General features: G+C 67.4%; 119 protein-coding genes and 2 pseudogenes (2 of these 121 running past the window's edge). 65 read left to right on the forward strand and 56 right to left on the reverse strand.

What is annotated here, in order from left to right; genetic code table 11:
• Window positions 1-240, reverse strand: the start of a protein-coding gene (locus A3ES_RS0103220) for a DHA2 family efflux MFS transporter permease subunit (RefSeq protein WP_157630309.1). It extends 1,206 nt beyond the left edge of the window; 240 of the gene's 1,446 nt are visible here — the first part of the coding sequence; its start codon is at window positions 238-240; its stop codon lies off the left edge, out of view.
• Between the two features lie 54 nt (window positions 241-294).
• Here A3ES_RS0103220 and A3ES_RS0103225 point away from each other — a divergent pair, with 54 nt between their 5' ends.
• Window positions 295-882, forward strand: coding sequence for a TetR/AcrR family transcriptional regulator (locus A3ES_RS0103225; RefSeq protein ID WP_157630310.1), 588 nt, complete (start codon window positions 295-297; stop codon window positions 880-882).
• Between the two features lie 99 nt (window positions 883-981).
• On the opposite strand, the gene A3ES_RS0103230 is transcribed toward A3ES_RS0103225, so the two are convergent.
• The 6 genes from A3ES_RS0103230 to A3ES_RS0103255 all read right to left on the reverse strand — a co-directional run bounded on the left by A3ES_RS0103230 (window position 982) and on the right by A3ES_RS0103255 (window position 5,445).
• Window positions 982-1,197, reverse strand: coding sequence for a heavy-metal-associated domain-containing protein (locus A3ES_RS0103230; RefSeq protein ID WP_040453978.1), 216 nt, complete (start codon window positions 1,195-1,197; stop codon window positions 982-984).
• Between the two features lie 5 nt (window positions 1,198-1,202).
• Window positions 1,203-2,228: an urease accessory protein UreH domain-containing protein gene (locus A3ES_RS0103235; protein WP_237744839.1), complete on the reverse strand. Its 1,026-nt coding sequence runs from the start codon at window positions 2,226-2,228 to the stop codon at window positions 1,203-1,205.
• Window positions 2,229-2,824: 596 nt separating this feature from the next.
• Window positions 2,825-3,253 (reverse strand): arsenate reductase ArsC, encoded by a 429-nt coding sequence (locus A3ES_RS0103240; protein WP_020385338.1) that lies wholly within the window; start codon window positions 3,251-3,253, stop codon window positions 2,825-2,827.
• Between the two features lie 28 nt (window positions 3,254-3,281).
• On the reverse strand, window positions 3,282-4,361 hold the full coding sequence (gene arsB / locus A3ES_RS0103245; protein ID WP_020385339.1) for an ACR3 family arsenite efflux transporter: 1,080 nt from the start codon (window positions 4,359-4,361) through the stop codon (window positions 3,282-3,284).
• Window positions 4,358-5,020 carry an arsenate reductase/protein-tyrosine-phosphatase family protein gene (locus A3ES_RS0103250; RefSeq protein ID WP_020385340.1) on the reverse strand — a complete coding sequence of 221 codons (663 nt, stop codon included), beginning with the start codon at window positions 5,018-5,020 and terminating at the stop codon, window positions 4,358-4,360. Before A3ES_RS0103250 ends, arsB begins: the two co-directional genes overlap by 4 nt.
• Window positions 5,021-5,079: 59 nt before the next feature.
• The gene (locus tag A3ES_RS0103255; protein WP_020385341.1) at window positions 5,080-5,445 is read right to left on the reverse strand and encodes an ArsR/SmtB family transcription factor; all 366 of its coding nucleotides are present in this window, start codon (window positions 5,443-5,445) and stop codon (window positions 5,080-5,082) included.
• A gap of 112 nt (window positions 5,446-5,557) precedes the next feature.
• Here A3ES_RS0103255 and A3ES_RS53765 point away from each other — a divergent pair, with 112 nt between their 5' ends.
• From A3ES_RS53765 to A3ES_RS0103275, 6 genes are all read left to right on the forward strand, one after another.
• Entirely contained in the window at window positions 5,558-5,704 is a 147-nt protein-coding gene (locus A3ES_RS53765; protein ID WP_157630312.1) for a hypothetical protein, read from the forward strand.
• 24 nt (window positions 5,705-5,728) lie between these two features.
• Window positions 5,729-5,956: a hypothetical protein gene (locus tag A3ES_RS52315; protein WP_085955532.1), complete on the forward strand. Its 228-nt coding sequence runs from the start codon at window positions 5,729-5,731 to the stop codon at window positions 5,954-5,956.
• A complete protein-coding gene (locus A3ES_RS55395; protein ID WP_202806428.1) occupies window positions 5,953-6,645 on the forward strand; it encodes a hypothetical protein in 693 nt (230 codons plus the stop codon). Before A3ES_RS52315 ends, A3ES_RS55395 begins: the two co-directional genes overlap by 4 nt.
• Window positions 6,611-7,165, forward strand: a complete 555-nt coding sequence (locus tag A3ES_RS55400) for a M28 family metallopeptidase (protein ID WP_202806429.1) — start codon at window positions 6,611-6,613, stop codon at window positions 7,163-7,165. The genes A3ES_RS55395 and A3ES_RS55400 overlap by 35 nt, the downstream gene beginning before the upstream one ends.
• Window positions 7,162-8,571, forward strand: a complete 1,410-nt coding sequence (locus A3ES_RS0103270; protein WP_020385345.1) for an FAD-dependent oxidoreductase — start codon at window positions 7,162-7,164, stop codon at window positions 8,569-8,571. The genes A3ES_RS55400 and A3ES_RS0103270 overlap by 4 nt, the downstream gene beginning before the upstream one ends.
• 62 nt (window positions 8,572-8,633) lie before the next feature.
• Window positions 8,634-9,803 (forward strand): MFS transporter, encoded by a 1,170-nt coding sequence (locus tag A3ES_RS0103275; RefSeq protein ID WP_020385346.1) that lies wholly within the window; start codon window positions 8,634-8,636, stop codon window positions 9,801-9,803.
• Here the strand turns inward: A3ES_RS0103275 and A3ES_RS0103280 are convergent.
• On the reverse strand, window positions 9,800-10,861 hold the full coding sequence (locus tag A3ES_RS0103280) for a flavin-containing monooxygenase (protein WP_040453893.1): 1,062 nt from the start codon (window positions 10,859-10,861) through the stop codon (window positions 9,800-9,802). The genes A3ES_RS0103275 and A3ES_RS0103280 overlap by 4 nt on opposite strands.
• A gap of 79 nt (window positions 10,862-10,940) precedes the next feature.
• Between A3ES_RS0103280 and A3ES_RS0103285 the strand changes: the two genes are divergently transcribed.
• Window positions 10,941-11,276 (forward strand): ArsR/SmtB family transcription factor, encoded by a 336-nt coding sequence (locus A3ES_RS0103285; protein ID WP_020385348.1) that lies wholly within the window; start codon window positions 10,941-10,943, stop codon window positions 11,274-11,276.
• Window positions 11,277-11,488: 212 nt separating this feature from the next.
• Here the strand turns inward: A3ES_RS0103285 and A3ES_RS0103290 are convergent, their stop codons facing one another.
• The gene (locus A3ES_RS0103290) at window positions 11,489-11,851 is read right to left on the reverse strand and encodes an ArsR/SmtB family transcription factor (RefSeq protein WP_020385349.1); all 363 of its coding nucleotides are present in this window, start codon (window positions 11,849-11,851) and stop codon (window positions 11,489-11,491) included.
• A gap of 65 nt (window positions 11,852-11,916) precedes the next feature.
• Between A3ES_RS0103290 and A3ES_RS0103295 the strand changes: the two genes are divergently transcribed.
• The gene (locus A3ES_RS0103295) at window positions 11,917-13,923 is read left to right on the forward strand and encodes a heavy metal translocating P-type ATPase (protein ID WP_272944592.1); all 2,007 of its coding nucleotides are present in this window, start codon (window positions 11,917-11,919) and stop codon (window positions 13,921-13,923) included.
• 128 nt (window positions 13,924-14,051) lie between these two features.
• Here the strand turns inward: A3ES_RS0103295 and A3ES_RS0103300 are convergent, their stop codons facing one another.
• The 7 genes from A3ES_RS0103300 to A3ES_RS0103330 form a co-directional block, all read right to left on the reverse strand.
• Entirely contained in the window at window positions 14,052-14,837 is a 786-nt protein-coding gene (locus A3ES_RS0103300; protein ID WP_020385351.1) for an alpha/beta fold hydrolase, read from the reverse strand.
• Window positions 14,838-14,917: 80 nt separating this feature from the next.
• Window positions 14,918-15,190: a heavy-metal-associated domain-containing protein gene (locus A3ES_RS0103305; protein WP_020385352.1), complete on the reverse strand. Its 273-nt coding sequence runs from the start codon at window positions 15,188-15,190 to the stop codon at window positions 14,918-14,920.
• A gap of 32 nt (window positions 15,191-15,222) precedes the next feature.
• Window positions 15,223-17,373, reverse strand: coding sequence for a heavy metal translocating P-type ATPase (locus A3ES_RS0103310; protein ID WP_020385353.1), 2,151 nt, complete (start codon window positions 17,371-17,373; stop codon window positions 15,223-15,225).
• 95 nt (window positions 17,374-17,468) lie between these two features.
• Complete coding sequence (locus A3ES_RS46110; protein ID WP_020385354.1) at window positions 17,469-18,530, reverse strand: hypothetical protein; 1,062 nt, start codon at window positions 18,528-18,530, stop codon at window positions 17,469-17,471.
• A 333-nt stretch (window positions 18,531-18,863) separates the two neighbouring features.
• Window positions 18,864-19,811, reverse strand: a complete 948-nt coding sequence (locus tag A3ES_RS46115) for a M56 family metallopeptidase (RefSeq protein ID WP_020385355.1) — start codon at window positions 19,809-19,811, stop codon at window positions 18,864-18,866.
• On the reverse strand, window positions 19,808-20,188 hold the full coding sequence (locus A3ES_RS0103325) for a BlaI/MecI/CopY family transcriptional regulator (RefSeq protein ID WP_020385356.1): 381 nt from the start codon (window positions 20,186-20,188) through the stop codon (window positions 19,808-19,810). Before A3ES_RS0103325 ends, A3ES_RS46115 begins: the two co-directional genes overlap by 4 nt.
• Window positions 20,189-20,242: 54 nt before the next feature.
• The gene (locus tag A3ES_RS0103330) at window positions 20,243-21,151 is read right to left on the reverse strand and encodes a WD40/YVTN/BNR-like repeat-containing protein (protein WP_020385357.1); all 909 of its coding nucleotides are present in this window, start codon (window positions 21,149-21,151) and stop codon (window positions 20,243-20,245) included.
• Window positions 21,152-21,369: 218 nt separating this feature from the next.
• Between A3ES_RS0103330 and A3ES_RS46120 the strand changes: the two genes are divergently transcribed.
• From A3ES_RS46120 to A3ES_RS0103350, 3 genes are all read left to right on the forward strand, one after another.
• On the forward strand, window positions 21,370-21,978 hold the full coding sequence (locus tag A3ES_RS46120; protein ID WP_020385358.1) for a TlpA family protein disulfide reductase: 609 nt from the start codon (window positions 21,370-21,372) through the stop codon (window positions 21,976-21,978).
• Window positions 21,979-22,080: 102 nt separating this feature from the next.
• Window positions 22,081-22,986, forward strand: a complete 906-nt coding sequence (locus tag A3ES_RS0103340; protein ID WP_020385359.1) for a M23 family metallopeptidase — start codon at window positions 22,081-22,083, stop codon at window positions 22,984-22,986.
• Between the two features lie 309 nt (window positions 22,987-23,295).
• On the forward strand, window positions 23,296-23,892 hold the full coding sequence (locus A3ES_RS0103350) for a cadmium resistance transporter (RefSeq protein ID WP_020385361.1): 597 nt from the start codon (window positions 23,296-23,298) through the stop codon (window positions 23,890-23,892).
• A gap of 48 nt (window positions 23,893-23,940) precedes the next feature.
• On the opposite strand, the pseudogene A3ES_RS56990 reads toward A3ES_RS0103350, so the two are convergent.
• Window positions 23,941-24,225: pseudogene (locus A3ES_RS56990) on the reverse strand (MmyB family transcriptional regulator); the annotation flags it as partial.
• Window positions 24,226-24,500: 275 nt separating this feature from the next.
• Window positions 24,501-25,205, reverse strand: coding sequence for a GAF and ANTAR domain-containing protein (locus A3ES_RS0103355; protein ID WP_040453988.1), 705 nt, complete (start codon window positions 25,203-25,205; stop codon window positions 24,501-24,503).
• A gap of 263 nt (window positions 25,206-25,468) precedes the next feature.
• On the opposite strand from A3ES_RS0103355, the gene A3ES_RS53770 reads away from it, so the two are divergent.
• Entirely contained in the window at window positions 25,469-25,585 is a 117-nt protein-coding gene (locus tag A3ES_RS53770) for a SapB/AmfS family lanthipeptide (protein ID WP_020385363.1), read from the forward strand.
• Between the two features lie 322 nt (window positions 25,586-25,907).
• On the opposite strand, the gene A3ES_RS0103365 is transcribed toward A3ES_RS53770, so the two are convergent.
• Entirely contained in the window at window positions 25,908-26,987 is a 1,080-nt protein-coding gene (locus tag A3ES_RS0103365; RefSeq protein WP_020385364.1) for a flavin-containing monooxygenase, read from the reverse strand.
• Window positions 26,988-27,124: 137 nt separating this feature from the next.
• Between A3ES_RS0103365 and A3ES_RS0103370 the strand changes: the two genes are divergently transcribed.
• From A3ES_RS0103370 to A3ES_RS0103385, 4 genes are all read left to right on the forward strand, one after another.
• The gene (locus tag A3ES_RS0103370) at window positions 27,125-27,559 is read left to right on the forward strand and encodes an SRPBCC family protein (protein ID WP_020385365.1); all 435 of its coding nucleotides are present in this window, start codon (window positions 27,125-27,127) and stop codon (window positions 27,557-27,559) included.
• Between the two features lie 50 nt (window positions 27,560-27,609).
• Complete coding sequence (locus A3ES_RS0103375) at window positions 27,610-28,032, forward strand: DUF1761 domain-containing protein (protein WP_020385366.1); 423 nt, start codon at window positions 27,610-27,612, stop codon at window positions 28,030-28,032.
• Between the two features lie 111 nt (window positions 28,033-28,143).
• Entirely contained in the window at window positions 28,144-28,551 is a 408-nt protein-coding gene (locus A3ES_RS0103380; protein ID WP_020385367.1) for a MerR family transcriptional regulator, read from the forward strand.
• Window positions 28,548-29,507 carry an alkylmercury lyase family protein gene (locus A3ES_RS0103385; RefSeq protein ID WP_020385368.1) on the forward strand — a complete coding sequence of 320 codons (960 nt, stop codon included), beginning with the start codon at window positions 28,548-28,550 and terminating at the stop codon, window positions 29,505-29,507. The genes A3ES_RS0103380 and A3ES_RS0103385 overlap by 4 nt, the downstream gene beginning before the upstream one ends.
• A gap of 11 nt (window positions 29,508-29,518) precedes the next feature.
• Here A3ES_RS0103385 and A3ES_RS0103390 read toward each other — a convergent pair whose 3' ends face one another.
• Window positions 29,519-29,818 (reverse strand): hypothetical protein, encoded by a 300-nt coding sequence (locus A3ES_RS0103390; RefSeq protein ID WP_020385369.1) that lies wholly within the window; start codon window positions 29,816-29,818, stop codon window positions 29,519-29,521.
• Between the two features lie 282 nt (window positions 29,819-30,100).
• Window positions 30,101-30,847, reverse strand: coding sequence for a methyltransferase domain-containing protein (locus A3ES_RS0103395; RefSeq protein WP_020385370.1), 747 nt, complete (start codon window positions 30,845-30,847; stop codon window positions 30,101-30,103).
• A 199-nt stretch (window positions 30,848-31,046) separates the two neighbouring features.
• Between A3ES_RS0103395 and A3ES_RS0103400 the strand changes: the two genes are divergently transcribed.
• The gene (locus tag A3ES_RS0103400; RefSeq protein ID WP_157630315.1) at window positions 31,047-31,568 is read left to right on the forward strand and encodes a hypothetical protein; all 522 of its coding nucleotides are present in this window, start codon (window positions 31,047-31,049) and stop codon (window positions 31,566-31,568) included.
• A gap of 227 nt (window positions 31,569-31,795) precedes the next feature.
• Window positions 31,796-32,311, forward strand: coding sequence for a DUF305 domain-containing protein (locus tag A3ES_RS0103405; RefSeq protein ID WP_237744840.1), 516 nt, complete (start codon window positions 31,796-31,798; stop codon window positions 32,309-32,311).
• 27 nt (window positions 32,312-32,338) lie between these two features.
• Here the strand turns inward: A3ES_RS0103405 and A3ES_RS0103410 are convergent, their stop codons facing one another.
• The 3 genes from A3ES_RS0103410 to A3ES_RS0103420 form a co-directional block, all read right to left on the reverse strand.
• A complete protein-coding gene (locus tag A3ES_RS0103410; protein WP_026162512.1) occupies window positions 32,339-33,616 on the reverse strand; it encodes an MFS transporter in 1,278 nt (425 codons plus the stop codon).
• Complete coding sequence (locus tag A3ES_RS0103415; RefSeq protein ID WP_040453895.1) at window positions 33,613-34,794, reverse strand: PLP-dependent cysteine synthase family protein; 1,182 nt, start codon at window positions 34,792-34,794, stop codon at window positions 33,613-33,615. Before A3ES_RS0103415 ends, A3ES_RS0103410 begins: the two co-directional genes overlap by 4 nt.
• Before the next feature lie 96 nt (window positions 34,795-34,890).
• Complete coding sequence (locus tag A3ES_RS0103420) at window positions 34,891-35,268, reverse strand: hypothetical protein (protein ID WP_020385375.1); 378 nt, start codon at window positions 35,266-35,268, stop codon at window positions 34,891-34,893.
• Window positions 35,269-35,437: 169 nt separating this feature from the next.
• Here A3ES_RS0103420 and A3ES_RS0103425 point away from each other — a divergent pair, with 169 nt between their 5' ends.
• The 4 genes from A3ES_RS0103425 (at window position 35,438) to A3ES_RS0103440 (ending at window position 39,278) form a co-directional block, all read left to right on the forward strand.
• Entirely contained in the window at window positions 35,438-36,949 is a 1,512-nt protein-coding gene (locus tag A3ES_RS0103425) for a multicopper oxidase family protein (RefSeq protein ID WP_020385376.1), read from the forward strand.
• Between the two features lie 69 nt (window positions 36,950-37,018).
• A complete protein-coding gene (locus A3ES_RS0103430; protein WP_020385377.1) occupies window positions 37,019-37,438 on the forward strand; it encodes a hypothetical protein in 420 nt (139 codons plus the stop codon).
• Between the two features lie 55 nt (window positions 37,439-37,493).
• Window positions 37,494-38,108, forward strand: coding sequence for a DUF305 domain-containing protein (locus A3ES_RS0103435; RefSeq protein ID WP_020385378.1), 615 nt, complete (start codon window positions 37,494-37,496; stop codon window positions 38,106-38,108).
• Window positions 38,109-38,240: 132 nt separating this feature from the next.
• A complete protein-coding gene (locus tag A3ES_RS0103440) occupies window positions 38,241-39,278 on the forward strand; it encodes a C40 family peptidase (RefSeq protein ID WP_020385379.1) in 1,038 nt (345 codons plus the stop codon).
• A gap of 67 nt (window positions 39,279-39,345) precedes the next feature.
• Here the strand turns inward: A3ES_RS0103440 and A3ES_RS0103445 are convergent, their stop codons facing one another.
• Genes A3ES_RS0103445 through A3ES_RS56660 form a run of 3 tightly spaced genes read right to left on the reverse strand, consistent with a single transcriptional unit; the run spans window position 39,346 to window position 42,993 of the window.
• Complete coding sequence (locus A3ES_RS0103445) at window positions 39,346-41,646, reverse strand: heavy metal translocating P-type ATPase (RefSeq protein ID WP_020385380.1); 2,301 nt, start codon at window positions 41,644-41,646, stop codon at window positions 39,346-39,348.
• A gap of 55 nt (window positions 41,647-41,701) precedes the next feature.
• A complete protein-coding gene (locus A3ES_RS0103450) occupies window positions 41,702-42,664 on the reverse strand; it encodes a hypothetical protein (RefSeq protein WP_020385381.1) in 963 nt (320 codons plus the stop codon).
• A 47-nt stretch (window positions 42,665-42,711) separates the two neighbouring features.
• A complete protein-coding gene (locus A3ES_RS56660) occupies window positions 42,712-42,993 on the reverse strand; it encodes a heavy-metal-associated domain-containing protein (RefSeq protein ID WP_020385382.1) in 282 nt (93 codons plus the stop codon).
• A gap of 266 nt (window positions 42,994-43,259) precedes the next feature.
• Between A3ES_RS56660 and A3ES_RS0103460 the strand changes: the two genes are divergently transcribed.
• Entirely contained in the window at window positions 43,260-44,699 is a 1,440-nt protein-coding gene (locus tag A3ES_RS0103460; RefSeq protein WP_020385383.1) for an MFS transporter, read from the forward strand.
• A gap of 476 nt (window positions 44,700-45,175) precedes the next feature.
• On the opposite strand, the gene murJ is transcribed toward A3ES_RS0103460, so the two are convergent.
• Together murJ and A3ES_RS0103470 are read right to left on the reverse strand one after the other, a co-directional pair.
• Window positions 45,176-46,813, reverse strand: a complete 1,638-nt coding sequence (murJ, locus tag A3ES_RS46125) for a murein biosynthesis integral membrane protein MurJ (RefSeq protein ID WP_020385384.1) — start codon at window positions 46,811-46,813, stop codon at window positions 45,176-45,178.
• Window positions 46,810-48,000: a lipid II:glycine glycyltransferase FemX gene (locus A3ES_RS0103470; protein WP_020385385.1), complete on the reverse strand. Its 1,191-nt coding sequence runs from the start codon at window positions 47,998-48,000 to the stop codon at window positions 46,810-46,812. The genes murJ and A3ES_RS0103470 overlap by 4 nt, the downstream gene beginning before the upstream one ends.
• A 1,279-nt stretch (window positions 48,001-49,279) precedes the next feature.
• Here A3ES_RS0103470 and A3ES_RS0103475 point away from each other — a divergent pair.
• The 4 genes from A3ES_RS0103475 to A3ES_RS0103490 all read left to right on the forward strand — a co-directional run bounded on the left by A3ES_RS0103475 (window position 49,280) and on the right by A3ES_RS0103490 (window position 56,282).
• Window positions 49,280-50,194, forward strand: a complete 915-nt coding sequence (locus A3ES_RS0103475; RefSeq protein ID WP_020385386.1) for a DNA processing protein DprA — start codon at window positions 49,280-49,282, stop codon at window positions 50,192-50,194.
• A complete protein-coding gene (locus A3ES_RS50980; RefSeq protein ID WP_020385387.1) occupies window positions 50,191-50,967 on the forward strand; it encodes a phosphoribosyltransferase in 777 nt (258 codons plus the stop codon). The genes A3ES_RS0103475 and A3ES_RS50980 overlap by 4 nt, the downstream gene beginning before the upstream one ends.
• Window positions 50,968-52,157: 1,190 nt before the next feature.
• On the forward strand, window positions 52,158-55,061 hold the full coding sequence (locus tag A3ES_RS46135) for a S8 family peptidase (protein WP_020385388.1): 2,904 nt from the start codon (window positions 52,158-52,160) through the stop codon (window positions 55,059-55,061).
• 372 nt (window positions 55,062-55,433) lie between these two features.
• Window positions 55,434-56,282, forward strand: coding sequence for a hypothetical protein (locus tag A3ES_RS0103490; protein WP_020385389.1), 849 nt, complete (start codon window positions 55,434-55,436; stop codon window positions 56,280-56,282).
• Between the two features lie 99 nt (window positions 56,283-56,381).
• Here the strand turns inward: A3ES_RS0103490 and A3ES_RS0103495 are convergent, their stop codons facing one another.
• Together A3ES_RS0103495 and A3ES_RS0103500 are read right to left on the reverse strand one after the other, a co-directional pair.
• Window positions 56,382-57,767: an FAD-binding oxidoreductase gene (locus A3ES_RS0103495; RefSeq protein WP_020385390.1), complete on the reverse strand. Its 1,386-nt coding sequence runs from the start codon at window positions 57,765-57,767 to the stop codon at window positions 56,382-56,384.
• Window positions 57,764-58,213 (reverse strand): acyl-CoA thioesterase, encoded by a 450-nt coding sequence (locus A3ES_RS0103500; RefSeq protein ID WP_020385391.1) that lies wholly within the window; start codon window positions 58,211-58,213, stop codon window positions 57,764-57,766. Before A3ES_RS0103500 ends, A3ES_RS0103495 begins: the two co-directional genes overlap by 4 nt.
• A gap of 333 nt (window positions 58,214-58,546) precedes the next feature.
• On the opposite strand from A3ES_RS0103500, the gene A3ES_RS0103505 reads away from it, so the two are divergent.
• The 11 genes from A3ES_RS0103505 (at window position 58,547) to A3ES_RS46145 (ending at window position 69,182) form a co-directional block, all read left to right on the forward strand.
• Window positions 58,547-59,020 carry a holo-ACP synthase gene (locus A3ES_RS0103505; protein ID WP_020385392.1) on the forward strand — a complete coding sequence of 158 codons (474 nt, stop codon included), beginning with the start codon at window positions 58,547-58,549 and terminating at the stop codon, window positions 59,018-59,020.
• Entirely contained in the window at window positions 59,017-59,946 is a 930-nt protein-coding gene (locus A3ES_RS0103510) for an ACP S-malonyltransferase (RefSeq protein ID WP_040453898.1), read from the forward strand. The genes A3ES_RS0103505 and A3ES_RS0103510 overlap by 4 nt, the downstream gene beginning before the upstream one ends.
• A complete protein-coding gene (locus A3ES_RS0103515) occupies window positions 59,943-60,686 on the forward strand; it encodes an SDR family oxidoreductase (protein ID WP_020385394.1) in 744 nt (247 codons plus the stop codon). The genes A3ES_RS0103510 and A3ES_RS0103515 overlap by 4 nt, the downstream gene beginning before the upstream one ends.
• 49 nt (window positions 60,687-60,735) lie before the next feature.
• The gene (locus A3ES_RS0103520) at window positions 60,736-61,020 is read left to right on the forward strand and encodes a phosphopantetheine-binding protein (RefSeq protein ID WP_020385395.1); all 285 of its coding nucleotides are present in this window, start codon (window positions 60,736-60,738) and stop codon (window positions 61,018-61,020) included.
• Window positions 61,017-61,520, forward strand: coding sequence for a 3-hydroxyacyl-ACP dehydratase FabZ (fabZ, locus tag A3ES_RS0103525; RefSeq protein ID WP_020385396.1), 504 nt, complete (start codon window positions 61,017-61,019; stop codon window positions 61,518-61,520). Before A3ES_RS0103520 ends, fabZ begins: the two co-directional genes overlap by 4 nt.
• Before the next feature lie 11 nt (window positions 61,521-61,531).
• Window positions 61,532-62,554 carry a glycine cleavage T C-terminal barrel domain-containing protein gene (locus A3ES_RS0103530; RefSeq protein ID WP_020385397.1) on the forward strand — a complete coding sequence of 341 codons (1,023 nt, stop codon included), beginning with the start codon at window positions 61,532-61,534 and terminating at the stop codon, window positions 62,552-62,554.
• A gap of 28 nt (window positions 62,555-62,582) precedes the next feature.
• Window positions 62,583-65,009 (forward strand): beta-ketoacyl-[acyl-carrier-protein] synthase family protein, encoded by a 2,427-nt coding sequence (locus tag A3ES_RS0103535; protein WP_020385398.1) that lies wholly within the window; start codon window positions 62,583-62,585, stop codon window positions 65,007-65,009.
• 77 nt (window positions 65,010-65,086) lie between these two features.
• Window positions 65,087-65,380, forward strand: a complete 294-nt coding sequence (locus tag A3ES_RS46140; protein WP_020385399.1) for a holo-ACP synthase — start codon at window positions 65,087-65,089, stop codon at window positions 65,378-65,380.
• A gap of 11 nt (window positions 65,381-65,391) precedes the next feature.
• A complete protein-coding gene (locus A3ES_RS0103545; RefSeq protein ID WP_020385400.1) occupies window positions 65,392-66,153 on the forward strand; it encodes an SDR family NAD(P)-dependent oxidoreductase in 762 nt (253 codons plus the stop codon).
• A 140-nt stretch (window positions 66,154-66,293) separates the two neighbouring features.
• On the forward strand, window positions 66,294-68,735 hold the full coding sequence (locus tag A3ES_RS0103550; protein ID WP_020385401.1) for a helix-turn-helix transcriptional regulator: 2,442 nt from the start codon (window positions 66,294-66,296) through the stop codon (window positions 68,733-68,735).
• 75 nt (window positions 68,736-68,810) lie between these two features.
• The gene (locus A3ES_RS46145) at window positions 68,811-69,182 is read left to right on the forward strand and encodes a VOC family protein (protein ID WP_020385402.1); all 372 of its coding nucleotides are present in this window, start codon (window positions 68,811-68,813) and stop codon (window positions 69,180-69,182) included.
• A gap of 185 nt (window positions 69,183-69,367) precedes the next feature.
• Here the strand turns inward: A3ES_RS46145 and A3ES_RS0103560 are convergent, their stop codons facing one another.
• The 4 genes from A3ES_RS0103560 to A3ES_RS0103580 form a co-directional block, all read right to left on the reverse strand.
• The gene (locus A3ES_RS0103560; protein ID WP_020385403.1) at window positions 69,368-69,697 is read right to left on the reverse strand and encodes a hypothetical protein; all 330 of its coding nucleotides are present in this window, start codon (window positions 69,695-69,697) and stop codon (window positions 69,368-69,370) included.
• Window positions 69,698-70,115: 418 nt separating this feature from the next.
• A complete protein-coding gene (locus tag A3ES_RS0103570) occupies window positions 70,116-70,760 on the reverse strand; it encodes a class I SAM-dependent DNA methyltransferase (RefSeq protein WP_040454000.1) in 645 nt (214 codons plus the stop codon).
• Window positions 70,761-70,899: 139 nt separating this feature from the next.
• Window positions 70,900-71,298 carry a hypothetical protein gene (locus A3ES_RS0103575; RefSeq protein WP_237744841.1) on the reverse strand — a complete coding sequence of 133 codons (399 nt, stop codon included), beginning with the start codon at window positions 71,296-71,298 and terminating at the stop codon, window positions 70,900-70,902.
• 346 nt (window positions 71,299-71,644) lie between these two features.
• The gene (locus A3ES_RS0103580; RefSeq protein WP_020385407.1) at window positions 71,645-72,004 is read right to left on the reverse strand and encodes a hypothetical protein; all 360 of its coding nucleotides are present in this window, start codon (window positions 72,002-72,004) and stop codon (window positions 71,645-71,647) included.
• A 171-nt stretch (window positions 72,005-72,175) separates the two neighbouring features.
• On the opposite strand from A3ES_RS0103580, the gene A3ES_RS0103585 reads away from it, so the two are divergent.
• From A3ES_RS0103585 to A3ES_RS52330, 4 genes and pseudogenes are all read left to right on the forward strand, one after another.
• Window positions 72,176-72,682: a DinB family protein gene (locus A3ES_RS0103585; RefSeq protein WP_020385408.1), complete on the forward strand. Its 507-nt coding sequence runs from the start codon at window positions 72,176-72,178 to the stop codon at window positions 72,680-72,682.
• Between the two features lie 389 nt (window positions 72,683-73,071).
• Window positions 73,072-73,335 (forward strand): hypothetical protein, encoded by a 264-nt coding sequence (locus A3ES_RS0103590; protein ID WP_020385409.1) that lies wholly within the window; start codon window positions 73,072-73,074, stop codon window positions 73,333-73,335.
• 48 nt (window positions 73,336-73,383) lie between these two features.
• Window positions 73,384-73,704 carry a hypothetical protein gene (locus tag A3ES_RS0103595; RefSeq protein WP_020385410.1) on the forward strand — a complete coding sequence of 107 codons (321 nt, stop codon included), beginning with the start codon at window positions 73,384-73,386 and terminating at the stop codon, window positions 73,702-73,704.
• 840 nt (window positions 73,705-74,544) lie between these two features.
• Window positions 74,545-75,305 (forward strand): annotated as a pseudogene (locus tag A3ES_RS52330) (aminoglycoside phosphotransferase family protein).
• Window positions 75,306-75,316: 11 nt separating this feature from the next.
• Here the strand turns inward: A3ES_RS52330 and A3ES_RS0103610 are convergent.
• Window positions 75,317-76,117, reverse strand: coding sequence for a hypothetical protein (locus tag A3ES_RS0103610; RefSeq protein ID WP_020385412.1), 801 nt, complete (start codon window positions 76,115-76,117; stop codon window positions 75,317-75,319).
• A 118-nt stretch (window positions 76,118-76,235) separates the two neighbouring features.
• Between A3ES_RS0103610 and A3ES_RS0103615 the strand changes: the two genes are divergently transcribed.
• Window positions 76,236-76,670, forward strand: coding sequence for a VOC family protein (locus A3ES_RS0103615; protein WP_020385413.1), 435 nt, complete (start codon window positions 76,236-76,238; stop codon window positions 76,668-76,670).
• A 49-nt stretch (window positions 76,671-76,719) separates the two neighbouring features.
• Here A3ES_RS0103615 and A3ES_RS0103620 read toward each other — a convergent pair whose 3' ends face one another.
• On the reverse strand, window positions 76,720-77,484 hold the full coding sequence (locus tag A3ES_RS0103620) for a helix-turn-helix domain-containing protein (protein ID WP_020385414.1): 765 nt from the start codon (window positions 77,482-77,484) through the stop codon (window positions 76,720-76,722).
• Window positions 77,485-77,509: 25 nt separating this feature from the next.
• Between A3ES_RS0103620 and A3ES_RS0103625 the strand changes: the two genes are divergently transcribed.
• Entirely contained in the window at window positions 77,510-78,091 is a 582-nt protein-coding gene (locus tag A3ES_RS0103625; RefSeq protein ID WP_026162515.1) for a TIGR03086 family metal-binding protein, read from the forward strand.
• Window positions 78,092-78,450: 359 nt separating this feature from the next.
• Here A3ES_RS0103625 and A3ES_RS0103635 read toward each other — a convergent pair whose 3' ends face one another.
• On the reverse strand, window positions 78,451-79,020 hold the full coding sequence (locus A3ES_RS0103635; RefSeq protein WP_020385417.1) for a DinB family protein: 570 nt from the start codon (window positions 79,018-79,020) through the stop codon (window positions 78,451-78,453).
• Between the two features lie 67 nt (window positions 79,021-79,087).
• Here A3ES_RS0103635 and A3ES_RS0103640 point away from each other — a divergent pair, with 67 nt between their 5' ends.
• On the forward strand, window positions 79,088-79,576 hold the full coding sequence (locus tag A3ES_RS0103640; RefSeq protein WP_020385418.1) for a GNAT family N-acetyltransferase: 489 nt from the start codon (window positions 79,088-79,090) through the stop codon (window positions 79,574-79,576).
• A 45-nt stretch (window positions 79,577-79,621) separates the two neighbouring features.
• Here the strand turns inward: A3ES_RS0103640 and A3ES_RS0103645 are convergent, their stop codons facing one another.
• The 3 genes from A3ES_RS0103645 to A3ES_RS0103655 all read right to left on the reverse strand — a co-directional run bounded on the left by A3ES_RS0103645 (window position 79,622) and on the right by A3ES_RS0103655 (window position 82,935).
• Window positions 79,622-82,003 (reverse strand): ATP-binding cassette domain-containing protein, encoded by a 2,382-nt coding sequence (locus A3ES_RS0103645; protein WP_020385419.1) that lies wholly within the window; start codon window positions 82,001-82,003, stop codon window positions 79,622-79,624.
• Window positions 82,004-82,069: 66 nt separating this feature from the next.
• Entirely contained in the window at window positions 82,070-82,480 is a 411-nt protein-coding gene (locus A3ES_RS0103650) for a VOC family protein (RefSeq protein WP_026162516.1), read from the reverse strand.
• 5 nt (window positions 82,481-82,485) lie between these two features.
• Window positions 82,486-82,935 carry a helix-turn-helix transcriptional regulator gene (locus A3ES_RS0103655; RefSeq protein WP_020385421.1) on the reverse strand — a complete coding sequence of 150 codons (450 nt, stop codon included), beginning with the start codon at window positions 82,933-82,935 and terminating at the stop codon, window positions 82,486-82,488.
• Between the two features lie 84 nt (window positions 82,936-83,019).
• On the opposite strand from A3ES_RS0103655, the gene A3ES_RS50995 reads away from it, so the two are divergent.
• The 3 genes from A3ES_RS50995 to A3ES_RS46160 all read left to right on the forward strand — a co-directional run bounded on the left by A3ES_RS50995 (window position 83,020) and on the right by A3ES_RS46160 (window position 85,945).
• Window positions 83,020-83,502 carry a cupin domain-containing protein gene (locus A3ES_RS50995; RefSeq protein ID WP_020385422.1) on the forward strand — a complete coding sequence of 161 codons (483 nt, stop codon included), beginning with the start codon at window positions 83,020-83,022 and terminating at the stop codon, window positions 83,500-83,502.
• 12 nt (window positions 83,503-83,514) lie between these two features.
• Complete coding sequence (locus A3ES_RS0103665; protein ID WP_020385423.1) at window positions 83,515-83,898, forward strand: hypothetical protein; 384 nt, start codon at window positions 83,515-83,517, stop codon at window positions 83,896-83,898.
• Window positions 83,899-84,010: 112 nt separating this feature from the next.
• Complete coding sequence (locus A3ES_RS46160) at window positions 84,011-85,945, forward strand: heparinase II/III domain-containing protein (RefSeq protein WP_020385424.1); 1,935 nt, start codon at window positions 84,011-84,013, stop codon at window positions 85,943-85,945.
• Here A3ES_RS46160 and A3ES_RS0103675 read toward each other — a convergent pair.
• Window positions 85,911-86,147 carry a hypothetical protein gene (locus A3ES_RS0103675; RefSeq protein ID WP_020385425.1) on the reverse strand — a complete coding sequence of 79 codons (237 nt, stop codon included), beginning with the start codon at window positions 86,145-86,147 and terminating at the stop codon, window positions 85,911-85,913. The two genes, A3ES_RS46160 and A3ES_RS0103675, sit on opposite strands and share 35 nt — an antisense overlap.
• 117 nt (window positions 86,148-86,264) lie before the next feature.
• The gene (locus tag A3ES_RS53780; RefSeq protein WP_020385426.1) at window positions 86,265-86,420 is read right to left on the reverse strand and encodes a hypothetical protein; all 156 of its coding nucleotides are present in this window, start codon (window positions 86,418-86,420) and stop codon (window positions 86,265-86,267) included.
• Between A3ES_RS53780 and A3ES_RS0103685 the strand changes: the two genes are divergently transcribed.
• The gene (locus tag A3ES_RS0103685; RefSeq protein WP_020385427.1) at window positions 86,414-86,845 is read left to right on the forward strand and encodes a hypothetical protein; all 432 of its coding nucleotides are present in this window, start codon (window positions 86,414-86,416) and stop codon (window positions 86,843-86,845) included. The genes A3ES_RS53780 and A3ES_RS0103685 overlap by 7 nt on opposite strands.
• Window positions 86,846-86,852: 7 nt before the next feature.
• Here the strand turns inward: A3ES_RS0103685 and A3ES_RS0103690 are convergent, their stop codons facing one another.
• Window positions 86,853-87,221, reverse strand: a complete 369-nt coding sequence (locus A3ES_RS0103690) for a VOC family protein (protein WP_040453901.1) — start codon at window positions 87,219-87,221, stop codon at window positions 86,853-86,855.
• Between the two features lie 141 nt (window positions 87,222-87,362).
• Between A3ES_RS0103690 and A3ES_RS0103695 the strand changes: the two genes are divergently transcribed.
• Window positions 87,363-87,776, forward strand: coding sequence for a VOC family protein (locus A3ES_RS0103695; protein WP_020385429.1), 414 nt, complete (start codon window positions 87,363-87,365; stop codon window positions 87,774-87,776).
• A gap of 82 nt (window positions 87,777-87,858) precedes the next feature.
• Here the strand turns inward: A3ES_RS0103695 and A3ES_RS46165 are convergent, their stop codons facing one another.
• Together A3ES_RS46165 and A3ES_RS0103705 are read right to left on the reverse strand one after the other, a co-directional pair.
• On the reverse strand, window positions 87,859-88,347 hold the full coding sequence (locus tag A3ES_RS46165; protein ID WP_157630318.1) for a DUF2199 domain-containing protein: 489 nt from the start codon (window positions 88,345-88,347) through the stop codon (window positions 87,859-87,861).
• A 16-nt stretch (window positions 88,348-88,363) separates the two neighbouring features.
• Window positions 88,364-89,302 carry a 2-hydroxyacid dehydrogenase gene (locus A3ES_RS0103705; RefSeq protein WP_020385431.1) on the reverse strand — a complete coding sequence of 313 codons (939 nt, stop codon included), beginning with the start codon at window positions 89,300-89,302 and terminating at the stop codon, window positions 88,364-88,366.
• A 183-nt stretch (window positions 89,303-89,485) separates the two neighbouring features.
• On the opposite strand from A3ES_RS0103705, the gene A3ES_RS46170 reads away from it, so the two are divergent.
• The 4 genes from A3ES_RS46170 to uppS are packed head-to-tail and all read left to right on the forward strand — an operon-like array spanning window position 89,486 to window position 92,083.
• Window positions 89,486-90,517: a magnesium and cobalt transport protein CorA gene (locus tag A3ES_RS46170; RefSeq protein ID WP_020385432.1), complete on the forward strand. Its 1,032-nt coding sequence runs from the start codon at window positions 89,486-89,488 to the stop codon at window positions 90,515-90,517.
• A 4-nt stretch (window positions 90,518-90,521) separates the two neighbouring features.
• Window positions 90,522-90,791: a hypothetical protein gene (locus A3ES_RS0103715; protein WP_020385433.1), complete on the forward strand. Its 270-nt coding sequence runs from the start codon at window positions 90,522-90,524 to the stop codon at window positions 90,789-90,791.
• 39 nt (window positions 90,792-90,830) lie between these two features.
• On the forward strand, window positions 90,831-91,265 hold the full coding sequence (locus A3ES_RS0103720) for a VOC family protein (RefSeq protein ID WP_020385434.1): 435 nt from the start codon (window positions 90,831-90,833) through the stop codon (window positions 91,263-91,265).
• 41 nt (window positions 91,266-91,306) lie between these two features.
• Window positions 91,307-92,083: a polyprenyl diphosphate synthase gene (gene uppS / locus A3ES_RS0103725; protein ID WP_020385435.1), complete on the forward strand. Its 777-nt coding sequence runs from the start codon at window positions 91,307-91,309 to the stop codon at window positions 92,081-92,083.
• Window positions 92,084-92,095: 12 nt separating this feature from the next.
• Here the strand turns inward: uppS and A3ES_RS0103730 are convergent, their stop codons facing one another.
• Both A3ES_RS0103730 and A3ES_RS0103735 read right to left on the reverse strand, forming a co-directional pair.
• Window positions 92,096-92,587 carry a hypothetical protein gene (locus A3ES_RS0103730; protein ID WP_020385436.1) on the reverse strand — a complete coding sequence of 164 codons (492 nt, stop codon included), beginning with the start codon at window positions 92,585-92,587 and terminating at the stop codon, window positions 92,096-92,098.
• Between the two features lie 39 nt (window positions 92,588-92,626).
• Complete coding sequence (locus A3ES_RS0103735) at window positions 92,627-93,115, reverse strand: Lrp/AsnC family transcriptional regulator (RefSeq protein WP_020385437.1); 489 nt, start codon at window positions 93,113-93,115, stop codon at window positions 92,627-92,629.
• Window positions 93,116-93,232: 117 nt separating this feature from the next.
• Here A3ES_RS0103735 and A3ES_RS0103740 point away from each other — a divergent pair, with 117 nt between their 5' ends.
• From A3ES_RS0103740 to A3ES_RS0103750, 3 genes are read left to right on the forward strand one after another with little or no spacing between them, the layout of a single operon-like run.
• Complete coding sequence (locus A3ES_RS0103740; protein ID WP_020385438.1) at window positions 93,233-94,321, forward strand: thiamine pyrophosphate-dependent enzyme; 1,089 nt, start codon at window positions 93,233-93,235, stop codon at window positions 94,319-94,321.
• A 2-nt stretch (window positions 94,322-94,323) separates the two neighbouring features.
• Complete coding sequence (locus A3ES_RS0103745) at window positions 94,324-95,310, forward strand: alpha-ketoacid dehydrogenase subunit beta (protein ID WP_020385439.1); 987 nt, start codon at window positions 94,324-94,326, stop codon at window positions 95,308-95,310.
• Complete coding sequence (locus tag A3ES_RS0103750; protein ID WP_020385440.1) at window positions 95,307-96,734, forward strand: dihydrolipoamide acetyltransferase family protein; 1,428 nt, start codon at window positions 95,307-95,309, stop codon at window positions 96,732-96,734. Before A3ES_RS0103745 ends, A3ES_RS0103750 begins: the two co-directional genes overlap by 4 nt.
• Window positions 96,735-96,850: 116 nt before the next feature.
• Here A3ES_RS0103750 and A3ES_RS0103755 read toward each other — a convergent pair whose 3' ends face one another.
• Window positions 96,851-97,558 (reverse strand): TetR/AcrR family transcriptional regulator C-terminal domain-containing protein, encoded by a 708-nt coding sequence (locus A3ES_RS0103755; protein ID WP_020385441.1) that lies wholly within the window; start codon window positions 97,556-97,558, stop codon window positions 96,851-96,853.
• A 362-nt stretch (window positions 97,559-97,920) separates the two neighbouring features.
• Here A3ES_RS0103755 and A3ES_RS0103760 point away from each other — a divergent pair, with 362 nt between their 5' ends.
• Entirely contained in the window at window positions 97,921-98,853 is a 933-nt protein-coding gene (locus A3ES_RS0103760; RefSeq protein ID WP_237744842.1) for a superantigen-like protein SSL4, read from the forward strand.
• Between the two features lie 96 nt (window positions 98,854-98,949).
• On the opposite strand, the gene A3ES_RS55910 is transcribed toward A3ES_RS0103760, so the two are convergent.
• Window positions 98,950-99,153 carry a hypothetical protein gene (locus A3ES_RS55910; RefSeq protein WP_237744843.1) on the reverse strand — a complete coding sequence of 68 codons (204 nt, stop codon included), beginning with the start codon at window positions 99,151-99,153 and terminating at the stop codon, window positions 98,950-98,952.
• A 19-nt stretch (window positions 99,154-99,172) separates the two neighbouring features.
• On the opposite strand from A3ES_RS55910, the gene A3ES_RS55915 reads away from it, so the two are divergent.
• Window positions 99,173-99,589 (forward strand): class F sortase, encoded by a 417-nt coding sequence (locus A3ES_RS55915; protein WP_237744844.1) that lies wholly within the window; start codon window positions 99,173-99,175, stop codon window positions 99,587-99,589.
• A 228-nt stretch (window positions 99,590-99,817) separates the two neighbouring features.
• Here A3ES_RS55915 and A3ES_RS0103770 read toward each other — a convergent pair whose 3' ends face one another.
• Together A3ES_RS0103770 and A3ES_RS0103775 are read right to left on the reverse strand one after the other, a co-directional pair.
• Entirely contained in the window at window positions 99,818-100,615 is a 798-nt protein-coding gene (locus A3ES_RS0103770) for a S1 family peptidase (RefSeq protein WP_020385445.1), read from the reverse strand.
• 313 nt (window positions 100,616-100,928) lie between these two features.
• Window positions 100,929-102,113, reverse strand: a complete 1,185-nt coding sequence (locus tag A3ES_RS0103775) for an MFS transporter (protein WP_020385446.1) — start codon at window positions 102,111-102,113, stop codon at window positions 100,929-100,931.
• 166 nt (window positions 102,114-102,279) lie between these two features.
• On the opposite strand from A3ES_RS0103775, the gene A3ES_RS0103780 reads away from it, so the two are divergent.
• The gene (locus tag A3ES_RS0103780) at window positions 102,280-102,735 is read left to right on the forward strand and encodes a MarR family winged helix-turn-helix transcriptional regulator (protein ID WP_020385447.1); all 456 of its coding nucleotides are present in this window, start codon (window positions 102,280-102,282) and stop codon (window positions 102,733-102,735) included.
• Here A3ES_RS0103780 and A3ES_RS0103785 read toward each other — a convergent pair.
• Window positions 102,682-103,083 carry a MerR family transcriptional regulator gene (locus A3ES_RS0103785; RefSeq protein ID WP_020385448.1) on the reverse strand — a complete coding sequence of 134 codons (402 nt, stop codon included), beginning with the start codon at window positions 103,081-103,083 and terminating at the stop codon, window positions 102,682-102,684. The genes A3ES_RS0103780 and A3ES_RS0103785 overlap by 54 nt on opposite strands.
• 118 nt (window positions 103,084-103,201) lie before the next feature.
• Between A3ES_RS0103785 and A3ES_RS0103790 the strand changes: the two genes are divergently transcribed.
• Together A3ES_RS0103790 and A3ES_RS0103795 are read left to right on the forward strand one after the other, a co-directional pair.
• Window positions 103,202-104,467, forward strand: a complete 1,266-nt coding sequence (locus tag A3ES_RS0103790) for a DUF1800 domain-containing protein (RefSeq protein ID WP_020385449.1) — start codon at window positions 103,202-103,204, stop codon at window positions 104,465-104,467.
• Window positions 104,468-104,475: 8 nt separating this feature from the next.
• Complete coding sequence (locus tag A3ES_RS0103795; RefSeq protein ID WP_020385450.1) at window positions 104,476-105,726, forward strand: DUF1501 domain-containing protein; 1,251 nt, start codon at window positions 104,476-104,478, stop codon at window positions 105,724-105,726.
• Here the strand turns inward: A3ES_RS0103795 and A3ES_RS0103800 are convergent.
• Window positions 105,716-107,011 carry a sensor histidine kinase gene (locus tag A3ES_RS0103800; protein WP_020385451.1) on the reverse strand — a complete coding sequence of 432 codons (1,296 nt, stop codon included), beginning with the start codon at window positions 107,009-107,011 and terminating at the stop codon, window positions 105,716-105,718. The genes A3ES_RS0103795 and A3ES_RS0103800 overlap by 11 nt on opposite strands.
• Entirely contained in the window at window positions 107,008-107,670 is a 663-nt protein-coding gene (locus A3ES_RS0103805) for a response regulator transcription factor (protein ID WP_020385452.1), read from the reverse strand. The genes A3ES_RS0103800 and A3ES_RS0103805 overlap by 4 nt, the downstream gene beginning before the upstream one ends.
• Window positions 107,671-107,774: 104 nt before the next feature.
• Here A3ES_RS0103805 and A3ES_RS0103810 point away from each other — a divergent pair, with 104 nt between their 5' ends.
• Entirely contained in the window at window positions 107,775-107,954 is a 180-nt protein-coding gene (locus A3ES_RS0103810) for a DUF3099 domain-containing protein (RefSeq protein ID WP_020385453.1), read from the forward strand.
• Here A3ES_RS0103810 and A3ES_RS0103815 read toward each other — a convergent pair whose 3' ends face one another.
• Complete coding sequence (locus A3ES_RS0103815; RefSeq protein WP_020385454.1) at window positions 107,955-108,827, reverse strand: LysR family transcriptional regulator; 873 nt, start codon at window positions 108,825-108,827, stop codon at window positions 107,955-107,957.
• Window positions 108,828-108,898: 71 nt separating this feature from the next.
• On the opposite strand from A3ES_RS0103815, the gene A3ES_RS0103820 reads away from it, so the two are divergent.
• Window positions 108,899-108,959: the 5' end (the start) of an SDR family oxidoreductase gene (locus A3ES_RS0103820; RefSeq protein ID WP_020385455.1), read on the forward strand. 995 nt of this gene lie beyond the right edge of the window; the window shows 61 of its 1,056 coding nt (coding positions 1-61); the start codon lies at window positions 108,899-108,901; its stop codon lies beyond the right edge, outside the window.

Consider the following 108,959-nt stretch of genomic DNA (forward strand, 5'->3'; position numbering starts at 1 on the left):
GCCTCCGACAAGCAACAGCCCACCGAAAGCCAGCGTGTAGGCGGTGATCACCCACTGCAGTTGCGCATCGGTGAACCTCAGCCCGTCACGAATTGGGCCTAGCGCCACGTTGACGATCGTCGCGTCCACCACGATCAGCAGCTGACTACCTGCCAGCACGCCCAGCGCCACCGCCGCGCGTGCACCGATCCGGCCCGGCGCTGCCGCGCTCGCCACCGCATCCACTCCTCGCTTGTTCACTCAACGAGCGTAGAGCGAAGAACCTCTTTCGGTCAACGCGTGTAGAGTGAAGCTGTGGTGGAGGATGAACGGATCTCGCGCGCCGAGCGGCGCCGTCGCACGGAGGAAGCGATCGTGGCGGCTGCGCGCCGTCAATTCGGCGAGCTGGGCTATGAACGGACAAGTATCCGTGGGCTCGCTTCCGAAGCCGGGATCGATCCGGCGCTGGTGATGCAGCTGTTCGGCAACAAGGAACAGCTCTTCTCGACGGCCGCTACCTCAGGCATCGATCTCCAAGCACTGACCAGTGCCACCGCCGACAACCTGGCCGAGGCGGCCGCGGCACATCTGTTCGCCGATTTCGAGGATCCCGAACGGCGTACCGCGGCCGAAGCGCTTCTGCGTAGCTGCCTCACCCACCCCGCAGCGGCTGCCGCGCTGCGCGAACAAGTCATGGCGCCGGCGCAGTCAGCCGTGGCCGCGACGATCGGCGGCGACGACAGCGAACTCCGCGCCGCCGTGCTGAATGCCTGCACCCTGGGGGTGACGATCGCCCGGTACCTCCTGCGCGATCCCGTCCTCGCCGATGCCGACCGCCAGGATCTGGAACGGGTACTACGGCCCGCCCTGGAGGCCGTCATCGCAGCGAACTCCAGAAGCTGACCGTTTCGCCAGAGCCTGGCGACCAGGCGAGGAACTCGGCGATGCGCGCAGGTCCGTATCTCTGTCGCCGACTGGCAACCACTGGGCCTGACCTCCGGCCTAATCGATGAGGCGGGCGGTGTAGCCGGTGCTGGTGATTGCGTCGTGGATGGCGGATGGATTGATGCCCGTTGAGGCGATCTCGACGGTGGTGCGGCCGGTTCTTACGTCGGTGCTGGATGAGGTGACGCCGGCGACGTCCTCGACGGCGTCGTCGACGAGGAGTCCGCAGCTGGAGCAGTGCATTCCGGTGACTTCGAAGATCAGTTCAGCCATCACGGTCACGCCCCCTGAAAGGCGATGCGGCCGCCGTACATGCCCATTCCGCAGCTGTAGCTGAGGGTGCCCGGCTTCGGGGTCCCGAGGTCGATGGTGGCTTCGCCCGTCGGCTCCAGGACGAGTTGCTTGTCCAGGTCGGGGACGACGAACGATCGCACGCAGCCGCCGGTCTTGTTGGTGGCGACAACCAGGGTGGTGGGGATCCCGGCCTTGGCTGTGACGATTTCGGGCAGGTATCCGTTACTGCGGGCCTGGATGATGACGAGCTGGCGGCCGTCGGGCGCAGTACGGACAGCGTCTGCCGGTACTGTGCTCGCCGCCGCAGTGGTAGCGCCATCTGGCCACCAGCCGCCGAGCCGGATGCCGGAGGTCAGCGTCCAGAGCGCAACCGCGAGGATGACGACACCGGTAGCGATGCTGAGCCTGCCCTGCCACAGGCGTGCGGCGGAGCGCAGGACGACGCCGATGACGGCGAAGAGTGGCCCGGTGCCCAGGATGAATCCCGCCATCACGGCCGCGCCTGCAACTGGTGAACCGGAGGTGATCGCCACGAGCTCCATGCTCAAGGTGACGCCGCAGGGGATGAGGATGGTGAGGAATCCCAGGATGGCAGGGGCGGTGGCGCTGCTGGATTTTGCGGATCTGCGGACGCGCTTGCCCCACGCTGCCGGGGGATGCGGGACGAGGCGACGTACGGCGGAAACTCCTAGCAGGTCCAGCGCGAAAAGCACCATCAGGACGGCTGCCGCTATCAGCAGCAATGCCTGTACTTGAGGACTTGGCTGGATCGCAGCGCCCACGATGCCGAGTGCTGCGCCCAGCAGACTATGGGAGATGAGCTTCGCGCCGAGGAAGGCGCCTACGGGAGCGAACGGGCCGACGTGCCGGTGGTTCTCGTCGGACAAAGCGTCGTGGCGGCGAGTGACAGCACTGGCAAGCAGACCGCCTTGGACTGCGGCGCAGGAGGCGCCACCCGCGAGGAGACCGGTGGTGAGGCCCGTGAGGAACAAGGTCATGGAACTAGCCATCAAGCAGGATCCTTCTGTGTGCCGCGGGTACTGGTCGCCGCGGTGATATGGAACGAGGCAGGTGAGACAGCACCCACGAGGGATGCTGACTAACCTGCTAGGTCCGATTCACACAGAGCTGATGAATGTCGGGTGGTCTAGCCGCCGGCTGGTCAACACGAACAGGACACGTAGGGGCCACCAGCGTGGCGGTAGTCGCGTTGACGGAGAGATCTCCGAGCGGCGCAGACGCTGACCCGCCGTCCGGCGTGGCCGGGTGACACTGCTGGCTCGTGTCCATGCAGTGGCCGGTGGTCTCGCTTCCGTGATGATCGGCGAGGCCCATCGCCGGCTCGCCGTGCTGTTCCATCCCTGCCATCGTTGCCATTGGCGCCGAGGAGTCTTGGTGCGAGGGCGACCAGCCGATACCCGCAAAGCAGGCCAAGGTCAGTAGGCAGGCCACGACCGCCCAGCGAGCCTGAGCCGATACCCCCGCCGCCGACATACCTCAAATCGTAGATCAGCCGGATGCTCGGACCTCAACTGGTCCCGGTGAGAGGCGTCCGGAGGCGACCACCGCACGGGAGACATGCCACGGGAGGCGGTTGGCGAGCCGATCAGCTCACAGCGTTTGCGTCGGTGGCCGGGACGAGTTCGGCGATAAGGGCGCGGACCCTGGAGTCGATCTCGTCACGGATCGGCCGGACGGCGTCGATGCCCTGGCCCGCTGGGTCGTCGAGTTTCCAGTCGAGGTACCGCTTGCCGGGGAAGTAGGGGCATTCGTCGCCGCAGCCCATGGTGATGACGACGTCGGAGGCTTTGACGGCGTCGTCGGTCAGTGGCTTGGGGAACTCTTGGGAGATGTCGAGGCCGAGCTCTGCCATGGCTGCGACGACCGCTGGGTTGAGTTGGTCGGCGGGCTGGGAGCCGGCTGACCGTACGACGACGCGTCCGGCGGCGTGGTGGTCGAGCAGGGCAGCGGCCATTTGGGAGCGGCCGGCGTTATGGATGCAGACGAACAAGACCTCAGGCGTTGTCTCGGACATGGCGATTTCTCCTTGCGGGGAAGGTGGATCAGTTGACGGTGTCGGGGTAGAAGCGGCGCTTGGCCCACAGGGACACGTAGACCAGGGCGACCAGGACGGGAACCTCGATCAGTGGACCGACGACGCCGGCGAGGGCTTGGCCGGAGGTGACGCCGAAGGTGCCGATGGCAACGGCGATGGCGAGCTCGAAGTTGTTGCCCGCTGCGGTGAACGCGAGGGTTGCGGTCTTCGCGTAGCCGAGGCGCAGTTGGTGGCCGAGGGCAAACGAGCCTCCGAACATGATCACGAAGTAGGCCAGCAGTGGCAATGCGATCCGTACGACGTCGAGTGGTGCGCTGGTGATCGCGTCGCCTTGCAGTGCGAACAGCATGACGATGGTGAACAGCAGTCCGTACAGGGCGACCGGCCCGACCTTGGGCAGGAACCGTGACTCGTACCAGTCGCGGCCGCGCGTCTTCTCGCCGATCGTGCGCGTCAGGTAGCCGGCCAGCAGCGGAATGCCGAGGAACACCAGCACGCTCAGCGCGATGGCGCCGATCGAGAACTCCGCACTGGTGGTCTCCAGCCCCAGCCAGCCGGGCAGGGTTTGCAGGTAGAACCAGCCGAGTCCGGCGAAGGCGATGATCTGGAAGACGGAGTTGATGGCGACCAGTACGGCGGCCGCTTCGCGGTCTCCGCAGGACAGGTCGTTCCAGATCAGCACCATGGCAATGCATCTCGCCAGCCCCACGATGATCAGGCCGGTGCGGTATTCCGGCAGATCGGGCAGCAGCAGCCAGGCGAGCGCGAACATCAGTGCCGGGCCGAGCACCCAGTTCAGCACCAGGGAGGCGATCAGGAGTTTGCGGTCGCCGGTCACGCGACTGGTTTCGGTGTAACGGACCTTGGCCAGCACCGGGTACATCATCAGCAGCAGCCCGATCGCTATCGGCAGACTCACCGAACCGACCTTCACCGCGTCGAGCGCGTCGTCCAGACCGGGGATGATCCGGCCGAGGAGCAACCCGAGCGCCATGGCGGCAATGATCCAGACCGCCAGGTAGCGGTCGAGGAAGGACAGCTTCGCGACGACGGCGCTGTCGGTGGGCGTGGTGGCAGTGTCGGTCACGCGGTGACTCCCGGCTTCTGGTCGACGAGTTCGGCGAGCAGGGTCTGGACGCGGGTGTCGATGTCGTCGCGGATCCGCCGTATCGCAGCGGGGCTCTGTCCGGCGGGGTCGTCGATTGCCCAGTCGTAGTACCGCTTTCCTGGCAGGACCGGGCATGCGTCGCCGCAGCCCATCGTGACCACGACGTCGGCGGCGCGGACGACGTCGTCGGTCAGCGGCTTGGGGTAGGCCTGGTGAAGGTCGAGACCGAGCTCAGCCAGCGCGGCGGCGACCGGCGTCTCGATGTCTGCGGCGGGGTGAGACCCTGCCGACCGGACAGTCACAGCACCGGCAGCGTGGTGCGCCAGTAGAGCGGCAGCCATCTGGGAGCGCCCCGCGTTCGCGACACACAGGAACAGCACCTGCGGGACGGGGCTGGCGATCGCGCCCTTGGCGTGGGCCAGCGCCGCGAGCCGGTCGCTGGCAAAGTGTTCGGCCAGCGCCGAAAGGTGTCGGTGGACTCTGGCGGTGCGGTAGAGCGCGACGTAGGACTCGTGGACGACCCGGTCGACAGTCTCGGGACTGAAGATGCCGGTGTACTTGTCGGCGAGCCGCTCAGCGGCCCGACCGAGCACCATGTCGGTGTCGAGCAGTGCGAGTTCCTCAGCAGATGTGGGCATGACGGTTTCTCCCAGGTGAGGGCGGCGGTGAAACGAGGCAGCAGGCGGCGCTGTTGGGCTTAGCGGGCCAGCGCGGTGGTCTCAGGTACGGACAGCAGGGTGGAGATCCACTGCTGACGCTCCGGCAGCGGCCAGTAGTAGACCCACGTGCCGCGGCGCTCGCAGTCGACGAGCCCGGCCTCACGCAGTACCCGCAGGTGGTGAGAGATCGTCGGGCCCGACACGTTGAAGTGCGGGGTGATGTCGCAGACGCAGACCTCGGCGCCGGCCGAGGCGATGATCGACATCAGGCGCAGCCGGATCGGGTCCGACAGCGCCTTGAAGACCGCCGCACCCTCGGTCGCCGTGGCCTCGTCGAGAGCCGCGACTGAGATCGGCGTACAGCAGCCACCGCTGCGGCTGGTGGAGACGTCTTGTTTCGACATGTGTCTATCTTGACTTCTGTCTAAGCAAGATGCAAGGTGGGGATCGCTGTTTAGATGAAGATCAACTTAGTGCCCGGCCGGATGACCGGCCGTAGGCACGAGAGGGGCAGTCATGGTGAAGCTCATTCGGCGGCTCAGCCGTCGCGGGAGCGTGGAGTTCTGCGAGTCGTGCAGCGAGGTCTGTACCGCTGCGTGCCGCTCGCGAGCTCACCGCGACCGGATCCGCGCCAGCCACACCTACATCCAGTTCCCCCACTGACCGCCCGACGCGAAGGACACGATCATGGCTACCGAGACCACCCCCACGCCCGTCGGCGGCTTCGCCGGTGACCCGGCGCAAGCGTTCACACCCCCTTCGGCGGGCAGCTGCTGTGGAAGTTCCCCGACCGGGCAGGCCGCTGCCGAGTCCACCGGCGGCTGCTGCGGTACCGACACCGCGGTCGCTGCCGGCTCGTGCTGCGGATCCGAGCCGGCCACGGACAAGACGGCCTCTGGCGGGTGCTGCGGATGAGCACCGCGTCGCCCAGGCCGCTTGCGGCTGAGGCCGCCGCTGCCCGTGGCGGCGCTTCGGCCGAGGCCATGCTGGCCACGGTCCACGAACTCGCCTCCGACCACTACTCGGGCCGCCGGATCGGTACGCCGGGCGGCCAAGCCGCCGCGCTGTGGCTCGCCGAACAACTGCGCAGCCTGGGCGCCGCAGTCACCCTCGACAGCTTCGAGGCAAGTGGCGTGAAGGAACTGCAGGCAACGCCCACACTGACCGTCGGGCACCGGCAACTCGTCCATCGGCGCGACTTCGCTGAGCATCTCAGCTCTGCCGAAGTGACGGAACCGAGGTCAGGTCCGCTCTCGTCGGCCGACGCCGATTCGTGGCGCGGTGGCTGGATCGCTGTGACGGCGGCTGACGTGGAAACGGTGGCCAGAGCCGAGGCCGAGCAGGCCGCCGGCTTGCTGGTACGGCGCGGTGTCGACGAGGCGGGTTGGATGCCGAAGATGATCGCCGGTCCGCCGATGGGCCAGGTTGCGATCTTGTCGGTGCGCACCGAATTGCATGCCGAATTGGCCGGCAGCGCTGGTGCGATGGTGACGGCGTCAGCGCCGATGCGTACTGTCACCACGACCGGGACCAACGTGTGCGGCGTATTCGGTGAACCGCTGCCGGGCGGTGTTGCTGACGGCGCATTTCGATGGGGTGGGTGACGACCCGCTGCTGCGGCATCCTGCGGCGGGGGACAACGCCTCGGGCGTGGCTGTCGTTCTTGAAGCCGCTCGGTTGCTCTCGCCTCGCCTGTCGGGTGGCGTCGGGCTGGCGGTCGCGCTGCTCGACGGTGAAGAGGTCGGTGCCCGCGGTTCGGCGCATCACGCACCGCAGGTGGCTTCCGGCACGTACGTGATCAACGTCGACGGCGCAGCGCAGCTCGGTGCTGCTGCCGCGGTCGAGGCGGGTGGACCGGCTGAGCCTTTACTGGCTGCCGTTGACCAGGCAGGCCGTCTGACCGGTGTACCGCTGCAAGCCGGTGCGATGGCCTCGGACAACCGCCGCTACGCAGCCGTCGGCTTGCCCGCGATCGGTATCGGCATGGGAATGCCCGGTTATCAAACGACCGCCGAGACCCCCGACCGGGTCGAAGGGCGCACCCTCCTCGCCGCGACAGATCTCGTCACGGCGACCGTGAATCAACTCGTCAAAAACTCTGCACAGCTTGGAGAAACACCATGAGCGTCACAGCTTCCGACCTTCCGGTCGTGGTCATCGGTGCGGGCCCGATCGGCCTGGCCGCTGCCGCGCACCTGGCCGAACGCGGCCTCGACTTCGTCGTCCTCGAGTCCGGCCCGAGCGTCGCCGCCGCGATCGACGAATGGCGGCACGTGAAGCTGTTCAGTCCGTGGCGCTACGACATCGACAGTGCCGCCCGCCGGCTCCTCGAGCAAGCCGGTGGTTGGACCGAACCGAACCCCGGCACCCTGCCTACCGGCGGCGACCTGATCGACTCCTACCTCGCGCCGCTGGTCAAGACTCCGCAGCTGAGCGACAAGATCCGCTACAACTCGCCGGTCGAGGCGGTGACCCGGGTCGGGTTCGACCGGATCCGCACCGCAGGTCGCGAAGACGCGCCATTCCTCGTCCGCCTGGCGGACGGCTCCGAGCTGCTCGCCGCGGCCGTGGTCGACGCGGCCGGCACTTGGCGGCGCCCCAACGTGCTCGGCGGTTCGGGCATCCCGGCCCGCGGGGAGGCCGCTGCTGCGGCTCACATCTCCCGCGCGCTGCCCGACGTGCTGGGGCGTGACCGCGAGCGGTTCGCAGGCCGTCGTACGGCGGTCGTCGGGGCCGGTCACTCGGCCGCGACCACGCTGTTGGATCTCGGTGAGCTGGCCGAGCAGGTCCCGGGTACGGAGATCGTGTGGGTGGTGCGTGGTGCGGACCAGGCTCGCACGTACGGCGGTGGTGACGCCGACGAACTGCCTGCCCGCGGGGCCCTCGGCTCCCGTGTGCACGACCTCGTTCAGGCCGGCCGGGTCGAGCTCGTCAGCAGCTTCCGGATCGAGGCCATCGAACAGGCCGGTGATGGCCGCGTCGAGCTGGTCGCCGGTGAGCGGCGCGTCCTCGCGGACACAGTCGTGAACTCGACCGGGTTCCGCCCCGACCACGATGTCGTCGGCGAGCTGCGCCTGGACCTCGACCCGGTCCTCGGATCCACCCGCGCACTCGCACCACTGATCGACCCCAACCAGCATTCTTGCGGAACAGTCCCTCCGCACGGTGTCGACGAGCTCGCGCACCCCGAGCCGGGCTACTACGCCGTGGGCGCGAAGTCCTACGGCCGTGCGCCGACGTTCCTGCTGGCCACGGGCTACGAGCAGGCCCGCTCCGTGGTCGCCGGCCTGGCCGGCGACTGGGACGCGGCCCGCGACGTACAGCTCGACCTGCCAGAGACTGGCGTCTGCTCCTCCAACCTTGCCGACAGCTCGTCCAGCGACGATGCCGCCGGAGGATGCTGCGGCCCGGCACCTCAGGTAGTCGCGCTCTCCGCCCCGGCGGGCCGTGGTCTCGCTACCGGTATCGCCGGTGGCCTGCTCACCGTCATCGACACCAAGCCCGCCACCGACTCGGGCTGCTGCAGTTGATCGAACCCGCTACGGCCGTCACCTCCAGCCCGGCCAGGGCAGGGGGTGGAGGCCGTTCCGGTGTGCCACGCCGCCTGGTCGCAGCGCTGGCCGTGACGCAGACAGTCGGGTACGGCGTCCTGTACTACGCGTTCAGCGCGCTGCTCGGCCCGATGAGCCGCGACCTGGGCATCTCCACCGCGACCGCGGCCGGCGCGCTCACCACCGCCGTACTCGTCACCGGGTTGATGTCGGTACCGGTCGGGCGGTGGCTCGATGCTCGCGGCGGTCACGCGCTGATGACGACGGGTGCTTCGGTCGGCGCCGCCGCTGTCGTGGCCTGGTCGCAGGTGCAGACCGTGGCGCAGCTGTACGTCGTGTTCGCGGTCATCGGTGCCGCATCGGCGACGGTGCTGTACGAACCGGCCTTCGCCGTCGTCATCGCGGTCACCGCGCCGGCATCCCGCACCCGTGCACTCCTAGGAATCACCCTGGTCGCCGGATTTGCCAGCTCGATCTTCATCCCGCTCGCCGGTCAGTTGCTCGAGGCCACCACTTGGCGCCGCACCTTGCTGATCCTCGCCGCCGGGTACGCGGCTCTCGCGATCCCGTTGCACGCGGTCGCACTCCGCCGTACCGGCCCACGCCACCGCACTCCGGTTCCGAAGCGAACAAGAGCCTCAGCGCTGCGTGACACCGGATTCTGGTTACTCGCGGCCGGGTTCGTGTTGCACTCCGCAGCGCTCGCCACCATTGCCGTGCACCTCGTGCTCTACCTGATCAGCCTCGGCCACCCGCCTGCGGTCGCCGCAACGCTGGCCGGGCTACTCGGTCTGTTGTCGGTGACGGGCCGGATCGTGACGAGCTTGTCACTGTGTTGGTTGCCGATGGCCACCATTGCCGGGATCGTGCTCGTCGTCCAAGGCGCCGCGATTTCGCTGCTGCCGTTCACCGGCAAGCACCTGGCCGGCGCAATCGCTTGTCTGGTCCTGTTCGGGCTCGGCTTCGGCGTCGCCTCGATCGCCACCCCAGCGATCCTGCTCGACCGCTACGGCTCCCACGGCTACGCCACCACCGCAGGAACCCTGGCCACCCCCGTCATCATCGCCAAAGCCTGCGCACCGCTCGTCGGCGCCGTCCTGGCGGGCGTCGCCGGATACCGCCCCGTCATCCTCACCGTCGCCGCCGCTTGTATCGCAGCAGGCCTGTTCATCGCGGCATCTCGACGCGTACCGTCGCCGAACCGTGCCTAGCCGCGCCGCAACTGTCGCGCCAAAGCACGCATGACGAATCGGGCATCGCGATGTACCCCGCGCAACGTGTTCGACGAGAACGACCGCTGGAACTCCACCCCCAGGTAAGCCAGCCGGGGATGCGTCGTCGACATCCCGCGCCGGTGCAACGGCAATCCGTCCGCGGTCAGCGCGCCCAGATCGCGCAGGTACGGAAGGTGCGGGCGGTAGCCGGTCGCGAACAGAACCGCGTCGACCGGTTTATGCTCACCGCCGGGCCACACGACCCCGTCGGCGTCGTACGCGGTGAACATGTCACTCCGCGGCAGCTCACCGGACTCGATCGCAGCCTGGTAGATCCCGGTATCCAGCACCGGCGTACCGCTGAACAACCGCGCCAGCACTGCCGGTGGGAGCAGGTCGAGCCTCAGCCAGTCCAGCCAGAAGTGGATGTCGCGTCCGCCACGAACCTGCGGCAGGAATTGCACCGGAGCCCTGGTCGCCAGCGTCACATCCGCCACGGCCGCAAGCTCGTAGGCGACCTGAACCGCGGAGTTGCCGCCACCGACCACCACGACCCGCCTGCCTTCGTATGGCTGCGCCGATCGGTAATCCGCCACGTGCAGCGCTTCACCGCCGAACGACTCCTGACCTGGGATCACCGGCACCAGTGGGTTGCCGAACGAGCCCGACGCGGCAATCACAGCCGCCGCCTGCACGGTCTCACCACCGGCCAGGTGTACGTCGAGTCCGTCGCGGGACTGCGTGACGCCGGCAACCGTCGTACCGGTCCGAATCTCTGCATCCAGGCTCGCGCCGCACTTGTCCAGATGCTCCGCGACCTCATCGCGCACCGGATACCGATCCGGATCGCCACCAATCGGCATCCCCGGGAAGCCGCTGAAGCGAGCAGGTGAGAACAACGTCAACGAGTCGTAGTACAACGGCCACGACCCGACCGTGCGCTCACCCGCCTCCAGCACCAACGGCCGCAACCCGGCGTCCAACGCCGCCCGAGCCCCAGCTAGGCCCGACTGCCCGGCGCCCACGATCACCACTGATTCAGAGGTAAGAGACATGCAGCAAACGTACCATTATATTCTAATATGGTGGTACGTAGGTATGACGCTAGGCTGGACGCAACGGGAGGAGTGAGCGATGGCTGCACGCAGCAAAAGTGAAGCGCAGTCCTGTGCTGCGACCGAGCCAGTCGAGCTGGCTGCCGCGACTCACGACTTCCTCAAGGCGCTGGCCAGCCCCACCCGGCAACGCATCATGCTGCTGTTCGCCCGCGGCGCCGAACTTTCGGTCAATGAAGTCGCCGAGCATGCCGGCGTCAGTCAGTCGGCAGCCTCTCAGCAACTCGACCTCCTCCGCCGCGGAGGAATCGTCACCTCCCGGCGCGACGGCAAGGCTGTCCTGTATCGCGCAGACAAGCAAGGAAGTGCTGCAGCGCTAGCGGACCTCCAGGCCTATCTCCAGAGCTGCTGCTGACAGTAGTGCCCTGACATCCCGCTTGACGGGGTCAGCGAAGCAAGCCGTCCCGTCTCAGCTCAAGCCTTGAACCGCCCGGCATGCCGTGGCGCTCGGGGCCGGTTCCTCGGCCCGGGCCAGTTCTAGCGCTACCAGCGCGAGGAGATAGGGACCCAGCTTGGCCACGATCTCAGTGTTGCTCTAGGCAAGCTTCGGCCTGACGCGCGAGCGTGTCAGGCCGATTGTGCCGCTGAATCGCTGCCTGCTTCGGGTAGGTCGCGGTCGAGGTGGTCGGCGTGGAACAGTGCCTGGTCGAGCAGACCCTTCACGTGATCGTCGGCGGCCGAGTAGTACACGAAAGTGCCTTCCCGGCGGCCTTTCACCAGGCCGGCCAGGCGAAGCTTGGCCAGGTGTTGACTCACCGCGGCCGGGGCGGCGCCGGCGAGCTCGGCCAGGCACGCTACCGACGACTCGCCCTGCAGTAGCGCCCATAGCACCTTGATCCGGGTCGGGTCGGCCATTAGCCGGAACGACTCAGCGGCCAGGTGGACCTGCTCTTCGTTCGGCATCTCGAAGTTCTCGATCGACGAGTGCATCCGCCCATACTACGACCCATCCGCTTACTTGCGTATATGCATGTGTGCGCAGGTAGCATGTGCAGGTGACCCTAGACATCAGAGCCGCAGCGGTCGGCGGCGAGACCTCGGTTTCAGCTCGGACAGCGATCGGGGGCGGTTGGTGGCGCAGCGCCTGGACGCTGCCCGAGGTGCGCTGGGCGAGCGCCGCGACGGTCTTGTTCCTGGCCGGGCTGGTCGTCGACCTGGCCGGCGGACCGACGTGGGTCTACTGGTCGCTGTTCTTGGCCTGCTACGTTGCGGGCGGTTGGGAACCGGGCTGGGCCGGGCTACAGGAGCTGCGGAACAGGCGACTCGACGTCGACCTGCTGATGGTCGCGGCAGCGATCGGCGCCGCGTCGATCGGGCAAATCCTGGACGGCGGTCTGCTGATCGTGATCTTCGCGACCTCCGGCGCGTTGGAGGCGGTCGCGACCAAACGCACCGAGGATTCCGTACGTGGACTGCTCAACATCGCACCCGACACCGCCACCCGCGTCGCAACCGCAGATGCCGTCGGGGCAGTGGAAGAGACCGTCCGGGTCGCCGACCTGGCCGTCGGCGACGTCGTGCTGGTGAGGCCAGGCGAGCGGATCGGTGCCGACGGGACCGTGCTCGAGGGTGCCAGCGAGGTCGACCAGGCCACCATCACCGGCGAGCCATTGCCGGTCGACAAAGCCAGCGGCGACGAGGTGTTCGCCGGTACGCTCAACGGCACCGGCGCGCTGCGGATCCGGGTCGACCGCCCGGCCGCGGAGTCGGTGGTCGCCCGGATCGCCGGACTGGTCGAGGAAGCCGCCCGGACCAAGGCCAAGACACAGTTGTTCATCGAGAAGATCGAGCAGCGGTACTCGATCGGCATGATCACCGCGACCGTCGCCCTGTTCGTGAGCCCGCTGCTGTTCGGGCAACCGGTCACACCGACACTGCTGCGGGCAATGACGTTCATGATCGTCGCCTCACCCTGCGCCGTCGTCCTCGCAACCATGCCGCCGCTCTTGGCCGCGATCGCCACCGCCGGCCGCCACGGCGTGCTGGTGAAGTCGGCGGTGGTCATGGAGCAACTCGGCGCGACCACGCAGGTCGCGATCGACAAGACCGGGACCTTGACCCGCGGCACACCTCACCTCGCCGAGATCCGGCTCCTCGAGAACGTCCCGTTCACCCGCGACGAAGTGCTTGCGATCGCCGCCTCGGCCGAGCACCCCAGCGAGCATCCGCTCGCAGCCGCAGTCGTGTCAGCCGCCCGCGCAGCCGGACTCACCCTGACACCCGTCGAGGCGTTCATTGCGGCCGCAGGCCTCGGCGTCACCGCCACGATCGACGGCCGGCAGGTACAGATCGGCGCCCCAGTGTCACTCCTGATCGGACGGGTCGGACAGGTTCAGGCGGCCCGCTCGACGGTCGCCGAGGTGCAAGGGGCAGGAGCGACCGCGGTCGTTGTCCTGATCGACGGCAAACCGATCGCAGTCCTCGGCATCGTCGACCAGCTCCGCCCCGAAGCGGCCGCAGCCGTCGAGCAACTGACCCAGCTGACAGGCAAGTCGCCGGTGCTGCTCACCGGCGACAACGCCACGACCGCCGCTCAGATCGCCGCAGCGGCAGGCATCACGAGCATCCATGCCGAACTGATGCCCGACGGCAAGGTCACCGCAGTCCGCGAACTCCAAGCTGCCGGCGAACGCGTCATGGTCGTTGGCGACGGCATCAACGACGCGCCAGCCTTGGCCGCAGCGCACGTCGGCATCGCCCTGGGCGGTGCCGGATCCGACCTGACCCTGCAGACCGCCGACGCGGTCATCGTCCGCGACGACCTGAACGCCATCCCCGCTGTGATCGCGCTATCGCGCCGGGCACGCCGGGTCGTGACCGCGAATCTGGTCATCGCGGCAGGCTTCATCACCGTTCTGGTGATCTGGGACCTCGTCGGGCACCTGCCGCTGCCACTGGGCGTCGCCGGACACGAAGGCTCCACCGTCGTCGTCGGCCTCAATGGACTGCGGCTGCTCCGCGACGCCGCCTGGAACCAAGCGCGTGCCGCCAGTGAGCAATGACGTTCAGCTCTCGTCCCACGGCCTCACACACTTCGCTTGGCCGATGTTCGTCTGACGAGGCACCCGCCAGTCAGTAAGAACCTCGGGAAAGCTGCGGCCGCCCGAAGGGGTGAGCTGATCTGAGATGGTCAGGCGAGGAATTCGGTGATGCGCTCCGTCCATGTCGCCACGTCGGCGGCGGTGGCGGAGACGTGGAGTTCGGCGTTGGGCAGCTGGTCGCGAAGCTTATGGGCGGTGGAGACGGGGTGGAGCGGGTCGGTGTCCCACGCGAGGATCAGCGTCGGCTGGGTGATTGTTGCGACCCTGTCTTGTGCGGGGAGGTCGGATCGGCTGATGCCTGTGAAGACGCTGGCGAGTAGTTCGTCGTCGATTGCCGGTGTGAGTTCGAACTTGGGGTAGTCGTCGAAGATGGGTAGTGGGTCCGCGGCGGCCCATTGCTCTCGCCAAGCTGCGGGGCCTTGTGACTCGATCGTGGCGGCGATGTCGGAGTAGACGTGCTGGGCGAGTGGTGCGTCGTCCCAGGCGGCGGGCGGGATCATGAGCACGAGGCGCCGGAACAGGTCCGGTTGGGCGATCGTGGCGCGCAGGGCGGTGTCTGCTCCCAGGGACGATCCAGTGAAGTCGATCGGCTCGTCGATGCCGATCGCATCGACCAGTGCCAGCAGGTCTTGGCCGAAGTTGTCGAAGGTGTAGTCGGCGGCGATCGGTCGGCCGGTGGATTCGCCGTGGCCGCGGGCGTCGTAGGTGAGCAGGCGCCTGCCGTCACCCAGGGCGTCGAGGTCGAGCAGATCGAGGCGCCGCACAGCATCGCGGCTCAAGGGCACGCCGTGCGCATAGGCCAGGGGCGACCCGGTCCCGGAGTACTGGTAGGCGATCGTTGCGCCGTCGCGGTCGAAGTAGCTGTCGGTGGGCATCTCTCGTCTCCTCGCAAAGGCAGGTGATCTGGTGCGCCCCGGCCCGGCTGCGCGAGCCGGGCCGGAGCAGGTAGTGCAGTTCAGGCGTGGGCCAGTTGGTAGCCGGCGCCCTCGATGGCGGCGCGGACCTCGTCGTCGGCCGGCGGGGTGCTGCTGTGAACGGTGACCGTGCCGGCGGCGACGTCGACATCGACGGAGGTGACGCCGTCGAGCTTGCCGATGCTGGTGCTGACCCGGCCGGCGCACCCGCTGCACGTCATACCGGCGACGTGGTAGGTCGCGGCGGTCGTCGCCTCAGCGGTTGATGGTGCGGACTCGATGTTGACGGTGCCGCAGTTGCAGTCGGTGCACATGATGTTCCTTTCCTGAATCAAGTGGTCGGGGGTCAGCTGTCCGGGGTCAGGCGGACGCGGCGCAGGAGCTGGGCGTTGGCGGCGACGACGATGGTCGAGGCCGACATCAGTACGGCGCCGATGGCAGGGCTGAGCGTGATACCGGCCCAGGCCAGCACGCCGGCCGCGAGCGGGATCGCGACGACGTTGTAGCCGGCGGCCCAGGCGAGGTTCTGGATCATCTTGCGGTACGACGCCTTGGACAGCCGGATGATGCCGGTGACACCACGCGGATCGGAGGAGGCCAGCACGACGCCGGCCGATTCGATGGCGACGTCGGTGCCGGCGCCGATCGCGATACCGACGTCGGCGCGGGCCAGCGCGGGTGCGTCGTTGACGCCGTCGCCGACCATCGCCACGGTCAGGCCGCGGGCCTGCAGTTCGAGGACTGCTTTGTCCTTGTCGGCGGGCAGGACTTCGGCGAAGACCTCGTCGACGCCGTCGCGGAAACCGAGGTCGGCCGCGACGGCCCGGGCGACCGGTTCGGCATCGCCGGTAATCATGACGATCTTGCTGATACCGATCGCGCGGAGCTGCTCTACGGCCTCGCGGGCCTCCGGTCGTACTTCGTCCTCCAGCGCGATCGCGCCGGTCGCCACCGACGTGGATCCCCCGACGTGCAGGAGGTAAAGCACTGCGGCTCCCCGGCCGGACCACTCTTCGGCCCGGTCCCGCAGAACGCTCGGTACGGTGGCGTCGAGCTCGCGCAGGAGTGCGGGCCCGCCAACTGCATACGTCGTGCCGTCGATCGTGGCCTGGACGCCTCGGCCGGTGAGCGACTTGAATTCACTTGCCTTGGCACGGTCCCCGCGCTGGTCGGCGGCCGTGACGATCGCGCGGGCCAGTGGGTGCTCGCTGTCCGCCTCGACAGCACCGGCAATCCGCAGTACTGCCTGCTCGTCGATGCTGTCTCCGGCGACGCCGGTGACGACGTGTTCTCCCTTGGTCAAGGTGCCTGTCTTGTCGAACAGCACCGCGTTCACGGTGCGCATCCGCTCCAGTGCCAGCCGGTCCTTGACCAGGATGCCCGCCTTCGCGGCGACCGCGGTAGACAGTGCGATCACCAGCGGGATGGCCAGCCCGAGGGCATGGGGGCAAGCGATCACCAGAACGGTGACCGTACGCACGACGGCCTCGTTGAGAGTGCCGAAGACCGACCAGGCGATGAAGGTGATCAGGGCTGCGGCGGTGGCGATGTAGAACAGCATCGCGGCGAACCGGTCGGCCAGGACTTGGGCGCGTCCGCTGGACTGCTGTGCCTCGGAGACCAGTCGCTGGATACCCGCGAGCGCTGTGTCCTCGCCGACGGCGTCGACCCGGACCCGGATCGCGGAATCGGTCGCAACTGTCCCCGCGACCACCCGGTCGCCGGACGACTTGGCGACAGGTCGGGACTCGCCGGTGATCATCGATTCGTCAAGCTCCGCTGCGCCCTCGACGATTTCGCCATCGGCCGGCACCCGGGCACCGGACCTCACCAGAACGACATCGCCGATGCGGAGATCGGAGACCGGGACGGTCTCGACGCCGTCGTCGGTGACCCGGTCGGCGTCATCGGGCAACAGCGCGGCCAGCGCCGCCAGCGCCCCTTGGGCCTGGCCGATGGCCTTCATCTCCTGCCAGTGACCCAGCAGCATGATCGTGACGAGCGCGGCCAGCTCCCACCAGAAGTCCAGGTCGAACAAGCCGAGACTGGTGGCCAGCGACGCGACGTACGCAACGGTGATCGCCATCGAGATCAGCAGCATCATGCCCGGCGCACGGTCGCGCGCCTCGCGGACGCCGCCGACCAGGAACGGCCACCCGCCGTACAAGAACACGAACGTGCCCAGCACCGGCCCGACCCAGCTCATGGCGGGGAAGTCCAGCGAGTACCCGAACCAGTCCATCACCATGTGGCTGGTCGCCACGATCGGCAACGTCAGCAGCAGGCTGAGCCAGAACTTCCGGCGGAAGGCCTCCGGGTCGTGACCCGCGTGCTTGTCATGTCCTCCGTGACCACCATGATCGCCGTGTGTCGGCGATGCGGTGTGTCCGGATGGGTGTGGGCCGCCAGGGGCAGCCGCGGAGACATGGTCATGATGGTCGGCGTGATGCTGGCCGCCGTGTGGGTCGGTCGGCTGGGACTTGCTGGCCCGGGCCATGATGGATCCTCTCGAATGAACTCGCTCGTTGTCAGTTGCTGGCGCGGCCGGGCAGGTGCCGTGTGGCCCAGCCTGGCAGCTCGTGGAGGGTTTGGTCAGCCGGCCACCCCGGTGGATGCGTGCAGGCGAACGTCGGCTCGGGCGAGGACGGCGAGCAGGAATCCCGCGAGCATGGTGAGGACAATGACACCGGCCCACATCTCCACGCCCCATCTCAGATCACCCCCCAATGCCAGGCCGATCAGCTGGCCGCCCCACACCGCGCCGGGTACGCCGACCGCCAGTGTCGTCGCCGCGGAACGGGCTCGCAGCAGCAGTTCGAGGATCAGACTCGCGACCACCGCGGCGATTGCCGGCACGGCCCAGCGCATCTCGGACAAAGCCGCGGATGGGACAGCGACAAAAGCCACCACTAGCGCGACCGTTCCACCCGGCAGCCGCCCCCGGCTGCGGGCCAGCAGCAGCGGTACCACGATCAGCGCCGTTCCGAGCAGATAACCGGCCAGTCCGACGGTGGCCGGCAGTTCCGCTTGCAGGTGGCCCGGCGCTCCTTCGGGAATGGAAGTCAGAGGCATCGTGGCGGTGGGCTGGGTGAACACCGACAAGTAGCTCAGGAAGAACCCCGCCAGCGCCGTCACCGTGGCCAGCGATACGACCGCAGGCCAAGCGTCAGTCAATCGGCGCGGCAAGGCCCCGGAGCGCTGGAGCGTGGCACGCAGCGGGCTCGACAGCAACAAGGTGCCACCAACCAGCAGCACCAGGTGGGTGGGGCTGACCAAAGCATCAACGCCGGCCTCGATGCCGAACACCAGATGCCACAGCATGTCGGCGACACCGCCGATAGCAAACACCGCAACCCCCGCCACACCGTGCCGGTACCCGGCCGGGATCGCGTCGCGCCAGCCCCGGCCCGCCTGCTTGCGCCGCCACGTCATCCAGGCCAGCCACACCGTCAAAGCGGTGAAACCGCTGTACAAGACCCCGTGCCATGGGGTGAAGAAACCGTCCAGGCCTCCGACGTTCAAATGCGCCCAGCCGTCGGCATACACGCCGCTGATCAGCCAGACGCCCAGCAGCGCGGCGATGCCGTCCTCGGCGCCGCTGGATCGCTGCTCCGTGCTCACGGGGGCCCCGGCGCGATTGGTCTGTGCGTCCATCCCACTCACCTCCACTTAGTCAAATACCCCCTGGGGGTATCTCCATAAATATACGGCCTAGGGGTATGTGTCAAGGGGGAGGGCTGCTAGTCAGAGGACGTGCCCAGTGGAGGGCACGGCAGAGCGCTGCCCCCGGATTCTCGGTTGGAGCGGTTCATCGCAAGGCGGAGTGGCAGGAGGTCCACCGAGGTGATCCACCTCGCGATCAGCGGGTTGGCTAAGCTCCCGAGAAGCCGGCAGCGTGCCGGCCCAAGCGCATCGGGTCAGTCCTGAAGCCACCGGCGAAGCGGTGGCCGCTGTCCCTGGTTGACCGCTTCGCCGAACTTCGGAAAGTCAGGTCAGTCCGCAGTAGTCCATGCCGGCGGCGATCAGCGCGGGGACGGCGGCGATGACCGCCGGCGCGACCAGGACGCCCGCGACCAGGCCGGCGAGGGTGCTGTGCATCCCGCGGCGCAGCGGGAACTGTCTCCCGGTGAGCCGTCGAAGGCGCAGCTCAGTGGCTTCGCCGCCCAGCGCGAGCGCAGCGGCCGGTGGGGCGGCATCGGCCAGCAGGAGGATGGCGTTGGCCACGCTCGATGGACGGTGACGCCGGCAGGCCCGGTCGTCGGCTGCGAGTTCCACCAGGCGACGGACCTGGACATGACCCCAGGTGAAAACCGGGACGCCGGGAAACGCGCGCGCCAGTCCTTGCGAGATCGCGACCAGCAGGTGGTGGCGACCGGCCAAATGGGCTTGCTCGTGGGCCAGCACCGCGGCCAGTTCGGTGCGGCTGAGCAAGCCCAGTGCGGCGCTGGTCACCACGACGCGATGGCCGCGGCCGGGAAGGCAGAACGCCGACGGCGCGGGGTGCTCGAGGACGAGGATGTCGAACTCGGGGTCATGGCAGGCGACGAGTCCGAGGATCTGACGCTGGCGACGGCGCTGCCGCGCGGCACGGCGCAGGATTGTCGTGACGCCCCACCCGGCTCTGGCCGCCACAGCGACCATCACAACTAGGGCGAGTGTCGTGGTGGCTGCACCGCCGGGTGTCGCGTAAGCAGCCTGCAGGTTCGTCACGCAGACATGGAATATGTCGGCCAGATCGGTGCTGACCAGGTGCAGCCGCACCGATAGTGCCGCGGCGCCGAACAGCACCGATGACAACACCGACGCCGCCAGCGCATGCCAGGTCGCGATCGCCAGCCGCGGCGCGCGGGCCGGCCATTCCGCTGCGCGCAACAGCCATGCTCCACCGGTCGCCATCACGACCGCGTACCCGAACAGCGTCACGGCGATGATCATCGCGGCCGCCCCTTGGAGCGGCCGGGCTTTTTGTCGCCCAGCAGCGTGCGCAGTCGTGATGCCTCGTTGGCCGGCATCTGCTCGACGAACTGCAACATCGCGGCCACCGGATCCCCGCTGTCGGCCAGCGCCTCTCCCATCAGCTCGGCGGCGTACTCGGCGCGGCTGCGTGTCGGCCAGTACCGGTGTGCGCGGCCTTCGCGCTCGCGGGCGAGGAACCCTTTGCTGTGCAGGTTGTCCATCACGGTCAGGACCGTGGTGTAGGCCAGCGGGCGGGTGGCCTGCAGGTGGTCCAGGACGGTCCGCACCGTGGCCGGGGTGTCCAGGGCCCACAGGTGGTTCATCACGACTGCTTCCAGATCACCGAATCCGCGCATGGCTCATTCTCCCCTGATTCGGGTTGAAGCGCCTGCAGTACCGTGAATGAGCGGTCATGCCGGCGTCCAGGTCGCTCCGGAGTCGCCGCTGGCGTGCAGCCGGGCGAGGTCGGCGCTCAAGGTGGCGGCCAGCAGCCGGCCCTGCCCGTCGAACGCGGCGGCCACGGTACCAGCGGGCGCGCTGATCTTCTTCCATGACCGGCCGGCGTCGGTACTGGTCCTCAACCCGTCGGCGCCCACAGCAGCCATCCGGGCATGGTCACGCGGATCCCAGGCCACCGACATCGCACCGCGGGGACCTCCCAGAGACAGCCAGTTCCGGCCACCGTCGCGAGTCTCGACCACATCGCCTCCCATATCAGGTGCGATCGCGTGGTTGGAGTTGACGGGATCGACCAGGATCGTGCCCATGAATGACCGTCCGACCACGCTGCGCTGGGTGAACGTCTTGCCGGCGTCGGTCGAGACGAATAGCCCCGCCTGCGGCGAGGCGAGATAGATCGTCGACGCACTGCCACCGAGGGAGTGGACATCGGTCATGGGCAGATCGACCGGTGCGGCCGCGAAGGTGACTCCCTTATCGGTCGAGATGTACAGGCCCTCGTGGCCACCGACGAAGATCCGGCCGGCAACACTGGCCCAGGCCATCGCATCCTTGCCGTCCAACCCGCGCACGGCCGTCCATGCGCCAGCGCCGTCGCTGTAGGCCGCGCCGGCGTGTCCGCTGACGAAGCGGCGATCCCCGTCCACCATCACCGCATGCAGGTCGCCGCCCACCCGCGGCTGACCGGCCGCCACCGCCGCGGGCCCCGTAGCAGGATCGTCGCCACGGACGCGCCACAACGCGCCACCGGCCACGACCACGCCGACCGTCAGCAACACCGCCAGCAGTGGGAAGAAGCCGCGCCCGGGGCCGGTGGGCTCGATCGTGAGCGACCGCGCCGCAGAGGTCTGTTTGCCCATGACCCTTGGCTCTCCTGTCGACAGGGTGATGTCACCTACTAACAACTATCGTGCATAGTAGATGTCGTGCAGTCCCCAACCAATAGAGGTTCTTCGGTGAACAAGTTCAGTGACGGTGCCGCCGGGGCGATGGCCGAGCCGGTCATCGTGACACCGTGTGCTCGGCTGGGCCGGAACGGATGAGGGCTGGCCGCGGTCGGATCCTGGTTGTTCGGGCGGTGTTCCTGGCAGGGCTGCTGGGCCTGGGATTGTTCGCGAGCGCGGAGGCCGGCTGGTTCACCCACGGTGAACTGGATCGGCCCACCGAGATGACCGGCAGCGCGGGCGTCGACACAGGCCTCACCCGCTACGCGCCTGATCGGCCGGCTGCGCCGCGACTGAAGGGGACAACCCTGGACGGTGCGTCGTTCGACTTGGCAACCTTGCGCGGCAAGGTCGTGGTGATCAACACGTGGGGGTCGTGGTGCAGTCCGTGCCGTGCCGAGGCGGACGACCTGGCACGAGTGGCCCGGGAAACCGCGTCCGGGCCGGTCCGTTTTGTGGGGATCGACACCCGCGACAACTCTGCGGCTGCCCAAGCGTTCGTCCGGTCGTTCGACATCACGTATCCCAGCGTCGTGGACACCGACGGGCAGGTGCTGCTGGCGTTCAGAAGGGTCCTGCCGGTCAACGCGGTCCCCGCCACCTTGATCCTGGACCGCGACGGGCGGGTCGCCGCGCGGGTGATCGGCCGGGTCGACCATTCGACGCTTCGCGGTCTGGTCGACGACGTCGTCGCCGAGCAGCAGGCCTTGGCTGTGGCGCCGGCGGCTGGGGAACAGCGGTGACATTGGCTCTGGAAGCGGTCCATGACGTGGATTGCATCGAGTCGCCAGCGGTGGCATGACCCACATTTCCGTACACGCCGATTCCTAGCCGGAAGGCCTCCAGTGTTCCAGCAACGCGCTGCGCCCAAGCGCGCCGCAGGCCGTCGCGCCGACCGCAAACCAGCAGAAGGCGTCGCTCGCACTGCCAGGCACCGGCTGGCGCGCCGGACAAGACCCGGCAACGCCTCGTTGATCGGTCTGGCCGCTGCGCTTGCCGCCGCTGCGGGTACCGCCGGGCTGGGGCACCACTTGGTGGGTCCTTCGAGATCGGCCAACGCGGCCGTGGATCTGGCTGGGCTCAGCGCCGCTCGCGGCGACGATCAGCTCACGGCGCTGGTCACGGCGCGCATCAATCGCCGCCAACTGGCCACCAGGGATGGATCCCGGGGCGAACTCAGCCAGTCTTCAGGCCCCAGCGAGCAGGTCATCGCCGCGCTGGCCGCTGCCAGAGCCGCGAAGCTCGACATCGCCCGGTCGCAGATCGCCCGGCGAGCAGCTGCGCTGGCCGCAGCCAAGACCGCCGCGGCACGGGCCCACGACCAAGCAGAGAAGAAAGCTCGAGCCGCCGGTACCGCGGTAGAGATGCCGGTCTCCGGCTACCGCATCACCGCGGTCTTCGGTCAAGGCGGTAGCCGGTGGGCCCGCAATCACACCGGCACCGATTTCGCTGCACCGACCGGCACCCGGGTCGGCGCCGTCATGCAAGGCGTCGTCATCTCGGCAGGCCAGGCCGGGCCCTACGGCAACCAGATCAAGATCCGCCACGCCGACGGCACCGAAACCTGGTACAACCACCTATCCAAAATCATTGTCACTGTCGGTGAACGGGTCGACGCCGGAGAGCAGATCGGCGCTGTCGGGTCCACCGGCAACTCCACCGGACCACACCTGCACCTGGAGATCCGGCCCGGCGGTGCAGGTCCGGTCGACCCGATGCGTTGGCTGCGTGCCCACGGACTCAGCCCCTGACTCCTCCCGACATCAACCAGATTGGTGTCGACGAGCCGGATCTGGCATCCACTCGAGTTGCCTGGGAGGTGGCCCGCGGGAGAGGCCAAAGACCGGGCTTGGCTCGGCGAAGTCGCCGCGCTGGAAGACTCGCTCAAACACCTGCGGCAGCGACGCGTCGAGGCGACGCGGCAACTGCCGGCACGATCGCCGGACACAGCACGCGGATCTGCGATGCTGCCCCTGATCGACGGCCAGGACAACACTCGCTGAGGAAGGCAACCACGTGGGGGAAACGAATCCGGTCGCCTCTATAAGAGAGGGCCGGGCATGAATCTCGGCATCATCGGTCAGGCCGCCGGATTGTTCGCCGTCACCAACATCGACGACATCGTCGTCCTTGCGCTGTTCTTCGCCCAAGGCGCCGGGCACCGCGGCACGACACGCTCCATCACCATCGGCCAGTTCCTCGGGTTCATAGCCATTCTCACCGTCGCTGTCGCCGCAGCCTTCGGTGCGACGTTCCTTCCCGACCAGGCCATCCCCTACCTCGGCCTGCTGCCGCTGGCGCTCGGGATCAAGGCCGCGATCCAGGCCTGGCGGCATCGCAACGACGCCGACGACGACAACCCGGCCAAGACCAGCGCGCCCGCCGCCGCGGCCGTGGCGACCGTGACATTCGCCAACGGCGGCGACAACATCGGCGTCTACGTCCCCGTCTTCGCCACCGCGGGCATCGGCGGCATGATCGTCTACGTCGTCGTCTTCTTGATCTTGGTCGCCGTCTGGATCGCCGCCGGTCGCTACTTCGCCACCCGACCCGCGATCGCCAAGGCACTGTCGCGGTGGGGCCACATCCTGCTTCCCGTCGTCCTCATCGGCATCGGCCTGCTCATCCTCATCGAAGGCGAGGCCTTCGGTCTCTAGCAAGACGCACCCGGCCTTGTCGCGGAGCCAGCGTCGACGTCGTGCAGCACCCGACAGGGCGGTGAGTGATTTGTCGTGGCGGTTGCGGCCGGCTTCGGCGCGCAGCGCGGCGACGGAGTCGTCGGCGACGATCTCCCAGTCCAGGAAGAAGCTGGGTGCGCGCTGGTCGAGGAACAAGAACCTGGCGACGTTGAACGGGGGCCGTTCGCGGTCCAGGATCCCGTCGTACAGGGCATAGGCGGAGTTGTTGGCGGCGAGGATGCCGTTGCGGACGTAGGCCGGCGTGGCGAGCGAGTCGAGGATCCGCAGGACACCGGGGCGCACCTTGGACACTGCGGTACGGCGGGAGCCGCGGACAGGGCCGGTCGAGGCCCGGGCGAGGTCGAACAGGTGGGCTCGTTCGGCGTCGTCGAGGCGCAGGGCCCCCGCGAGGGCCTCGAGGACCTGTTCGGAGACTCCGGCGAGGTTGCCGCGCTGTGCCTGGTGAGGCGGCTCCAGGGCTGCTGGTCTGAACTCCGGAACCTAGTAACCCTGACCTCGCGCGGGATCCCGGCTCCACGTCACCGCCGGTGCCCGCCGTTGTCTTCGCCAAGCACAACAAAGCGTGGTCAGCGTGGTGAGCGCGGCAGCTTGCGGGTCTCGATCAGCTGGACGGCGACGTCACGCAGTTTGGTGTTGGTGTCTTGGGAGTAGCGGCGCAGGATCGCGAAGGCGCGGTCGCCGTCGACGTCGTAGCGCTCCATCAGGATCCCCATGGCCTGGCCGACGAGTTTCCGGGCGTCCACGGCGGCCGCCATGTGTTCTTCGTGCCGGGCGGGTGCCACCGCGATGGAGGCGTGCCGGGCGAGGATGTGGGCGATGGCTTCTTCGTCCGGGCCAAACGCATCAGGGTGGATCGAGTACAGGCCCAGGACGCCGACTGATCCGGCTGAGGTGTTGAGCGGTACGTCGAGGACGCTGCGAACCTCCAGTTCGCGGACGGCGGCGGCCCACTTGGGCCAGCGGTCGTCGGTGGTGGTGTCGCGCACCAGCACGATGGAGCGGTGGCGCATGGACTCGGTGAGGGGTCCGGTCGCGCCGTTGGCCTGGAGTTGGTAGATCTCGGCAACGACGGGGTCGGTGACGGCCGGGATCTCCAGCTGGCCGCCCCTGAGCTTCAGCGCGACGCCGGCGTGGGAGCAGCCGAGGGCTTGCAGAGCGAAGTCGACGACGGTCTGGACAGTTTCTTCGAGGCCTGTGGAGTCGTGGAGGTCTACCGCGAGGCGGGCGAACGACTCGGGGGCATCGCCGCCGGACAGGTCAAGTGTGGGCATCCCGGGCTCCTCGGGGGTTGTGAACCCGGGCACCAGGGATTGGCCGTCGTGATCCATGCCGCAATCGTCTCCCAGCACCCCTGCGGACCGCATCCGTGCGCGGCGGTGAGAAGTGCGCTGTCTCACAGTGAGTAATGGATTGGCTTCGTTGGGGTACCGATGCGGCGTGGACGGGCTGGTGAGGCGACCCGCGAAGTGTTGCCGCGATTCCAGTTCGTTTGGTCAGGCCGACCGGCCCGGCCGCGTCGACGAGAGGAAGACCGATGGTGCTGCTCGATCTCCAGGGTTTGACCGTGCAGGGCGAGACGCTGGGCGTGCGGGAGGCCTCGACCAGCGGGCTCAGTCTGCTGCTGTGCGACGAGTTCTCGATCGCCGACTGACGTTTCTTCACACTGCCGGTGCCTGCGAGGTCATGCAGGCACCGGCAGTGCTGTGCTCTTGTCCCACATACCCCGCCCCCGGCATTCTGTCTGGGCGGTTGACTTGACTTGTTCAGTAGAGGAGTCCATCCCACTTCAGCTCGAATCTTGCTCCGCCGGCATGCCGTGCTCGCCGGGCAGCTGCTCGACTGCCCGGCAAGTTCGAGCGCGACCGGCCCGGCCAGGTCAGGCGACAAAGTTGCCCACAGCCACAGTGTCACCCCGGCTGCGCAGTCTGTTCGCGCTCAGCTGTGTGACAACGAGGCATCACTCCGGGCGGTGGTCAGGCGGCCGCGGTGCGTGCGGAGGTCTGCTGAGCGAGCCAGGAGGCGTCGTGCTGGACGAATCCGAGCAGGGCGGAGCCGGTGGTGTGTTGCCATGGCCGGCCGATCGTGAACAGGCCTGGTACAGCGTCGACGACTCCTCGGTGTTGCAGCAGCCGCCCGCGGTCGTCGAGCGCTTGGGGGATGCGGATCCAGGTATCGTCGATCCGGAAACCCGTGGCCCACACCACCGCGTCGACGTCGCTGCGCGAGCCGTCGGCGAACGTCACCGACCGCCCGGCTGTTGAGGTGACGCGCGGCCGGAAGGTGACGCCCAGTCTGCGCAGCCCGGGGCGGGTCGAGCCGATCACCGTGCCGTCGTTGGCGGCCATCAGCCGCCCGAGCCGTGACTGCGCGCTCACCCGCAACAGCCCGAGTTTGTCCTGCCACCAGAACACGTCTCGCCCGAGAGGTCGTTGCGGGATGCAGGCGTTACGGCGTCCCTCGGCCAGATCGACGGTTCGCCCCGCCTGGGCGAGCTCGGCAGCGATCTGGAAGCCGGAGTTAGCGCCGCCGACCACCAGCACCCGACCCGAGGGCACCTGCTCGGGGTTGCGGTAGGCCGCGGTGTGGATCTGCGGCACCTCCGGCGCCAGCCCGTCAGCAACCGGCGGAACGTACGGCGTCGAGAACGGCCCGGTCGCGACCACCACCTGCCGGGCCTGGAACGTCCCGGCAGGGCTGTCGGCCTTGAACGCGGCGCCGGCACGGCGCAGGCCCGTGACGCGGGCGTTCAACTTGATCGGCAGGCCGAAGCGTTCGGCATAGGTGGCGAGATAGCCAGCGACCTCGTCACGACCGGCATAGGTATCGACCGGGGCGGGGAACGCCATCCCGGGCAGCGCGGCGTATTGAGCAGGGGTGAACAGGTTCAGCGAGTCCCACCGCGACCGCCACACGTGCCCCACGGCTGAGCCGGCATCCAGGATCACGAAATCGAGGCCGGCTCGCTGCAGGCAATAGCCCATGGCAAGCCCTGCCTGGCCGCCGCCGATGACCAATACATCGCGGCGGATCGGAACACTGGGCTCCTCGACCATGCCCCGACTCTGCCAGCCGAACCGGTCAAAATCGCTCTGGCCGCCCTAGCCTTGTCGAAACGGCGGCATCTCGTTCGTCATGCCATCAACAGCCGCCAAACGGGCGGAGCCCCAGTATCAGCGGGAAGGAGCCGGCGATGACTGCCATCGTGAACCAGATCGAGGTCGCTGCACCTGCGGCGGAGGTGTTCGGCTACGTCACCGACCCGGCACGGTTCCCGGAGTGGCAGGCCAACGTGGTCGGCGGTCGCATGGATCACGAGACGACCATCGGGGCGATCTGCAGCACCACTCGCCGCATCGGCGGCCGTGAACGCGACGTCACCTCCACAGTGACCAAGTACGACCCGCCCACGAGCTGGGCCGTCCACGGCATCGATGGACCCATCAGAGCCACGGTCGATGTCGCTGTCGAGCCACTGCCTGGCGCCGACCGGACTCGCCTCACCATCAGCCTCGACTTCGAAGGCCACGGCATCGGCAAACTCCTCGTTCCGCTCCTTGTGCGCCCTCAATCTCGCAAAGAGATGCAGCGCAACATGACCCGGCTGAAAGCACGACTCGAGGCCTGACCGGCTCGTCACACAACTACTCGGATTCATCACCGAAGACAGGAGTTCCTGTGGAGCTGAGCATCAACTGGTGGGCCGTCGTGGTCTCGATTGTGGCCGGAATGGCGATCGCCTGGCTCTGGTACAGCGACTGGGGACTGCTCGGCCCCACCTGGCGCAAGCTGACCGGCGTGACCAAAGAGAAGTCCGCAAAGGGCGGCAACAGCCCCTTCGCGATCCTTGCGCTATCGATCATCGCAACCGGTGTCACTCTGGCCGTCGCCTGTTCCATCGCAGAGGGCTTCTTCGGCGATGACTCCGTATGGCTGGCCCTGGCCGTGGGCGTCGTCGCCTGGCTCGGGTTCTCGCTCTCGACTCTGGCCCAGCACAACGGCTTCGAGCAAAAGCCCGCACGGCTCACCGCGATCAACAGCGCCTACCAGTTGGTCCTGTTCCTAGGCATGGCTACCCCGATCGGATTGCTCCAGCAGTAAAGGGCGACAGTAGCTCGTATCGGCCCCGCAGGTTCGGGGCTGGCGACGAGCTGCCAGGCACGGGCCAGCACCCTTGACTCTGTAGCTGAGCACAGGGTCGAGGATGGTTGTATGCGAACCAGTGAGCTGGCAGGCCGCGCCGGGGTCAACACCGAGACGCTGCGCTACTACGAGCGCCGAGGACTGCTCGTCGAGCCGCCCCGCACACCGGGCGGCTACCGTGACTACCCACCCAGCACGGTCGAACTGCTGCGGTTCATCAAACGCGCCCAGGAACTCGGCTTCACCCTCGTCGAGATCGAGGAACTCCTCCATCTCGACAACGGCGGCCCGGACGCCTGCGATGCCGCGCGGGCGCTGGCCGAACACCGCCGCGCAGACCTCGCCGAGCGGATCCGTGACCTGCAACGGATGCTCGATTCGCTGGCCGACCTGGTCGCGACCTGCGACCTGCCCCGCGCCGACCGCAACTGCGCGCTGCTTGAAGCGATCGACCACCGCCCGGAGGCGACCCGATGAGACTCGAAGTCCTGCACGTGCCCGACTGCCCAAACCTGGCACCGATGCTGCAACGCCTCGCAGACGTCACCGATCTGCCCGTCACCACCCGGCTGATCGAGACCGACACCGACGCCGCCCGCTACGGCATGGCCGGCTCGCCCACCCTGCTGATCGACGGCACTGACCCGTTCGCCGCCGACGGGGAGTGCGGGTGCGGGCTGTCATGCCGGCTCTACCGCGACGAGACCGGCCGGATCGTGCCAGCTCCCTCCGTCGACCAGCTCCTTGCAGCGATCACAGCCGCCGGCGCCACTGCCGCCGCTACGCCAGGCGACGTTCTGAGCGCGTGGCGGACTCGCGCCGTGCCGATGGATCCGGTCGAGAAGGCCGTGCACCAGATGATCCTGCGTGGCTTCGCGGCCCGAGGTGTTCCGCCCAACGACGCGGATCTGGACCAGGCAGTGGCCAGCAGCGGCAGAGCACCGGCTGACGTGCTGAGCGCACTGCACGAGGTCGACGCGATCCGGCTTGATGCCGACGGCCAGGTCGCGGTCGCGTACCCGTTCTCGGCCTCCCCGACCCGGCACCGTGTCCACATCGCCCCTCCCAACCCCGCCGGCGTCGGTGTCGACGTCTACGCGATGTGCGCGATCGACGCACTCGGCATCGCGCCAATGCTCGGCCGAAACACCCGAGTCGAGTCCGTCGACATCACCACCGGCCGGCCCATCTCTGTCGCCAGCACGGGCGGGCGCACTACGTGGCAGCCCGCAGGCGCCGTCGTGTTCATCGGCGCCGATGCCGGCGGCGGACCGTCAGCCGACTGCTGCTGCGACTATCTCAACTTCTTCACCGACCACGCCGCGGCACAAGTCTGGACCAGCAGCCACCCCGGTGTTCCCGGACAGATCCTCAACCCGGCCGAAGCTGGAGACCTCGCCACTCACCTGTTCTGGCCGCTCCTCGCGTCCTGACACCGACCCGGTCAGGGCAGGTACTTGTCGATCCGGCGCAGCACTCGCCCCACGACTGGCAGCTCGTGCCATCCCCTGCCGACCACCCTGCCGCGCACGCGTCGCACCACGGCGCGCGCACGCGCCCCTCGCGAGGGGCGGAGCTCGTCCTCCCGCTCGGCAGCCCTGCGCTGCAGATACTTCGCGCAACCTACGCAGACCCCGACCTCCGGGTGAGCTCCCAGCCGCACCAGGTCACGATCATCAAACTCGCCACCGCAGCACCAACACACCGGCACCGACGGCTGGAACGTCTCCTCCGCAACGGTCATACCGCCATCATCAGCCCATCTAGACCCGACCGCACCCGGTCATCCAGCGAACCCCTCCCGTGCCAGCCAGCCATCGAGAAAGACACCGCCTTTGGCCGGGGCTACCGTGGAGCTACCCCCAACTGTGCCGAATCCGTTCTCGCGGACTCTGCACCGACGGTGCCCTGGACGCATCGCGGCCGGGACACCCAGTTGCTCGAGACCCCAATGCGCCCCGCCTTGACGAGTTCAGTGAAGTTCCCCATGCCTTTTCCCCTCAAGTCTGGCGCCAGGCCTCGGGGATCAGTCTCGACGCTTGCGGAACACGAGCAGTTCAGTGAGCCCACCGCTGAGGGGCTCGAAGTGGCTGCCGACAAGATCGAGGCCCCGGCGATCCAGCAACTCAACAGTCCAACTGCGCGGCGTCACCATGTAGATGACAGCGTTCCCGGCGACCCAAGTCTTCGTCGCCTGCTCATCCAGGCAGCTCTCCGTCACGATGTCGAATGCGACGATCCCGCCTGGACGGACCACTCGGGCCATCTCCTCCAGATACCCGACAGTCGTCACGAACGGGATGTAGACGAAGAGCTTGTGCGCTTGCACAAGATCGACCGAGCTCGTCGCCGTCGCCGAGAGGGTGTGACCGTCAGCCGGACGCTCCACCAGGTTGGGAAGCTTTCGAAGGTAGGGAAGCCAGTCCGAGGCCGTCTCGTAGATCTCGTACGCCGAGGGCCGCAACGCCTCGATGACCTTCTCGGCATACCGTCCTGACCCTGGACCGATCTCGCACACCCGATCCACCTCGTTGCCTAAAGCACTCATCTGCAGTAGCGCCTGGACTGCCGCAGCCGTCACCTGCGGCTCGGCACTGTACTGATCGAGGTAGTCACCTACGGACAGGCCCGCGCGCTTCGCGGCCGCGATGGTCTGCTTGGCCGGTAAGAAGGCCTGGATTGCCCTATCGGTTGTGCGGGCACGGATCATCTGCACGCCCAACGGTCGCAGAACAGTGTTGATACCTTGACGCATCACGCTGGCAACCGCCATGTCGCTCCCCCCGGACCACCATGGCCCGTCTCGATTCCACACCAACTACTATGCTGGATAGTAGTTGGGGGTCTGTGTTCGGAACAAGGCCTTCGGGTTCTTGGCGGGTGATGTCTGGCCGGCACATTCGACGTTGTGGCCGGATCGGCATTGGGCTGTGACGACGGGGTCGGGCGCGGGATGGCTATCGTGGAGCTTGATGAACATTCGGAGCGGGCGGGGAACGTCGGGGTTTATGCGGGCCCTGGTGCTGTTCGGTGTGCTCGCCGGTGTGTTCGCGATGCATGCCTTGACGATGAATCACGATCCGGCCATGGCCGGCAGTGCCGCCGCGATGCCCCCCTCCGGTGCGGGGCACATGTCTGCGGCGGCCGGAGTCGCTGCAGTTGCCGACGACGGTGGACCGTTATCCGGTCACGTCGGTATGTCTGACGGGTCGGCAGCCGACATGGCGGCGGTGACTGAGCTCGCGTCGGCTTCGAATGCGCTGGTCTCTGCCCACTCCACTGCCGGCAACCATGGGATGAGCGGTGTCTGTGTGGCCGTTCTCGCGGCGTCGCTCGCGCTCGTGGGGGTGGCGTTGATGTTGTGCTGGCTGCGGTCGGCCCGGTCCGTGCCCCGGGCGTGGCAGGTGCTGCCGCTGCAGTTGTCGCCGCTGCCCGGGCGTTCCCCGCCTTGGCTGGCGCCATCGCTGTCGAAGCTCTGCGTACTGCGGACCTAGGCCCACCGGCCTGCGGGTGACCGCACGCTGCGGCGTGCCGTCTGCTCGCTTCCACATACCCAGATCTCTTCAGGCAGTCGATGGAAGGAACAACTCCTATGAAGCACATCACCCGTGTCCACGTTGCGGCGACACTCACATTGGCGGCAGGGCTGGCCCTGGCTGGTTGTGGCAACAGCGACAACACCCAGCCGGGCGGTTCGGCAAGTTCATCTTCGATGCCGGGGATGAATCACGAGACGATGGCACCGACCACGGCGGCCACGCTGACCGCGCCGGTGGACCACAACGACAGTGATGTCGAGTTCGCTACTGGCATGATCCCGCATCACCGCCAGGCCGTGGAGATGGCCGACATGGCGCTGAAGCAGGCCAAGAGCGCGTCGGTGAAGCAGTTGGCGACGGCGATCAAGGCTGCGCAGGGTCCGGAGATCCAGCAGATGTCGGGCTGGCTCACCGGATGGGTCAAGCCGGTCCCGAGCCCGGGCATGGGCCACTCGATGCCGGGCGGCGGCATGATGACCGAGCAGGAGATGACTGATCTCGGCAAGGCCAGCGGGGCGGCGTTCGACCGGATGTGGGTGCAGATGATGATCAAGCATCACCAGGGCGCGGTCGCGATGGCCAAGACCGAACAGGCCTCCGGGCAGAGCGCGAAGGCGATCGAGTTGGCCAAGACGATCGAGGCGGCTCAGGCCGCCGAGATCGCCACGATGCAGAAACTTCTCACCCAGCTCCCGTAACTAGCGGCAGGGTGCCGCCCAGTAGGCCTATGAGGCCGAGGTGACGGAATGGCTGGCGGAGGTGAGGCGTCCGGTCCGGTGCAGCGCGATGATCATCACTGCGCTGAGGGCGCCGAGAGTGGTGAGGGCCAGCCACGGCAGCCCGGGCAGCCCATGATCGCGGGCGGTGTCGAGGGCTGCTCCGGTGAGTAGGTTGCCTGCGGTGATCCCGATACCGCAGATGGTGTTGTAGATGCCGTAATGGGTGGCGACCAGGCGTCCACCGGCAAGATTGACGATGGTGTCCATCTCGAACGGGAACGCGAGCATCGTGCCGATGGCCAGCAAGACCGCGGCGGCCAGCGACGGCGTCACCGCCAACGCCCACAAGGCAGCCTGGCTGTTCGGCCGGGGCAGTGCGGCGGTGGCCAGCAACGGGAGGAAGGCCACTGCCATGGTCGCAACACCCAACGCCAATGCGTACCCGGCAGGAATTCTGGCCCGGCACCAGGCGGTGAGCTTGGTCTGTGCAAGCACGGTAACCAGGCCAGAGGCAACGAACAGTGACGCGACACCAAGGGTCGCTCCGCTGCCGTCGCCGCCGATGCGCCGTACCTCGAGCGGGAGCGCGAGATAGACCTGGAAGGACAGCACGTAGGAACAGATCATCGCGATGGCGAACAGCAGGAACGGGCGGTTCGCGATGACAACACGCCACTGCGCCAGGATGCCCTCGCTGCTGCGGGTGTCAGCCTGTTGCGGTGGCAGCGCCCGGATCTGGATGACTGACAGTACGGCGAACACTGTGGCAGCCACGGCGCAGGTGAGCCGGAAACTGGCACCGGTGAGCGCCAGCCCGACCAATGGACCAGCGAGGATGCCGGCTTGGTAGAAGACGTTGAACAGCGCGAATGCCTCGACGCGCCGCGGTCCCGCGTCGACGGCGAGGTAGGCCCGCACGGCAGGGTTGAACAAGGCGCCGGCCAGGCCGGTCGCTGCGGAGGCGATGACCAGGGCGGGGACGGATTCCACCATGGCAAGCATCGCGAAACCGAAGGTCCGCAACACGCAGCCCGCCACGATGAGCGGTTTGTAGCCGAACCGGTCGGCCAGCGCGCCACCGAGTGCGAACAGACCCTGCTGCGAAAGGTTCCTGACTCCGAGGACCAGACCGACCAGCCAGGCCGCCAGGCCCAGGGTTCCGGCCAGATGCTGGGCCAGGTAGGGCATCAGCATGTAGAAGCCGAGATTGATGGTGAACTGGTTGAGCAGCAGCAGCCGGGTCACCTTCGGCATACCTTGGTACTGGGTGATTAGTTGTTTCATCGGCCGGCCACCGCCCCCGCAGGTTCGGCGCCGCGACGGGCAGTCGGAGTTGTTTCGGCGCGCGGGTCGATGACCGTGTCGCACCGGGTCCAGCGATGCGGGACCGCGGACGTGGGATGGGCGAGCTCATCGGGATGGAGCGCTGGTGCGGCGCCGATCAGGCTGTGTCTGGTGCAGTAGTCGTCGCTGAAAATGGTGTCCCAGTAGCGTTGTGGCCCGTCGGGGAAGACTGCGGCGATCCGGGTCCCGACAGGTGACGTGCGCGCGATCCAGTCGGCGACCAGACCGACTGCACCGACGCTCCAGCCACCAGTGGTGCCGGCGTTCGCCGCTAGCCGGCGACAGGCCCAGACCGCCTCGCTGGGGGCGACCCAATGGATCTCGGTGAAGGTGGAGTAGTCGACGTTGCCGGGGTAGATGCTGCTGCCCAGTCCTCGCATCAACCGGGTGCCCGCGGGCTGGCCGAAGATGGTGGACCGGATCGAGTCGACCCCGATGACCGACAGGTCCGGGCAGTGTTCGCGCAGGACACGCGACACTCCAGCGGAGTGGCCGCCCGTGCCGACGCTGGCGACCAAGACGTCGATGCGGCCGACCTGGGCGAGCAGCTCGGTGGCCAGTCCCGCGTAGGCGTCGACGTTATCGATGTTGTGGTACTGGTCAGGGCACCACGCCGAAGGGGTGGTGCTGAGGAGTTGCTGGACCCGGTCGCGGCGGGCCTGCTGCCAGCCGCCGACCGGATCCGGGGCCTCGACCATGTCGACGGTGGCGCCGTAGGCGCGCAGCATGTGGACCACCAGAGGCTCCATGCCGGGATCGGTCACAACGGTGACGGGGTGCCCGTATACGATGCCGGCCAGCGCCAGACCGAGTCCCAACGTTCCGCTGCTGGACTCGATGATGTGGCCGCCGGGCGGTAAATCACCGCGGTCGCGGGCGCAGCGGACCATGTGGAGCGCGGGGCGATCCTTCATTCCGCCGGGATTGTGGCCTTCCAGCTTGGCCCAGTAGCCGTGCGCCGTCCCGGTGTCGTGGAGAACGTCGCCGATCCACAGCGTGGGGGTGTTCCCGACGATGCCAGCCGGGGTGCGCCAGGCGACGCCCGCTGACACTGCCGCCGCTCCGGTGGCGGGTTCTGGGTTTTGGGCGCGCCGAGGCGCCATCGTGGTGCTGTCCATGTCGTGCTGTCCCTTCGAGGCCCCTCGCGTCTGGCGCGGCAGGGGGAAACCACTGACAAAGGTCTCGAGGCCGGCGCTAGGGCCGGCGAAGGACGGCTATATGCGCAGCAGCGAGAACTGCGCGACCGGCGACCGTGGCGTTCGGGAAGTAGACCTGCCACAGGAGGTGGCAGGATGTGCGTCGAGGACAGCCAGCCACGGCCGTGGCATCGATGTGGCCGGCAGCGGTCCAGGAGAATCACCGGCCTGGGCGAGAACCGCATCGACCAGCCCGGTAACGGCGCAGTGGTCGCCGGACTCGCCCGATGCGTGGCCGACGGCCGGCTCGTCCAGCTCGTGGGCCACCGCGATCGAGTGATGACTGTGGTGGTCTGCTTCTGCGTAGCACCAGAGGCCGCCCCCCAGCATCAGAGCCAGCGCTGCGACAAGAGAAACCGCAAGCCAGCGCCGGCTACCGCTCCCCAGATCGGTCACACGATGCATCCTAGCGAACTCTTTGAGTAATCAAAGAGTGCCGATCAGAACGACAAGGCCGGGTGCGAGATCACCACCGATCTACTATGTTGATTAGTAGTTAGGCGTTAGTCGGGTTCATCGCAAGGGATCTGCCGGCGCGCTGTACGCATCAGGGAAGGACCCGTACGTGAGCAGCATCACCCGCCGGTCCGTCCTGCTTGCCGGACTTGGCGTCACGGGGGCTGGCGTACTCGGCGGCTGCAGCAAGCCCAGCAGCAGCACCGCTGCCGCTTCTCCTTCGCTGCTCAGCCCTTCCGGCGCCGAGGTCGAAACGGTCGACGGTGCTCGCGCGAGCTCTGGCAAGGAAACCCACCTTGTTCTGACCGCGGCACCTGCCACTGTTGACCTAGGCGCCGGCGTCATCGCCAAGACTTGGGCCTTCGACCATCGCACGCCGGGCGAGGCGATCCGGATCTCGGCAGGAGACACGCTCGTGGCAGGGCTGGCGAACGGGCTTCCTGACCAGACCGCAACGTCGATCCATTGGCATGGTGTTGCCCTGCGCAACGACATGGACGGTGTCCCGCCGGCTACCCAGGCGGTCGTGCCGGCCGGTGAGTCGTTCACCTATCGGTTCGTTGCCACAGATCCAGGGACCTACTTCTTCCATCCGCACGTCGGTACGCAGTTGGACCGCGGCCTGTATGCACCCCTGGTCATCGAGGACCCGAAAGAGCCCATGTCCTACGACGGCGAGTGGATCGTCGTCCTGGACGACTGGATGGACGGGGTTAGCGGGACACCCGATGAGGTCCTTGCCGAACTCAAGCAGGGCATGGGCGGGATGGGCGGTATGTCGATGCGCTTCATGCTCGGTAGCGCAGACAGTGAGCTACTCGGCGGCGATGCCGGCGACGTGAAATACCCCCACCACCTGGTCAACGGCCGCGTCCCCGCCGATCCGGCCGTCTTCAACGGTAAGCCCGGATCGAGGGTCCGGCTGAGGATCATCAACGCAGGCTCGGACACGGCCTACCGGGTCGCACTGGCAGCACACAAGCTGACCATCACGCACACCGACGGCTATCCAGTTCAGCACCAGCAGGTCGACGCGCTGCTGATCGGCATGGGCGAGCGCTACGACGTGCTGGTCACCCTCGGTGACGGTGTCTTCTCGCTGGTGGCGCTGGCCGAAGGAAAGAACCAGACAGGTCGGGCACTGGTGCGCACCAGTACAGGACGTGCCCCAGCAACAGACGTTCGCCCAGCCGAGCTGAACCGCCAGATCCTGACCGCCTCCCAGCTCAACGCCGCCGATCAGGTCCGCCTCGCCGCCTCGAGCGTCGACGTCACGCATCAGGTCAAGATCACCGGCGGTATGGATGCCTACGACTGGTCGATCAACGGCAGCCGGTTTGACATGTCCCATCCGACTGCTGCGCCCCTGCTGGTCCGCCACGGCCAGCGGGTGCGGCTGGACTTCGTCAACGACACCACCATGTGGCACCCGATGCACCTGCACGGCCACACTTATCAGCTCGGCGATGCCGGCCCTCGCAAGGACACCGCGATCGTGCTGCCCAAAACGACCCTGACGGTTTTCTTCGACGCAGACAATCCGGGCCAATGGTTGCTGCACTGCCACAACGCTTACCACGCGGAGGCCGGGATGATGGCGCTGGTGGGCTACCAGCAATGACGACCACCGCCTGGAACGGCGCCAGTGGATCTCGTCGGGCACTGGACATGGTGATCTAGGATGACGCCCATGTCGAAGGCCGTCGCACAGTCGTCGCGGCGCGGTTCGCGCTGGCGCGCGACCGGTGTGTTGTGTGCCCTGATTTTCGGCATCATCGGGCTTTACAGCCTGGAGTCGCACTGCTCCGAGTCTGGTTCAGACAGTGGTTCTCATGCCGCTGTGCAGGTGGCGCATCACGCCGACAGCGATGTACATGCCGCCGCATCTCGCACCGGTGACTGGATGGAGCAGGCAGATCCCCTGGGGGACGGTGACCTGATGGCCTGCGCATTGTTTGCAGGCCTGGTGGCGCTGCTCCTCGCGGCGATCCGTGCCCGCCGGCGGAGTGGAAGCTGGCTGGTACCTGCGGTCCGCGGTCGGCTGAGGCATCCGCGGCAGGTGCGCGTGGTGTCAGTGTCTGTGAGGGCGATCTCGCCGCTGAGGTGCTGAGGAGCAGGGCACGTTTCGACGCCCGCACGCTCAACACACCACTCAGGAGTTCCCCATGCGCACCTCGTGCGCGCTGCGCTGTGTCGTCGTTGCCGCCACAGCTGCGCTAGCTGTCGTCCTGGCAGGCTGCGCGGACATCGGAGCCGATTCCGGTGAGACTTCACACCTGCCCGTCAACCCAGCCGATATCGCCTTCGCGCAGCGGATGATCGCCCAGCACCGCCAGGCAGTCGACATGTCCGCTCTTGCTGCAACCCGCAGCAAGAACCCGGCAGTGACCCAGTTGGCAAGCACGATCGGCCGCGCTCACACCGAGGCCGTCGGTGAACTTGACGGCCTTCTCAAGGCCTGGGGCCAAAGGGGAGAGCCAACACCGGCGGTAGCGAATCCCGGCCCAGCCGACACTACTCCGCTCGTCACCGCGGCCGGGGCGATCAAGGAAGCCGATCTCGCACGCCTGCGGTCATCGTCGGGTGTGGTGTTCGACCGGCTGCTGCTGAGCTTCTTGATCGATCATCACAGCGAAGACGTTTCGATCGCCCGCCTCCAGCAGGAGGCTGGGCAAAACCTCCGAGCCCGTGTGGTCGCCGACCGTATCGAAGCTGACCACGCCGTGGAGCTCAGCGAAATGCGGAAGCTGCTCAGTTCTCTCGGCACCGCGCCGCGCTGAACCACCTGACTCGCAAAACAGCACTTGCCCCTGCCTGAGCCTGCGGAAGATCACGCGACCAAGGCAGACGTCAAACTTTGAGAAGGGACCTGCCAGAACATGTCGAACGGTTGGAGGCGTCATCCTGCACGGGTGGCACTGCCTCTCATCACTGCTGTCGTCGTCGCGGCTGCTCTGGGGCTCGTCGGGGGTTCGGCCGCGGCAGAACCAAAGCCGACCCTCGCTGAGGCACGGCAAACAGTGGCGACCCTCCAGCATCAGGCCGAGGAAGCCGGTGAGGCAGCGAACGACCTGACCGGGCAAATCGCCACCGCTCGTCGCAAGGTCGCCGCACTCACTGAAGGCGCCGGCCGCCAGGAGCGTGTCGTCCAGGAGATCGGTCGCCGGATCGGCTTACTGGCTGTGGCGAACTATCAGCGGTCCCAGATGACGACCACCGCCCAGCTGCTCCTTTCGAGCGACCCCGACCAGTTCCTGAAACAAGCTTCGACAGCACAGGCGTATGCCGGCCAGCAGACGGCAGTTTTGCGCCGGTACCAGAACGCCAGCGGCAAACTTGCCGATCTACGCAGCATCGAGCGTTCAGAGCTGCAAGCTTTGGCGGCTGTGCAGGCCAAGCAGAACGAGCTCAAGGCAAAGATCGCCTCGAACCTGGCGGCGGCTGACAAAGTGCTGGCCAAACTCACCGACGCCGAACGCGATCGGCTCGCAGCCGAGGATGCCGCCGAGGTGCAGCGAGAGAAAGACGAGGCCGAGGCTGAGCGACGCCGTACCAGCCGCGACAGCCAGCGCACTGCCGGACCGGACGTACCAGCATCGGGAAGGGCGAAGATCGCCGTCGCTTATGCCTTGAACCAGATCGGTGACCCGTACTTGTGGGCAGCTGCGGGCCCAGATGCCTTCGACTGTTCCGGGTTGACGCTGTCGGCATGGGGCAAGGCCGGGATCTCGTTGTCGCACTCGTCCACGGCCCAGTACAACGAAGGACGCCGCGTGAGCCGCGCCGACCTGATGCCCGGGGACTTGTTGTTCTACTTCACACCCATCTCCCACGTGAGCATGTACATCGGCAACGGGAAGGCAGTCCACGCAAGCCGCCCTGGCAAGCCTGTCCAGATCGACCCCGCATTCGGGCAGATGCCGTACGTCGGCGCTGTCCGGCCTGGCTGAATCCGCAGCCGGGTGTTCCCTCCTGGAGGAGGTCCAGGAGGGAACACCCGGCGAGCCGGTAACAACCTCAGTGGCGCGGTGTGGTCCCCTCGGTGAGGGGCCGGAACCGACGCAGTCGCAGGCTGTTGCTGACGACGAAGACCGAACTGAACGCCATTGCCGCACCGGCAAGCATCGGGTTCAGCAAGCCGGCTGCCGCTAGCGGTAGAGCGGCGACGTTGTAGGCGAAGGCCCAGAACAGATTGCCCTTGATCGTGCCCAGGGTGCGGCGCGACAGCCGGATGGCGTCCGGCGCGGCGCGCAGGTCTCCGCTGACCAGCGTGAGGTCGGCGGCTTCGATGGCGACGTCGGTTCCGGTGCCCATGGCCAGGCCGAGATCGGCCTGGGCCAGTGCCGGTGCGTCGTTCACGCCGTCGCCGACCATGGCGACGGTTCGCCCCTCGGTTTGCAGCCTGCGAACGACATCGACCTTGTCCTTCGGGAGCACCTCGGCGATGACCTCGTCAATGCCCACCTCCGCGGCGACCGAGCGGGCCACTGCAGCGTTGTCGCCAGTGAGCAGCACGGGCGTCAAGCCAAGGGCGCGCAGCTGCCGGATGGCCTCAGCCGACGTCGGCTTCACGGTATCGGCGACGACGATGATGCCGCGCGCCGCACCGTCCCAACCAACCGCGACGGCGGTGCCTCCCGCTGCTTCGGCCTTCGCCTTCGCATCTGCCAGCTCGGCGGGAAGGTACTGCGACCACTCTTCCAGCAGCCGCGGGCGCCCGACCAGAACCGCGTGCGAGTTGTCGTCCACCAGGACCACGCCTTGTACGCCGAGGCCCTCGAGGTTGGCGAACCCTTCCACTGCTGGTAGTGGGCCAGTCCTCTCAACGGCGGCGGTGGCAATGGCCTGGGCAATCGGGTGCTCGGACGCGTGCTCCAGAGCTCCGGCCAGACGCAGTACCTGGTCGGCGTCCTCGCCGGTGGCGGGAATGACCTCGGTGAGGGCCATCTTTCCGGTGGTGACGGTGCCGGTCTTGTCCAGTACGACGGTGTCGATCCGGCGGGTGGATTCGAGCACCTCCGGCCCTTTGATCAAGATGCCGAGTTGCGCGCCACGGCCGGTGCCGACCATGAGGGCTGTCGGGGTCGCCAGTCCGAGGGCGCAGGGGCAGGCGATGATCAGGACCGCCACCGCCGCGGTGAAGGCGGCCGCGAGACCTGAGCCCGTTCCGATCCAGAATCCAAGGGTGCCGATAGCCAGGGCGATCACGATCGGGACGAACACTCCTGAGACGCGATCGGCGAGCCGCTGCACCTGAGCCTTGCCGGTCTGTGCAGCCTCGACGAGCCTGGCCATCTGGGCCAGTTGGGTGTCAGCCCCGATCCGGGTGGCCCGGACGACGATTCGGCCGCCGGCATTGATGGTGGCGCCGGTGACTGGGTCACCTGGCCCGACCTCGACCGGTACTGATTCGCCGGTGAGCATCGACGCGTCGACCGCGGACGAGCCTTCCTCGATCACTCCGTCGGTGGCGATCTTCTCTCCTGGACGAACGACGAACAGGTCCCCGGTGGCGAGTTGGTCGGTGGCGATCCGCTCCTCTTGGCCGTTTCGTAGTACGGAGACCTCTTTGGCTCCGAGCTCCAGCAGCGCTCGCAGGGCTGCTCCGGCACGGCGCTTGGAGCGAGCCTCGAAGTAGCGGCCGGCGAGGATGAAGGTGGTGACCCCGGCGGCTGCCTCGAGGTAGATGTTGCCCGCGCCGTCGCTGCGTCCGATGGAGAGCTCGAACGGGTGGGTCATGCCGGGTTCGCCCGCGGTGCCGAAGAACAGTGCGTACAGCGACCAGCCGAGCGCGGCGAGCGTGCCGACTGAGATCAAGGTGTCCATCGTCGACGCGCCGTGGCGCAGGTTGGTGAAGGCGGCCTTGTGGAATGGCCAGGCACCCCACGCCACTACCGGCGCAGCGAGCGTCAGTGAGAGCCACTGCCACGAGGTGAACTGCAGCGCGGGGATCATCGCCATCGCGATGACTGGCACGGTCAGCGCTAGCGAGATCAGCAGCCGTTGCCGCAGCGATCGAGTCGGGTCGATCTCATCGGCGCCGGCGTCGGTCGTCTTCTCACTGGCCGGTGCCGGAGGGGTTGCGCTGTAGCCGGTCTTCTCGACCTCGGCCACCAGGTCGGCGACGCCGATGTCGCCGGTGAACCGGACCAGCGCCTTCTCGGTCGCGTAGTTGACCGACGCGGTGACGCCTTCGAGCTTGTTCAGCTTCTTCTCGATCCGCGACGCGCACGAGGCGCAGGTCATGCCGCCGATCGCCAACTCGATCTTCTCCTCGCCGCCAAGCGGCGGGGCCGAGGTGTTACCGACGGAACTCATGATGGAGATCTCCTTACTATCTAGTGACTCGTGCTGGAGCGGGGGATTGAGCTGCTCAGCTGTGGCCGCCGTCGTGCCCGTGGCCAGCGGTGGTGGGGGCAGTGGGGGGCGGCGTTGTGGTGGATGGCACAGGTGAAGGTGTCGCGATACCGCCGGTGGCGGTAGTGACGGTGAACTCGGCGGTCCGGACTTTTCCGTTGTGTTTGAAGTCCAGGTAGAGCCGGTAGCTGCCGGTGCTCGGTGTGGTGGCGTAAAAGGTGATGTCGGGTCCGGGGTTGGTCTTGCCGTCGCCGGGTGCCCCTGCGGGGTGCACGTGGAGGTAGGCGAGGTCGCCATCCCGTAGCGCGACCAGATGGCCGTAGGCACCTAGGTACGGCTGCAGATCGGTGATTGGCTTGCCGTCCTTGGCGATCGACAGCTTGAGTTCTGATTCGCGGCCGGGTTCGAGACCGCCGGTCAGGATGACCGTGTAGCCGTCGACCTGGGCGGTGTTGCTCTGGGGCGGGAGCGGCTTCGGGTCGGAGCTGCCGGGTACTGCGAGGTCTGCGCCGAGGGTGAGATTCTCGCCGCCTGCTGGGACGAAGTCGGCGAACACCCGCCACTGCCCGGAGGTCAGTGCCACCGGAACGCTCCAGTTCCCGCTGCCGTCCAGTTTCGGGTGGAGGTGCTGGAAGCCGGACAGATCGCGGCGCACCGCGATCAGGTGCAAGTCCTTGTCGTGGCTGCGGTCGTAGGCGGTCACAGGCCGGCCGTCGGGGCCTAGTACAGAGAATCGAAGTTGAGTTGCGGGTCCCGCCGGCAGTTGGTCGTTCGCGAGCGTCAGCGTGAAGCCTTTGTCGGAGATCATCAGTCCTCCAGGGAGCTTTTCGGTGCCGGCGGTGGTCGCCGCCGATGGTGGGTGGTGCACCTCTTGTTCGGCCGGGTCCACCGGCCCGACGAGGGTGCCAATGCCGACCGCGCCGCCGAACACTACGGCCAGGCCGGCGACAAAGGTCGCGATCTTGGTGGGGGTCTTCATGGTCAGTCCTCGTCAGGTCGGTGGTTGGTCGAGATTCGGGCGGCCGGTCAGGCGTCGGCGAGCTGGTAGCCCGCCTCTTCGACTGCCGCCTGTACTGCGTCGCGGCCGACCGGCCGGTCGCTGGTCACCGTCACAGAGCCGCTCGCCAGGTCGACATCGACGGCACTGACGCCGTCGATCCGGCTGACCTCGCTCGTGACGGAGCTGACGCAGTGGCCGCACGTCATCCCGGTCACTGAGAAGACGGTGGCTTCCGCGGCGGTACGGGTGCCGGTCGTGGTCACGGAATTGGTGGCGTCAGCGGTGCCGCAACTGCAGGCGTTGCACATGTCGGGGTTCCTTTCGATCGGTTGACGCGATGGAACCTATACCCCCTAAGGGTATCTTTCAAGTCCCGTCTTCAGCGGGCTCGGCATCCGCGCTGAGGGCCCAATAAGTCTGTGAGGGAACGGAGACTTCGGGGCGGCCATCCCGAGCGTGGCCGGGCACCCGACGGATCGCAAATACCGATACCCCCTAGCGGTATGGGATCTGGCCTGCTAAGTTCCATCTCGATCCCGGTACCCCCAGGGGGTATCAGAAAGGAATGGTTGTCATGAGTACTTCAGCTGGAGTCACCCGCTCGGGGTCTCGCCGCTGGTGGGCGCTGGGCCTGATCGCCGCGGCGCAGTTCATGGTCATCATGGACACGTCGATCATCGGAGTCGCGCTACCAGAGATACGGGCTGACCTGGGCTTCACTCCACAGACGTTGTCCTGGGTGTTCAACGCCTACGTGGTCGCCTTCGGCGGCCTGCTGCTCCTCGGTGGGCGGCTGTCCGACCTCTTCGGAGCACGCCGGATCTTCTCGGCCGGCTGGATCGTGCTGCTGGTGGGATCAGTTCTCGCCGGTGCAGCCAACGGTGTCGGCCTGGAGCTGACTGGCCGGGCGGTCCAGGGTGTTGGCGCGGCTCTGATCGCTCCATCAGCGCTGACATTGCTGATGATGCTGTTCGGTTCTGAGCCCAAGGAGCTCACCAAGGCCCTGGCCCTCTATGGCGCCGCCGCACCGGCAGGCGGTACGGCGGGAGTGTTTCTCGGTGGCGTGATCACCGAGTACGCGAGCTGGCCATGGGTGTTCTACCTGAACATCCCGATCGCGATCGCTGTCTTGCTGGCCACTCCGGCTCTGATGCCGGCCGCGGCAGCTCAGCGTGGCAGCGTCGATCTCGTCGGGGCCTTGACGGCTACGGGTGGAATCGGTGCGGCCGTGTACGCGATCGTTCGCGCGCCGGAAGCGGGTTGGGCGAGCGGCGAGACGTTGCTGGTCGGAGCGGCGGCCATCGCGCTCCTGGTTGCCTTCGTGGTGGTCCAGGCCCGTCGATCCGAACCGCTGATGCGGCTGGCGATCTTCCGCGCACCGAACCTGGCCGCGGCCAATGTCGCCCAGTTGCTGCTGGGAGCGGCGTGGGTACCAATGTGGTTCTTCCTGAACCTCTACCTGCAACAGGTCCTCGGCCTGAGCGCGTTCCCGAGTGGCTCGGCGTTGTTGCCGATGACAACGTTCATCATGCTCGGCATGATCGTTGCCGCGCCGCGCTTCATCGCCCGCTTCGGTCCCAAGCGGACGCTGGTGACCGGAATGACCGTCCTCACCGCAGGCCTCGCGGCACTGTCCCTGGTCCGCTCGGACGGATCGTTCTGGGTCGACGTCCTCCCGGCGTCGCTGATCGCCGCGGCCGGAATGTCGCTCGCCTTCATCCCCAGCCTCGGCATCGCCCTCTCCTCCGCACGACCGGAAGAAGGCGGCCTAGCCTCAGGAATCGTCAACACCAGCTACCAGATCGGCTCAGCCCTCGGCCTCGCCGCCATGACAGCAGTCGCCGCAGCAGCCGGCGCCGACCAACTGGGCGACACCGGTGCACTGACCGACGGCTACTCGGCCGCCTTCCTCGGAGCCGCCGCCCTCGCCGCAGTCGGCGCAATCCTCGCCGCCGTGACGGTGCGCATCGCCAAGCCCGCCATCAACAAGGAGACCGCGGATGTGCTGAACTGAGCCCCACGCGTTGTATCCAACAAGCTCATCAATGACAGCGATCGTGCCGGCCAGACCCACGCAGTACAGGGTCGGCCGGCGTTCGTCGTTGGGAGGCCCGATGCATCGCTCGTGCGAGTGCCTGGCTGCCTCAGGCAGCAGAGGCCGCAGTAGTCCATTCCGGCGACGACCAGGCCTGGCGCGGCCACCAACACCACTGGTGCCATCGGTACTGCGCCCACGAACGCGCAGAGGAGTCTGCGCGTGCTTCGGCGCATCGGTGGTCGGCGACCGGCTGTGGTCGAGACGCTGCCACCAGCCGAGCGAGCTCAAGCATGCCGCAATCCCAGAGGCGTTGTCGTTGGCCCCGGGTGAGCCCGGAACAGTGTCCAGATGTGCACCGACCATAAGACGAGGCTGAATGGGTCGCCGCCATTGCGACCGGATCTGCCTTCGGCGGAGTGGGTTCAGACTGCCCCACTTGGCCTGGTCGGATTTCAGATCAGGCGCCGGACGTGTCGTCGCGCGGTTCTGGCGAGCATGGTGATCTCGCTGATGCGCAGGACACGGGCCGAGAGGGCGAACAGTACGAGGAACCCGAGCGACCCAGCGGCCACAGCAAGCAGTGACGCCGAGGAACCATGGCCGATCCAGGCCGCGGATACTCGACCGATGGCGTAAGCCGCGGCCGCAGGGACGAGGCTCGCGAGTAGAAGCCGAGTGTGGTGGCCTATGGCGTCGCGGGTTCCGAAGTCACCGATCCGCGCGCGTAGTTGCCGGGCTGTGATCGCCAGTCCAACGGCGTAGGCGATCCCGTATGCGGCAGCCATGCCGGTGACTGCCCAGCGAGGAGGCAGCGTCGCGAAGGCGGCGATCGACAGCCAACCGTGGACACACGTCGTCGCGACCGCGATCGCCAAGGGTGTCTTCGTGTCGTGCAACGCGTAGAACACCCTCACCAGAAGGTACTGCATCGAGAACGGGATCAGGCCGAGCGCGAACGCCATCAGCATGTACCCAATCGCCAGGGTGTCCTGGAGAGTCACATTGCCTCGCAGGAATGCCGCCGTTGCGATCTGAGGGCCGAGAGCGAGGAACAACATAGCCGTCGGCACGATCACAGTGGCGCTGATACGTACGGCGTACGCCACGTCAGCGCGGACCGTCGCGAAGTCATGGTCGGCGGCTGAGTTACTCAGTCTTGGCATCAGCGCGGTCAGCATCGACACGGTGACAACGCCTTGCGGAATGAGCCAGAGCAGGTACGCATTGCTGTAGGCGGTGTAGCCGACGCCGTACGGGATGCCTTGCCTGTCAGCAGCCACGGAGACGTTCGTGGAGAGCAAGGTGACGACCCAATATCCGATCTGGTTGACGACGACGACCAGCACAGTCCAGACGGCCAGCCCCGCGATCTGGCGTAGGTCCTTGTCACGCCAGCGCACTCGAGGTCGCCATTTGAAGCCGGTCGCGCGGAGTGCGGGTATCAGGATCAGAGCCTGCACGATCACGCCTGCCGTGGTCCCGGCACCCAGGAGCCGGATTTCCGGGGTGCCGAGTTCCGCGGCGGTGTTGCTGTCGCTCGCGACCACGAGATAGATGCACACGGTGCCGATGACCACGAGATTGTTCACGACCGGGGCCCACATCATCGGGCCGAATCGCCCGCGGACGTTGAGCAGTTGCCCGAGCATCGTGAAGAGTCCGTAGAAGAAGATCTGCGGCAGGAAGAAGCGGGCGAAGGTGATGGTGAGCGTTCGCTGAGCGCCGGTGAAGTCTGAGTAGAGGTCGACGATCTGGGGAGCCAGCAGCCACGAGGCGACGGTGATCGTCAACAGGAAGAGCAGGGCTGCGTTCAAGAGCCGGTTGGCGAACTCGGCGCCGTGGTCGGGATCCCGCCGGGCGGCGGCGGTGAGCTGCGGGACGAAGACCGCGTTGAGTGCACCGCCCAGAAGCAGGATGTAGAGAATTGTCGGCATGGTGTTGGCCACGTTGTAGGCATCAGCGAGCAGCGCCGTACCAAGTGCCGCGACGAGGGCCGCGTTCCGCGCGAAGCCGGTGATCCTGGACACGATCGTCCCTGCCGCCATCACGGCGCTCGAGCGCAGCAGCGGCGGGCCGTCTGTCGTCGTCATGCGAGCCGCCGGGAAGCCAGGTACAAGTTGAAGGCGTGGTATAGGGAGCGATTGAGCGGGTAGTCCCACTCGCCGAGCAGTTCGACAGCTCGTCCGCCAGTGCCGACCTTCCATCGGAGAAGTCCACTGCGACGATCTGTTGCGTCCAAGGTGGTGTTGAAGCCTCGCATGTCGTAGATGACGCAACCGGCGCTGTGGGCGTCGCGGATCATCTGCCACTGCACTGCGTGGCTCGGGCACAGCTCTCGGCGGTGGCTGGCCGACGCCCCCAGGTGGTACCAAGCGCGGTCTCCGACAACGTTCATCGTGTGTGCGGCCAGGGTCTCGCCGCTGTGGCGCGCGAGGTACAGCGCCATCCTCCTTGGATGTTCAGCGCGCAGCGCGTCGTACTGGCGTTGGTAGTAGCCAAGGGACCTGCCTAGGTCGAAGCCGTCGCGTTCTTGGGTGACCTTGAGAAGCGCATAGAAGGCAGGCAGGTCTTCATCGTTCCCGATGGAAACCTGGACTCTCTCGCGCTCGGCTCTCCTGATGCTTCGGCGCCACTGCTGGCTGAATCCTCGCCAGATGTCGTCGAGCGAACGATCCGCCAGGGGGAGTTCGAAGATGACGGCCGGCTGTACGGAGGTGCGGGTCAGCCGGCCGTCATTGCGCCATCCGAGGGACCGTAACTGCTGTGCCGCCGCAGCCCCGGTCTTGTTCACCTCATCGGGCGGGACATCACTCAGGTCGAGGACCTCGTCACTACGCAGCGCCGACTTGAGGGTGGGCGCGTTCCATCGATGCAGGTCGACCGCAGGTCCCATCCTGACCGCGAAGACTCGCCGTTTGCGAAGATGCGCGACCAGCGGATCGAGCCACCGGGAAAGGTTGTCATCGCTCCAGTCGATCAGTGGGCCTTCGGGCAGGTAGGCGAATTGGTGTCCGGTCGCTCGAACGGTGCGGTAGAGCACGAGAGCCGATCCCACGAGCGATCCGGTCCCGTCGGCCCACCCGATCGTTTCGGATTGCCATCCGGGCTTCACCTGCGCCCAGGACGGGCACTGTAGGAAGCTGGCACTCGGCAGGGTCAGGATGTAGTCGGCGTGCAACTCAGGGGTGATGGTCAGGACCTCGAACGGATCCTGCTTCGGTCGCGGCTGCGGCGAAAAATGCCGCGATGACAGACGGTGCGAGATGTGGCTGGCCATGGGAGTACTCCTTGAAAGGCTTCAGGCGTGGCCAGCCACAGGCTTTGCTTGGCGTCGCTGGGACGCGTCGCCTGCCGCGGTGAGTCTGGCCACAAATGGAATCGGAGAAGCCCTGGCTGCGACGACTACCGCGCCGACGGTTCTTCCTGGGCCTTCAGGGCCTCTCAGGAAGAAAGCAGCTGCGACGCAGCCAGGCCGCTTCCGAAAGGGGAGCGGGATCCATTGGTCGGCCTACAGCAAGAGTCGTGACGAAAGGGCCAGTCGTGGGACTGGCTGAGGGCGTGCGGCTCTCGCCCAGAAGGCAGGAAAGGCAGGCAGCGCAGGAAGGATCCAGTGTCGTGATGGCAGAGCTCGCAGCGCAAGGGCGAGCAGAAGTCCGAAGGCCATCGCGATCAGGAATACCAAGCAGGCCCCGGGCATCGGATGAGGCTCGTGGCCCACGGTGCTACCCGAAATGTCGCCGGCTGCAGGCGGCCCGAACCTATTGCCGTCGGTGAGCCGATTCTCACCGGGCCCGGCCCGAAGGTCCGGCACTGATTCGAGCGTCGAGGTACAACCATGCAGGTAGGTCCCAACCGAACCGGACCGACTGTCGGAATGCGGCGAACTATGGGTGATCAATGTCAGGAGACCCACGGCCACAGCGAACGCGATGATCACCGGAAGACCGGCGATCGCGCGACTCACCTTGTCCATGCGTCCCTCTCAGAGTCGGCCGTGCCTCAGACGTCATCTACTAAGAAGCATAGTAGGTGAAGCGGGTCGCGAACCAGCTCCGCCCGCACCGGCCCTCGTTCTTAGCCACGTTCCTATCCTTCCGGGCTCACGCCGTCCGGCTCGAACAGGTCGCTGGGCGGTGGTGACCAGGCCCCACCGGTGTTCCGCGATGGAGCCGAGCTGTACCGGCGTCGAATCAGCCGCAGCAACTGTCGTACCCAATTAAGGGAGCAAACGTGGTAGGCAGCTGGGTCCATCCAGCCAAGTAGGCGACCTGTGGCGCGACGCCTGATGGATATCCGCATGCGCCCTCGAGTTGAGTGGCCGCAACATGATCCGCCGGTGCGTTGCTGTGGCCTAGAGCTGTGGATACTTGCACAGCCGCTCTCTCATGTCGCCCTGTTATGTCGCCCTGCTTGGCGTTCTGTCGAATGTATGTTCGAATTGGCGGGAGTCATGTCACGCCTTGGGTGGCTCCGTGGTTCCCGAAAGGCGATCCGTGGGGCAGGGAATTGCTGGGGCTGGGTACGTGATGCCGGTATCGTCCAGCACAGGAGAGGTGGTGAGCCGGGTGATCGACGATGAGGCGCTGGCGCTGGTGGCGCTGCTGCGCCACACCGAGGCGCGCAAGTCATGGCGCGCGGTGGTGACCGAGGTCCGCGAGGCTGGAGCACTCGAGGTGCTCCACCGCCAGAATCCGCAGACGCTGCTCGATTCCGACCCAGTGGCGCTGCTGCTTAAGGCGGCACGGCAGGACTTGCACGCCTGGAGTGACCTGGCCCGTGTGCTCACGCTGTTCGACGACGACTTCCCGCCCCAGTTGCTCGAGGTGCACGACGTGCCGCCGCTTCTGTTCGCCCGTGGCCATCTGGCCGCACGTGGAGAGGCTGAGCTGGGCGCCTGCATTGTGGGGTCGCGCAAGGCGTCACCGGAGGCAGTGCGGATCGCCCGTGAAGTGGCGAACTCACTTGTGAGCATGGGGGTCGCGGTGGTGTCCGGTCTTGCCGAGGGCATCGACACTGCTGCCCACCAGGCGGCCCTTGCGGCAGGCGGCCGCACGGTCGCGGTCATTGGGACAGGAATCGATCAGGTCTACCCGGCTGCAAACAGGCAGCTACAGCAGCGCATCGAGCGCGAAGGTCTAGTCCTGTCGCAGTTCTGGCCAGGTAGTGGCCCGACCAAAGCGTCGTTCCCGATGCGCAACGCGACAATGTCGGCATATGGGATGTGCACGCTGATTGTGGCCGCAGGGGAGCACTCCGGAGCTCGGATCCAGGCCCGCCAGGCCGTTGCTCACGGTCGGCCGCTGATCCTCACCCGCGACGTTGCGAGCACCACCGAGTGGGGCCGCGACCTGGCTGGCTCGGCGTACGACGTGCAGGTTGTCAGCGATGCCGACGGCGCGGTTGAAGCAATCAGGGCAGTTCTCAAGCGCCCGCGGCAGCTCGATGAACTGTTGGCCGACCTAGTCCAGTGACTCAGCAGCTCGATCAGCTCCTGCCGGAGATCGCCGGCGTCATGACAAACCCGCTGCGGATCGCGGGTGTCACCTGTTCCATCTGTACCCGCGAGGTGACCTCGGGCTATCCCCTGTGCTTCAAGTGCCAAGCTCATCGCGCAGGCCATGAGGTCCCGGGGCAGCCCGGGTATCACCTGACCTCGAACCTCGCCGTGCCGCTGACCTATGCAGTGCAGGGCTACCAGGCATACACCGACGTGTACAAGTACAAGGACTCCGTCTCGTTCGAGGCCGCACAGCGGCGGCTCGCATTGCTCACCGCGGTTTTCGTCATAGCCCACAAGTTCTGCATTGACCGGTTCACCGGCCATCCCGTCACCTGTTTGGCGATCGTGCCGTCGCTGACTGGCCGTGCCGGCCAGCATCCTCTGGAGAAGTTCGCGCCGCTGCTTCCGGAAAACTGGCATCGGATCCGGCTCAGTGCGGCCTCCGACCTTCCGGCCGACGCCAATCACCGTCGTGAACCGAACCCAGCGTTCTACGAATGCACTTACGACCTCACCGGGCATCATGTCGTCTTACTCGACGACACCTGGGTCACCGGCGGCCACACGCAAGGAGCCGCTGTGCGGCTGCGTCAGGCCGGCGCCGCACGAGTGACCATCCTTGTTTTCGCCCGCCTCCTGAAGACCAGCTACGCGCCGACTGCGGAGTTCGTGCGCCTGTACAACCTTCCTCACCCGCCGTACACGAGTACGATCTGCCCAGTGACCGGTGGCCCATGCCCATGAACGTGCCGAGGGCAACGCGGCCACTGCCCGCCGGGTCTATGCACTGACCTGTCAATGGATCTGTCGATGACCTGGTGTCCGGTCGAACAAGAGTTGCCAGCGATCAAGACGCCTTGGAAGTGCGAGTGCGGACTTGCCGCAGAGGACCGCGTGGGATGCGCGGGTCTGCACGGCTAGCGGGTTCGCCAGTCGTTGGTGTGAGCGATGTAAAGGCTCCGGCGGAGTCATGTATCAAGTCATACCCCTCGAGGCTGCTGAAGGGTGCGATTCGGTACACGACTCGGCCACCCGTCGCCCCCAAAAAGTACGCACAAAAGTACGCACAACTTGAACTCCGCAACGATCCCTGACGAACCGACCTGAGCCCCAAACGATCGGACGAATCCCAGCTATACAAGGCTTTTCGCCGCCCAGCAGCCTCCCGACCAGGCATTATGTCGCGGATCCTTGAATAATGAGAAGGTCATCGGTTCGATTCCGATAGGCGGCTCCATCCAGGAGGCGGGGAGTAGTACCAGCAGGGCGACCCCGCCCACGCGGCTCCCCCGTCACCGCTCCCCACCCCCAGCTCCGTCGCTACTACGTACGTGCCTCGCTCCTTTGGCGGACTCGTGCGGTCGCTCCCGTGATGTCAACGGCCGAAATGGGTAGGCCGAGCCAGCGGCGCGGGAGCGGGGTTCGCCCTTGCTTGGCGCGGACGAGCGCGCCTCGGACTACGACCGGTCGTAGTCCCTCGGGAAGAGCCCTTGAAGCCGCACTCAGGGAGCGGCGCCAACTCGGTGGAGAAGTTTCGTCACCACTGGAAAGACGATGCACGGAACGCGCAGCCCGAGGCGGGTGTGACCTATGGGTATCCCGCAGCAGCTACTGCGGTGGCCTGCCAGGTTGGGGGCGTCGTGGTTACCTCGAGCTGCAGAAGGCGCTGCCGGTCGACAAGGGCGCGACCGACCTGAGCGCCGTACCTCGGGGCCGCTTGCGATCAGTTGACGTCTAGCGTGACCGCCGGACCGGGTGCATGGTGGTTGCAGGAGGCAACCGCGACGACGCTTTGGGGGCACGGTCGCGACCTCGCCGGACTCCGTCGTGTTGTGCGGCCGGATGGCCGTCTCATCCCATCCAGCCGATCTGGTGTGAAGGGGAGAGGGATGAAGCGATTCGTGGCGGGACTGACTGTCGTAATTTTGTGCCTAATGGCGGCCACCACCGGTGCGGCCGGGGTGCAGGGGGAGAGTCCGGGCGCACCGGACGCCGGCACCGGCAAAGCGGGCACCAGCGACGTTTACCTAGTGCTACTCGGGGAGGCTCCGGCAGGCGCGTATGCAGGCGGAATCGCCGGGTACCCCGCGACGAAGCCGGCGCCCGGAAAGCGGTTCAACAAGAAGGACGCGAAGGTCCAGCGGTACGTCAACTACCTGCGCTCCCGGCACGCCCAGGTGGCGAACAGCGTCGGCGCGACGCGGGAATATGACTACGACTACTCGCTGAACGGCTTCGCGGCGACGCTCACCAAGGCACAGCTGGCGAAGCTGCGTACGACGTCCGGCGTCGTCTCGATCCAGCGGGACACGCTTTCGCAGGTCAAAACCGACAACACCCCGACCTTCCTCGGGCTGAATGCAGCCGGCGGGCTCTGGAGCAAGCTCGGCGGGCAGGGCAGCGCCGGGGAAGGCGTGATCATCGGCGTGGTGGACACCGGCATCTGGCCGGAGCACCCGAGCTTCGCCGCGGCCGGCTACGGCCCCGTACCGGCCGGCTGGAACGGGACGTGCCAGTCCGGCCAGCTGTGGAGCCAGCAGCAGTGCAGCAACAAGCTTGTTGGCGCACGCTACTTCCACAAGGGCATCGGCCACTTCGGCGGCTCGCTGAAGGACGACTACATCTCGGCCCGCGACCACGACGGCCACGGAACCCACACCACGTCGACCGCCGGCGGCAACGGAGGCGTCAACGCGTCGATCTTCGGGCGCAGCTACGGCACGGTGAGCGGGATGGCGCCCCGCGCCCGCGTCGCGGCCTACAAGGCATGCTGGCCGGGCGGCTGCGCGATCAGCGACCTCGTCGGCGCGATCGACTCGGCGGTCGGCGACGGTGTCGACGTCATCAACTACTCGATCGGCGACAACGACCCGGACTTCCTCGACGCTGATGACGTCGCCTTCCTGTTCGCCCGGCAGGCCGGTGTCTTCGTCGCGGCCTCGGCCGGCAACTCCGGACCTGGTCCCAGCACGGTCGACCACGGCGGTCCGTGGCTGACGACGGTCGGCGCGAGCACCCAGAACCGCTCGTTCGTCGGCACAGCGACGCTCGGCAACAGCGCGACCTTCCAAGGTGCGTCGGTCACGCCGGGGCTCGCGGCGACGCCTTTGGCCGACGGTGCCGCGGCCGGCAGCGAGGGCTGCCTGTCCGGCCTGTCGCCGGCGGCTGTGACGGGCAAGATCGTGCTGTGCAAGGGGAGCTTCTCCCGAGCCGCGCGGAGTCTGGGGGTCAAGAACGCCGGTGGCGTCGGGATGATCCTCTACACGGCGGCCGAGACCGATGCGCTGCTGAGTGACAACCACCATGTGCCGGCCGTCCACATCCGTAACTCCGACGGCCTCGCGATCAAGGCGTACATCGCGGCGACCAGTGCTCCGACGGCGTCGCTGTCGGGTGGCGCGAAGGTCTTCGGCGGCGGTAACTCCATGGCGGCGTTCTCGTCCCGCGGCCCGCTGGTCGACAGCGCGCGCAGCACGGGTGACCTGCTGAAGCCGGATGTCACCGCGCCCGGCGTCCAGATCCTGGCCGGCAACAGCCCGACCGCACACGTCGGCGCGCCGGGCCAGCTGTTCCAGGCGATCGCCGGTACGTCGATGTCCAGCCCGCACACCGCCGGCATCGGCGCGCTGTTGCGGGACCTGCACCCCACCTGGACGCCCGACGTCATGCAGTCGGCGCTCATGACGAGCGCCCGGCAGGACGTCTCGAAGGAGGACGGCACCACGCCGGCCGACCCGTTCGACGTCGGTGCGGGCCACATCGCGCCCAACCGCGCGGCGGATCCCGGTCTCGTCTACCCGGTTGGGTTCGACGACTACCGGGCGTTCCTGCGGAGCCAGGGACTCTGCACGCTCTGCTTCGGCACCACCCCGGCGCCGGTCATCGCTCCGACCGACCTCAACGTTCCGACGATCACGGTTCGCTCGCTCGCGGGCGTCCGGACGGCGACGCGCACGGTGCGCAACGTCGGCCCGGCCGGGACCTACACGGTCTCCATCGACGAGCCGCCAGGGGTTGACGTCGTGGTCACCCCGAATGCGCTGACCCTCGCCGCCGGCGCCACAGCGTCGTACCAGGTCTCGTTCACGTCGAACGCCACCGCGGTCTTCGACGAGTACAGCTTCGGCGCGCTGACCTGGTCCGACGGTGCCGGCCACAATGTGCGAAGCCCGCTGGTCGTCCGTCCGGTAAGCATCGCTGCGCCGGCCTCCGTGACGGGCACCGGGGCGGCCGGTTCGCTCCAGTACTCCGTCACGCTTGGCTACGCGGGCAGCTTCGCGGTTGCGCCGCAGGGTCTCGTGGCGGCGACGACCGAGACGAGGACGATCGTCGACGACCCGACGGACAACTTCGACACGGACGCTCCGGACGCCAACCAGGGCATCCAGGTGCATGAGTTCGCGGTGCCCAGCGGCACGCCGCTGTTGCGGGTGCAGCTGTTCGACGAGTTCACCGATGGCAACGACGACATCGATCTGTACCTGTACCGGGTGGGTGCCGGCGGCGTGCTGACCCTCGTCGGGTCCAGCTTCACCGCGACCAGCGCCGAACTCATCGACGTCGCCGACCCCGCCGCGGCCACGTATCGCCTCTACGCGCACGGCTTCGCCACCGACGGCGCCTCCGCCGTCTACACCCTGTTCCGCTGGCTCGTGCCGGACACCGCCGCAGGCAACCTGACGGCGACGTCAAGCACAGCGACCGCCACCGTCGGCGGCACGGCGGACATCACGGTGACGTGGACCGGCCTCACCCCGGCGACGAAGTACCTCGGCCGGGTCAGCTACTCCGACGGCACTGCAGAGATTGGCGGCACGATCGTCACAGTGAACCCGTAGCCGCTATTGGTTCATAGGGATGGCCGGTGCTCCGGCCAAGGCCTTCGCGGGCCGCGGCATCCTCTGACGAGAGCACGGCCAGCGGACCTGCGCGACCGGTATCCGGGGATCGTTCGCTGTCCCGGCAACATAACGGTAAGGTCACGCGCCAGGCAGAGAGGGCGATGTGATCTGGGGAATCGCCCCTGAGTCACCGTGACGCGGCTGCTGCGGAACTGGGGCGCAGCGCGACCGCCGACGGTCATCTGCCGACCGGATGGGCCCCCTCCGTCCGGTAATCCGACGCGCCCCGAGAGGTTGCTGCATGTCCGCCATCCCCGCTCACCCGTCGTTCTCCTTCCTTGTCGCGACCCGCGGCGAGAGGCGCCGCCCATGACGCGAACGACCAAGATCACCCTCGGTGCCAGCCTGCTCGCTCTGCTGGCCAGCCTCGTCGTCGCCCTGACCGCCAACTCTGGTGGAGCGCAGGCGGAGGCCCAGACGGCGACACCGACGCCGACCCGGCATTTCGTCACCAATCTCAAGGGAGCGACCGCCCCCTTCGCCCTCGGGTACAACTTGGCAGACAAGGCGTCGGTCTCCAGTCTGAGCACATTGCCGACCGGGGTGCAGTCAGTGTTCTGGCTGGGTCAGAAGTGCCCGACCCCGGCCGACAGCACCTTCAAGGCCAAGGTCGACGCCCTCGCCTCGAACCCGAAGGTGTTCGGCTACTACCTGTCCGACGAGCCGCACATCGCGAACTGCCCAGGCGGTCCTGCGGCGCTGCGGTCGCGCGCGGACTACATTCGCGCCGCGAGCGGCGGGCGGCAGAAGTCATTCATCGTGCTCAGCAAGATCGCCGACTACAAGCCGTTCGCGCCGGCGAGCAGCCATGTCGATCTGGTCGGCCTCGACCCGTACCCCTGTTCGATCGCCAACCCTCAGTGTGACCTGCGCAAGATCGGCGAGAAGGTCTCCGCGGCTCGGGCGGCGGGTATCCCGCTGACAGCCATCGTGCCCGTGTACCAGGCATTCGGCCAGGAGCGGACGACGAGCCACTACTACAACCTGCCGACAGCGGCTCAGGCGCACGCGATCCTGACCGAGTGGAAGCGGCTCGTGCCGTCCCCGGTGATGGACTACACCTACGGCTGGAGCAACCAGACCAGCGCCAACCCGACCCTGGTCGACTCACTCGCGCTCCAGAAGGTCTTCGCAACCTTCTTCGCCACCGGGCGCTAACCCACTGATCCGGCGGCCCACCCCTCACCGCGGCGGGCCGCCGGATCATCGTGAAGCAGGATGCCGCCGCGGTCAGGGGCCTTCGTCATGCGGGGCAGATCAAGCAGGCTGCGGCTTGATGTTGTGGTTGAACCGGAACGTGTTTTGTGGGTCGTAGCGCGCTTTCACCTTCGCGAGCCGTTCCAGCCGCTCCTCGTTCCAGAATGCACTCACCCGGTCCACGTCCTCGTCCTCGGTGACCAGGTTGAGGTAGCTGTCACCGGATCCGATCGCCCGCAGGTCCGCACCCGCCTGCTTGACCCAGGTCCGGCAGCGGTTGGTGTCCGCGGGGTCTGTCCACTGGCCCATGACGTGGATCAGCCAGCTGTCCTGCCGGTGGCTGAACGCGGTCGCGTCCGGCTCGACCCTGGTCACGGCGGAGTCGAACGGGATCACCTGCATGATCGAGTGGTCGGTGGGCAGGGTGGCGCCGTACGAGGCCAGGGTTTCGATCTGTTTGGTGCCCAGTTCGGGAAGGTATTCCCCGGTCCAGTAGTGCAGGTTGCCGTTCGGGTTCAACGGGTCGAGCAGTTGCTGCACCGCGACGTACGGCATCGGGTAGATGAAGTCGAGCACCGGCGAGCCGAACTCCTGGACCGGCCGCACCACCTCGGGGTCGAGGTCGGCGCCGAAGTACCGCAAGAAGATCCCGATCAGCCGGCGGCCGCGGTGTTCCTCGGGGATGACGTCGAGCGGCGGGGCGAACTGGATGACCGCATCCGCGCTCAGTTCTTCGGGAGTGGTCACGATGAAGTCCCGCAGGAAGGCCAGCACCTCGGGCGCTTGTTCCACCGGCCAGGCGACCATGCCCGCGAGGATGGTCGGACCGACCGGATGGCAGCGGAACTCGAACGAGGTCACCACGCCGAAGTTGCCGCCACCGCCACGCAACGCCCAGAACAGCTCCGGGTGGCTGTCGGCACTGGCGGTGACGACCGTGCCGTCGGCGGTGACCACGTCGGCGGACAGAAGGTTGTCGCAGGTCAGGCCGTAGCGACGTTGCAGCATGCCCATGCCACCGGTCAAAGCCAGCCCTGCGATTCCGGTCATCGAAACCTGGCCGCTGGGTGTCGCCAGGCCGAACAGCTGGGTGTTGGCATCCAGGTCAGCCAGAGTGGCACCACCCGAGACCCGTACGGTTCGCGCCACCGGATCGACGCGGACGTCGCGCATGCCGGACAGGTCGACCAGCAGACCGTCGTCGCAGGTCCCGTGGCCTGCAACGCTGTGGCCGCCGCCGCGGATCGCGACCGGAAGTGCGTGTTCTACCGCGAACCGCACCGAGTGCACCACATCGGCGACGCCCCGGCAGTGTGCGATCACCGCCGGCCGACGATCGATCATGCCGTTGTAGACGCGGCGGGCGTCTTCGTAACCGGGATCGCCCGGTACGACGAGTTCACCGCGCAATTGCGCGGCCAGTTGATCGGTCGGTAGCTGATTCATAAAGAAGCCTTCCGATTTTCGAGAAATGCCTCGAATTTCTCGTGCCAAGCCGCCGGGCCGCGCAGGCGAAGTCCTCTCTCCGGGTCGACCAGTGCGTGTTGTGACTTCGCCTCGGCGATCAGTTGCCCGCCGGTTTTGCGATAGATCTCGTAATTACAGTCGAGCCGGATGGTGAGCGGCGCGGTCCAGGTCCGGATCAGCAGGTCGTCGAGGTAGTGGGCCGGCGCATGGAATCGGATATGGAATTCGGTGGTGGTGACCAGGTAGTCCTGGTAGTCGACGCCGGCGGCCAGGGCGAATGCCTCGCGGCCCAGGTCGCACCAGGTCATGTAGTTGCCGTAGTAGGCGTGGCGCTGCAGATCGCACTCGGACCAGCGGACCCGGACATTCGTCTCCACGAATGCCTGGCGCATGATCCGGGGCGCAGTCTCGACCCAGCGCGGCATAGGCCGTTTCCTTCCGCTCGATTGAGAAAAAAATGAAAGAATTTCCATAAATCTCGTATGCTGCGACTCTCAACGATTTCGGGCCGGCCGTACGGGCTGCGCCAAGATTGGTGTCCGGGTTGTCGTGGTGTCAAGCAATCAGAGCCGCCATGGCTGATCCCTGCTATCCCTCGACTGCATTTCCGAGCTAGCAGGAATCAGTCATATGAGTATTCCTTGACAGTCCGGCGAAACGATTCCTAGCATTCCGTCCTGTCCCGCGCTAACAAGTGCTCGGAAGGTAAATAGCCGAGCCGGCCCGCCCCTCGATTCAGCGCGTGTTGGGAGCAATTCATGATTTCTGCCATCGATGCCTGCCGGGTTCCTGCAGGCCGGTTGCGCGGTGCCGGTGTCGACCTGCTGGACCAGCAGCGGTTCGCGCTGGCAGCACGGCGCACAGGTCCGGCGTGGCTGCGACGAATTTTCGACGACGCCGAATGGGCCGCAGCATCCGTGGCCGCTACGCCCGAGTGCGAGCAACTGCCCGGTACGGCGGAACTGGCGCGCCTGGCCCGGTTGTTCGGGATCAAGGAGTGCGTGGTCAAGGTGGTCCGCGGTCTGCCGGCCGGCGCCTGCTACCGCGACATCATCGTCGCCAGGGCCGGCACCGATGGTGTCCGACCTATCGAGCTGCGGGGAGAGCTGGCTCGCTGGGCCGACGACCACCGGGTCGTTCTGACCGGGGGCGTCCTGCCCGCCGGCGATGCACTCGGTCCCGATCTCGACCTGTGCTGGGCGGTCGCCACCGAGGCGGAGGCGGCGCGATGATCGACACAGCGTTCGTATTTCCCGGTCAGGGCAGCCAGCGGCCCGGGATGGGCCGCGAGCTGGCCCGCTGCGGCGTCGAAGCGCGCGAACTGATCGTCCAGGCGGAGCAGCTGACCGGCGTCGCCATCGGCGAGCTGATGACCCGTGCGGACGAGCGGACGCTGGCCGATCCCGAGGCCGCACAGCTCACGATCTTCGTCTGGTCCAGCGTGCTGGCGGCCGAGCTCGCGGCCGCCGGTTGCCGACCGGTCGCGGTCGCCGGGCACAGCCTCGGGGAGTACGCCGCACTCGTCGCCGCCGGCTGCCTCAGCTGGGAAGCCGCGCTGGCGATCGTGGCCCGGCGAGGCCGGGCGATGGCCGATGCCGCACGGTGTCAGCCGGGCGCGATGGCCGCCATCGCGGGGCTGACGGAGGACCAGGTGACCGACCTGTGCGCGCGATTCTCGGTCGGCGGCGGCACTGTGGTCATGGCGAACCTGAATGCACCCCGGCAGGTGGTTGTCTCAGGGACAACTGATGAGGTTGGCGGAGTGGTCGACGCCGCCCAGTCGGCTGGCGCCTTGCGGGTGAAACTGCTGCCGGTCGGTGGTGCCTACCACTCGCCGCTGATGTCCGAGGCCGAGCGTGAACTTGCGCCGCTACTCGCGGCGGCTGACCTGCGAGCGCCGCGGGTGCCGTTCGTTTCCAGCCTGACCGGTGGTGTGGTCCACGACATCGAGAAGTACCGGAAGCTGCTCGGCGGGCAGATCACCCGGCCGGTGCGCTGGACCGACACCGTCGCGTCGCTCACCCTGACCGGCCCCCGCACCTTCGTCGAGGTCGGCCCGGGCCGGGTGCTGACCGGGTTGGGGCGCAACATGATCCGGACCGCCAGGCATCTGACCGGTTGCGAGGCACTCGGTGCGCTGGCGGTGAGCCAGGCATGAGCCTGTCCGGACAGGTGGTCCTGGTGACCGGCGCCACCAAGGGGATAGGTCTCGGCGTCGCCATGGACCTGGCCGCCGCCGGCAGCCGGGTGCTACTGAACTATCGGCGCGACCTCGAGCAGGCCAAGCAGGCGCTCGATCAGGTCCGCGAGCTGCAGCCGGACGCGGAGCTGGTCCAGGCCGATGTCGCCGAGCCTGCCGAGGTGGACCGGATGTTCCGCCGGATCCGCGCCGATCACGGCAGGCTGGACGGCCTGGTCAGCAACGCCGGCATCGCGAGTGACGGCTACGCGCTGATGATGGGCGAGCAGAAGTGGCGGTCCGTCCTGGACACGAACCTCACCGGGTCGTTCCTGGTCTGCCGTGCGGCAGCCCGGTTGATGGCGGTACGGCGTACTGGCGCGATCGTCGCGGTTGCCTCCACCAGCGGTGTGAACGCCCCGGCCGGGCAGGTGAACTACGCCGCGTCCAAAGCAGGTGTGCTGGCCATGGTCCGGGTGCTGGCCAAGGAGCTCGGCAGCTATGGCGTGCGGGTCAACGCGGTGGTCCCAGGCTTCATCGACACCGCGATGACGCGCTCGATGCCGCAGGACCAGCTGAACGCCTTCGTGGAGCGGGTACCACTGGGCCGGATCGGGACGCCGGCGGATGTAGCACCGGCCGTGCGGTTCCTGCTCGGCGCCGAGTCCGCCTATGTCACCGGAGCGTCCGTCGTCATCGACGGTGGCATGACCTGCTGAGTGCAACCCCACGACCACGGCGATCCGACAAGCGATAGGAGAGGCCCACATGGTGGCAACGCTGGAAGAGACGAAGACAGCCGCAAAGGCTCGGCAGGTCCTGTGCGGTGAGGTCAAACACCTGCTGGTGGACCGGCTCGGCCTCGCGGTGGATCCGGAGCTGATCGGAGACGACCAGCCGCTGTTCGGCAGAGGACTCGAGCTCGACTCCATCGACACCCTCGAACTGGCGATGGCTGTGGAGGAGAAGTTCGGTGTGATGATCACCGACGACGACACCGAGAGCCTGCTCTCGCTCAACCGTCTCGTCGACTACGTGGCGGGCAACCGGTGACGAGTGCGGCCGCGACGCCGTCCGCGCGACCAGGTGGTCTGTCGGCCGACGAGATCGCGCGACTGCTTCCGCACCGGTACCCGTTCTCCCTGCTGGACCGGGTCACCTCGGTCGAGCCCGGCGTACGGGCAGAGGCGATCAAGAACGTCACCGCCTCCGATCCGGTGCTGGCCGGCCACTTTCCCGGCCGGATGCTGTACCCGGGCGTGCTGCTCGTCGAGTGTGTCGCGCAGCTCGCCGCTGTGATCTACGGCAGCGCGGCGGCGACCCGGAGTACCGGTGAGCTGGTGGCCGACGTCGCGGAGCGGGTCGGCTACCTCGCGGAGATCAAACAGGCCAAGTTCCTGCGCACTGTGCTGCCCGGCGATCAAGTGGTCGTCCGGGCACAGGCCGGTCCCAGGATGGGCGACCTCATGTCGGTGACCGGCCAGGCGTCGGTCGGCCGCGATGTGGTGATGACGACCCGGCTCGTCGTCACCGAACGGGATAACAGCGAATGAAGGGGAGAACCATGCAGAGCGTTTACTCCGACACCGTTGCCGAATACGAATTGCTGCGCAGCGCGTGCGGGCTGCTCGACTACACCGGCCTCGGCCTGCTCCGGATCGCCGGTAGCGGCGCCGCGCCCTTCCTCAGCCAGGTGTCGACCCGCAGCGTCGACTTCCTGCTCGAGGGGCAGATCTCTTCGGCGCTGCTGCTGAACTCGGACGGTTCAGTGCTGGCCGAGGTGTTGATCCACTGCCACGGCGCCGACTATCTCATCGAGATCTGGCCGGCGCAGGCGGCCGCCGCGACCGAGTACCTGGTTGCCGCCGGCAACACCGGTGCGCACGACGTGACCGTGCAAGATGTCGGCGACGAGTTCTGCGTCTTCGGCATCGAGGGTCCGCAGGCGCCTGCGATCGCGCAGAAGTTCCTGCCGTTCCCGATCACCTCGCTGTCGTACGCCGGCTTCGTCACGACGCCCTGGCGCGACGACCTGGAGCTCCTCGTGAGCCGCACCGGCGTCACCGGCGAATACGGCTACAAACTGCACGTTCCGGTTGCTGCAGGCAACGAGTTGCGTGAGCACCTGGTCGATCTCGGTGCGCGGCAGGCCGGCCTGGCAGCCCTGAACGTCTGCCGGATGGAGATGCGGTTCGCGAACCTGGAACAGGAGGCGGCCGGCGTGACGCCGTTCGAGGCCGGCCTGCAATGGATGGTCGATTTCGGGCACGACTTCATCGGCAAGGAGGCTCTCGTCGCGCACTGGGAGGCTGGTCCGCCGCGCCGTCCGGTCTGCTGGATCGCCTCCGATCGGCTGCAGGCGATCCCGGACCCCGGCAGCCGGCTGGTGGTGGAGGACGAATCGGTGGGTGCCGTCGCCCACGCGGTGTACTCACCCCGACTCGGTCGGGTGATCGGCACTGCCCGGGTCGACGCCGATGTGGCGGCGGCCGGTCTCAAGCTGACCGTTGAGCAGCTCACCCGGCCGATCCGAACCACTGCAGCACCGTTCCTGGTCGCCACCAGCTTCGGCGTACCGCTCGAATGAACGCAACCGGCGCGCGTGAGGAGAGCACATGAACGCCACAGGTGTAGCCATTACCGGCATCGGGGTGACCTGCGCGCTGGGTACCGGGGCCGAGTCGGTCTGGGCCGGGGTGCGCGATGCCGCGAGCGGAATCGACCGGACCCGGCGGCTGGACACCTCGACGCTGAGTTGCCAGTACTCCGGCGAGGTCGGGGAGGTCCCGGTCCCGCCGATCAAGGGCCGGGGGCGGATCGATCGTGCGATCAGCCTGGCGCTGAGTACCGCGGCAGAGGCGATCGAGGATGCCAAACTCGACATCGCCGCGTTCGATCCGTACCGGGTCGGGATCGCGATGGGTACGTCGGTCGGTGGCCTCGACGCCGGTGAGCAGTACCACTGGCAACTGCTCCGCGACGGCGTCGCCGGCGCCTCGAAGCATCATCTGCTGGTGTACCCGCTGTACACGTCGACCGATGCGGTCAGCGCGGCCTTCGGACTGAAGGGCCCGAAGGTGGTGATTTCCAACGCCTGTGCGGCCGGCGCCAACTCGATCGGCTGGGCGTTGGACGCGATCCGGGAAGGCCGGGCCGATGTGATGCTGGCCGGTGGCGTGGACGTGCTCGACATGCTCTCGCTGGCAGGGTTCGACAGTCTGAAGGCCCTCGACGACCAGCCGTGCGCGCCGTACTCACGCAGCAGCGGACTCAACATCGGCGAGGGCGCCGCCTTCCTGGTACTCGAGTCCGCGCAGTTGGCCCAATCGCGTGGCGCGCGGGTGCTGGGTTACGTGCTGGGCTACGCGCTGACCAGTGACGCGCACCATGCGACTGCTCCGGATCCAGTGGGCGGCGGAGCGTTGAGATCGATGCGACGCGCGCTGGAGCAGGCTGGGTACACGCCGGCGGACGTCGACTACGTGAACGGTCACGGCACCGGGACCCCGGCGAACGACAGCTCCGAGCCCAAGGCCGTGACGGCGCTGTTCGGCGGCCAGAAGGTGCCGCCAATGAGCAGCACCAAGTCGCAGGTCGGCCACACACTCGGCGCGGCCGGTGCGTTGGAGGCTGCCGTCTGCGCGTTGGCGCTGCGCGAGCAGATCCTGCCGCCGACAGTGAATGTGGACGCTTCGGCCGACAGCCCGGCGTACGACATCGTGCCGAACGCCTCGCGCCCGGCCGATATCGACCTGGTGGTTTCGAACTCGTTCGCCTTCGGCGGCAACAACTGCTCGCTGGTCCTCGGCCGGAGCCTCAAATCAGGGCCGCAGCGGCCCGACCGCCGGGTTGTGATCACCGGTGCCGGCGTGGTTTCGCCGGTAGGCCTGGGTCGCGAGGGCCTGATCACCGGCCTGCGGACAGGCACGGTCGCTATCGCGCCGGCGACCCGGATCGACACCAGCCAGGCCGCAAGCCGGCTCGCGGCTGAGATCACCGACCAGAACTACCGGCGCTGGATCAACCCTTCCTACGCCCGTCGGCTCGACCAGCTAGGCGCGTTGGTGCTGGCTGCGACGCGAGACGCCTTCTCGGATGCGGCGTACCAGATCACCCGCCAGAACGCGACCGAGGTCGGGATGGTGTTCGGCACCTGCACCGGACCGCTGGAAACGGTGGCGCAGTTGACCGAGACGATCGGTACGGAGGGCCCGCACCGGGTCAACCCACGGCTGTTCCCGAACTCGGTCATGAATGCGGCTCCCGGCCACGCCTGCCTTTCGCTGCAGATCAAGGGGCCCTTGTCCACGCTGGCCATCGGCTGCGCCTCCGGCGTCGCCGGTCTCGGCTATGCGTCGGACCTGATCCGGCGGGGTGAGGCGGAGGTGATGGCCGCGGTGAGCGCGGACGAGCTGACCGGGCTGCTGCACCTCGGCTACGACCACCTCGGAATACTGGCCTCGGATGCCGTCCGTCCCTACGACCGCGAGTCCAGCGGTTGCGCACTCGGTGCCGGCTCGGTGGCCCTGGTGCTCGAGTCGTTGGAGCACGCGCAACAGCGCGGGGCAACGATCCTCGCTGAGGTCCGCGGGCACGCCAGTACCGGGGACGCCTATCGCGTGGCGGGTAACGACGAATCCGGGGAAGCCTGGGCACAGTGTCACCGCAACGCGCTGGCCGCGGCAGGGCTGACGCCGGCCGACGTCGGAGTCGTGTACGGCGACGCTCGGGGAACGGCCGCGATCGACCTGGCGGAGGCCAGGGCCGTCGCCGCCGTGTTCCCGGCCGGTTCGACCCGACTGGCCAACCTCTCCGGCCAGGTCGGTCACATCCACGCCACCACCGCATTGATGTCTGTGCTCGCCGCGGCCGAGAGTGTGAGCACCAGCTGGGTTCCACCGATCGTGGGATTGCGAGACCCGTTGCCGGGGCTGGAGCCGTACGTCGGCTCGGACCATGATCCCGCTGGACGTGCCGCACTGATCACGGCGGCCAACTGGGGCGGCACGTACGCGTCGGTGGTGCTGACGCCGTGCCCTTGACACCGCCGGTTCCCGTTTGTGTTCGCGTCGTCCAGGTTCCCTCCGATGCTTGGACGGATCGAGCCTGGCGGCAGCTGGTGAGCCCTGCCGAGTTGGCCTACTGCGCGGGGTTCGCCCGCGCCGGCGAGCACCTGGCCGCGCGGGTGGCGGCGAAGCACGCAGTCGCCGAGGCACTGCAATGGCCCGGGCCGGTTCCGTGGCAGGGGATTGAGATTCTCCGTACGCCGCCGTCGGCGCCGGTGGTATCGCTGGCCGGTGCGATCGAGCGGTGGCGCAGGCAAGCGAATCTCCTGGTGCCGCGGGTGTCTCTCAGCCATGCCGCTGGGTACGCCGTAGCGCTGGCCTGGCTGCCAGACGGGGCCGCAGCGTGACACCGACGCCCATGCGAGCGGGCTCGGGCCTGGCCGGCCGCAGCGCCCTGGTCACAGGTGCGGGTAGCGGCATCGGCCGTGCGGTGGCTGCGGGTTTGGCCGCGGCTGGTGCCGGGGTCGTGCTCGCTGATGTCGACGGTGGTCGGTGTGAGGCGGCAGCCGCGGAGATCGAGGCGGCCGGGTTCCCCGGCCGGGTCGTGGCGGCCAAAGCCGACGTCACCGACCCCGGCGAGTGGTCGAGGCTCACCAGGACTGCCCGTCGGTGTTTCGGCTATCCCACGCTACTGGTGAACAACGCCGGTGTCCTTGGGGGGCATGGCCTCGCCGGTGTCACGGCCGATGAATGGGATCGGGTCGTCGATGTCAGTCAGCGCGGCACTTGGCTGGGAATGCAGACCGTCGTACCGTGCATGCACCTGGCCGGTGGCGGCGCGATCGTGAACGTGTCCTCGGTATTCGGTCTGGTCGGCTCCGGCGCTGCGTTCGCGTATCACGGGGCCAAGGGCGCTGTGACAGCGATGACCCGCGCGGCGGCTGTCGAGCTCGCGGCCGCGAGGATCCGGGTGAACGCCGTCTCGCCTGGCCTGGTCGAGACACCGATGACAGTGGCGCTGCCGGCGCAATTCGTGGCCGACTTCGTGGCTGCGACGCCGATGCGCCGGATGGCAGTGCCGCGTGAGATCGCTGCAGCCGTGCTGTTCCTCTTGTCCGACAACGCCTCGTTCGTCACCGGCACCGACCTGCTGGTCGACGGCGGCTACGCAGCGAGATGAGCCGGAAACTGGCCACGGGAGAGGGTGTTGTCCACTAGGTCAACACACCGAGCGTGGGACTAGCCTCACCGAGTGTAATGAAACGGTCGTTGGAGGCGGTAGCGGAGTTTCCAGGCACGGGGTTGGACTAGGAGGCACTAGTGGCCAGGCAACGTGATACGGCAGGCCTGGGCCTGCCAGGCGACCCGCAGGCCGGCGGCCGTGGTTCCTCGGAGCGGATCGGCCCGGCGGCCGCAGCCTGGGCGGCCGGCGTGCACCCGCCCAACCAGATGGTCGGCCGTGACGACGAGCGCGCCGCGCTTCGGCAGATCGTTCAAGGCGCGGCCCAGCTGGTCACCCTCACCGGCCCCGGCGGTACCGGCAAGACCCGGCTGGCTCAGGCTGTGGTCGGCGATGTGCGGGCAGGGTTCCGGGACGGCGCCTGGCCGGTCGAACTCGCGTCGCTGTCCGAGCCGAGCCAGATCACCGGCGCGGTCGCGGCTGCCTGCCGGGCCGTGTTCGCCAGCAGCTCCCAGCACCCGGACAACCTCCATGACGGGTTGCGAGATCGCGAACTGCTGCTGGTGCTCGACAACTGCGAGCAGGTCGCGGACGGCGTTGCCGACCTGCTGACCAGTCTGCTCTCGCACTGTCGCGGTCTGCGAGTCTTGACCACGAGTCGTCAGCCGCTGCAGATCTACGGTGAGCGGTTGTACCCGGTCCGGCCGCTGCCGCTGGTGCACTCCTTGCGCGTGCCGTTGGCCGAGATTGCGGCGGTCCCCTCGATCGCACTCTTCGTGCAGCGGGCCCGGGCCGTCGCACCGGATTTCGCCCTGACCGACGACAACGTGGGCGACGTGGCCGAGATCTGCCGGCTCGTCGACGGACTGCCACTGGCCATCGAGCTCGCCGCGACGAAGCTCCGGCTGTTCGGTCCACCTGCCCTGCTGGCCAGGCTGCGCGACGGTATCGACATCCTGCGCCTCGAACTGACCGACGTACCACGTCGCCAGCAGACCATGCGGGCGGCGATCCTCTGGGGCTACCAGTTGCTGACCAAGGAGGAGCGCGACCTACTCATCAGGCTCGGGGTTTTCGCGGGCGGCTTCAACGCGGCGGCCGTGGTGGCCGTCGTACAGCTGACTCAGCCTCGCGGAGACGAGTTGCTGGAAGCCCTGCTGGACAAGGGGATGTTGACTTCGTCCGTCGGTGCTGACGGCGAGCCGCGGTTCGATCAGTTGCATACGACCAGGGCGTTCTGCGTCGAGCGACTGCGGAGCACCGATGACGAGCAAGAGGTGCGCGACCGGCACGCCGAGTACGTCCTGCGACTGGTCGCCGAAGCCGAGCAGGATCTTCGCGGCGGACGACGCGCCGCGCATGTTCGCCGGCTGACGTCGGACCAGGCCAACGCCCGGGTGGCCTATCAGCACCTGCGGGCCCGCGGTGACGCCGATGCTGCGCTTGCGCTGGCGACTGGGATGTGGCGGTTCATGTTCAGTCAGGGCCACTTGTGTGAGGGCCTGCAGATGCTGGAGGAGACGCTGGCGGACGGCTCGGTTCGCACGGACAGCAAGCTCGGTGCCGAGGCTCTGCATGCCGCCGGCATGCTGGCGATGGCGGTCGGGAAGTACGCCTCCGCAGAGGGCTACCAGCGGCGCGCGGTTGCGGCCTTCCACGACCTCGGCGAGGCGGTCGGTGAGGCAGCCGCCTTGAACTGCCTGGGAAATCTCGCCAGAGTCCGCGGCGATCTGCCTGCGGCCCGGAGGCTGTGCGAACAGAGCTTGGCGATCTGGCGGGCAGTCGAGGCTCCCAGGGCGGCAGCGCTGGTGCTCATCGACCTGGCCACGATCTCGATGAGGCGAGGTGACGTGTCGGCGGTGGACGAGGCGATCAGTTTCGCGTTGCCGCTGCTGGAGGACGACGGTGACGACTGGAACGCCCGCAGTGCTCGCGCGCTGGCTGGGCTGATGGCCTTCCGGCGAGGGGATCAGCAGAAGGCCGAGCAGATCTGCCGGACCGTGGCGTCGGAGGCGGTCGAGACGGACACACATCAGGGCACGCCGTTCGCTCTGGAGGCGCTGGCCCTGGTGCTCGCGGGCCGCCGCCGGCCTCCGACAGATCAGGCGGCCGTTCGCTTGATCGCGGCGGCAGGCTCGATCAGGGCCGAGACGCACAGCTACGCGTGCGCGGAGATCCTGACGTACGTCGACCGCGCGCTGCAGCACCTGCGGCAACGGCTGGGGACCGTTGCCTTCGACAACGCCTGCATCGCGGGGAAGACGCTCCCGCTGCCGACCTTGCTGGACGAGGATGCCGGACTGGTTGAGCAACCCGCCTGGACCGAGGCGGCCGCTCGGACGGAACGCATCGACTCGGACCGCACACCGGCCGATGTGTTCCAGGGCACGTCACTCACCGCGCGCGAACGGGAAGTCGTCGTACTGGTCGCGAACGGACTGACCAACCGTCAGATTGCGAACCGGCTGAACATCGCCGAGTGGACGGCAACGAACCACGTTCGGCACGTGATGCGCAAGCTCGGTATGCCGTCGCGCGTTCATGTCGCCCAGTGGGTCACCCAGCGGTACCTGGCCCAGTGAGCCCGGGGGTGCTCGAGGCCCCGATTTGGTTGCACACCGGCCATCGCTTGCCAGACCGCCGCTAGCATCGTCGGCATGGCAACGCGGCTTGTGCAAATCAACATGAAGGCTCGGGACGACTCCGCGCTGGGCAGTTTCTGGGCGGAGGCGCTCGGCTGGACAGTCTCCAGCGAGGGACCCGGCGTGACCAATCTCGAACCCGAGGGCTTCGTCTACCCCGACCCCGTCGCCGTCTGCCTCGACCTCATCGCCTCCCCGGAACCCAAGACGGTGAAGAACCGCGTGCACGTCGACCTCGCCACCACCTCCGCGGCCCATCAGGCGGAGGTAGTCACTCGCCTCAAGGATCTCGGCGCAACACCCGCCGACGTAGGCCAGGGCGATGTCCCCTGGACGGTCATGGCCGACCCAGAGGGCAACGAGTTCTGCCTCCTCGCCCCAGGCTGACCCAAACCCTCTTCACCCGCTCACTACGGCCACGAGCCCGGATTGGCGACGCGCCCTAGCCGGCATCAAGGCGCGCCTTGATCCATAGGAGCCAAATTCGGCAAGTGGGATCGGCGGGAGGGTGTGATCCGCCAGGAGATCCGCGACACTAGGTGATGTACTGCCGGTCGGGTCAGAGAAACCGACTAGCTGTCCCCCATCGCCAGTTCGTGGAAGTACGTGACGGGCTTGCCCAATGCGTTGGCGTACGCGATCTCGCGGCGGGTGGCCTCCCCGATGTAGCCACCGGGGTTCACGATTCGTACCTCATCTGCGAGGTCGATCCTGCGGAGGTGCAGCTCGCCCAAGGCCCGCACGAGCAAAGGATCCAGCACAGGCGCCTCGGTGGCCTCCGGAGCCAGGACGATCGCCAGATCGACCGTCAAGCGCGTGCGCTCGGTCGCAAACTCCCTGCTGAAGCGCAGGGAACCGCACAGACAAACGATCTTCGGGCGAGCAACCGGCACGTTGGACATGGACACCCTTCAAGAGCCAAAGATCCCTCCAGCATTCCATGCTGCCGTTGATGCCCAGCCAGTGGGACGGCGTCAGGCGATAGACGGAATGAGAGTGATCCGCGCCCGGCGAGCTGAGGTCCAAGCTTTACGCCGGGGGAGACCCGACCTCCAAGACCCGCGTGTACCTACGCGAGACCATTCCAGCCGGCCGGCGGAGCATGCACGCCCAGCTCGAGGCGTGCCTGCTCCGCGGCGATGCTCAGTCGGCGACGAGGCCGTACCACTTTCCGTAGGACTTGAACTTGAAGTAGTACTCGGTGCCGTCCTTGACGTTGGTCGCGATCTCCTACCAGCCGGTGGTCTCCCTGGCCGTTGTCCACCGCATCGTCGCCGAGCACGACACCCTGCTGCTCGCCGGAGAGGACCAGCCATGAAGCTAGGAGTTACTGCGTGCGAAGAGAATCGCTTGCTGAGCTTTCGCGTCCGGGTCGAGCAGCATCTGGGCATCGACCACGAATCCGGCATTGCGCAGCCAGGATGCCACCTGGTCAGGCTGACGGCGGTGGACATGGACCTTCATCGGATGACCGCCATAGCCCTCCGTCTTCAACTGCGACTCGTCGCCGACGTGAAACAGGAGCTGCAGGGGTCCGCCGGGACGCAACGCCCGGTGGAAGTGCCCGAACACAGTCGGTACCTCGTCGTCGGGGATGTGGATCAACGACTGCCAGGCGACCAGGCCGGCCACCGAACCGACGGGGAGGTCCAGGTTCGTCATCGAGCCCACCTCGAACCGCAGGCCGGGGTGGTCGCGCCGGGCCACGTCGATCATCCCCGGGGAGACGTCGATACCGAAGGCGTCGACACCGAGCTGATGCAGGTGGGCGGTGACCTCCCCGGGGCCGCAGCCGACGTCCGCGACCGGTCCGCCGCCGGCCGTCCGCACACTGTCGGCGAACAACGCCAGAGCCGCGCGAAGGTACTGGTGTCCGGCGAGGGCGCCGCGCACTTGGTCGGCATAGCTGACCGCGACTGTGTCATAAGAGGTTCGGGTGTCGGCCAGCCAGTTGTCCGTGGTCACGACGGCACGATATTCCACGTTCACGACTTCGTGGACGCCGACGCAGAGCGACCGATCACGGCTCGCCAACTGGCCCAGAACGCCGCCGCAACGAGGCCAGCATCCGGAGTGCGATGAACCGCCTACTGCGTCAGAAGGCTCAGAGGTATGGGTTGTCTCGGCCCGTACTGGTCGCGCACCGCAGGGTGCCGGCTGAGTCTGTGTAGACGCATACCCACAGGCCTGCCCTCGCCACGCCTCTGACGTCGCTGATCCTGATGGTCCCGAAGTTGGTGCCGTTGGGCCCGCAGCCGTTGGTGTCCGCCTTCAAGGGGCCGAGATGCCTGCGAATTCCGTTGGCGTCCACCACCGACATCTGGGCCCGCACCGGACGGCCGTCACCGGGACAGACGTCGCGCACCGTGAAGTTCCGGCAGACGGCCTCCGTCCGGCTGATGAAGTCGATGTCCGCCCGGGCGTACCCACCACTGCCGGAGGTTCCCGGGTAGTACACGCGAACCGAGTCCGGTCCGTCGGTCGCCTGCGCAGGACTTGCCACCAACAACCCAATCAACACCGCTGCGACCCCTACCACGGCCCTCAGAACGCGTGCCTTCATCAATCCTCCAAGAGAGATGTCCTCGAGCCGGCTTGCGCCCGCCCGCTGAATGTGTCGCGACTGTATGAGCTGTCACCGACGTGTCCCTGCCCGTACCGCACCCGTACCGCGGTCCTGAAAGACGCCGGCGGCAGGTGGGCGCCAGGAAGGCTCGCTGGCCGCACGCCGACGCGTGAGCGCGACCTAGGCCTGGTCGCGTCGCGGCACTAAGCGATCAAGGCGCGCCGCGTGCGCGGGGCCGGCTGTGCGCATGCGGCCTCCGGCCGTTCACCGGGTGGGATGCTCCTCACCTGTCCTGATCTCCGGCGGGTGGCATCGAGGGAAAGCGCTCGAGGTACGCACGAGCACGCGGGCGCGGGTCGGCGTAGTACTGGTCCGGCAGGCGATGCGCCATGGTCGCGCAGAAGGTCGCGAGATCGGCGGGGATGGGGATGATCTCCCACGGCCGGTCGGGCTCGTACTCCGCAGTGCAGGCGAGCAGCTCCTCTTCGAGCGTCCACCCGTGGTGGTCGAGGATGTAACAGGCCCCGGCTGCGAAGAACGCCTGATCCCTCCGCCGCCACGCCAGTTCCTGATCAACCCCGTTCAGCCGCAGTACGTCGAAACTTCGCCGCCGCCGTGTACATGACGGCGACCGTAGCTCCACCCACCGACAATCCAAACCGGGCGGGTCACACAGCTGCTCAGGGCCGGGGGCGTCGCGTGGTTGGTGCTCAGGGCAACGGACTCCTCATGGGAACGTCATCGGTTCGATCCGACAGGGCGACTCCAGGAAAGTGATGGCAAAGGGGGTCGGCGCGTATGTAAGGTTGCCGGAGTGTCGACGTGGACCATGCCGGAGCGAGTCGAGCCGCCGAACAACCCGATCGACGAGCGGGCCGCGCTCGAGGACCGCCTCGAGTACCAGCGCACGACATTGCTGATGAAATGTGGCGGGCTGACGCCGGAACAACTGGCGCTGCGGTCGGTGCCGCCGTCGACGCTCTCGTTGCTCGGCCTTGTTCGGCACATGTCTGGGGTCGAAGCCTGGTTCCATGAGTACGACAGGCAACCGGACCACCTGTATTTCTGGGACTACGTGCCAGGCTCGACGGCACGCGGCGACGAGGTCGACATCACGCATGCCGCTGACGACCTGGCCAGCTATCAAGCGAGTGTCGCCCGGTCGCGAGAGGCCGTCGCCGGGCGCAGTCTCGACGAAGTCAGCCCGGGCGAGGACTACACGCTGCGGTGGATCTACCTGCACATGATCGAGGAGTACGCCCGCCACAATGGCCACGCGGATTTCCTCCGCGAACGCATCGACGGCGCCACGGGCGAATAGCCTGCCGCCCGGACAGTGCGTTCACCAGATCATCCGTTGCGTGCAAAGCCCAACTCGTTGCCGTCTGGGTCCGCGATGGCCGTCGGCGGCACAGAAGGACGGTGCTCTTCGGTACGGGCGGAGTACGGGCAGCGAGTTGTTCCTGTGAATCCTTAGTGTGCGAGTTCTGCAGCTGAGTACGGTCGCAACCCGGGCCGTCCAAGGGAGGAATGGAACTAGATGAGGAACATCCTGCGTCGACCTCGCACCCGTGTCGTCGTCGCTACAGCGCTGACAGGCGGTCTGGTGCTGGGCGCGGCCGCGGCAGCTCATGCGGACTTCACCAGCCCGAGCCAGCCGACGTCCGCGCCTTCCGTCGCGTCCCCTCTGACCGCGAAGGGCCCGGCCCCGTGGAAGCGGGCTCGGTCTGCGCTGAGACCCAGAAGCGGGTCACCGCCTCCGGGGCGGTCACCGGCTACCGCGGGCGGGTGTCCGTTGCGCCCGCCCCCGGCCAGTCGATCACGCCGGACCGCTACGTCTGGAACAGCAATATTACGTACTACTGTTCCGGCGGGTGCGCCCCGAAGACGACGGCCTGGACGTCCACTTGGTCGCCGGTCCTGACGTCCTACAGCACGTATGTCGCTTGGAGCCCGAGAACCGACGGCTCGTGAGCCGTCGGCGCCGGCTGGAGCGAGTGGTTCAAGACCGCGAGCCGGTGCGTGAAGTACAGCGCGGGCGAGGTGTGTGTGAACCGGTACGACCGCGGCTACCGCAAGTTCTTCGATGAGCGCGGACAGCTCGTGGTCAAGCCCGCCGCGGGCCAGTGGATCGAGCCGCAGTGGGTCCGGGTCGGCCACGTCGAAAAGGGCAAGAGCAGCTCGAAGACCAAGGACCTGTGCGACCCGTCCTGCACGAAGCGCAGTACGAACTGGTCGAGCTCGGTCGTCTCCTACGTCACCGGCTACGACGAGGGCTTCGCCTCCGCCAGTTGGGCCCTCCCGTCCGGAGCGGTCAAGAGCATGAGGGTCTCGTTCTCCTGACAGACCTGACCCGCCCCCGTCGCCCACCGAATCGCGCTCATCGGTGCGGCGACGGGGATGTGGGTTCCGCGGCCGCCTGACGACCTTGGCCCGGTCTAGGGTCTCGGCGTGCCGAAGCTTGGGGATGCGACGACGCGACTTGTCGTTCTGCGAGGCAACTCTGGATCTGGCAAGACCAGCACGGCGTACCAGGCGAGCAGGTGATTGATTCGTCCAGCAGCCTGGATGAGACCGTAGAGCGCGTCATCGGTGATCTCGCTTGGACGACCGGCGGAGCCATCGCGCACGCACTCGAAGATTGAGACCGGGGCATATCCAACCCGCCCGCCTCAGGCGATTGACCTCTGCGCGTTGGCTGAACGGCAGGCGGGAAGACACGGATGCGGGCTGGGCTGACAGTGTTCTAACGGGTACGTCGCTCCGTCAGCACGGCTGCTCCCCACCCAGCCGCTGCCCCGAGCATCGCAGCGATGGGGGCCAGGACGATTGCTGGGTCTGTCCATTCTGAGCCGCCCGCCAGCCGGGCCCACACCGCATTCGCGAGAATCAGAACGACCGCGCCGATCACTGCCCACCAGTTGCGACGACGATTCTGTGCGGGCGAGACCATGTCGAAACCCTACGCCGGTGCGCCTGCCGGTTCATGATTTGTTGGTGGCGCACTTCAGCACGAGTACGGCTAGCGCGTACGAGATGACGCGGGTGATTGAGGTTCCGGAGCCGTTCGTACGGGAGATCAGTGAGCGGGAGAATGAGCCGGGGCGGGTCTGGCTTGATGCGCTGCCGGGGCTGGTCGATAAAGCGCTGGCGAATTGGGCGCTGACGCCGTCGGGTCCGACGATGCATGGCGCGGTTGGCGTCGTAGTACCGGTACTCCGGGCCGATGGGACCGCTGCTGTCCTGAAGATCTCATTCCCCCATCCGGGCAATGTCGCCGAGCCGAAGGCGCTTGCCGCGTGGGCGGGTTGTGGTGCGGTGCGGTTGCTGGAGCATGATGCCCAGGCATTCGCGATGGTGTTGGAGAAAGCGGCCAGTACTCCTTGCGTGAGCTGCCCGATGCCGTCGAGCGAGTGGTGGTCGCGGGTCGGCTGAATCGCCGGCTGGCGGTGCCGGCGCCGGTGGGAGTTCCGTCGCTGAAGGATGTTGCTGCCAGCTGGGCAGTGGAGATCGACTCAAGGCATCGGAGGTTGCAAGCACCGCTGGCGGATCGCCTCGTCGGACGCGCGGTGGAGACCTGTCGTGAGCTGGCGGCGTACCAACCGAATTTGTTGGTGCATGGCGACATGCATTTCAGCAACGTCCTCAGGGGCAGTCGCGAGCCTTGGATGGTGATCGATCCGAAGGGCTGGGCAGGCGATCCCGCCTATGACGCCGTCAACCTGCTACGCGACCGGTGGCACACCTTGGCCAGGCCGGCGGATCTGGCGGAGACGTTGTCGTACCAGCTGGCTGCCTTCGCCGAGGCGGCTGAATTAGATCGGGAGCAAGTCGTCCGCTGGGTGCAGGCGTGCGCGGTCAAGGATGCGCTCTGGAGTATCGAATTCGGCGAGTCACCCGAACGAGCCGCAGTGAACGAGACTGTCGCGGGGATCGCTTGCTAACAAGGCTATTGTCAGCGGATGCGGCCGCCTTCGGTCACCAGCCACTCGCCGGTTTCCCAGTCGGACGGGCCGTCCTCGATGCGGTAGCACAGGTCGAATCGGATGCCCAGGCCTGGCCAGGGGTGGCGGATCGCGACGACGCGGAAGATCTCCTCGAGGTCGGGAAAGGTGATCCCATCGGGCTCGGGGAACAGCAGTTCCAGCTCTGCCCGCGTGAGGTCGGTCCAGAGCGCGAACTGCCACTCCGTCTGCGTCAGCCATTGGTCGTAGACCAGCTCGAAACGGGGCTCACGGCCGACGGCAAAGTCGCGGATGTCGTCGCGAAGCTCATCAGCTGACGATGGAAGGACGAACGGCCACTGCTCGCCACTGGGGTAGCGATACATCGTGGCCGCCGAGGCGAGCGCACCAACGAGTTCGCGCCATTGCTCGGGCGAAGTAGCGCCGCCGGGCAGGTTCACGCCGGTGTGATCGACCCGCTGAACATGCCCACTCAGGCGATGGGTCAGGTCCGCCATCTCGATCGACGGCGTTGGTCGGTCGGCTGTGTCGTCGCTCCAGACGGAGATAGTCCGGCCTGTGTCGAAGGCGACCTCAGGCGCAGGTACGTCGGCCAGCTCGAACCTCGTCACCGGACGGGCGCCGAAGGGCCGCGGCGGCGTGAGGGTCAGGCGGTCAACCGCGCGCCCGGGCTCCGAGACGGCGAACTCGGCGTACGCGACCTGGGCAAGCAACGTGCGCAGCTCACCGAGGAAGCGGGATGACTCCGGCGACGCAGGCAGGCGGAAGGTGATCTCCGAGAGGCGGACCATGGGCCCGACCGTAGCTGATTTTGATAGTCATTTTACAGGGCGACTGCCCACTGGAAGGGTCCGCTCAAGTGGCGAAAATGTCGGCGACGATGGGAGAGCTCGCTTGTATGGTGGAGCGATGTCGCCGGTCAAGCAGTTTCAGGTTACCTTCGACTGTGCCGAACCTGAGCGGGTCGCTCGGTTCTGGTGTGAGGTGCTGGGGTACGTCGTACCGCCGCCGCCGGAGGGGTTTGCCAGTTGGGATGAGTACGATCGCTCGCTGCCGGCTGAGAGTCAGGGGTCGGCGTTCGCATGCGTTGATCCTTCGGGGGTAGGCCCGCGGCTGTTCTTCCAGCGCGTTCCCGAAGGCAAGGTCGTCAAGAACCGGGTACATCTTGACGTGCGGGTCGGCACCGGGCTGGTGGGTGAGGAGCGCCTGGCCGTGCTCGAGGCCGAATGCGCACGGCTGGTCGCGCTCGGCGCAGTACGCGGCCAGCTGCTGCTTGCCGACGAGGAAAACGAGTCCTGCCAAAACATGCAGGACGTCGAGGGCAACGAGTTCTGCCTCGACTGACCGACCACGAACGCGGCAGTTTCGCACCAAGTACCCGATGACCGTCGTACTAGTTGACGGCGGGTCCGTAGCGCGCGGCGTACGCGGTCGGGGGTTCGCTGAACATGCGGGTGAAGTCGCGGGTCAGGTGGGGCTGGTCGGCGTAGCCGAGTGTGTCGGCTAGGGCCGCCCAGTCGATCGGCTTGGTGTCCTTCATCCGGTCGGCGGCCTCTTGCAGGCGGTGGCGGCGAATCACCCATTTCGGAGCCACACCGACGTGCTCGGCGAACAGCCGCTCCAGTTGGCGGACGCTGAGGTCGAACTGCCTGGCCAGGAGGTCTACTCGCTGGATGCCAGGCTCGGTGGCGATGGTGTCGATGATTGCGGCGGCGAGATCTGCTGATGGATCCGGTGCAGGCAGGAGCCGGCGGAGCATGGCCTCGATCAGCGGAATCTCCGGTTGATCCGGTACGTCGGCGAAGACTTGTGCGGCGGGCACGGATCGGTCCGTGATCGAACGCACCGCAGCGCCGAGGAAGCGCCGGAAACAGCCGGGCCGAAAGGTCACACCGAAGGCACAGTCGTTGCCGCTCAACTCCTTGAAGGTGTGTCCACGGGACACCCCGTGAACTTCCGGTACGGCGCCGCACCGGTACGACAGGTTCACTTGCGGCAGCGGGACGATCAGCTGGCGATAGGGCGTTGCGTACCGCCAGCTCGCGTGCCAGTACGTCACCACGAACTGCGCGAGATCCGGTGACGGCCGGAAGAACTGATGGCGCTGATGCCGCGGCCAGTCGAGCTCGCGGGTGTCGCGTTTGTTCAAGACAACCATTTCCAGCAGACCTAACCTGTCCAGCATGGATGGACAACAGCTGATGACTCGAGCCGCCGCAACGACCGCCAAGGTGGTCGGCGCGATCGAGCCCAGCCAGCTCACTGCGCCTACGCCTTGCGCTGAGTACGACGTACGGAGCTTGGTCAATCATCTCCTCTTCTGGGGCCCGTCGCTGGAGGCGGCCGCTCGCAAAGAGGCGCGAATGCCACCGGCCGCTGCCGAGAGCGAGATCGATCTCACGAGCGGAGATTGGACGTCCGACCTTGCCGGCCAACTGCGCCGGACGGCTGACGCCTGGAGCGATCCGGCAGCGTGGGACGGTGTGACGCCCCTTGGCGGCCAGGATTCGCCCGCGCCTTTGATCGGTGGCATGGTGCTCGTCGAGTTCGTGGTTCACGGCTGGGACCTCGCCCGCGCGACGGGCCAGCAGACCGGCTACGACGACGATGTCCTTGCCTACGTCCACAACGAGACCCTCGGCCACGCACCCTTCGGCCGCGAAATGGGTCTCTACGGTCCGGAGGTCCCCGTTTCGCCTGACGCCCCGCTGCTGGACCGGACGCTCGGCCTGACAGGCAGAGACCCGAACTGGACGCGAACGTAAAACCGGGGTGAGTGATGATGTGCAGGTGGGACGCAAACGGAAGCCTGACCGCCGTGCGACCTTCGCCGGCGTGGTCGACGAAGCAGTCGCTGCGGACCCCTGATCAACGACCCACAGGTACGAGTCCTGCATGCCTACCAGGGGGAGATCCGCGACGTGGCGCCGAAAGATCGGGAAGGATTCGGGGCCATGATCCGTCCCTACCTGGATGGCAAGAAAACCATGGCGAACGACCACACCGACTTTCGCGCTGGCGAGTTCAAGGACGATCAGCGCGGGTCACTGCTCGTGGTCGAGGAGACGTGCTAGAAGCTGCACGCTGGTACGACGGCGGCCAGGCGCGGTCCATCAAGGTCTGTTCAAGTGGAGGTTGTCCGGAGGTCGCGGAAGTGATCCGCGGCCTGCTGGACTTTGGTTCTGGTGTCGTCCCAGGAGGCTTCGTCGGCGCTGGTCTGGCCGTCGGTCAGTTCGCGGATGATGTCGGCGTGGCCGGCGTGCTGGGAGGTCTCGGCGAGCATTCTGACGAGCAGGACGCCTAGCGTCGTCTTCTGGTGGCCGTCGGGCCAATGCGACACCTGAGCTGGGCTGTCCAGCTCGAGGTCGGCAACGGTGAGGTCGGCGTGAGCGCAGGCTTGGCGGTAGACGCCCACAATGTAGTCACTCGATTCGTCAGGCGTGGCCCACATGTCGATCTCGTCGTACGGGTCGTCCCGGAACCATGACGGTCGCTCGACGGGTGGGCGGGCGAGTGAGTCACCGAGGTAGCCGTACTCCAGGCCGGCCAGGTGCTTGACCAGGCCGAGCAGGTTCGTGCCAGTCGGCGTCGCAGGGCGGCGCCGGTCGTACTCCGACAATCCATCCAGCTTGGCGAGCATCACGGCCCGGCTGGCCTGCAGCGCCTTCAACAGTTCGTCTTTGAGATCGACCATCACCGGACCCTACCGAACGCCAGACGGTAGGAACCTGTTTGGCAGACTGCCGGAGGAGGTGATGGGGATGGCTGCTGTCGTGCTCGAGTTGACGGTCAGGGATCTGGTGTACGCCGATCTGGCCGCGTGTGGGTTTGCTGGTAGCGAGCTGCATCTGACGCAGGTTGCCAAGGAACTCGATCGCGCGCGGGCAGGGGAGGTCGACTACCTCGCCGTCTGCACGAAGGCCGATCTGCCGGTGGCCATCGGCGGGGTCGACTACCGGCCGCATCCCGGGGCGGGATCGTTGTGGCAGTTGGCAGTGCATCCGGCGTTGCAGTCTTATGGGATTGGGACGGTGCTGATCAAAGCAGCTGAGCAGCGGATCCTGGCGCGAGGGCTTCGGCGGGCCGAGATCGGGGTCGAGCTGAGCAACCCGCGAGCCCGGGCCCTGTACGAGCGGCTGGGCTATGTCGCGTACGACGAGCGACTCGAGTCTTGGGACCAGCAAGGCCCCGACGGTTCGATCACGCGGTACGAGACGACCTGCGCTCAGATGCGCAAAGAGCTGACGTAGGGCCGCTTGAGGCAGCCCCGGCCAGCTCCGTACGTGTGAAGCGGGTCAGCGTGCGATGTAGGACGCGAGGTGTTGGCCAGTGAGGGTCGACTTGTCGGCGACCAGGTCGGCAGGCGTGCCTTCGAAGACGAGCTTGCCGCCGTCGTGGCCGGCGCCTGGGCCCAGGTCGATGATCCAGTCGGCGTGAGCCATCACGGCCTGGTGGTGCTCGATGACGATGACCGACTTGCCGGAGTCGACCAAGCGGTCCAGCAGGGCCAGGAGTTGCTCCACGTCGGCCAGGTGGAGGCCGGTGGTGGGCTCGTCGAGGACCAGGGTGCCGCCCTTCTCGCCCATGTGGGTGGCCAGCTTGATGCGCTGGCGTTCGCCGCCGGACAGAGTCGTGAGCGGCTGGCCGAGAGTCAAGTAACCGAGGCCGACGTCCGCGAGCCGGTCGAGGATCTTGTGCGCGGCGGGCGTGACCGCCTCACCATCGCTGAAGAAGCCCTCGGCCTCGCTCACCGGCATCGCCAGTACTTCGGAGATGTCCTTGCCGCCGAGCTTGTACTCCAGCACGGCCGCCTGGAACCGCTTGCCCTCGCACTCCTCGCACGGAGCCTCGACGGTGGCCATCACACCCAGATCGGTGTAGATGATCCCGGCGCCGTTGCAGGCCGGGCAGGCGCCCTCGGAGTTGGCGCTGAACAGGGCCGGCTTCACGCCGTTCGTCTTCGCGAACGCCTTCCGGATCGGGTCGAGCAGTCCCGTGTACGTCGCCGGGTTGCTGCGGCGCGACCCCCGGATAGCGCCCTGGTCGATCGCCACGACCCCTTCCCGGCCCGCGACCGAGCCGTGGATCAGCGAGCTCTTGCCCGAGCCGGCGACACCGGTCACCACCGTCAGTACGCCGAGGGGGAGGTCGACGTCGACGTCGCGCAGGTTGTGCATGTCGGCGCCGCGGATCTCCAGCTTGCCGGAGGAGTCGCGCACGGCGTCCTTCAGCCTGGCCCGGTCATCCAGGTGCCGTCCGGTCAGCGTTCCACTGGTCCGCAGCTTGTCGAGGGTGCCCTCGAACACCACCTCGCCGCCGCCGGAGCCGGCCCCCGGGCCGAGGTCGACGATGTGATCGCCGATCGCGATCGCCTCCGGCTTGTGCTCGACGACGAGCACGGTGTTGCCCTTGTCGCGCAACTGCAGGAGCAGGTCGTTCATCCGCTGGATGTCGTGCGGGTGCAGACCGATCGTCGGCTCGTCGAAGACATACGTGACGTCGGTCAGCGAGGAGCCCAGGTGGCGGATCATCTTGGTCCGCTGCGCCTCACCACCGGACAGCGTCCCGGCCGGCCGGTCGAGCGACAAGTACCCGAGCCCGATATCCACGAACGCGCCGAGCGCGCCGCCCAGCGCCTTGAGCAGCGGAGCCACCGAGGGCTCCTTGAGGTCCTTCACCCAGGCGGCCAGGTCGCTGATCTGCATCGAGCACAGATCGGCGATGTTCTTGCCCTTGATCTTCGACCCGAGCGCCTCGGCGTTGAGGCGGGTGCCGGCACAGTCCGGGCAGGTGGTGAAGGTGATCGCCCGCTCGACGAAGGCGCGGATGTGCGGCTGCATCGCGTCGACGTCCTTGGCCAGGAACGACTTCTGGATCTGCGGGATCAGCCCGGTGTAGGTCAGGTTGATGCCATCGACCTTGATCTTGGTCGGCTCCCGGTGGAGCAGGTCGTGCATTTCCTTCTTCGTGTACTTGCGGATCGGCTTGTCCGGGTTGAAGTACCCGCAGCCGCGGTAGATCCGCCCGTACCAGCCCTCCATGCTGTACCCCGGGATCGTCAGCGCGCCCTCGTTGAGGGACAGGCTGTCGTCGTACAGGGCGGTGAGGTCGAAGTCGGTGACCGACCCCATGCCCTCGCAGCGCGCGCACATGCCGCCCACGTAGACGAGGTTGCGGACGACCTTCTTCTCGCCCGCGCCCTTGTCGGAGCTCAGCGAGCCGGTCGCGGTCCGCTTCGGGACGTTGAACGAGTAGGCGGTCGGCCCGCCGACGTGCGGCTTGGCCAGCCGGCTGAACAGGATCCGCAGCATCGCGTTGGCGTCGGTCGCGGTCCCGACCGTGGAACGGGGGTTGGCGCCCATCCGCTCCTGGTCGACGATGATCGCCGTCGTCAGCCCGTCCATCACGTCGACGTCCGGCCGCGCCAGCGACGGCATGAAGCCCTGGACGAACGAGCTGTAGGTCTCGTTGATGAGCCGCTGCGACTCGGCCGCGATGGTGCCGAACACCAGTGAGCTCTTGCCCGAGCCGGAGACGCCGGTGAACACCGTCAGCCGGCGCTTCGGGATCTCGATGCTGATGTCCTTCAGGTTGTTCACCCGCGCGCCCTGGACCCGGATCAGGTCGTGACTGTCGGCGGCGTGTGCCTGCTTGCCCGTCGTAGCGGCCTTGCTCATCTTGTCTCCGTCTCGTCGGGCGGCGCCGTCGCGGACGGCGTCGCCTGGCAGGGAATGCGGGGGTGGTCAGCCGGCCTGTTGCAGCCGGACCATGTTGCCCGCGGGGTCGCGGAAGGCGCAGTCACGGACGCCGTACGGCTGGTCGATCGGCTCCTGGACGATCTCGACGTCGGTGGCCTGCAGTTTCGCGAAGGCGGCGTCGACGTCGGGGGTGGCCAGCAGGATGCTGGCGAAAGTGCCCTTGGCCATCATTTCGGTGATGACCTTGCGCTCGTCCGCGGTGATGCCGGGGTCAACGGCCGGCGGGTGCAGGACGATGCTGGTACCGGGCTGCTCAGGCGGGCCGACGGTGAGCCACCGCATCCCGTTGTAGCCGACGTCCTTGCGGAGCTCGAAGCCGAGCGCGTCGCGGTAGAAGGCGAGCGCGGCGTCAGGGTCGTTTTGCGGCAGGAAGCTTGCGCTGATCGTGATGTCCATGGGCATCACGCTAGCTGCGGCTCGGTGGCCGGCGCTTCTCGATTCCTGATCGGTCTGCTCACTTGTTTCGACATCAGGGACGGCATTCCTTCCAGCGCTCCCGCCGCCTCTCGCCGGTAGACACTCGGCGGTACGCCGACGAGCTCGGTGAAGCGGGTGCTGAAGGTTCCCAGCGAGGAGCAGCCGACCTCGAAACAGACGTCGGTGACACTCAGGTCGCCCCGGCGCAGCAGCGACATCGCGCGCTCGATGCGGCGCGTCATCAAGTAGGAGTACGGCGACTCTCCGTAGGCGAGCCGGAACTGGCGGCTGAGGTGCCCACCGGACACGTTGATGCCACGGGCGAGGGCCTCGACGTCCAGCGGCTGCGCGTACTCCCGGTCGATCCGGTCGCGGACGCGCCGCAACAGCGCGAGGTCGCGCAGGTGCTGGTCCTCGTCGGTCCTGCTGGTCACTCCAAGATCGTGCCATAGTCCCCGGCCAACCGGGACTAATCCTGAAAGTGGGAGCACTATGAAGACAGCTGGAAGGAGGCTCGAATGTCTGGACCCGGCTCTCCCTTCGCGGTGCAGTTCGGCGAGGGACGGACGGTGGAGACCCCCACCGGGGATCTGGCCATCGTCAAGGCGGACACCGCCGGTACGAACGGCTCGATGACAGTGCTTGAATTCTTGATCGGGCCGAAGCAGGGGCCGGCGCGGCACACCCATCTGCGCGAGGACGAACTCTGGTACGTCATCGAGGGTGACTTCCGGTTCAAGGCGGGTGACGCCATGTTCCACGCCTCGACGGGCGGGATGGCCTTCGGGCCCCGCGGCGTACCGCATGCGTTTCAGAACGTGGGGGACACGCAGGGCCGGTTGCTCGTGGTGACGACGCCGTCGGGCCTGGAACGGTTCATCGACCAGTTCGCGGACGCGCCCCCAGGCCCGGTCGATCCGGAACGGCTCGCGGCCGTCGGCCGCGCCAACTGGATCGAGTTCGTCGGCCCACCAATCGGAATCACCGACCCGCTCGACTGACATCATCCGGGAGTGAAGAGCCAACGGATCGTCCTCGCGGTGGTGCTGGTGGTGCTCGTCGGCGGCGCCGTGGGGTTCGCCGTGGCGGACGGGCTCCGGGCGGCGGCCTCGCCGGCTCTGAGCGCCGCTCTCGCCGGCTTCGCCTTGTACTGGCTCATCAAGCACCCCATGCCGCCGACTCGCTGGACGCGCCAGCGGGTGATCCGGATGGCGGCCGTCGTGGGGCCTGCCTCCGTCGCGGTGGTCGCGGTGATGATCTGGGTGATCGTGGTGAACCCCGACTGGACGATCCGCCTGGTCGCGGCCGCTGCCATCGCGGTGGTTCCGGTCGGACTGCTGTGGACCGTGCGGCTCGCGCGTCGTGAGGACCGGGCTGCGAAGGACCTCGCCGCCTAGATCGACCCGCAATTAGTGCCCTGCGCAACTTTCTCGGGGTTTTGCTCATCGTGCTCCCTGTACGGGGGAGAGCAACGAGTGAGTGGGGGCTGTTGTGGTGGGTCGTCGGTGGGTGAGCGTGGCGGTGGGGTTCGCGCTCGCGATGGGTGGGCTGGTCGCCGTGCAGGGGGCTGCGGCAGCTGATCCGGTGCGGCCTGGGATCGCGGTGCTGCCCGATCTGCCAGAGCTTGGGTTCGCGCAGTTCGATCCAGCCAAGAGCAATGTGGTGCCCGCGGCCGCAGTACCGGCTGGTGATGTGAAAACCCTTGCCAGCAAGGCGATGGCGGCGGGAACGGGCACCTACACCTGCCCGGGCTTCAGCACCGTGGACGATGCGACCTCCGTGGAGCAGCTCCAAGCTGACATCTACGCGTGGGGGCCTTACGCGCCGTACAAGGTTGGCAACGGCAACGGAAACGTCAACTGGCGGCTCAACCCGTACAAGAACCCCAGCTGGTACATGTGGTTCCACTCACTTCGTTGGCTGGGGCAAGGAATCATGGCCGCCGGCCAGGGCAACACGGCGGCGCTCGACCGGGTGGCGGCGATCACCAAGGACTGGGTCGTTGACAACCCGTACTCGTGGAAGGGCGACATCGGTGCCTACGAGTCCACGATGCACCGGACCAACGTGCTGCTCTGTCTACGTCAAGCGATCGTGTCGGGACTCGCAGTCACCGCGCTGCCGGCGGCGTACGGATGGCTCGACTCCGCTCTGGTCAACCACGCCACGTTCCTGACCGCCAACTGGAGCGGTGCCTGGAACCACGGCACGGACGAGAGCATCGCGCTCTTCGGCGTCGGGTGCACTCTGAATCGCGACGACTACAAGACCACCGCCCAGAACCGGCTGGCGGCAGGCATCACCACCGCGATCGACGAGCAAGGCTCGACCAACGAGCAATCGACCGCCTACGCACAGTTCAACTACGCGCTCTGGGGTCGTGCTGTCACCGCGCTCGAGGCGTGCGGAGCCAGCGCCGGTACGACGATCAACACCCGGCGAGCGTTGCTGGCGAACTGGCTCAGCCTCGCCACGAACTCCCTCGGCAAGCTGCACCAGGTCGGCGACTCCGAGGTCGTCGCCACCAACCCGATCGCCGGAACCCCACTCGAGTACGCCGGTACGCGAGGCGCCGCCGGACTCGCTCCGGCCACCCGAGTCGGGGTCTACTCCGCGGGCTACGTGTTCGGCCGCACCGGCTGGGGCGAGACGCGCCCGTTCGCCCAGGAGTCGACGTACAGCATCCGGTACGGCGCATCGCGCGCCCTGCACGGTCATAGCGACCACACGGCCATCACGTACACGTCCCGTGGCCGCGACATCTTGATCAACGGCGGCCATGCCGGGTACCAGACCGACGCCTGGCGCACGTGGGCCAAGAGCCAGTTCGCCGCCAGCGCCATGACGACACCGCTGGCTCCGGAGACGTACCCGGTCACCAAGCTGACCAGGCGGCTTGTCAACGCGAACTCGGACTTCTATGAGTTCGCCGATGCGCCAGGCGCCGGCATCAGCCGCAACCGCGCAGTACTGGTGCTCAAGGATCCGGACCTGATCGTCAGTCTCGACCGGGCGAGTTCCACCAAGGCGCAGCAGTTCCAGACGCTGTGGCACCTGCCGTCCGACCAGAAGGCAACGGTCTACTCGCGGACGACGGCGATCGGGATGAAGCCCGGCGACACGAGCCGGACCATCCTCTTCCAGGTGCCGTACCGGCAGGCGCTCCCTGCCGGCGCGATCTTGATCAAGCAGGGCCAGACCAGCCCGATCCAGGGCTGGCACTACCCGAACATCTTCACCCGGAACTCCGCGCCGACGCTGATGTTCGCGCGATCCGGAACCAGCGCGTCGATCCTGTCCGTGATCGCGCCGGTGCCGGCCACCGGATCCGTGCAGTACAAGGGCCGCTGGTCCGGTACGACGTACATCGTCGACCTGGTCGTCGCCGGGGCGAAGGTCTCCTTCGGCATCACGGCGGGCGGCTCTCTGTATCGGGTGCCGTGATGGCCCGTACTCCGATCCGCCTGGCACGCCAGGCGGCCTCGCTGCTGACCGTCATCGCGGTCACCATCGGTTTCGCCGGGTACGCCGGTGGCGGCGAGCGCGACGTACTGCGAGCCTGTGGCGCCGACCCCGGTACGACGATCATGTCGCGGCGTACGCTGATGGCGAACTGGCTCGCGCCGGCCACCAACTCGCTCAGCAAGTACCACCAGATCGGCGACTCTCAGGAGGTCGCGGTCAGCCCGTACCCCGATACGCCGCTGGAGTACGCCGGGTCGCGCGGGACCCAGGGTGTGCAGCTCACGCAGAAGGTCGGGATCTACTCGGCGGGGTACGTGTTCGGGCGGAGCGGCTGGGGCGAGAAGCGGCCGTTCGGCCAGGAGGCGGCGTACAGCATCCGCTTCGGTCCGGCGCCGGCGTTCCACGGGCACAGCGACCACATGAGCATCACGTACACCGCGTTCGGGCGTGACATCGACCCCGCAGGACTTCCAGGCGTTGTGGCATCTGCCGAGCGACCAGAAGGTGACGGTGGTGTCGCCGACGGCTGCTGTCGCGCAGAAGCCGGGCGATCGGACGAAGACTCTCCTGCTCCAGATCCCTTACCAGCAGAAGCTTCCGTCGTCGGGAGCGCTGACGGTCAAGCAAGGCCAGACGGATCCGGTCCAGGGCTGGCACTACGACAACATCTTCACCCGCGAACCGGCCCCGGCCGTCTCCTTCAACCGCACCGGCACGGCGACCACGATCCTCTCCGTGATCGCCCCGGTGTCGTCCACCGCCAACGTCAGCTACACGACCCGGTGGTCCAAGGACACCTACGCGGTCACCTTCACCATCGCCGGCCGCAAAACCACCATCGGCATCACCCCGGGCGGCGCGATCTACCGGGTCCGCTGAACCCTGGTCAGAGCTCGGCTGGGCTCATTTCGAGGCAGAACTCGTTGCCTTCGGGGTCCTTGAGGGTCACCCAGCCGCGGCCGTTGGGTTTGCGGTGGTCCTCGTGGATGGTGGCGCCGAGGGTGAGGACGCGGGTGACCTCCTCGTCGCGGGTGCGGTCGGTGGGTTGCCAGTCGATGTGCAGGCGGTTCTTGACAGTCTTGGCGTCGGGGACCGCGATGAAGAGCATGCCGGGCACGGGGGCCGGCGCCTCGATCAGTACCTCGGTGTCGCCGGGGGCGTCCTCGGCGGAGACGGGCCAGCCGGTGACCTTGCTCCAGAAGGTCGCCAGCTCGTACGGGTTGGCGCAGTCGAATGTCACGTGCCTCAGAATCATGGCGGTCAATCTAGACCGCTTCGTCCCCGTGACGCCGCTGGATTACTGCGCCTGAGCCGGCTGCCGCCGAGGTCTCGAAAAGTGTCCGGGGCCGGGTCTAGTGTGCGAGCCGTCAGGAGAAAATGAGGTTAGGAGTATGTGATGTCATCTCGACTCAACCCGTACATCAGCTACGACGGGAACGCCCGGCAGGCCTTCGAGTTCTACCAGGCGGTGTTCGGCGGCGAGCTGGCGATGAACACGTTCGGGGAGTTCGGCGCGGCGGAGGGCGGCGGCGCCGACAAGATCATGCACGCGATGCTCGAGACGCCACAGGGCTACACCCTGATGGGCTCGGACACTCCGGCGGAGCTGGAGTTCAAGGCGGGCACCACGATGTCGGTCAGCCTGAGCGGCGACAACGCCGACGAGCTCCGCGGCTTCTACGACAAGCTGTCCGACGGCGGCACAGTGACCATGCCCCTGGAAAAGCAGATGTGGGGCGACGAGTTCGGCATGGTCAACGACCAGTTCGGCGTCACCTGGATGATCAACATCGCCCAGCCACAGAGCTGAGCTGGTGACTGACCCGTCACGCCTCCCGGACGAGCGGCAGGCGGAGTACCGGCACGATCTACCGGCCCTCGCAGGACGGTCGCTAGGGAAGGGCTTCGTCGTGGGGCCAGGTTTCAGCGAGGACGCGGGTCAGTAGCGGGTCGTCGGAGGAGGTGCAGACCGGGGTCGTGTCCTGGTCGAGGACGGTTGCGACGACTGGGACGCCGAGGAGATCCCAGGGGTCGATCCGGTTCGCGAGCCTGCCGTCGAGGCGTAGGTCGAGGTAGGCAGGGGAGTCGTCCCACCAGACGGCGAAGGCCTGCTGGAGTTGGTCCGGGTGGACGCCGACCCAGACGCCGTAGGTCAGCTTGTGGCCGCCCTCGAGCTGGACCGGTAGCAGGGCGCGGACGAAGGCACCGAAGCCATCGGCCTGCAGCATCACCGATTCGGTTGGGGTCTGGTGGCTCATCCACAGGCCTGGCAGTTGCTCCCAGTCCGGTAAGTCGTAGAGCGGCGTGGGGAGCTGGAAACGGATGTGGCGATCGTGAGCGTCGGTGGGCCGGCCGCACGTTGGGCAGGTTTCAGTGGGCACGGGCGGGTGTCCGTGGTTAAGACTGCGGGTTCTGGAGGAGGGATGTGGATTCTTGGACTGGGGTTAGTGGGGTGCCGTGGGTGAACCAGTTGTGGAGGTTGTCTACTACTAGCTGGCCCATGGCGTTGCGGGTGGGGATGCTGGCGGAGCCTACGTGCGGGAGGAGTACGGCGTTGTCCAGGGTGAGTAGGGCTGGGTGTACTGCGGGTTCGTGTTCGTAGACGTCCAGGCCGGCGCCCAGGATGGTTTTCGTGCTGAGGGCTTCCGCGAGTGCTTCCTCGTCGACGACGGTGCCGCGGGCGACGTTGATGAGGATGCCGCCGGGGCCGAGTGCTTTGAGGATTTCGGCGTCCACCAGGTGCCGGGTCTCGTCGCCGCCGGGGATGACGATCATCAGGATGTCGACAGCGCTCGCCAGCTCTAGCAGCGTCGGGTAGTACTGATAGGAAACGTCCTTCTGGCTACGGTTGTGGTACGCAACGGAGACGCCGAACGCCTGCGCACGTACCGCGATCGCCTCGCCGATCCGGCCGAGGCCGAGGATGCCCATCGACCGGCCGTGCAGCGTGGCTGGGGTCAGCGGATAGGGCCGCTCGTTCCAGGAGCCGGCTCGCAGGTAGCGCTCGGCCTGCGGGAGTTCGCGGACAGTCATCAGCAGCAGCCCGAGGGCGGTGTCCGCGACTTCGTTGTCCAGTACGCCGGGCGTGTTCGTGACGATCACACCGCGCTCGGCGGCGGCCGTCGCGTCGATCTTGTCGTACCCGACGCCGAAGCTGGCGACGAGTCGCAGCGCAGGCAGCTTGTCGAGGAACGCGCCGTCGATCGTCGTACCGCCGGTGGCGACCGCCGTGATCTCCTTCGCCCGCTCAGCCAGTACTGCGTCCGGATCGTCCTCTTCCCACAGCCGGATCACGTCGAAGTGCTCTGCGGTCCCGGTCAGCACGGTCTCATTCATCGGCCCGGGCATCAGAACGGTAGGACGTGACATCGCGACTCCCGCAAAGGTTGAGGACTCAGCCACCCTATTCGGCTAGTTCACGCTCGCGCACCCGCGAGTCCATGCGCTCGCCCGCCGACAGGGGTACCGCGGCCGCAGTACCGGCGCGCACCATCGGAGGAGACCAGTAAGGAGCCGGCCATGATTATCGACTGCGCGTACTACCGGGACGGCCATCGTCAGCACGTCGGGCCGATGTCGGTCGAGGACGCTGCCGCGCACTGCCAGCGGGGCGGATTCGTCTGGCTCGGGCTGTTCGATCCGAGTACGGAGGAGCTGGCCCAGGTCAGCAAGAGCTTCGGGCTGCACGAGCTCGCCGTCGAGGACGCGCAGACGTTCCACCTGCGGCCGAAGGTGGAGCCGTACGAAGGCGACATCCGGCTGGTCATCCTGCGCACCGCCCGGTACGACGAGGAGCGGGAGGAGGTCGACTTCGGTGAGGTGAGCGTGTTCGTCGGACCCGCGTTCGTGATCACCGTGCGGCAAGGGGTGGCGAGTGAGCTGCACGGCGCCCGGACCCGGCTGGAGCAGCGGCCTGAGCTCCTGGAGAACGGTACGAACTCGGTGCTCTGGGCCATCCTCGACCAGGTGGTGGACGGCTACGGGCCGGTGGTGGCCGAGCTGGAACGCGACATCGAGCAGGTCGAGCGGACGGTGTTCGCCGGGTCGGTGGCGCCGACCGAGCGGATCTACTTCCTCCGGCGCGAGGTGACCGACTTCTACCGCGCGGTGCACCCGCTGCTCGCAGTACTGGCGACAATCGAGCGAGGTGCTCGCAACACCGGGTTGCTGCCGTACTTCCGCGACGTCCACGACCACCTCGTCCTGGTGAACGAGGAGGTCGCCGCCCAACGGGACCTGCTCGCGACGGTGCTGGAGGCGAACATGGCGGTCATCTCGGTCGAGCAGACCAAGGTCAGCGTCCAGCAGAACGCGACCATCGAGCAGCTCACGATCCTCGCCACGATCTTCCTGCCGCTGACCTTCGTGACCGGCTTCTTCGGCCAGAACTTCGGCTGGCTGGTCGACCACGTCGGCGCCTTCTGGAACTTCCTCCTCCTCGGCATCGGCGGTCTGCTGATCCCCTGCGTGGCCTTCTTCATCTGGTTCCGCCGCCAACGCGCCACCCGCCGTAGGCTGTCCGGTAACAACGGAGGCAGGAGCGCGATCTAGGGGTATGGGATTCGACGAGCCGATCACGCGGGACCCGTTGTTCTGGATCGGCCTGGTGGCTGGGGTCGTCGCCGGAGTGGTGGGGGTGTTCGTCAACGACCTGAGCGGCGGGTACGCCGTCTGGTCCGTGATCGCCACGACGTTCAGCACCACCTGGCTGGGGACCGGGCTGTTCGGCGTACTGATCAGGGGCGTCTACCGGCGCCGGCGGGATCGGAAGGCCGACCTCGACCTGTTGATGAAAGACGGGGCTCAGCTCAAAGAATCCGAGTAGAGGCCAGTAGCTGGCCGCTACCTTCGGCAGGCTGGTCTCATGACGGAGAACAGAGCTGCCAGCCTGCACGCGTACTTCGGCTATCGGGACGCGGTCGCCGCGCTGCGCTGGCTCGAGGATGCCTTCGGGTTCGAGACCACGATGCAGTACCCCGACGACAAGGGCGGGATCATGCACGCCGAGGTGCGGCGTGGGGATGCGGCCTTCACCCTCTTCACCGACGAGGAGGGCTACGAGAAGTTGCCGCGCAAGGGAGACAGCGTCGGGCACGGGCTGTACATCGCGCTCGGGTCCCAGGCGGAGGTCGACGAGGTGTACGCCACCGCGACGAAGCACGGCGCCGAGTCCGTGTGGACCCCTGACAACACCGAGTGGGGCAACTACCGCTGCCGGGTCACCGACCCGGAAGGCTACGAGTGGACCTTCGGCACCCACATCCCCGGCCAGCCGGCCGGCGACTGGGCCGAGGAGTAGAGGGCTGCGCGTTACCCTCTGAGACGAGTAAGTTACTCCGCATGCCCGCCACCGGTCCGCTGTATGCGTTGTACGTCCGCCGTCTCCGTTCCCAGCTCGCCGGCCGGTCGTTGCCGGAGCACATCGGTGTGGTGATGGACGGCAACCGGCGGTGGGCGCGCGGTCAGGGGCACAGCAACCCGAGCGTCGGCCACCGCCGCGGCGCCGAGCACATCGAGAACCTGCTCGGCTGGTGCGAGACGGCCGGCGTACCGCACGTCACCGTCTTCATCTGTTCGACCGAGAACCTCGCCAAGCGCGGCGACGCCGAGGTCGCGTACCTGATGGAGGTCGTCGAGGAGATCGTCGCCGGCCGCCTGGCGCAACCAGGCGGCCGCTGGCGGGTTCAGATCGCGGGCCTGCTCGACCTGCTGCCGGACAGCACGGCCCACGCGTTGAAGAACGCGGTCGACGCGACCAGGGACTGCACCACCGGAAACCACATCACCCTGGCGATCGGGTACGGCGGACGGCAGGAAGTGGTGGAAGCGGTCCGCTCGCTACTCGAGTCAGAGGCGGAAGCGGGCAACGATCTCAGTGGCCTGGCCGACTCGCTCTCGGCCGACGACATCACCAAGCACCTCTACATCACCGGTCAGCCGGATCCCGACCTGATCATCCGTACCAGCGGCGAACAGCGGATGTCGAACTTCCTGCTCTGGCAGAGCGCGTACTCCGAGCTCTACTTCTGCGAGGCCTACTGGCCCGCCTTCCGCGAAGTCGACTTCCTCCGAGCCCTCCGCTCCTACGCCGACCGCCACCGCCGCCGCGGCGCGTAGTACCGGCCCGTACTACGGGCAGTCGTCGGTGGTGAAGTCGTCCAGAGAGGTGACTCTGTACTGCGGGGTGCTGGGCGAGGCGCCGTAGGTCGGCGGCTCGCCGTACGGGCGCCAGTCGTGGCGGACCTGGCCGGGCTTGAGGCTCTTCAGGTCGGCGAGCGTGAACTCGGTTCTGCGGCCGAGATACCTGTGCCCGTCGCCCCAGGCCTTGACCACGAACTTGCCGGCCGCGCGTGGCTTCGGTACCGGCTGGCTCGGTCGCCACTCGTCGGTGCCGGTCAACAGCGGGATCTGGGCGACTACCGGGGCCGGCTCCTCGGTCTCGTAGAAGACCTGCGAACCCGTCTCGTCGGACAGCTCCAGTTGGCTGATGTCGGCCAGGCAGTCCTGTAGCACGATGACTGGATTGCCCGCCTTGTCGACCGTCATGCCGACAGCCGCTTGGGAGGTGCGCGGGTCGCAGGCCGTCAGTACTGTCGTCGCGCAGGCGATGACAGCGACCAAGCACGTCCGTTTCCCGCACCCCATATTTCAGGGTAGGCGCTAAAGCGTGCCGAGGTCTTCGAAGATCAGCGCGGTTCGGGTGCCGAGGACCTCGGGGATGGCCTGGAGCTTTTCGAGTACTACCCGGCGGAGGCCTTCGTTGTCGGCCGCGCGGACCAGGAGGATGGCGTCGAAGTCGCCGCCGACCAGGGCCATGTGCTTGACCTCGGGGATCGCCTGGAGCTGTTCGCGCAACGCTCGCCAGGAGCTCTGGCGAAGACTGAGAGTGACGTACGCCGAAGTCGCCAGCCCGAGTTTGAGCGGGTCGACCGTGGCGGTGAAACCGGTGATCACGCCGGTCCCGGTGAGGCGTTCGACCCGGGCGTAGGCGTTCGCGCGGGAGATGTGGATCTGGTCGGCCAGGGCCCGGATCGAGAGCCGGCCGTCCCGGCTCAGCGCCGCCACGATCTGCCGGTCGATCTCGTCGAGCGCCGGGGCGACGACCATCTGTCCAGGTTCGGTGGCAGCCACCAATACGTCGTCGGACATTTTGCTCCCAGGGTTGGCCAGATGTTGCCGATCGTCCTGGGATTTTCCCAGCTATGGATCCGAATGGCTACAAGTATGACGATGAGGCATCCGTCCGTCTTCCGTACAGGAGGGTCCATGACTACCGTCGAGGAGCGTTTGCTCCCCTCCGCCGAACCAGTCCAGCTCATCGACGAGCACGGCGGCCGGCACGACAACCCGCAGTACGGGATGCCGGCGCCGGAGGCTCTTGTCGACGGCTACGCACAGTTGGTCGTGGGCCGCAGGATCAACGACCAGGCCAGCGCGCTCGTCCGGCAGGGCCGGCTCGCGGTCTATCCGTCGTCGCACGGCCAGGAGGCCTGCCAGGTCGCCGCCACCATGGTGCTCGGCGAGCAGGACTGGCTGTTCCCGACGTACCGGGACACCGTGTCGATCGTCAGCCGGGGCGTCGACCCGATCGAGACGCTCACGCTGCTGCGCGGCGACTGGCACTCCGGCTACGACCCGTACGAGCACAACGTGGCGCCGCAGGCGACGCCGCTGGCGACCCAGCTGGTGCACGCCGTCGGAGTCGCGCACGCCGCGCGGCTCAAGGGCGAGGACACCGTTGTGATGGCACTCTGCGGGGACGGCGCGACGAGCGAGGGCGACTTCCACGAGGCGCTGAACTTCGCCGCCGTGTTCAAGGCGCCGGTGGTGTTCTTCATCCAGAACAACGAGTACGCGATCTCCGTCCCGCTCGCGCGGCAGACGGTCGCGCCATCCCTTGCCCACAAGGGCATCGGGTACGGCGTACCGGGAGAGCGGGCCGATGGCAACGACCTTGCCGGGCTGCTCGCAGTACTGGGTGCCGCGGTCGGCAGGGCTCGGGCTGGTGAGGGGCCGCAGTTGGTCGAGGCACACACGTATCGGGTGCAGGCGCACACGAACGCCGACGACGCGACCCGCTACCGCAACGACTCGGAGGTCACTCCGTGGTTGGAGCGCGATCCGCTGAAGCGGCTGGACGCTTACCTGTCGGCTGAAGGACTGCTTGACGACGTACGGCGGAGCGAAGCGGCGGCCGCGGCCGACAAGGTCGCAGAGGAGTTGCGGGTGGGGTTGATGCAGGAGGTGTCGCCGGATCCGGCCGAGCTGTTCGCGCATCTGTACGCGACGCCGACGCCGCAGTTGAAGGAGCAGGCCGCTTTCCTGCAGGACGAGTTGTCGCGAGAGGAGGCCTAACCATGCCGCACGAGAAGCTCTCCATGGCGCAGGGGCTGAACCAGGCTTTGCGGGACGCGATGCGGGCCGACGACACCGTGCTGATGTTCGGCGAGGATGTCGGCGCGCTCGGCGGGGTGTTCCGGATCACCGACGGGCTGACCGCGGAGTTCGGCGAGGATCGTTGCTTCGACACCCCGTTGGCCGAGGCCGGCATCGTCGGGATGGCGGTCGGGATGGCGATGAACGGGATGCGGCCGGTCGTCGAGATGCAGTTCGACGCGTTCGGCTACCCGGCCTTCGAGCAGGTCGTGAGCCACGTGGCGAAGATGCGGAACCGGACCCGCGGCAAGATCACCCTGCCGATGGTGATCCGGATGCCGTACGCCGGTGGCATCGGCGGGGTCGAGCACCACTGTGACTCGTCCGAGTCGTACTACGCGCACACCCCGGGCCTTACGGTCGTTGCCCCGGCCACCGTTTCCGACGCGTACACATTGTTGCGCAGGGCAATCGAGTTCCCGGACCCGGTGATCTTCATGGAGCCCAAGAAGCTCTACTGGGCCAAGGAAGAGGTCGACCTGAGCGTCGAGGAGCCGGGGATCGGGAAGGCCGTCGTACGGCGTGATGGCGGTGACGCGACACTGATCGCGTACGGGCCGGCGGTGCCGATCGCGATGGAGGCTGCCGAGGCGGCTGCCGCCGAAGGTCGCCAGCTGCAGGTGGTTGATCTGCGGTCGATCGTTCCCTTCGATGACGAGACGGTTTGCGCGGCTGTTCGGAGTACCGGGCGGGCTGTTGTGGTTGCTGAAGCCAGTGGGTTTGCGAGTGTGTCCTCGGAGATCGTTGCCCGGGTCACCGAAAGGTGCTTCCACTCGCTGGCGGCGCCGATCCGGCGGGTGACCGGGTTCGACATCCCGTACCCGCCGCCGAAGCTGGAGCGGCACCAACTGCCTGGCGTCGACCGGATCCTCGACGCGGTCGACACCCTGCAGTGGGAGGACTCGTGAGCGGCACCCAGACCTTCCTGCTGCCCGACCTCGGCGAAGGGCTGACCGAGGCTGAGATCGTGCGCTGGCTGGTCGCGGTCGGCGACGTGGTCGCGGTCGACGCCCCCGTCGCGGAGGTCGAGACGGCGAAGTCGATCGTCGAGGTGCCGTCCCCGTACGCCGGCGTCGTCGCCGAACTCCACGGCCCCGAAGGCACCACCATCGACGTCGGCAAGCCGCTGATCACCATCGGGATCCTCTCCCCGTCCGCGGAAACCTACCGAGAAGAAGAAAAAGCAGGCTCCGGCAACGTCCTGATCGGCTACGGCACCCCCGAAGGCGCCACCTCCGGCCGCCGCCGCAAACCCCGCACGCCTACCACCGCACACCGGCTCCCAGCGGAGCCCAGTCGCGCGACTACGCCGCGTTCCTCCGCAACAGCGCTAGGCGCTTCCGTGCCGGCCGTGCCGGCCGTGCCGGACACTGCCGCTTCCCCGGCCGCGCCGGGCAGCTCCGCACACGCCAGCTCCGCACACGCCAGCGCCGCCGCGGCTGCGCCGCAGGCGCGTGTTCCTTTGGTGATTTCGCCGTTGGTTCGGCGGATGGCTCGAGATGGTGGGGTGGATCTTCGGCAGGTGGATGGATCTGGGGCGGGCGGGCTGATTGTTCGCCGGGATGTGGAGGCTGCTCTCTCGGCGAAGGCTGAGAAGCCTGTGGTGGTTGAGGAAACTGCTGACTCGCGGACCGGGCTGGTGGAGTTGCGGCGGGTTCCGATGAGTGGGTTCCGGAAGGCTGTGGCGGCTACTTTGAGCCGGAGCCGGCGGGAGATTCCGGAGGCTACGACCTGGGTGGACGTGGATGCGACCGCCCTGCTCGAGCTGCGCGAGTCGTTGCGGTCAGCAACGGATCCCGGACCGGGCCTGCTCGCGCTGATGGCGCGGTTCGTGGTCGCCGGGTTGAAGAAGCACCCGGAGCTCAACGGCTTCGTCGACACCGCGCGTGAAGAACTGGTCCAGTACGACGGCGTCAACCTCGGCCTAGCGGCACAGACCGAGCGCGGCCTCGTCGTACCGGCTGTCGCCGACGCGCACCTGCTCACCGCGCGCGGCCTCGACGCGGAGATCCGCCGGCTGACGACAGCAGCGCGCGACGGCCGGCTGACGGCTCACGAGCTGGCGTGTGGGTCGTTCACGCTGAACAACTACGGCAGCTTCGGCGTCGACGGCAGCGCGGCGATCATCAACCACCCCCAGGTCGCGATCCTCGGCGTCGGCCGGATCATCGATCGCCCCTGGGTCGTCGACGGCGAGCTCGCGATCCGCAAACTCACCCAGCTCTCCCTCGTCTTCGACCACCGCGTCTGCGACGGCGGCACCGCGGCCGCCTTCCTCCGCTTCGTGGCCGACGCCTTCGAATCGCCGGCCAAGATCCTGGCCGACCTCTGAGGCGTTGTACCTAACGACAGGAAGTAGTCCCTCTACGGCGACCGGCCGCCGCCTCTCTGAGCGTGCCGCCCCGCCGAACGGCCGACTACTTCCTGTCGTTAGGTACAGCAACCCGCTCAGGAGAGCTGGCGGGGGCGGAGGCCGATGAGGATGGCGCGGAGGCCGGTGAGAAAGCGGGCCTCGGGGCCGGCCAGGTCTTCGCGGCTGAGATAGGCGGCGAGGGTGGCGGCGCCCACGCCCAGCTGATCGCCCGCAGCGGTGGACCATTCGCGCTCGCCCAGCCCGCTTCGGCGTACCGTCGCGGTCCAGGCGGCGTCGGTGACCGCGGCGCCGACGACGTAGTGGATGACCGCTGACACCGCCGCGTCCAGATGGACTCCCTTGAAGCCCGCAGCGCTCAGGATCGTCAGCACACGCTCCGCATAAGCCTGGTAGTTCGGCCCCAGCCCGGCATGACTGGCCAGCAACTGAGCCGCCCACTGATGCTCAGCCAGTACTTCGTACGCCGCCCGCGCGAGCGTCGTCAGTTGATCGCGCCAGTCGCCCTCATCGGCGGGCGCCAGTGCTCCGGCGAGCACCGAGTCGACCGCCAGCTCGAGCAGATCGTTCTTGTTCGCCACTCGCCAGTAGAGCGCCGACGTCGCCGCGGTACCGAGCTCCGCGGCCATCCTCCGCATCGAGAGCTTCTCCAGCCCGTCCCGGTCGAGCATCTCGATCGCGGTCCGGACGATGTCTTCCCGGCTCAGCGGCGCCCGCGTCTCACCCGGCTCGGCCCGCAACCAGACCGATCCGAGCACCGTCTTCTCATCCGCCTCGCGTGCCATTCGCGAAAGCCTACTGATACGGCGTTCCAGAACGAAATACAGCGTATTAGTTGCCTCGGTCAACTGGTGGTCACGTCCAGATTCAGCACCGTTCCGACTACCCAGCGCGCTCGAAGACGCGGATGTGCGTTTCGTTATCTGAAGGCCCGGCGAGCCGCGGCCCGATGGCTTGCCTTCGACAACGAATGCCCACCAGAATGCCGAGGGCAGGTCACTGGGGGCGGCTCTGGCGTAGTTGGCCGGACCGGACGGGGACGCACGACACATCGCAAGCCCGTCCTTTCGGACAGGCATGACCAGTGGAGAAAAAGAGTCCTGTGAACGAGGAAGCGAAGTCGGAGCGCCCTGGTGCGCTCAAGGCAATGAGTTCCAGGGGTGCGGCGCTGCTCGGCGGTGCCGGTGCCATCGCGCTGGCGCTGGGTGGGCTCACCGTGGCGCTCGCACCGTCGGCCTCGGCCGACGGGATCCTGAAGCCCGGCAACCCGACCTGCGCCGAGCTGATCCCTGGCTCGCAGGAGATCAAGTTCGACCCGCCGAACGCCGGCGTGAAGTCCGAGAACGGCGTCACGGTCACGATGGCGGTCCGCACGCTGCTCGTCGACGACCCGGCGCACGCCGGTGACCAGACCGGTAGCCAGGTCATCGACTTCACCGCCGTCGGTGGAACCGTGCTCGGCGTGATCGTCAAGGGCGGTCCGGTCGCGAACTTCTACGACTACCGCCCGGGCGGCGTCCTGCTCGGTACGTCGCTGCACACGCCGGTGAACGAGGGAAACAAGAACCTTCCGTTCTACGGCCTGAGCCACGTCAACTTCTGCTACGGCAAGCCGACCACGCCGACGCCGACTCCCACCGAGACGCCGACCGAGACGCCGACGGTGACTCCTTCGGAGACGCCGAGCGAGACGCCGTCGGAGACGCCTTCCGAGACGCCGAGCGAGACCCCGTCGGAAACGCCTTCCGAGACGCCGAGCGAGACGCCGAGCGAGACCCCGTCGGTGACTCCTTCGGACACCCCGAGCGTCACGCCGTCGGACACCCCTTCGGAATCCCCGAGCGGAACGCCTTCGGAGACCCCGACCGTCAGCCCGTCGGGTACGCCGAGCGAGAGCACGCCTCCGGTAGTCGTGCCGACCGAGGTTGATGCCGGTCTGTCCAGCCCGGAACTGTCGAGCACTTCGGCCAGCTCCAGCCACCAGGGAGTCTGGGGCGGAGTACTGCTGGCCTTCGGTGCCATCCTGCTGGCCGCAGGTGTACTGAAGTCCCTGAAGCGTCGTGGAACCCACGCCGCCTGACACGCCTGGTAGGCGTCGCCGCCAGGGCCGCTCCCGTTCACCTCGGTGGACGGCAGCGATCCTGGCGGCCGGCGCCGCGCTGGTCCTGTTCGGCGGTTACGTGCAGTTCAGGGGTGACTCCTCGGTCGCCGACCAGAGCGGCCAGACCCAGCCCCAAAGCCCGACTGCGACGGCTCGATCCTCGAGGCCGGCTCCAGCGGTGAAGCCGGCGCCATCAACCACCCGCACGCCGACCGGTACACCGACGAAGAGCGCCAGCGAATCATCCGCGCCGAAGACGACACCGGCCAAGCGCCCCAAGTCGGGCACTCCCGTGCGGGTGTCAGTCCCGAGCCTCGGCATCTCGGCCCGCGTGCTCGGCATCCGCGCCAGGGGTGGCGCGTTGATCCCGCCGTCCAACCCCCGCCTCGTCGGCTGGTGGTCCGAAGGTGCTCGTCCTGGAGCGACGAGGGGCTCGGCGATCATCACCGGCCACACCGTGCACAACGGTGGAGGCGCCTTCGACGACCTCGAACAGCTCCGGGCCGGTGACACGGTCACGGTGACAACCGGCAAAGGCGCGATCAAGTACTCGGTCGTGGGTGTCGCGGTCTACCGCAAGGGGGCGCTGGCCAAGCAGGCCGCTCGCCTCTTCGACCAAGGGGTGTCCGGTCGACTGGTCCTGGTCACGTGCGAGGACTGGGACGGCAGCAAGTACCTGAGCAACGCAGTCGTCATCGCCAAGCCGGTGGGCTGACCACGAGGTTGCTTCAGGCAAGCAACTTCGACTGACCCGCCATGAGGCTGCTGCAGGCAAGCCCACATCTGGTGGGCTTGAACACAAACTGGTGGGCTTGAACAGCGCAGACCTTGTTCAGGGCCGCCGTTTCATGTCCAAGCCCACCAGATGTGGGCTTGTCGCGGGAGCGGTTGCGGGCATGAGAATGGCCGGCCCAGGTGCGGCCGGCCATCCACGGTGGTGGAGCTAGTTGTTGATCTGGGTGGTCAGTGCCGCGGCGTACGAGGCGACCTCGGCGTACACGCCCGGGTTGCCGGCGTCGGCGCAGCCGATGCCCCAGGAGACGACACCGAAGAGCCGGCCGTTCAGGACCAGCGGGCCGCCGGAGTCGCCCTGGCAGGAGTCCTTGCCGCCGGCCTTGTAACCGGCGCAGATCTCGCCGTTCGCGACGTAGTCATAGCTCGCGTAGACGCTACGGCAGTACGCGTCGCCGAGGACTGGGACGACAACCTTCTGCAGGCGGTTCGCCGGGCCGGTGCCCTCGGTCTCGCCGTACCCGTAGGTGGTCGGCCGCGCGCCGACGGCGTCCGCTGCGCGGCTGGTCTCCAGCGGCAGGGTGGCGACGCCGGTGAACGGAGTGGCCAGGGTCAGGACGGCGACGTCGTGTCCGGCGGCCCGGCCGTACAGCGGGTCCTTCCAGATCTTGGAGATCTTCGAGGTCTTGCCGCCGGTGGTCGAGTTCAGGTTGTCGCGGCCCTGGATCGCCGTGTAGGTGCTCATCGCCTGCCCCATGCAGTGCGCGGCGGTGACGATCTTGTTCGCCTTGACCAGCGTGGCGCCGCAGTACTGGCCGACGGGGGAGGACGAGCGGCTGTTGTTCAGCGCGATCATCCAGGGGACCTGTGCGGTGCTGGCGGTGGTGCCGCCGACGATGTTGGTACCGGGCGGTGGGGTTCGCGCTTCGGCGGGGGCGAGCGCGCCGGCCGATGCGACGGCGACCACGGCGGCGGCGAGCACTGCGCGGAACTTGAACTTTCCTGTCATGCCTCACACTCCAGGTAATCAGTCGGGCCGCGCTGGGCGGGGCGGCCGTATGCGGAGAAGAGTTGTCCGAACACGGTGGGTAGCGCAAGCGATTGCTTGGGCACATCTGTGACGGCGCAGTGCTGTGTCACAGACCTAAGTCGCGCGGTGAGCAACTCGGACCGACGAAACCGGCGGGCTGACGGCGAAAACTCAGTGTCATGACTGAAAAGCCTCGCGAATCCAGCCGAATCAACCGAGGGCTGACGTTCAAGGGGGTGGCTTATGACGTGGGGACCGCGCGGTCGGCCGGTTCTACGCGTCCTGCTGAGAATCAGACAGTGGTGAGGACAGGTTCGGGACGTACGCCGGTACGCCGCCGCCGGTCCAGCAGGCCGGAGGTCAGGGCGACTGCGAGGCCTGCTGTGGCAAGGGTCGCGCCGACCCAGTTGGGGGCGGTGTAGCCGAGGCCGTGTTCGATGGTGAGGCCGCCGAGGTAAGCGCCGACCGCGTTGCCGAGGTTGAAGGCGGCGATGTTCGCCGCGGACGCGAGCGCCGGTGCGCCGGCCGCCTTGTCCATCACTCGCTTCTGCAGCGGCGCCACGGTCGCGAAGCCGGCCGCACCGAACAGCGCGATCGTCACCGCGGACAGTACTCGTCCGTGGGCGGTGAAAACGAAGGCCACCAGGACGACGGCGAGCAGCGCCAGGATCGCGTACAGGCTGGGCATCAACGAGCGATCGGCCGCCTTGCCGCCGAGCAGGTTGCCCACCACCAGACCGCCGCCGAACAGCACGAGCAGCCAGGTGACGGCACCAGACGAGAAGCCGGCCACCTCGGACATCATCGGCGCGATGTAGGTGAAGGATGCGAACACCCCGGCGAAACCGAGCGCCGTCATCGCCAGCGCAAGCCAGACCTGCAGGTTGCGGAAGACCGCCAGCTCGCTGCGCAGCCCGGGGCCTTCGCTGACGCTCTGCCGCGGGACCAGGAACAGGATGCCGAGCAGCCCGATCACGCCGAGCACGGTGACCGCCCAGAAGGTGGACCGCCAGCCGAACTGCTGCCCGAGCGCCGTGCCACCCGGTACGCCGAAGACGTTCGCGACGGTCAGCCCGGTGAACATCAGCGCGATCGCACTGGCCTGTTTCGCCTTCGGCACCAGGGATGCGGCGACCACGGAGCCGACGCCGAAGAACGCGCCGTGCGATAGCGCCGCCACGATCCGCCCGGTCATCAGTACGCCGTACGTCGGGGCGAGCGCGGAGATCAGGTTGCCGACGATGAAGACGCCCATCAGCGTGAGCAGCACGGTCTTGCGGGAGATCTTGGACCCGATCGCGGTCAGCAGTGGGGCGCCGACGACGACGCCGAGGGCGTAACCGGAGATCAGCAGACCGGCGGACGGGATGCTGACGCCGAAGTCGGTGGCGACTTCGGGCAGCAGGCCCATGATGACGAACTCGGTGGTGCCGATCCCGAAGGCACCGATGGCCAGCGCTAGTAACGCGGCAGGCATGACTGGATTTCTCCTCGAAGGTAGTCTTGTGGCTGTTACCGGCGTCCGCGATAGTTGCACACGCGGGCTATTGCATGAGCTTCATGCTGCCTCACGCAACGGTATTGTTCAAGTTGAGGACCTGCTCGGGGCGGTGGGGCGGGGAAGGAATTAAGGAGGAGGGGCTGTGGGACTACCGGATGACGCCGCTGAGGCGCGGGCTCAGGGCTGGCGGACGCTCGCCGCTCTGCATGCCCGGATCGAGGACGAGCTGGAGCGCGCGCTGCAGAAGCAGCACGGGCTGTCGGTGAGCGAGTACTCCGTGCTCGACGTGCTGGCCCGGCAGGACGAGCACCACCTGCGGATGAACCAGCTGTCGAACGCGGTCGTGCTCAGTCAGTCGGCGACCACGCGGCTGGTGAATCGGCTCGAGGACCGCAAGCTGCTGGAGCGCTACCTGTGCCCGACGGATCGCCGGGGCATCTACACGGAGGTCACCCAGGCCGGCCGTGAGTTGCTCGCCCAGGCCGAGCCGACGCACGACGAAGTACTGACTGCCGCGTTGCAGAAGGCGTCGGAGTTCCCGGAGCTAGCTCCGCTCGTCGACGCCCTGGCCCAGCTCGCCCTGCCCGCGAAGGTCTAACACCGCATCCAGGTACTCCGCGACCGCGTCGCGGTTGCGGGCCAGGCAGTCGATTCGCGCGGTCATCCGGTCGCGCTCACGCTCGAGCGTCGCGATCATCTCCGGGTCCGCGTCCTCGACGTGGATCGCTCGTGGCTTGTCGAGGCAGGGCAGGATCTGCTTGATGATCCGCGTCGGCAGCCCCGCATCGAGCAACCCGCGAACCTGCACCACCCGATCGATGGTCCCCTCGGTGTAGCTGCGGTAGCCGTTGGCGGACCGCTCCGACGCGATCAGCTCCTGCTCCTCGTAGTACCGCAGCAGCCTCCGCGGCGTACCGGTCCGCTCCGACAGTTCACCGATTCGCACGGTCGCCTCCAGTCTCACATCGATGTGATGGTTCGAGCATACGAAACTCCCTGTGGGTTGACTGAAGATGTCCGGCCGATCCTGGTCTGGTGGGAGTCCGCTGGCCAGGATCGGGGGTATGGGTGAGATCAGTGAACGAGCTGCCGTCAGGCGGCTGTACGACCGGTTCGGGTTCGGGCCTGAGCCGGGGGCGGTGGATGCCGGGTTCGACGCGGCGGTCGTGCGGTTGTTCGGTACTGCGGCCGAGGCGGGGGCGCCGCCGCCCGCACTGACAGAGCTGCCGATGGCGGCCAAGGGCGACAAGGAAGCCAAGAAGGCGGCGAACAAAGGCCGGGCTGGGCAGGAGTTGGCGCTCGCGACCTGGTGGCTGGACCGGATGGTGGCCGGGGAGCGTGCGACCGAACGGCTGACCTGGTTCTGGCATGGGCACTTCGCGACGAGTAGTCAGAAGGTGCGGAGCCCGCGGTCGATGCTGGCGCAGAACCAGCTCTTCCGGGCCAACGCCCGCGGCAGCTTCACCGAACTCGCGCACGCGATGATCGTGGACGCCGCGATGATCCGCTGGCTCGACGCCAACGACAACCGCAAGGGATCGCCCAACGAGAATCTGGCCCGGGAGTTCCTGGAGCTCTTCACGCTCGGCATCGGTCAGTACACCGAGGTCGACGTCTTCGAAGCCGCTCGCGCGCTCACCGGCTGGACCGTACGGCGGACTTCGGCGGAGGCCAGGTTCGTCCCGAAGCGCTACGACTCGGACCCGAAGACCATCTTCGGCAAGACCGGTGACTTCGACGCGAAGGCCTTCGCCGACCTGGCTTTGGCGAAGCCGGAGTCCGCTGCCTTCGTGGTCGGGCGGCTCTGGTTCCGGCTCGTCTCGCCGACGCCGCCGTCGGCGCAAACGCTGGCGCGGCTGGTTGCGGCGTACGGGAGCAAGCGGGACATCCAGGCGGTGCTGAAGGCGATCGTGGCCGAGCCGGCCTTTCGGGATACCTCCTCGGCGATGGTGAAGCAGCCAGTCGAATGGGCTGTCGGCCTGATGCGGGCGCTCAACGTGCGGCCGGCGAAGTTCGACGACAAGACGCGGCTGAAGGTGCTCGCTGGGCTTCGGGGAATGGGCCAGGTGCCGTTCCGTCCGCCGAGCGTCGGCGGGTGGCCGTCTGGCGCGAGCTGGCTGACCACCTCTGCCGGGGTGGCACGGTTGCAGCTCGCACAGCTCTTGGTCAAGCAGGCTCAGCTGGAGAAGTTGAGCGTGGACGGCGTACGGGTGCTGCTTGGGGTGGACGCGTGGTCGGCGCGGACGAAGGATGCCCTGGCCGGTTTGACCGATCCTGCGCAGTTGACCGCGGTGGCGGCCTGCGCGCCCGAATACGTAGTGAGCGGTTGAGGAGGATCATGGACAACCTGACCCGACGCCGGTTCCTGACCATGAGCGGAGCCACCGCGGCCGGAGCCCTCGCCGTCGGCGCGACCCAGGTGAGCTGGTCGGACCTGATGGGCGCGGCAGTCGAGAATCCCTTGCAGAGCGAGGATTCCGTGCTGGTGGTGGTCACCCTGTACGGCGGCAACGACGGATTGAACACCGTCGTACCGGCCGGCGATCCGGAGTACCAGAAGGCGCGGCCTGACCTGGCGTACGAGCAGAACGAAGTACTGGATCTGGGCGACGGGCTCGGCCTCAACCCCGGACTCAAAGGGCTGAAGGGGTTGTGGGACGACAAGGCGCTGGCGATCGTGCGCGGGGTCGGCTATCCGCAGCCGGACCGGAGCCATTTCCGGTCGATGGCGATCTGGCAGACCGCGGCGCCGAAGTCGCCCGTGCCGACAGGATGGCTGGGACGTTGGCTCGACGCGACCGGTGCCGACCCGCTGCACGCCGTGTCGGTGGAGCCGACGCTGCCGCCGTTGCTGGCAGGGGCGACGACGGCGGCAGCGTCACTACCCGTTCGTGGGTTGAAACTTCCTTCAGGCAAAGTCGGTACTGCGTTCGCCGCATTGGGCAAGCCGAGTCCCGGTGAGGAGCACTGGCAAGCGCAGGCGGCGAAGTCGCTGGGCGATCTCCAGAACGCGGTGCGAGTGCTCGGCGGTGCGGTGCATGACCAGGACGAGCGCGACGACGACGAGGATGAGCAGAAGACCAAGGGCGCCTCGGCCGGTGGCGGGTCTCAGCTCGGCGCGCAACTCGACCTCGTGGCCGGTCTGGTCGAGGCGGGCGTACCGACCCGGGCGTACTCCGTTTCGCTGGGCGGGTTCGACACACATGCGGACGAGCGAGGGACCCAGGAACGGTTGCTGGCTGAGCTCGACGGTGCGCTGACGCCTTTTGTGCAAAGGATGCGGAAGAGCGATCGCGGCCGGCAGGTCGTCGTACTCGTGTACTCCGAGTTCGGGCGGCGGGTGCACGCGAATGGGAGTGACGGCACCGACCACGGGACGGCCGGCCCACTGTTCATGCTGGGCGACAAGGTGCAGGGCGGGTTCTACGGAGCGCAGCCGAGCCTCACCGACCTGGCGAATGGCGATCTGGTCGCGACAACTGACTTCCGGGATGTCTACGGCACGGTACTGCGCGGCGTACTGGGTGCCGACGGGGAACGGATCCTTGACGGCCACACCGGGAACATCGATGGACTGCTCAAGGTTTGACGGCCGGCAGCGTCAGCAGGAAGGCGGCGCCGGGTTTGCCATCGGGGCGGTCGATCGCGATCAGATCGCCGCAGTGGGCGCGGGCGAAACCTCGGGCGATCGGGAGCCCGAGACCCGAGCCACGACTGCGCTCGCCATGGACGAGCCGCTGGAAGATGCGTTCCCGATCCTCCGGCGGGATGCCGGGACCGTTGTCCTGGACAACAATCTGACCGTTGCTGAGCGCAACTTCGATCACTCCGCTGTCACCGGTGGCGTTGCGGGCGTTGTCGAGCAGGTTGGCGAGGATCTGGGTGAGCCGGTCGCGATCGGCCTGAACCTCGAGATCCGGGCCGATGACCGTGACCACGTGGCCGGGGGAGACCAGGCGGAGGCGATCGACCTGGGTCTGGACGAGATGCTTCAGCAGGACGGGTTCGCGACGCAGTACGAGGCCGGCGTCGATCCGGGCCAGTTCGAGCAGGTCGGCGACCAGGGTGCCGGCGCGGCGGGATTCTCGGACCAGCAGGAGTTCGAGTTCCTCGCGGCGTTCGGCGGGGGCGCCGGGGCCGAGCTGGAGGAGGGTTTCGGCGGCGGTCTGCAGGCCGGTGACCGGCGTCCGGAGTTCGTGGGCAGCGTCGGCGACGAACTGGCGCATGTACTGCTCCGCGCCACGGGCCGTCCGTTCGGCGCCTTCGAGTGAGTCGAGCATCTCGTCGAAGGCGGCGGCGGTCCGGCCGAGTTCGGTGTCGCTGCGGGTTGGTTGCAGGCGGCCACCACGTCGGCCTGCGGCAATCGAGCGAGCCAGTGAGGTCATCGCGTCGAGAGGAGCCAGCGCGACGCGCATGCCGAGGACCAGTGCGATGGCGGTGATGAGCAGGGCAGCGGCACCCGCGATGAACAGAACGCGTTGCAGGGTTCGGCTTGCGTCCTCCAGCAACGCGGTGTCGGCGGACAGGAGCAAGGTCGCGCCGCGAGTGCGTTGACCGGCGGCGAGGGTGGCCTTGACCTGCCGGATGTCGCCGGTGGGCTCGACGGCTGGTGCGCCGAACTGCTGACCGTTGCGAAGGATCAGGGTGACTCTGATGCCGTCGGCATCGATTCGGCGGACAAGGTTGGCGGGGGCAACGTTTTGCCGGGCGAGCTGCTGGGCGAGCTGGGCGCGGCCGTTGAGCAAGGTGCTGAGGTTGCGCTCGGATTGTGCGTCGAAGATCGCCTTCACTGCCAGGCCCGTGATGGGAAGCACGATCAGCAGGACGAGCAGCGCGGTGATCGTCACGCGTCGCCGCAAGGACAGGGTGTTCACGGCGTACTCCGCAAGGTGTAGCCGGCGCCGCGAACGGTGTGGAGCAGCGGCGGTGTGCCGAGTTTGCGGCGGAGCGCGCTGACGTGGACCTCGACCAGGTTCGCGGAATAGTCGTCGTACCCCCACACCGCGGCCAGGAGTTGCGTCTTGCCGACCACCTTGTCCCGGCGGCCGGCCAGGAAGATCAGCAGCTTCAGCTCGGTCGCCGTCAGGTCGAGCGTCCGCCCACCGCGGCTCGCCGAGCTGGCCTCCACGTCGATCACCAGGTCGTCGATCTCCAGTACGGGCCGCAGCCGGCCCATGCGACGCAGTACGGCCTCGACCCGGGCGATCAGTTCGGCGAGCACGAACGGCTTGACCACGTAGTCGTCGGCGCCGGTTCGTAGCCCGTGCAGCCGGTCCTCGACGGCGTCCCGAGCCGTGAGCAGCACGATCCCGGCATTCGAGACCTTGCGCACGACCGCCAGCAGGGTGAACCCGTCGCGCCCGGGCAGCATCACGTCGAGCAGGACGAGGTCGGGACGGAACTCCGCGAGGTCGCGTTCGAGCGTGTCGCCGTCGGCGCGGGTCAGCACCTCGCAGCCGGCCTCTTCCAGGGCGATCCCGACGGCGGTCCGGATCGCCTCCGCGTCCTCGACCACGAGGACTCTCGCCACCATCCGCCCATCGTGCCATCGCCCGGCCTTCCGCCCGTACTGCGAACGCCCGGCTTCAGCGCACCTTCAGCTTCGCGGCACACTGGTCGTAGGCGAAAGGAGTGCTGATGCCGAGGGCGGACAAGCACAAGGCGTACTTCTGGCTGATGGGCACGTGCATCGGCCTGATCGTGCTCGCCTGGTTCGTGGTCCGGCTCTTCTCGATCCCCGCCGCCATCGGAATGAGCGCGATCGCCGCCGTCATCCCACCGATAGCGGCCATCGTTGGCAACCGCCCGCAGCAGTAACTACGTCGGCCAGACGCTCATCAGTACTTCGATGAACGCGGCCGCGAGTGGATCCGGGGCGCCGCGCGTGTAGGCCGTGAGGGTACGGCGGGTCGGTGGTTCGGTTCGTAGTACATGGCCGTCGAAGGCGGGCGGCAGGATGTTGGACGGGACCAGCGCGGGCCCGAGCCCGGCGGCCGCCAGGGCAGGGGCAGCGGCGGTCTGCTCGGTGTGGACGGTGGCGCGCGGCTCGAATCCGGCCTTCGCACAGGCCTGATTCAGTACGTCGGCCAGTCCGTGGCCGGGCGTGTAGTGCACCCAGCTGCGGTCGGCCAAGTCGCTCAGGCGGATGCTGGTCCCGCTCGCTGCCGGGTCGTCCGTGGCGACGACCACGACCAGTTCCTCGTCGCCGAGGACTTGGGTGGTGCCCGACCAGTTCGCCGGCGCCGGCCCGACGGCGAGGTCGGCCTGACCGGCGCTCATCGCTTCGGCCAGCTCGTCGGTGTGCCGGTGCTCGAAGAGACGGATGCCGACGTCCGGGTGGGTCCGGCGCCAGGCCTTGAGCGCGGTCGGGAGGATGCCGAGGCTGATCGAGTAGAGCGTCGCGATCTGCAGTTCGCCGACCTCCAGCCCGGCTGCCTGGCGGGCGGCGCAGTTGGCTCGCTCGGCGTCGGCGAGCGCGGCGCGGGCGTGCGGGAGCATCGCGCGGCCGGTCGGGGTCAGCCGCACCGCGCGCGGAAGGCGCTCCAGCAGCGGGCTGCCGGTGGAGCGTTCGAGCGCGCGGATCTGGTGGGAGAGCGCCGGCTGGGTGACGTGCAGGAGCTCGGCCGCCTTGGTGAACGAGCCCAGGTCGACGACAGCGACCAGGTACTCGAGCTGCCGGAGCGTCGTCATGATCTCAGCTTATGGGAATGGTGAAAAGTATGTCTTGGACTTATCCACAGGAGAACCCACAGGCTGTGGGTATGGAACAGACGAAGGTCGCGCTGGTCGTCGGCGCGCGCGGAGTGATCGGGACCAATCTGG

Source organism: Kribbella catacumbae DSM 19601 (genome assembly GCF_000372465.1).
GTDB lineage: Bacteria > Actinomycetota > Actinomycetes > Propionibacteriales > Kribbellaceae > Kribbella > Kribbella catacumbae.

Excerpts from the sequence above, each read along its gene's own strand:
- A3ES_RS0103230 (WP_040453978.1), bottom strand. The coding sequence starts at position 1,197 with ATGGCTGAACTGATCTTCGAAGTCACCGGAATGCACTGCTCCAGCTGC.
- A3ES_RS0103235 (WP_237744839.1), bottom strand. The coding sequence starts at position 2,228 with ATGGCTAGTTCCATGACCTTGTTCCTCACGGGCCTCACCACCGGTCTC.
- A3ES_RS0103240 (WP_020385338.1), bottom strand. The coding sequence starts at position 3,253 with ATGTCCGAGACAACGCCTGAGGTCTTGTTCGTCTGCATCCATAACGCC.
- A3ES_RS0103250 (WP_020385340.1), bottom strand. The coding sequence starts at position 5,020 with ATGCCCACATCTGCTGAGGAACTCGCACTGCTCGACACCGACATGGTG.
- A3ES_RS0103255 (WP_020385341.1), bottom strand. The coding sequence starts at position 5,445 with ATGTCGAAACAAGACGTCTCCACCAGCCGCAGCGGTGGCTGCTGTACG.
- A3ES_RS53765 (WP_157630312.1), top strand. The coding sequence starts at position 5,558 with ATGGTGAAGCTCATTCGGCGGCTCAGCCGTCGCGGGAGCGTGGAGTTC.
- A3ES_RS52315 (WP_085955532.1), top strand. The coding sequence starts at position 5,729 with ATGGCTACCGAGACCACCCCCACGCCCGTCGGCGGCTTCGCCGGTGAC.
- A3ES_RS55395 (WP_202806428.1), top strand. The coding sequence starts at position 5,953 with ATGAGCACCGCGTCGCCCAGGCCGCTTGCGGCTGAGGCCGCCGCTGCC.
- A3ES_RS0103270 (WP_020385345.1), top strand. The coding sequence starts at position 7,162 with ATGAGCGTCACAGCTTCCGACCTTCCGGTCGTGGTCATCGGTGCGGGC.
- A3ES_RS0103280 (WP_040453893.1), bottom strand. The coding sequence starts at position 10,861 with ATGTCTCTTACCTCTGAATCAGTGGTGATCGTGGGCGCCGGGCAGTCG.
- A3ES_RS0103285 (WP_020385348.1), top strand. The coding sequence starts at position 10,941 with ATGGCTGCACGCAGCAAAAGTGAAGCGCAGTCCTGTGCTGCGACCGAG.
- A3ES_RS0103290 (WP_020385349.1), bottom strand. The coding sequence starts at position 11,851 with ATGCACTCGTCGATCGAGAACTTCGAGATGCCGAACGAAGAGCAGGTC.
- A3ES_RS0103300 (WP_020385351.1), bottom strand. The coding sequence starts at position 14,837 with ATGCCCACCGACAGCTACTTCGACCGCGACGGCGCAACGATCGCCTAC.
- A3ES_RS0103305 (WP_020385352.1), bottom strand. The coding sequence starts at position 15,190 with ATGTGCACCGACTGCAACTGCGGCACCGTCAACATCGAGTCCGCACCA.
- A3ES_RS0103310 (WP_020385353.1), bottom strand. The coding sequence starts at position 17,373 with ATGGCCCGGGCCAGCAAGTCCCAGCCGACCGACCCACACGGCGGCCAG.
- A3ES_RS46110 (WP_020385354.1), bottom strand. The coding sequence starts at position 18,530 with ATGGACGCACAGACCAATCGCGCCGGGGCCCCCGTGAGCACGGAGCAG.
- A3ES_RS46115 (WP_020385355.1), bottom strand. The coding sequence starts at position 19,811 with ATGATCATCGCCGTGACGCTGTTCGGGTACGCGGTCGTGATGGCGACC.
- A3ES_RS0103325 (WP_020385356.1), bottom strand. The coding sequence starts at position 20,188 with ATGCGCGGATTCGGTGATCTGGAAGCAGTCGTGATGAACCACCTGTGG.
- A3ES_RS0103330 (WP_020385357.1), bottom strand. The coding sequence starts at position 21,151 with ATGGGCAAACAGACCTCTGCGGCGCGGTCGCTCACGATCGAGCCCACC.
- A3ES_RS0103350 (WP_020385361.1), top strand. The coding sequence starts at position 23,296 with ATGAATCTCGGCATCATCGGTCAGGCCGCCGGATTGTTCGCCGTCACC.
- A3ES_RS0103355 (WP_040453988.1), bottom strand. The coding sequence starts at position 25,205 with ATGCCCACACTTGACCTGTCCGGCGGCGATGCCCCCGAGTCGTTCGCC.
- A3ES_RS53770 (WP_020385363.1), top strand. The coding sequence starts at position 25,469 with ATGGTGCTGCTCGATCTCCAGGGTTTGACCGTGCAGGGCGAGACGCTG.
- A3ES_RS0103365 (WP_020385364.1), bottom strand. The coding sequence starts at position 26,987 with ATGGTCGAGGAGCCCAGTGTTCCGATCCGCCGCGATGTATTGGTCATC.
- A3ES_RS0103370 (WP_020385365.1), top strand. The coding sequence starts at position 27,125 with ATGACTGCCATCGTGAACCAGATCGAGGTCGCTGCACCTGCGGCGGAG.
- A3ES_RS0103380 (WP_020385367.1), top strand. The coding sequence starts at position 28,144 with ATGCGAACCAGTGAGCTGGCAGGCCGCGCCGGGGTCAACACCGAGACG.
- A3ES_RS0103385 (WP_020385368.1), top strand. The coding sequence starts at position 28,548 with ATGAGACTCGAAGTCCTGCACGTGCCCGACTGCCCAAACCTGGCACCG.
- A3ES_RS0103390 (WP_020385369.1), bottom strand. The coding sequence starts at position 29,818 with ATGACCGTTGCGGAGGAGACGTTCCAGCCGTCGGTGCCGGTGTGTTGG.
- A3ES_RS0103395 (WP_020385370.1), bottom strand. The coding sequence starts at position 30,847 with ATGGCGGTTGCCAGCGTGATGCGTCAAGGTATCAACACTGTTCTGCGA.
- A3ES_RS0103400 (WP_157630315.1), top strand. The coding sequence starts at position 31,047 with ATGAACATTCGGAGCGGGCGGGGAACGTCGGGGTTTATGCGGGCCCTG.
- A3ES_RS0103405 (WP_237744840.1), top strand. The coding sequence starts at position 31,796 with ATGAATCACGAGACGATGGCACCGACCACGGCGGCCACGCTGACCGCG.
- A3ES_RS0103410 (WP_026162512.1), bottom strand. The coding sequence starts at position 33,616 with ATGAAACAACTAATCACCCAGTACCAAGGTATGCCGAAGGTGACCCGG.
- A3ES_RS0103415 (WP_040453895.1), bottom strand. The coding sequence starts at position 34,794 with ATGGACAGCACCACGATGGCGCCTCGGCGCGCCCAAAACCCAGAACCC.
- A3ES_RS0103430 (WP_020385377.1), top strand. The coding sequence starts at position 37,019 with ATGTCGAAGGCCGTCGCACAGTCGTCGCGGCGCGGTTCGCGCTGGCGC.
- A3ES_RS0103435 (WP_020385378.1), top strand. The coding sequence starts at position 37,494 with ATGCGCACCTCGTGCGCGCTGCGCTGTGTCGTCGTTGCCGCCACAGCT.
- A3ES_RS0103445 (WP_020385380.1), bottom strand. The coding sequence starts at position 41,646 with ATGAGTTCCGTCGGTAACACCTCGGCCCCGCCGCTTGGCGGCGAGGAG.
- A3ES_RS0103450 (WP_020385381.1), bottom strand. The coding sequence starts at position 42,664 with ATGAAGACCCCCACCAAGATCGCGACCTTTGTCGCCGGCCTGGCCGTA.
- A3ES_RS56660 (WP_020385382.1), bottom strand. The coding sequence starts at position 42,993 with ATGTGCAACGCCTGCAGTTGCGGCACCGCTGACGCCACCAATTCCGTG.
- A3ES_RS0103460 (WP_020385383.1), top strand. The coding sequence starts at position 43,260 with ATGAGTACTTCAGCTGGAGTCACCCGCTCGGGGTCTCGCCGCTGGTGG.
- murJ (WP_020385384.1), bottom strand. The coding sequence starts at position 46,813 with ATGACGACGACAGACGGCCCGCCGCTGCTGCGCTCGAGCGCCGTGATG.
- A3ES_RS0103470 (WP_020385385.1), bottom strand. The coding sequence starts at position 48,000 with ATGGCCAGCCACATCTCGCACCGTCTGTCATCGCGGCATTTTTCGCCG.
- A3ES_RS46135 (WP_020385388.1), top strand. The coding sequence starts at position 52,158 with ATGGCGGCCACCACCGGTGCGGCCGGGGTGCAGGGGGAGAGTCCGGGC.
- A3ES_RS0103490 (WP_020385389.1), top strand. The coding sequence starts at position 55,434 with ATGACGCGAACGACCAAGATCACCCTCGGTGCCAGCCTGCTCGCTCTG.
- A3ES_RS0103495 (WP_020385390.1), bottom strand. The coding sequence starts at position 57,767 with ATGAATCAGCTACCGACCGATCAACTGGCCGCGCAATTGCGCGGTGAA.
- A3ES_RS0103500 (WP_020385391.1), bottom strand. The coding sequence starts at position 58,213 with ATGCCGCGCTGGGTCGAGACTGCGCCCCGGATCATGCGCCAGGCATTC.
- A3ES_RS0103505 (WP_020385392.1), top strand. The coding sequence starts at position 58,547 with ATGATTTCTGCCATCGATGCCTGCCGGGTTCCTGCAGGCCGGTTGCGC.
- A3ES_RS0103510 (WP_040453898.1), top strand. The coding sequence starts at position 59,017 with ATGATCGACACAGCGTTCGTATTTCCCGGTCAGGGCAGCCAGCGGCCC.
- A3ES_RS0103515 (WP_020385394.1), top strand. The coding sequence starts at position 59,943 with ATGAGCCTGTCCGGACAGGTGGTCCTGGTGACCGGCGCCACCAAGGGG.
- A3ES_RS0103520 (WP_020385395.1), top strand. The coding sequence starts at position 60,736 with ATGGTGGCAACGCTGGAAGAGACGAAGACAGCCGCAAAGGCTCGGCAG.
- A3ES_RS0103530 (WP_020385397.1), top strand. The coding sequence starts at position 61,532 with ATGCAGAGCGTTTACTCCGACACCGTTGCCGAATACGAATTGCTGCGC.
- A3ES_RS0103535 (WP_020385398.1), top strand. The coding sequence starts at position 62,583 with ATGAACGCCACAGGTGTAGCCATTACCGGCATCGGGGTGACCTGCGCG.
- A3ES_RS0103545 (WP_020385400.1), top strand. The coding sequence starts at position 65,392 with ATGCGAGCGGGCTCGGGCCTGGCCGGCCGCAGCGCCCTGGTCACAGGT.
- A3ES_RS46145 (WP_020385402.1), top strand. The coding sequence starts at position 68,811 with ATGGCAACGCGGCTTGTGCAAATCAACATGAAGGCTCGGGACGACTCC.
- A3ES_RS0103560 (WP_020385403.1), bottom strand. The coding sequence starts at position 69,697 with ATGTCCAACGTGCCGGTTGCTCGCCCGAAGATCGTTTGTCTGTGCGGT.
- A3ES_RS0103610 (WP_020385412.1), bottom strand. The coding sequence starts at position 76,117 with ATGGTCCGCCTCTCGGAGATCACCTTCCGCCTGCCTGCGTCGCCGGAG.
- A3ES_RS0103615 (WP_020385413.1), top strand. The coding sequence starts at position 76,236 with ATGTCGCCGGTCAAGCAGTTTCAGGTTACCTTCGACTGTGCCGAACCT.
- A3ES_RS0103620 (WP_020385414.1), bottom strand. The coding sequence starts at position 77,484 with ATGGTTGTCTTGAACAAACGCGACACCCGCGAGCTCGACTGGCCGCGG.
- A3ES_RS0103625 (WP_026162515.1), top strand. The coding sequence starts at position 77,510 with ATGGATGGACAACAGCTGATGACTCGAGCCGCCGCAACGACCGCCAAG.
- A3ES_RS0103635 (WP_020385417.1), bottom strand. The coding sequence starts at position 79,020 with ATGGTCGATCTCAAAGACGAACTGTTGAAGGCGCTGCAGGCCAGCCGG.
- A3ES_RS0103640 (WP_020385418.1), top strand. The coding sequence starts at position 79,088 with ATGGCTGCTGTCGTGCTCGAGTTGACGGTCAGGGATCTGGTGTACGCC.
- A3ES_RS0103645 (WP_020385419.1), bottom strand. The coding sequence starts at position 82,003 with ATGAGCAAGGCCGCTACGACGGGCAAGCAGGCACACGCCGCCGACAGT.
- A3ES_RS0103650 (WP_026162516.1), bottom strand. The coding sequence starts at position 82,480 with ATGGACATCACGATCAGCGCAAGCTTCCTGCCGCAAAACGACCCTGAC.
- A3ES_RS50995 (WP_020385422.1), top strand. The coding sequence starts at position 83,020 with ATGTCTGGACCCGGCTCTCCCTTCGCGGTGCAGTTCGGCGAGGGACGG.
- A3ES_RS53780 (WP_020385426.1), bottom strand. The coding sequence starts at position 86,420 with ATGTCACGCCCGAACGCGGTGTACGTGATGCTCATGTGGTCGCTGTGC.
- A3ES_RS0103690 (WP_040453901.1), bottom strand. The coding sequence starts at position 87,221 with ATGATTCTGAGGCACGTGACATTCGACTGCGCCAACCCGTACGAGCTG.
- A3ES_RS0103695 (WP_020385429.1), top strand. The coding sequence starts at position 87,363 with ATGTCATCTCGACTCAACCCGTACATCAGCTACGACGGGAACGCCCGG.
- A3ES_RS0103705 (WP_020385431.1), bottom strand. The coding sequence starts at position 89,302 with ATGAATGAGACCGTGCTGACCGGGACCGCAGAGCACTTCGACGTGATC.
- A3ES_RS46170 (WP_020385432.1), top strand. The coding sequence starts at position 89,486 with ATGATTATCGACTGCGCGTACTACCGGGACGGCCATCGTCAGCACGTC.
- A3ES_RS0103715 (WP_020385433.1), top strand. The coding sequence starts at position 90,522 with ATGGGATTCGACGAGCCGATCACGCGGGACCCGTTGTTCTGGATCGGC.
- A3ES_RS0103720 (WP_020385434.1), top strand. The coding sequence starts at position 90,831 with ATGACGGAGAACAGAGCTGCCAGCCTGCACGCGTACTTCGGCTATCGG.
- uppS (WP_020385435.1), top strand. The coding sequence starts at position 91,307 with ATGCCCGCCACCGGTCCGCTGTATGCGTTGTACGTCCGCCGTCTCCGT.
- A3ES_RS0103735 (WP_020385437.1), bottom strand. The coding sequence starts at position 93,115 with ATGTCCGACGACGTATTGGTGGCTGCCACCGAACCTGGACAGATGGTC.
- A3ES_RS0103740 (WP_020385438.1), top strand. The coding sequence starts at position 93,233 with ATGACTACCGTCGAGGAGCGTTTGCTCCCCTCCGCCGAACCAGTCCAG.
- A3ES_RS0103745 (WP_020385439.1), top strand. The coding sequence starts at position 94,324 with ATGCCGCACGAGAAGCTCTCCATGGCGCAGGGGCTGAACCAGGCTTTG.
- A3ES_RS0103755 (WP_020385441.1), bottom strand. The coding sequence starts at position 97,558 with ATGGCACGCGAGGCGGATGAGAAGACGGTGCTCGGATCGGTCTGGTTG.
- A3ES_RS0103760 (WP_237744842.1), top strand. The coding sequence starts at position 97,921 with ATGAGTTCCAGGGGTGCGGCGCTGCTCGGCGGTGCCGGTGCCATCGCG.
- A3ES_RS0103770 (WP_020385445.1), bottom strand. The coding sequence starts at position 100,615 with ATGACAGGAAAGTTCAAGTTCCGCGCAGTGCTCGCCGCCGCCGTGGTC.
- A3ES_RS0103775 (WP_020385446.1), bottom strand. The coding sequence starts at position 102,113 with ATGCCTGCCGCGTTACTAGCGCTGGCCATCGGTGCCTTCGGGATCGGC.
- A3ES_RS0103790 (WP_020385449.1), top strand. The coding sequence starts at position 103,202 with ATGGGTGAGATCAGTGAACGAGCTGCCGTCAGGCGGCTGTACGACCGG.
- A3ES_RS0103795 (WP_020385450.1), top strand. The coding sequence starts at position 104,476 with ATGGACAACCTGACCCGACGCCGGTTCCTGACCATGAGCGGAGCCACC.
- A3ES_RS0103805 (WP_020385452.1), bottom strand. The coding sequence starts at position 107,670 with ATGGTGGCGAGAGTCCTCGTGGTCGAGGACGCGGAGGCGATCCGGACC.
- A3ES_RS0103810 (WP_020385453.1), top strand. The coding sequence starts at position 107,775 with ATGCCGAGGGCGGACAAGCACAAGGCGTACTTCTGGCTGATGGGCACG.
- A3ES_RS0103815 (WP_020385454.1), bottom strand. The coding sequence starts at position 108,827 with ATGACGACGCTCCGGCAGCTCGAGTACCTGGTCGCTGTCGTCGACCTG.